The 113540-nt window shown below is 46.9% G+C and carries 122 protein-coding genes, 1 tRNA gene and 1 riboswitch (1 of these 124 cut by a window edge); of the genes, 30 read left to right on the top strand and 93 right to left on the bottom strand.

Translation table 11 applies throughout. The features are described 5' to 3' along the window. The 6 genes from D5S11_RS08550 to fabD form a co-directional block, all read right to left on the bottom strand. Positions 1-8170: SDR family NAD(P)-dependent oxidoreductase (locus D5S11_RS08550; RefSeq protein ID WP_128424608.1), on the bottom strand; the 8170-nt coding region annotated here is incomplete at its 3' end. Between the two features lie 39 nt (positions 8171-8209). Then, positions 8210-8947 (bottom strand): SDR family oxidoreductase, encoded by a 738-nt coding sequence (locus D5S11_RS08545; protein ID WP_042635334.1) that lies wholly within the window; start codon positions 8945-8947, stop codon positions 8210-8212. A 14-nt stretch (positions 8948-8961) separates the two neighbouring features. Beyond that, positions 8962-10326, bottom strand: coding sequence for a long-chain fatty acid--CoA ligase (locus tag D5S11_RS08540; RefSeq protein ID WP_007408404.1), 1365 nt, complete (start codon positions 10324-10326; stop codon positions 8962-8964). Continuing rightward, a complete protein-coding gene (locus tag D5S11_RS08535) occupies positions 10323-10595 on the bottom strand; it encodes an acyl carrier protein (RefSeq protein WP_003153264.1) in 273 nt (90 codons plus the stop codon). The genes D5S11_RS08540 and D5S11_RS08535 overlap by 4 nt, the downstream gene beginning before the upstream one ends. 24 nt (positions 10596-10619) lie before the next feature. Continuing rightward, positions 10620-11600: an LnmK family bifunctional acyltransferase/decarboxylase gene (locus tag D5S11_RS08530; protein ID WP_108724834.1), complete on the bottom strand. Its 981-nt coding sequence runs from the start codon at positions 11598-11600 to the stop codon at positions 10620-10622. Positions 11601-11640: 40 nt separating this feature from the next. Further along, positions 11641-13899: an ACP S-malonyltransferase gene (fabD, locus tag D5S11_RS08525; protein WP_108724833.1), complete on the bottom strand. Its 2259-nt coding sequence runs from the start codon at positions 13897-13899 to the stop codon at positions 11641-11643. Positions 13900-14632: 733 nt separating this feature from the next. Between fabD and loaP the strand changes: the two genes are divergently transcribed. After that, on the top strand, positions 14633-15163 hold the full coding sequence (gene loaP / locus D5S11_RS08515; RefSeq protein ID WP_007408401.1) for an antiterminator LoaP: 531 nt from the start codon (positions 14633-14635) through the stop codon (positions 15161-15163). A 334-nt stretch (positions 15164-15497) separates the two neighbouring features. Here the strand turns inward: loaP and D5S11_RS08505 are convergent, their stop codons facing one another. Continuing rightward, entirely contained in the window at positions 15498-16376 is an 879-nt protein-coding gene (locus D5S11_RS08505; protein ID WP_038464085.1) for a LysR family transcriptional regulator, read from the bottom strand. A 138-nt stretch (positions 16377-16514) separates the two neighbouring features. On the opposite strand from D5S11_RS08505, the gene D5S11_RS08500 reads away from it, so the two are divergent. The 3 genes from D5S11_RS08500 to D5S11_RS08490 all read left to right on the top strand — a co-directional run bounded on the left by D5S11_RS08500 (position 16515) and on the right by D5S11_RS08490 (position 18881). Then, the gene (locus D5S11_RS08500; protein WP_108724832.1) at positions 16515-16838 is read left to right on the top strand and encodes a GlpM family protein; all 324 of its coding nucleotides are present in this window, start codon (positions 16515-16517) and stop codon (positions 16836-16838) included. Between the two features lie 139 nt (positions 16839-16977). Continuing rightward, positions 16978-17994: an NADPH dehydrogenase NamA gene (gene namA / locus D5S11_RS08495; RefSeq protein ID WP_003153250.1), complete on the top strand. Its 1017-nt coding sequence runs from the start codon at positions 16978-16980 to the stop codon at positions 17992-17994. A 113-nt stretch (positions 17995-18107) separates the two neighbouring features. Further along, the gene (locus tag D5S11_RS08490) at positions 18108-18881 is read left to right on the top strand and encodes an alpha/beta fold hydrolase (RefSeq protein ID WP_012117933.1); all 774 of its coding nucleotides are present in this window, start codon (positions 18108-18110) and stop codon (positions 18879-18881) included. A gap of 49 nt (positions 18882-18930) precedes the next feature. Here D5S11_RS08490 and rpmG (D5S11_RS08485) read toward each other — a convergent pair whose 3' ends face one another. Continuing rightward, positions 18931-19080 (bottom strand): 50S ribosomal protein L33, encoded by a 150-nt coding sequence (gene rpmG, locus D5S11_RS08485; protein WP_003153246.1) that lies wholly within the window; start codon positions 19078-19080, stop codon positions 18931-18933. A 78-nt stretch (positions 19081-19158) separates the two neighbouring features. Next, positions 19159-20085 (bottom strand): ribonuclease Z, encoded by a 927-nt coding sequence (rnz, locus tag D5S11_RS08480; protein ID WP_108724831.1) that lies wholly within the window; start codon positions 20083-20085, stop codon positions 19159-19161. Positions 20086-20293: 208 nt separating this feature from the next. Here rnz and zwf point away from each other — a divergent pair, with 208 nt between their 5' ends. After that, positions 20294-21763 (top strand): glucose-6-phosphate dehydrogenase, encoded by a 1470-nt coding sequence (zwf, locus tag D5S11_RS08475; protein ID WP_043020811.1) that lies wholly within the window; start codon positions 20294-20296, stop codon positions 21761-21763. 89 nt (positions 21764-21852) lie between these two features. Here the strand turns inward: zwf and gndA are convergent, their stop codons facing one another. Further along, the gene (gene gndA / locus D5S11_RS08470; protein ID WP_007408395.1) at positions 21853-23262 is read right to left on the bottom strand and encodes an NADP-dependent phosphogluconate dehydrogenase; all 1410 of its coding nucleotides are present in this window, start codon (positions 23260-23262) and stop codon (positions 21853-21855) included. A 108-nt stretch (positions 23263-23370) separates the two neighbouring features. After that, positions 23371-24615 carry a DNA polymerase IV gene (locus D5S11_RS08465; protein ID WP_032866389.1) on the bottom strand — a complete coding sequence of 415 codons (1245 nt, stop codon included), beginning with the start codon at positions 24613-24615 and terminating at the stop codon, positions 23371-23373. A gap of 75 nt (positions 24616-24690) precedes the next feature. Here D5S11_RS08465 and D5S11_RS08460 point away from each other — a divergent pair, with 75 nt between their 5' ends. Both D5S11_RS08460 and D5S11_RS08455 read left to right on the top strand, forming a co-directional pair. Beyond that, positions 24691-24972, top strand: coding sequence for a hypothetical protein (locus D5S11_RS08460; RefSeq protein ID WP_003153239.1), 282 nt, complete (start codon positions 24691-24693; stop codon positions 24970-24972). Positions 24973-25004: 32 nt separating this feature from the next. Next, complete coding sequence (locus D5S11_RS08455; RefSeq protein WP_020956057.1) at positions 25005-25841, top strand: membrane protein insertase YidC; 837 nt, start codon at positions 25005-25007, stop codon at positions 25839-25841. Positions 25842-25955: 114 nt separating this feature from the next. On the opposite strand, the gene D5S11_RS08450 is transcribed toward D5S11_RS08455, so the two are convergent. From D5S11_RS08450 to mce, 3 genes are read right to left on the bottom strand one after another with little or no spacing between them, the layout of a single operon-like run. Next, positions 25956-27071, bottom strand: a complete 1116-nt coding sequence (locus tag D5S11_RS08450) for a tripeptidase T (protein WP_003153237.1) — start codon at positions 27069-27071, stop codon at positions 25956-25958. Between the two features lie 16 nt (positions 27072-27087). After that, positions 27088-28611 carry an acyl-CoA carboxylase subunit beta gene (locus tag D5S11_RS08445; RefSeq protein ID WP_020956058.1) on the bottom strand — a complete coding sequence of 508 codons (1524 nt, stop codon included), beginning with the start codon at positions 28609-28611 and terminating at the stop codon, positions 27088-27090. Continuing rightward, a complete protein-coding gene (gene mce / locus D5S11_RS08440; RefSeq protein ID WP_015240172.1) occupies positions 28598-29026 on the bottom strand; it encodes a methylmalonyl-CoA epimerase in 429 nt (142 codons plus the stop codon). The genes D5S11_RS08445 and mce overlap by 14 nt, the downstream gene beginning before the upstream one ends. A 93-nt stretch (positions 29027-29119) precedes the next feature. On the opposite strand from mce, the gene prli42 reads away from it, so the two are divergent. Continuing rightward, the gene (gene prli42 / locus D5S11_RS19850; RefSeq protein WP_007408390.1) at positions 29120-29215 is read left to right on the top strand and encodes a stressosome-associated protein Prli42; all 96 of its coding nucleotides are present in this window, start codon (positions 29120-29122) and stop codon (positions 29213-29215) included. Between the two features lie 13 nt (positions 29216-29228). Here prli42 and D5S11_RS08435 read toward each other — a convergent pair whose 3' ends face one another. The 6 genes from D5S11_RS08435 to brxB form a co-directional block, all read right to left on the bottom strand. Further along, positions 29229-29759: a L,D-transpeptidase gene (locus D5S11_RS08435; RefSeq protein ID WP_108724830.1), complete on the bottom strand. Its 531-nt coding sequence runs from the start codon at positions 29757-29759 to the stop codon at positions 29229-29231. Positions 29760-29828: 69 nt separating this feature from the next. Then, positions 29829-30782, bottom strand: a complete 954-nt coding sequence (locus tag D5S11_RS08430) for an aromatic acid exporter family protein (protein ID WP_007408388.1) — start codon at positions 30780-30782, stop codon at positions 29829-29831. Positions 30783-30858: 76 nt separating this feature from the next. Further along, positions 30859-31581, bottom strand: a complete 723-nt coding sequence (gene artM, locus D5S11_RS08425) for an arginine ABC transporter ATP-binding protein ArtM (RefSeq protein ID WP_032866391.1) — start codon at positions 31579-31581, stop codon at positions 30859-30861. After that, on the bottom strand, positions 31574-32233 hold the full coding sequence (gene artQ / locus D5S11_RS08420) for an arginine ABC transporter permease ArtQ (protein WP_020956062.1): 660 nt from the start codon (positions 32231-32233) through the stop codon (positions 31574-31576). The genes artM and artQ overlap by 8 nt, the downstream gene beginning before the upstream one ends. A gap of 61 nt (positions 32234-32294) precedes the next feature. Continuing rightward, on the bottom strand, positions 32295-33062 hold the full coding sequence (gene artP / locus D5S11_RS08415; protein WP_007408386.1) for an arginine ABC transporter substrate-binding protein ArtP: 768 nt from the start codon (positions 33060-33062) through the stop codon (positions 32295-32297). A gap of 245 nt (positions 33063-33307) precedes the next feature. Then, a complete protein-coding gene (brxB, locus tag D5S11_RS08410; RefSeq protein WP_003153223.1) occupies positions 33308-33745 on the bottom strand; it encodes a bacilliredoxin BrxB in 438 nt (145 codons plus the stop codon). A 178-nt stretch (positions 33746-33923) separates the two neighbouring features. Here brxB and D5S11_RS08405 point away from each other — a divergent pair, with 178 nt between their 5' ends. After that, positions 33924-34820, top strand: a complete 897-nt coding sequence (locus D5S11_RS08405) for a YegS/Rv2252/BmrU family lipid kinase (RefSeq protein ID WP_020956063.1) — start codon at positions 33924-33926, stop codon at positions 34818-34820. A gap of 44 nt (positions 34821-34864) precedes the next feature. Here the strand turns inward: D5S11_RS08405 and D5S11_RS08400 are convergent, their stop codons facing one another. The 8 genes from D5S11_RS08400 to D5S11_RS08365 form a co-directional block, all read right to left on the bottom strand. Beyond that, positions 34865-36127 (bottom strand): dihydrolipoamide acetyltransferase family protein, encoded by a 1263-nt coding sequence (locus tag D5S11_RS08400; protein ID WP_039063300.1) that lies wholly within the window; start codon positions 36125-36127, stop codon positions 34865-34867. 21 nt (positions 36128-36148) lie between these two features. Continuing rightward, on the bottom strand, positions 36149-37132 hold the full coding sequence (bfmBAB, locus tag D5S11_RS08395; protein ID WP_003153216.1) for a 3-methyl-2-oxobutanoate dehydrogenase subunit beta: 984 nt from the start codon (positions 37130-37132) through the stop codon (positions 36149-36151). Between the two features lie 12 nt (positions 37133-37144). Then, entirely contained in the window at positions 37145-38137 is a 993-nt protein-coding gene (locus tag D5S11_RS08390) for a thiamine pyrophosphate-dependent dehydrogenase E1 component subunit alpha (protein ID WP_007408383.1), read from the bottom strand. A gap of 22 nt (positions 38138-38159) precedes the next feature. Then, complete coding sequence (lpdA, locus tag D5S11_RS08385) at positions 38160-39581, bottom strand: dihydrolipoyl dehydrogenase (protein WP_032866397.1); 1422 nt, start codon at positions 39579-39581, stop codon at positions 38160-38162. Next, the gene (gene buk, locus D5S11_RS08380; RefSeq protein WP_014721483.1) at positions 39571-40686 is read right to left on the bottom strand and encodes a butyrate kinase; all 1116 of its coding nucleotides are present in this window, start codon (positions 40684-40686) and stop codon (positions 39571-39573) included. Before buk ends, lpdA begins: the two co-directional genes overlap by 11 nt. Positions 40687-40703: 17 nt before the next feature. Beyond that, positions 40704-41798, bottom strand: coding sequence for a branched-chain amino acid dehydrogenase (bcd, locus tag D5S11_RS08375; protein WP_003153209.1), 1095 nt, complete (start codon positions 41796-41798; stop codon positions 40704-40706). Positions 41799-41811: 13 nt separating this feature from the next. Beyond that, the gene (yqiS, locus tag D5S11_RS08370; RefSeq protein WP_032866400.1) at positions 41812-42705 is read right to left on the bottom strand and encodes a phosphate butyryltransferase; all 894 of its coding nucleotides are present in this window, start codon (positions 42703-42705) and stop codon (positions 41812-41814) included. A gap of 122 nt (positions 42706-42827) precedes the next feature. Further along, complete coding sequence (locus tag D5S11_RS08365; protein ID WP_015240180.1) at positions 42828-44897, bottom strand: sigma-54 interaction domain-containing protein; 2070 nt, start codon at positions 44895-44897, stop codon at positions 42828-42830. 153 nt (positions 44898-45050) lie between these two features. Here D5S11_RS08365 and D5S11_RS08360 point away from each other — a divergent pair, with 153 nt between their 5' ends. After that, positions 45051-45293, top strand: coding sequence for a DUF2627 domain-containing protein (locus tag D5S11_RS08360; RefSeq protein WP_007408378.1), 243 nt, complete (start codon positions 45051-45053; stop codon positions 45291-45293). Positions 45294-45321: 28 nt separating this feature from the next. Here D5S11_RS08360 and prpB read toward each other — a convergent pair whose 3' ends face one another. From prpB to ytaF, 10 genes are all read right to left on the bottom strand, one after another. Further along, positions 45322-46227 carry a methylisocitrate lyase gene (gene prpB, locus D5S11_RS08355; RefSeq protein ID WP_015417790.1) on the bottom strand — a complete coding sequence of 302 codons (906 nt, stop codon included), beginning with the start codon at positions 46225-46227 and terminating at the stop codon, positions 45322-45324. Between the two features lie 18 nt (positions 46228-46245). After that, positions 46246-47673 carry a bifunctional 2-methylcitrate dehydratase/aconitate hydratase gene (locus tag D5S11_RS08350; protein ID WP_023842869.1) on the bottom strand — a complete coding sequence of 476 codons (1428 nt, stop codon included), beginning with the start codon at positions 47671-47673 and terminating at the stop codon, positions 46246-46248. A gap of 25 nt (positions 47674-47698) precedes the next feature. After that, the gene (gene mmgD / locus D5S11_RS08345; protein WP_007408375.1) at positions 47699-48796 is read right to left on the bottom strand and encodes a citrate synthase; all 1098 of its coding nucleotides are present in this window, start codon (positions 48794-48796) and stop codon (positions 47699-47701) included. 23 nt (positions 48797-48819) lie between these two features. Continuing rightward, positions 48820-49953 (bottom strand): acyl-CoA dehydrogenase, encoded by a 1134-nt coding sequence (locus tag D5S11_RS08340; protein ID WP_032866405.1) that lies wholly within the window; start codon positions 49951-49953, stop codon positions 48820-48822. A gap of 29 nt (positions 49954-49982) precedes the next feature. After that, positions 49983-50834 (bottom strand): 3-hydroxybutyryl-CoA dehydrogenase, encoded by an 852-nt coding sequence (locus D5S11_RS08335; RefSeq protein ID WP_020956070.1) that lies wholly within the window; start codon positions 50832-50834, stop codon positions 49983-49985. Positions 50835-50853: 19 nt separating this feature from the next. Further along, entirely contained in the window at positions 50854-52035 is a 1182-nt protein-coding gene (locus D5S11_RS08330; protein WP_032866408.1) for an acetyl-CoA C-acetyltransferase, read from the bottom strand. 140 nt (positions 52036-52175) lie between these two features. Beyond that, a complete protein-coding gene (locus D5S11_RS08325) occupies positions 52176-52913 on the bottom strand; it encodes a glycerophosphodiester phosphodiesterase (protein WP_007408370.1) in 738 nt (245 codons plus the stop codon). Between the two features lie 87 nt (positions 52914-53000). Beyond that, on the bottom strand, positions 53001-53627 hold the full coding sequence (locus D5S11_RS08320) for an N-acetylmuramoyl-L-alanine amidase family protein (protein ID WP_007408369.1): 627 nt from the start codon (positions 53625-53627) through the stop codon (positions 53001-53003). 18 nt (positions 53628-53645) lie between these two features. Beyond that, positions 53646-53963 (bottom strand): hypothetical protein, encoded by a 318-nt coding sequence (locus tag D5S11_RS08315; RefSeq protein WP_108724829.1) that lies wholly within the window; start codon positions 53961-53963, stop codon positions 53646-53648. A gap of 308 nt (positions 53964-54271) precedes the next feature. Beyond that, a complete protein-coding gene (gene ytaF, locus D5S11_RS08310) occupies positions 54272-54895 on the bottom strand; it encodes a sporulation membrane protein YtaF (protein WP_108724828.1) in 624 nt (207 codons plus the stop codon). Positions 54896-55041: 146 nt separating this feature from the next. Here ytaF and D5S11_RS08305 point away from each other — a divergent pair, with 146 nt between their 5' ends. The 6 genes from D5S11_RS08305 (at position 55042) to alr (ending at position 59355) form a co-directional block, all read left to right on the top strand. Next, positions 55042-55674 (top strand): helix-turn-helix domain-containing protein, encoded by a 633-nt coding sequence (locus D5S11_RS08305; protein ID WP_007408365.1) that lies wholly within the window; start codon positions 55042-55044, stop codon positions 55672-55674. A 296-nt stretch (positions 55675-55970) separates the two neighbouring features. After that, positions 55971-56108, top strand: a complete 138-nt coding sequence (locus tag D5S11_RS19845; RefSeq protein ID WP_162839613.1) for a hypothetical protein — start codon at positions 55971-55973, stop codon at positions 56106-56108. Between the two features lie 93 nt (positions 56109-56201). Next, entirely contained in the window at positions 56202-57320 is a 1119-nt protein-coding gene (locus D5S11_RS08295; RefSeq protein ID WP_108725293.1) for an NADH-dependent flavin oxidoreductase, read from the top strand. Between the two features lie 126 nt (positions 57321-57446). Beyond that, on the top strand, positions 57447-57659 hold the full coding sequence (locus D5S11_RS08290; RefSeq protein ID WP_007408362.1) for a spore germination protein: 213 nt from the start codon (positions 57447-57449) through the stop codon (positions 57657-57659). A 125-nt stretch (positions 57660-57784) separates the two neighbouring features. After that, on the top strand, positions 57785-57997 hold the full coding sequence (locus tag D5S11_RS08285; protein WP_003153181.1) for a spore germination protein: 213 nt from the start codon (positions 57785-57787) through the stop codon (positions 57995-57997). Positions 57998-58173: 176 nt separating this feature from the next. Further along, positions 58174-59355, top strand: a complete 1182-nt coding sequence (gene alr, locus D5S11_RS08280; RefSeq protein ID WP_108724827.1) for an alanine racemase — start codon at positions 58174-58176, stop codon at positions 59353-59355. Between the two features lie 148 nt (positions 59356-59503). Here alr and spo0A read toward each other — a convergent pair whose 3' ends face one another. From spo0A to D5S11_RS08145, 26 genes are all read right to left on the bottom strand, one after another. Then, entirely contained in the window at positions 59504-60304 is an 801-nt protein-coding gene (gene spo0A, locus D5S11_RS08270; RefSeq protein WP_003153177.1) for a sporulation transcription factor Spo0A, read from the bottom strand. A 280-nt stretch (positions 60305-60584) separates the two neighbouring features. After that, a complete protein-coding gene (gene spoIVB, locus D5S11_RS08265) occupies positions 60585-61865 on the bottom strand; it encodes a SpoIVB peptidase (protein WP_007408360.1) in 1281 nt (426 codons plus the stop codon). Positions 61866-62028: 163 nt separating this feature from the next. After that, positions 62029-63759, bottom strand: coding sequence for a DNA repair protein RecN (gene recN, locus D5S11_RS08260; protein ID WP_053103983.1), 1731 nt, complete (start codon positions 63757-63759; stop codon positions 62029-62031). A gap of 31 nt (positions 63760-63790) precedes the next feature. Beyond that, on the bottom strand, positions 63791-64240 hold the full coding sequence (ahrC, locus tag D5S11_RS08255; RefSeq protein WP_003153173.1) for a transcriptional regulator AhrC/ArgR: 450 nt from the start codon (positions 64238-64240) through the stop codon (positions 63791-63793). A gap of 96 nt (positions 64241-64336) precedes the next feature. Next, positions 64337-65182 carry a TlyA family RNA methyltransferase gene (locus tag D5S11_RS08250; RefSeq protein ID WP_007612503.1) on the bottom strand — a complete coding sequence of 282 codons (846 nt, stop codon included), beginning with the start codon at positions 65180-65182 and terminating at the stop codon, positions 64337-64339. Then, positions 65179-67080 (bottom strand): 1-deoxy-D-xylulose-5-phosphate synthase, encoded by a 1902-nt coding sequence (gene dxs / locus D5S11_RS08245; RefSeq protein WP_108724826.1) that lies wholly within the window; start codon positions 67078-67080, stop codon positions 65179-65181. Before dxs ends, D5S11_RS08250 begins: the two co-directional genes overlap by 4 nt. A 143-nt stretch (positions 67081-67223) precedes the next feature. Further along, the gene (locus D5S11_RS08240) at positions 67224-68114 is read right to left on the bottom strand and encodes a polyprenyl synthetase family protein (protein WP_007408353.1); all 891 of its coding nucleotides are present in this window, start codon (positions 68112-68114) and stop codon (positions 67224-67226) included. Further along, a complete protein-coding gene (locus D5S11_RS08235) occupies positions 68104-68358 on the bottom strand; it encodes an exodeoxyribonuclease VII small subunit (RefSeq protein WP_007408352.1) in 255 nt (84 codons plus the stop codon). The genes D5S11_RS08240 and D5S11_RS08235 overlap by 11 nt, the downstream gene beginning before the upstream one ends. Further along, the gene (xseA, locus tag D5S11_RS08230) at positions 68358-69701 is read right to left on the bottom strand and encodes an exodeoxyribonuclease VII large subunit (RefSeq protein WP_007408351.1); all 1344 of its coding nucleotides are present in this window, start codon (positions 69699-69701) and stop codon (positions 68358-68360) included. The genes D5S11_RS08235 and xseA overlap by 1 nt, the downstream gene beginning before the upstream one ends. Positions 69702-69824: 123 nt before the next feature. After that, complete coding sequence (folD, locus tag D5S11_RS08225; RefSeq protein ID WP_007408350.1) at positions 69825-70676, bottom strand: bifunctional methylenetetrahydrofolate dehydrogenase/methenyltetrahydrofolate cyclohydrolase FolD; 852 nt, start codon at positions 70674-70676, stop codon at positions 69825-69827. An 11-nt stretch (positions 70677-70687) separates the two neighbouring features. Next, positions 70688-71080, bottom strand: a complete 393-nt coding sequence (gene nusB, locus D5S11_RS08220; protein ID WP_007408349.1) for a transcription antitermination factor NusB — start codon at positions 71078-71080, stop codon at positions 70688-70690. A gap of 263 nt (positions 71081-71343) precedes the next feature. After that, positions 71344-71751: an Asp23/Gls24 family envelope stress response protein gene (locus D5S11_RS08215; RefSeq protein WP_003153156.1), complete on the bottom strand. Its 408-nt coding sequence runs from the start codon at positions 71749-71751 to the stop codon at positions 71344-71346. A gap of 21 nt (positions 71752-71772) precedes the next feature. Beyond that, entirely contained in the window at positions 71773-73125 is a 1353-nt protein-coding gene (gene accC / locus D5S11_RS08210; RefSeq protein ID WP_007408348.1) for an acetyl-CoA carboxylase biotin carboxylase subunit, read from the bottom strand. Between the two features lie 14 nt (positions 73126-73139). Next, on the bottom strand, positions 73140-73619 hold the full coding sequence (accB, locus tag D5S11_RS08205) for an acetyl-CoA carboxylase biotin carboxyl carrier protein (RefSeq protein ID WP_007408347.1): 480 nt from the start codon (positions 73617-73619) through the stop codon (positions 73140-73142). 153 nt (positions 73620-73772) lie between these two features. Beyond that, positions 73773-74423, bottom strand: coding sequence for a SpoIIIAH-like family protein (locus tag D5S11_RS08200; protein WP_007408346.1), 651 nt, complete (start codon positions 74421-74423; stop codon positions 73773-73775). Positions 74424-74426: 3 nt separating this feature from the next. Further along, a complete protein-coding gene (spoIIIAG, locus tag D5S11_RS08195; RefSeq protein WP_007408345.1) occupies positions 74427-75119 on the bottom strand; it encodes a stage III sporulation protein AG in 693 nt (230 codons plus the stop codon). Further along, positions 75112-75732, bottom strand: coding sequence for a stage III sporulation protein AF (gene spoIIIAF / locus D5S11_RS08190; protein WP_003153146.1), 621 nt, complete (start codon positions 75730-75732; stop codon positions 75112-75114). Before spoIIIAF ends, spoIIIAG begins: the two co-directional genes overlap by 8 nt. Positions 75733-75748: 16 nt before the next feature. Beyond that, positions 75749-76957 (bottom strand): stage III sporulation protein AE, encoded by a 1209-nt coding sequence (spoIIIAE, locus tag D5S11_RS08185; protein WP_108724825.1) that lies wholly within the window; start codon positions 76955-76957, stop codon positions 75749-75751. Between the two features lie 34 nt (positions 76958-76991). Next, a complete protein-coding gene (gene spoIIIAD, locus D5S11_RS08180; protein ID WP_071392571.1) occupies positions 76992-77381 on the bottom strand; it encodes a stage III sporulation protein AD in 390 nt (129 codons plus the stop codon). 12 nt (positions 77382-77393) lie between these two features. Continuing rightward, complete coding sequence (gene spoIIIAC, locus D5S11_RS08175; RefSeq protein ID WP_003153142.1) at positions 77394-77600, bottom strand: stage III sporulation protein AC; 207 nt, start codon at positions 77598-77600, stop codon at positions 77394-77396. Between the two features lie 22 nt (positions 77601-77622). Next, on the bottom strand, positions 77623-78138 hold the full coding sequence (spoIIIAB, locus tag D5S11_RS08170; RefSeq protein WP_007408343.1) for a stage III sporulation protein SpoIIIAB: 516 nt from the start codon (positions 78136-78138) through the stop codon (positions 77623-77625). After that, a complete protein-coding gene (gene spoIIIAA, locus D5S11_RS08165) occupies positions 78132-79055 on the bottom strand; it encodes a stage III sporulation protein AA (RefSeq protein WP_007408342.1) in 924 nt (307 codons plus the stop codon). The genes spoIIIAB and spoIIIAA overlap by 7 nt, the downstream gene beginning before the upstream one ends. A gap of 77 nt (positions 79056-79132) precedes the next feature. Continuing rightward, positions 79133-79414, bottom strand: coding sequence for a YqhV family protein (locus tag D5S11_RS08160; RefSeq protein ID WP_003153124.1), 282 nt, complete (start codon positions 79412-79414; stop codon positions 79133-79135). Between the two features lie 145 nt (positions 79415-79559). After that, positions 79560-80117, bottom strand: a complete 558-nt coding sequence (gene efp, locus D5S11_RS08155; protein WP_003153123.1) for an elongation factor P — start codon at positions 80115-80117, stop codon at positions 79560-79562. A gap of 24 nt (positions 80118-80141) precedes the next feature. Further along, complete coding sequence (locus D5S11_RS08150; protein WP_108724824.1) at positions 80142-81203, bottom strand: M24 family metallopeptidase; 1062 nt, start codon at positions 81201-81203, stop codon at positions 80142-80144. A 131-nt stretch (positions 81204-81334) separates the two neighbouring features. After that, positions 81335-81865 (bottom strand): YqhR family membrane protein, encoded by a 531-nt coding sequence (locus D5S11_RS08145; RefSeq protein ID WP_003153121.1) that lies wholly within the window; start codon positions 81863-81865, stop codon positions 81335-81337. A 221-nt stretch (positions 81866-82086) separates the two neighbouring features. On the opposite strand from D5S11_RS08145, the gene D5S11_RS08140 reads away from it, so the two are divergent. Together D5S11_RS08140 and D5S11_RS08135 are read left to right on the top strand one after the other, a co-directional pair. After that, positions 82087-83043, top strand: coding sequence for a DUF1385 domain-containing protein (locus D5S11_RS08140; protein ID WP_007408341.1), 957 nt, complete (start codon positions 82087-82089; stop codon positions 83041-83043). Positions 83044-83077: 34 nt separating this feature from the next. Next, positions 83078-83473, top strand: a complete 396-nt coding sequence (locus tag D5S11_RS08135) for an SA1362 family protein (protein ID WP_007408340.1) — start codon at positions 83078-83080, stop codon at positions 83471-83473. Here the strand turns inward: D5S11_RS08135 and D5S11_RS08130 are convergent. The 3 genes from D5S11_RS08130 to D5S11_RS08120 all read right to left on the bottom strand — a co-directional run bounded on the left by D5S11_RS08130 (position 83470) and on the right by D5S11_RS08120 (position 85824). Beyond that, a complete protein-coding gene (locus D5S11_RS08130) occupies positions 83470-84345 on the bottom strand; it encodes a patatin-like phospholipase family protein (RefSeq protein WP_053573201.1) in 876 nt (291 codons plus the stop codon). The two genes, D5S11_RS08135 and D5S11_RS08130, sit on opposite strands and share 4 nt — an antisense overlap. Positions 84346-84459: 114 nt before the next feature. Beyond that, positions 84460-84888, bottom strand: a complete 429-nt coding sequence (gene mntR, locus D5S11_RS08125) for a transcriptional regulator MntR (RefSeq protein ID WP_007408338.1) — start codon at positions 84886-84888, stop codon at positions 84460-84462. Between the two features lie 99 nt (positions 84889-84987). Continuing rightward, positions 84988-85824, bottom strand: coding sequence for a lipoate--protein ligase family protein (locus tag D5S11_RS08120; protein ID WP_015240200.1), 837 nt, complete (start codon positions 85822-85824; stop codon positions 84988-84990). A gap of 193 nt (positions 85825-86017) precedes the next feature. On the opposite strand from D5S11_RS08120, the gene D5S11_RS08115 reads away from it, so the two are divergent. Beyond that, entirely contained in the window at positions 86018-86398 is a 381-nt protein-coding gene (locus tag D5S11_RS08115; RefSeq protein WP_007408335.1) for a rhodanese-like domain-containing protein, read from the top strand. Between the two features lie 53 nt (positions 86399-86451). On the opposite strand, the gene gcvPB is transcribed toward D5S11_RS08115, so the two are convergent. Genes gcvPB through gcvT form a run of 3 tightly spaced genes read right to left on the bottom strand, consistent with a single transcriptional unit; the run spans position 86452 to position 90381 of the window. Next, positions 86452-87927 (bottom strand): aminomethyl-transferring glycine dehydrogenase subunit GcvPB, encoded by a 1476-nt coding sequence (gene gcvPB / locus D5S11_RS08110; protein WP_085342187.1) that lies wholly within the window; start codon positions 87925-87927, stop codon positions 86452-86454. Further along, positions 87920-89266 (bottom strand): aminomethyl-transferring glycine dehydrogenase subunit GcvPA, encoded by a 1347-nt coding sequence (gcvPA, locus tag D5S11_RS08105; protein ID WP_072589379.1) that lies wholly within the window; start codon positions 89264-89266, stop codon positions 87920-87922. Before gcvPA ends, gcvPB begins: the two co-directional genes overlap by 8 nt. A gap of 14 nt (positions 89267-89280) precedes the next feature. Next, positions 89281-90381 carry a glycine cleavage system aminomethyltransferase GcvT gene (gcvT, locus tag D5S11_RS08100; protein ID WP_032866432.1) on the bottom strand — a complete coding sequence of 367 codons (1101 nt, stop codon included), beginning with the start codon at positions 90379-90381 and terminating at the stop codon, positions 89281-89283. A 178-nt stretch (positions 90382-90559) separates the two neighbouring features. After that, positions 90560-90660: riboswitch (glycine riboswitch) on the bottom strand. Positions 90661-90804: 144 nt separating this feature from the next. Between gcvT and D5S11_RS08095 the strand changes: the two genes are divergently transcribed. The 4 genes from D5S11_RS08095 (at position 90805) to sinR (ending at position 94010) form a co-directional block, all read left to right on the top strand. Next, positions 90805-92475, top strand: coding sequence for a DEAD/DEAH box helicase (locus D5S11_RS08095; RefSeq protein ID WP_031378948.1), 1671 nt, complete (start codon positions 90805-90807; stop codon positions 92473-92475). A gap of 21 nt (positions 92476-92496) precedes the next feature. Continuing rightward, entirely contained in the window at positions 92497-93291 is a 795-nt protein-coding gene (locus D5S11_RS08090; protein WP_007612541.1) for a YqhG family protein, read from the top strand. Positions 93292-93467: 176 nt separating this feature from the next. After that, positions 93468-93641 carry an anti-repressor SinI gene (sinI, locus tag D5S11_RS08085; RefSeq protein ID WP_003153105.1) on the top strand — a complete coding sequence of 58 codons (174 nt, stop codon included), beginning with the start codon at positions 93468-93470 and terminating at the stop codon, positions 93639-93641. 33 nt (positions 93642-93674) lie between these two features. After that, complete coding sequence (sinR, locus tag D5S11_RS08080; protein ID WP_003153104.1) at positions 93675-94010, top strand: transcriptional regulator SinR; 336 nt, start codon at positions 93675-93677, stop codon at positions 94008-94010. 47 nt (positions 94011-94057) lie between these two features. On the opposite strand, the gene tasA is transcribed toward sinR, so the two are convergent. The 3 genes from tasA to tapA all read right to left on the bottom strand — a co-directional run bounded on the left by tasA (position 94058) and on the right by tapA (position 96135). After that, positions 94058-94843: a biofilm matrix protein TasA gene (gene tasA, locus D5S11_RS08075; protein WP_007408329.1), complete on the bottom strand. Its 786-nt coding sequence runs from the start codon at positions 94841-94843 to the stop codon at positions 94058-94060. Positions 94844-94922: 79 nt separating this feature from the next. Continuing rightward, positions 94923-95492, bottom strand: a complete 570-nt coding sequence (gene sipW / locus D5S11_RS08070) for a signal peptidase I SipW (protein WP_085342188.1) — start codon at positions 95490-95492, stop codon at positions 94923-94925. Then, complete coding sequence (gene tapA / locus D5S11_RS08065) at positions 95464-96135, bottom strand: amyloid fiber anchoring/assembly protein TapA (protein WP_085342189.1); 672 nt, start codon at positions 96133-96135, stop codon at positions 95464-95466. Before tapA ends, sipW begins: the two co-directional genes overlap by 29 nt. A gap of 258 nt (positions 96136-96393) precedes the next feature. Here tapA and D5S11_RS08060 point away from each other — a divergent pair, with 258 nt between their 5' ends. Next, complete coding sequence (locus D5S11_RS08060; protein WP_012117979.1) at positions 96394-96723, top strand: DUF3889 domain-containing protein; 330 nt, start codon at positions 96394-96396, stop codon at positions 96721-96723. Between the two features lie 39 nt (positions 96724-96762). Here D5S11_RS08060 and D5S11_RS08055 read toward each other — a convergent pair whose 3' ends face one another. The 9 genes from D5S11_RS08055 to D5S11_RS08015 all read right to left on the bottom strand — a co-directional run bounded on the left by D5S11_RS08055 (position 96763) and on the right by D5S11_RS08015 (position 102060). Next, positions 96763-96942, bottom strand: coding sequence for a YqzE family protein (locus D5S11_RS08055; protein WP_003153093.1), 180 nt, complete (start codon positions 96940-96942; stop codon positions 96763-96765). Positions 96943-96998: 56 nt separating this feature from the next. Then, positions 96999-97376, bottom strand: a complete 378-nt coding sequence (comGG, locus tag D5S11_RS08050; protein ID WP_108724823.1) for a competence type IV pilus minor pilin ComGG — start codon at positions 97374-97376, stop codon at positions 96999-97001. Continuing rightward, positions 97377-97877, bottom strand: coding sequence for a competence type IV pilus minor pilin ComGF (gene comGF, locus D5S11_RS08045; protein WP_258566475.1), 501 nt, complete (start codon positions 97875-97877; stop codon positions 97377-97379). It lies immediately after the preceding gene. Further along, positions 97786-98100, bottom strand: a complete 315-nt coding sequence (gene comGE / locus D5S11_RS08040; RefSeq protein ID WP_007408323.1) for a competence type IV pilus minor pilin ComGE — start codon at positions 98098-98100, stop codon at positions 97786-97788. The genes comGF and comGE overlap by 92 nt, the downstream gene beginning before the upstream one ends. Beyond that, a complete protein-coding gene (gene comGD, locus D5S11_RS08035) occupies positions 98084-98521 on the bottom strand; it encodes a competence type IV pilus minor pilin ComGD (RefSeq protein WP_012117983.1) in 438 nt (145 codons plus the stop codon). Before comGD ends, comGE begins: the two co-directional genes overlap by 17 nt. Beyond that, a complete protein-coding gene (comGC, locus tag D5S11_RS08030; protein WP_003153087.1) occupies positions 98511-98819 on the bottom strand; it encodes a competence type IV pilus major pilin ComGC in 309 nt (102 codons plus the stop codon). Before comGC ends, comGD begins: the two co-directional genes overlap by 11 nt. A 4-nt stretch (positions 98820-98823) precedes the next feature. Further along, positions 98824-99861 (bottom strand): competence type IV pilus assembly protein ComGB, encoded by a 1038-nt coding sequence (gene comGB / locus D5S11_RS08025; protein WP_032866436.1) that lies wholly within the window; start codon positions 99859-99861, stop codon positions 98824-98826. Then, positions 99848-100918, bottom strand: coding sequence for a competence type IV pilus ATPase ComGA (comGA, locus tag D5S11_RS08020; protein ID WP_012117985.1), 1071 nt, complete (start codon positions 100916-100918; stop codon positions 99848-99850). The genes comGB and comGA overlap by 14 nt, the downstream gene beginning before the upstream one ends. Before the next feature lie 191 nt (positions 100919-101109). Next, positions 101110-102060: a magnesium transporter CorA family protein gene (locus tag D5S11_RS08015; protein ID WP_032870601.1), complete on the bottom strand. Its 951-nt coding sequence runs from the start codon at positions 102058-102060 to the stop codon at positions 101110-101112. 145 nt (positions 102061-102205) lie between these two features. Between D5S11_RS08015 and D5S11_RS08010 the strand changes: the two genes are divergently transcribed. Next, positions 102206-103507, top strand: coding sequence for a hemolysin family protein (locus D5S11_RS08010; RefSeq protein WP_108724822.1), 1302 nt, complete (start codon positions 102206-102208; stop codon positions 103505-103507). 37 nt (positions 103508-103544) lie between these two features. Here the strand turns inward: D5S11_RS08010 and D5S11_RS08005 are convergent, their stop codons facing one another. After that, complete coding sequence (locus D5S11_RS08005; RefSeq protein ID WP_015240214.1) at positions 103545-104375, bottom strand: STAS domain-containing protein; 831 nt, start codon at positions 104373-104375, stop codon at positions 103545-103547. Between the two features lie 134 nt (positions 104376-104509). Between D5S11_RS08005 and D5S11_RS08000 the strand changes: the two genes are divergently transcribed. Next, positions 104510-104580, top strand: a tRNA-Gln gene (locus tag D5S11_RS08000). A 64-nt stretch (positions 104581-104644) separates the two neighbouring features. On the opposite strand, the gene D5S11_RS07995 is transcribed toward D5S11_RS08000, so the two are convergent. After that, a complete protein-coding gene (locus D5S11_RS07995; protein ID WP_003153079.1) occupies positions 104645-105025 on the bottom strand; it encodes a Spx/MgsR family RNA polymerase-binding regulatory protein in 381 nt (126 codons plus the stop codon). A 236-nt stretch (positions 105026-105261) separates the two neighbouring features. Between D5S11_RS07995 and D5S11_RS07990 the strand changes: the two genes are divergently transcribed. Further along, positions 105262-105507, top strand: coding sequence for a DUF2626 domain-containing protein (locus tag D5S11_RS07990; RefSeq protein ID WP_003153078.1), 246 nt, complete (start codon positions 105262-105264; stop codon positions 105505-105507). 39 nt (positions 105508-105546) lie between these two features. Here the strand turns inward: D5S11_RS07990 and D5S11_RS07985 are convergent, their stop codons facing one another. Beyond that, a complete protein-coding gene (locus D5S11_RS07985; protein ID WP_012117988.1) occupies positions 105547-106185 on the bottom strand; it encodes an MBL fold metallo-hydrolase in 639 nt (212 codons plus the stop codon). A 154-nt stretch (positions 106186-106339) separates the two neighbouring features. Here D5S11_RS07985 and D5S11_RS07980 point away from each other — a divergent pair, with 154 nt between their 5' ends. After that, positions 106340-106513 carry a DUF2759 domain-containing protein gene (locus tag D5S11_RS07980; RefSeq protein ID WP_003153076.1) on the top strand — a complete coding sequence of 58 codons (174 nt, stop codon included), beginning with the start codon at positions 106340-106342 and terminating at the stop codon, positions 106511-106513. Between the two features lie 32 nt (positions 106514-106545). On the opposite strand, the gene D5S11_RS07975 is transcribed toward D5S11_RS07980, so the two are convergent. From D5S11_RS07975 to D5S11_RS07955, 5 genes are all read right to left on the bottom strand, one after another. After that, complete coding sequence (locus tag D5S11_RS07975) at positions 106546-106860, bottom strand: MTH1187 family thiamine-binding protein (RefSeq protein WP_003153073.1); 315 nt, start codon at positions 106858-106860, stop codon at positions 106546-106548. A 5-nt stretch (positions 106861-106865) separates the two neighbouring features. After that, positions 106866-107903 carry a YqgU-like beta propeller domain-containing protein gene (locus D5S11_RS07970; protein ID WP_020956082.1) on the bottom strand — a complete coding sequence of 346 codons (1038 nt, stop codon included), beginning with the start codon at positions 107901-107903 and terminating at the stop codon, positions 106866-106868. A gap of 72 nt (positions 107904-107975) precedes the next feature. Continuing rightward, a complete protein-coding gene (locus D5S11_RS07965; protein ID WP_108724821.1) occupies positions 107976-109103 on the bottom strand; it encodes a M14 family metallopeptidase in 1128 nt (375 codons plus the stop codon). An 83-nt stretch (positions 109104-109186) separates the two neighbouring features. Then, complete coding sequence (gene glcK, locus D5S11_RS07960) at positions 109187-110149, bottom strand: glucose kinase GlcK (RefSeq protein ID WP_003153068.1); 963 nt, start codon at positions 110147-110149, stop codon at positions 109187-109189. Positions 110150-110183: 34 nt separating this feature from the next. Further along, positions 110184-110393 carry a YqgQ family protein gene (locus tag D5S11_RS07955; RefSeq protein WP_108724820.1) on the bottom strand — a complete coding sequence of 70 codons (210 nt, stop codon included), beginning with the start codon at positions 110391-110393 and terminating at the stop codon, positions 110184-110186. A 197-nt stretch (positions 110394-110590) separates the two neighbouring features. On the opposite strand from D5S11_RS07955, the gene nhaC reads away from it, so the two are divergent. Further along, positions 110591-111955, top strand: coding sequence for a Na+/H+ antiporter NhaC (nhaC, locus tag D5S11_RS07950; protein ID WP_108724819.1), 1365 nt, complete (start codon positions 110591-110593; stop codon positions 111953-111955). A gap of 77 nt (positions 111956-112032) precedes the next feature. Here nhaC and D5S11_RS07945 read toward each other — a convergent pair whose 3' ends face one another. The 3 genes from D5S11_RS07945 to rpmG (D5S11_RS07935) all read right to left on the bottom strand — a co-directional run bounded on the left by D5S11_RS07945 (position 112033) and on the right by rpmG (D5S11_RS07935) (position 113059). After that, positions 112033-112206, bottom strand: coding sequence for a hypothetical protein (locus D5S11_RS07945; RefSeq protein WP_003153061.1), 174 nt, complete (start codon positions 112204-112206; stop codon positions 112033-112035). Between the two features lie 70 nt (positions 112207-112276). After that, entirely contained in the window at positions 112277-112831 is a 555-nt protein-coding gene (locus D5S11_RS07940; protein WP_108724818.1) for a 5-formyltetrahydrofolate cyclo-ligase, read from the bottom strand. A gap of 78 nt (positions 112832-112909) precedes the next feature. Beyond that, a complete protein-coding gene (rpmG, locus tag D5S11_RS07935; RefSeq protein ID WP_003153056.1) occupies positions 112910-113059 on the bottom strand; it encodes a 50S ribosomal protein L33 in 150 nt (49 codons plus the stop codon). A 346-nt stretch (positions 113060-113405) separates the two neighbouring features. Between rpmG (D5S11_RS07935) and D5S11_RS07930 the strand changes: the two genes are divergently transcribed. Continuing rightward, positions 113406-113540, top strand: the 5' portion of a protein-coding gene (locus tag D5S11_RS07930; RefSeq protein WP_003153047.1) for a hypothetical protein. The gene runs 219 nt beyond the window's last position; the window shows 135 of its 354 coding nt (coding positions 1-135); its start codon is at positions 113406-113408; its stop codon lies beyond the right edge, outside the window.

Below are 113540 nucleotides of genomic sequence, written 5' to 3'. Positions count from 1 at the left end.
GGGCGGTAAAGGTCGATGTATTCGCGTGGAGCAGCGGGTGAAGTCTGGCTGCTTTCTCACTTTTCGCTGAGCCTGTTTTGTCAAGTGACACATCAGCTTTTGTGACCCAATATCGGTCTTTGGCAAAAGGGTAGGCCGGGAGACTGATGCGGCCCGGGTTGCACTGATAAAGAGCTGACCAATCGACGTCAAGTCCTTTAACCCAAAGGTCAAGCAGCTTTCCGTATTTCCCTTTTCTCAGCCAGGCATTTATGGTAAGCGCCATATCTTCATCAGAAGTGAGCGAAGCCGCCAATGAATGATGTTTGGCTGTCCTGCCCCGCCAGATATGAGCATGTTCGATATTATGATCGTTTGAGAAACTCATAAGCTTCATTTTCAGTTCTTCTATCGACTCGGCCGTAAATGCAAGCCGCTCAGCCATCGGTTCTCTTCCCGCCTGAAGCGTGTAAGCGATCTTGGCCAAATCCCCGTCAGAACGTTTTTTTCTTATGACATCATCCAGAAGCTGGCGGGCGCGCTCTGATAATTGCTGCTCATTTCGCGCTGATAAAATGATAACAGCCGGTTTTTGCGGAGAAACAGACGCGTTTTCCATTGGTTTCAGGCTGTCAGACGGCACATATTCCTGAATGATGACATGTGCGTTTGAACCTCCTGCTCCAAACGAGGAAATGCCGGCAATTCTCGGATATTCCTTCATTTTACCCGTGATATTCAAGACAGGTCGTTTCCATTCCGTTTCTTTTTGCTGTACGAAAAACGGAGTGTGCTCAAACTCAATATTCGGATTCAATTCCGCCGCATGCAATGAAGGGGCAATCCTCTTATGTTTCAATTGCAGAAGCAGTTTGGTGATCCCCGCAATCCCGGCAGCGCTTTCTAAATGTCCGATATTTGATTTAATGGAACCGATGGAACAAAACTGCCGGTCTTCTGTTGTCAGGCGAAAAGCTTTCGTTAACCCGTCGATTTCAATCGGATCACCGAGCGCAGTGCCCGTTCCGTGGGCTTCCAAGTAACTGACCGTTCTCGGGTGAATGTCTGTCCGTTTCAACGTCTCTGCGATCAGATCAAACTGCGCTTTCGGATTTGGCACCATATAAGCGTTTGTCCTGCCTGCTGCGTTCAGCATGCTTCCTTTGATAACGCCGTAAATATGATCGCCGTCTTTCTCCGCTTGAGCAAGCGGCTTTAACACAATCGCCCCTACTCCTTCACCGTCAACAAAACCGTCCGCACTGTCTCCGAAAGATTTGCATTTATCACCGGGAGACAGCATTGAAAAAGCGGACAGCCGCTCATAGTGGGCCGGATCAACGATAAGATTGACTCCGCCGGCAATCGCTGTTTCACTCATTCCGCTCCGCAGGCTTTCTGCGGCGAGATGGACAGCTGTTAAAGAAGAAGAGCAGGCTGTATCCACAGCCATACTCGGCCCTTGGAAATTGAACAAAAACGATACTCTGTTTGCGATAGACCAGTCGCTGGGAACTGTCGGGTAATTGCTGTTCATCACACCGACAAAGACTCCGATTTTCCGGCTGTCACAAAGCGTGGCCGGGGTGTACCCCGCATCTTCAATGCTTGAATAAGCAGTCTGCAGAAACAACCTTTCCTGCGGATCCATCCTTTCAGCTTCCGCGGGAGATATACGGAAAAACAGCGGATCAAATTTATCAATGTCATCGAGAAAACCGCCCCATTTTGAATAAATGGACCCCCATTTTCCGCGTTCCTCGTTATAAAACGTTTTCCAGTCCCAGCGATCTTTCGGCACTTCAGTAATAGAATGCCTGCCGGCTTTTACATTTTCCCACAGCTCATCAACGTGATCGGCGCCCGGATACCGGCCTGACAGACCGATGACAGCGATATCCTGGATATAGGGATCTCCGTTCGTCCTGCTGCCTTCCTCGTTTTGAGGAATCTTGTTTTGTTTTACATTCAGATTATCTGTGTGATCAGCCAGCTGTGCCTCACGCACACCCATCGCTTTCATAAATGCTTCCGGCTGAGAAAGAAGCAGGTAATCCGCGATTTCTTCTATCGTCTGATATTCAAAAAAGAGGGTGCTGGTCATTTGGTCAAACACGTTACGAAAGGCATTTGTGAGCCTGACGACCAGAATAGAATCCAAACCGTATGCGGTTAAGGAAACCGACGGATCCATTCTCCCGCTCGGAATCTTCAGCGTTTTTCCTATTAATTCCGTCAGATATGCGATGCCCCGTTCTCTTACGTTTGGAATCGGCGCGGCGCTTTCTGCGGGAGCCTGCACCCGTCCGGCGTTTTCGGGATGAGCCCGTCCATTCCCGAATTGCCGCTCGAGCGCTTCTTTACGGGAAGACAGAAAGTAATCAGCAAGCTCATCAATGGTTTGATATTCAAAAAATAAAGTGCTGCTGACAGAACCGAAGACGTCTTTTAACGCGTTGGTCAGTCTGACGACCAGTATGGAATCCAATCCGTATGCGGTTAAAGGTTCATGGGATAAAAGACGATGCGCCGGCACTTTAAGCGCTTCACCGATTACCTTCTTCATCAGTTCAACGCTTTTTTCTCTCAGGCTGAAATGCAAAGTATCATCCGAAAGACCTTCTGCGTCATACGGACGGCGCTCCGGCTTCTCTTCTGAGGCCTGCGTGAGGGCAAGCCTGACCATTCCGTCACTTTCAGCCGCTATAATCTGCTGGCCTAAGTCGTGTGCGGTTTCAGCCGGAAACAGAGGATGGACGAATCCTTCAAGCGAAAGCGCTTCCGCCCAGCCGGCCGGATCAACCCCCGGACAGCCCGGAATCCGTAAATCATGATCCTCATACAGCCACCAGCCTTCAAGAAGGCCGAACGTCACATGGTTGAATATGGTGCGGCTGTTGATCTCATTTATAAACAGCTGGCCGTTTTTTTGCAGCATTGCTTTCGCATGGCGCAACGTAGAGCGGATATTTTTTGTCGCATGAAGCACATTGGTCGCGATCACTGCGTCATACGTGCCGATGTCCGGCGCTTCTGCTGATACCGGCTGCTCAGCGTTGAATATTTTATAAGTGACATAAGGATATTCCGGACCGAATATGTCTTCTGCATGTAAAAGAAATGCTTTAGAAATATCCGTGAAACAATATTCGGCAATATGCGCTTCATACGGTTTCAATTTTCTCATGACCGCGGCGCTCGTCCCGCCTGTTCCGGCTCCGACTTCTAAAATGCGGATTTTCGCCTGCGGGTCTTTTTCCAGACGTTCCTTCAAAACTGCAATCAATGTGTCAGCAAGCTTGTCATTGAAAAAATCAGAAATGATATTATTGCGGTAAATGCCTTCCACAAGACGGAAGGAGGAGTCAGGGAACATCACTTCCGTTGCCGGAAGCTTTCCGGTTAAAATGTCTGGAAGCACACGCAATGTCTCTTCTGCCAATCTGACATGCGCCCTCATGTCTTTCTGGCGCAGCCAAGTCTCTTTTTTCCGCTCCCATTCCTCCCAAACCTGCCCTAAATCCGTTTTTTCCGGAGCAAGCGCTAATTCAGTCAAGAGGACAAAGCTCTCTTTCAGCCATCTGCTGTATTGTTCCGTTATGCCGGCAGCCGATTGAAATAACGGCAAAGCCTGATCAAGCCCGGCTCCCATCTCATAAAGGGTTGATGCAAGCATTTTTTCAATAAGGGATTCCATCTTTCTCATGCAGCTCATGACACTTGATGCTTTTAACCGCTCAGCTTCGTCATTCTGCGTGATGTTAACCGCTAATTGTCCGAGTGCGGAAGGAATCTTTTCCGGATAAACCGTTACTTGTTCTTTCAGATCGTCTTTCATAAAAACCGGATCTGTCGTTTTGATCAGCGCCAGCTGGTCATGAGGTCCGGAAAGCAGGGTTTCCAGCGTTTTCATCGCTTCGGGCGCCTCAATAGAAGCGATTCCGTCCCGCTCCATCCGTTTCCGGTATTGTTCTGAAGCGACGACGCCGACACTTCCCCAAAAGCCCCAATTGACAACTTTTACGGCATACGGCGCTTTCTGTGAGATCCGCTTAGCAAAAGCGTCTTTAAACGTGCACCCGGCGGCATAATTGCTCTGTCCCGGCGCTTTTTGAAACGACATCATCGAAGAGAAAAACAGCAAGAAATCCAGGGGTTCCCCTTCAGCTACCCGGGCAATCTGCAAGCTCACATCAGTTTTTGCAGAAAGTGAAGCGCGGAACTGATCCTCTTCCATATTGGCAAAACTTCGGTCTGATAACACGATGGCGGAATGAATGATTCCGCGGACCTTTCCATTTTCCTTTACAATGGTGTCATACGCCCGTTTGAGAGAGTCATAATCCGCAGCATCTGCGCTGAAATATTGCGGTGCGGGACCTAAAGCCGCAAGTCTTTTCAGCTTTCTTTCAATCTGTGTATCTTTTTTCCGTCTCCCGATCCAGATAATTTTCGCCTGATAGGTCTGAATCATATATTCAGTCCATACTTCTCCTATTCCGCCTGCTCCGCCGATAATCACATAAACCCCGCCGTGCCGGTATAATGAAGGCTCATCTGCATGAGGCCGGCAGACGGCCAATTGCTGTCGGTGCCACTGACCTGCACGAAAGACCCACGGATTTCCCTCGGGGTCCGACGGTAAAGAGAAGACATCGGGAAGATGCCGGTCTCCCCTTTGAGATTCCAAATCAAGAAGCCGGATGTTCCAATTGCTGTATTCTTTTGCGAGCGACCCCGCTAATCCGTGTATGCTTGCATGACTCGGATTGACCTCATCATGTTCATGAATCGGCTGTGCTTGAAACGTGCAGATTGTCAATGATAGTTGTTCCGTGTCAAAATTCAGAAGCAGAAGCGCTTTTACCAGCCGGAAAAGCTGCATGACCCCGTGCTCCTGTCCCTCGGCCGTATCCGCATCATAAACGGATGGAATGGGATGATCCGGCGCCGCCCATATCATGTGTTGAAAAGAGCCTTGCGCTTTCAATGTTTCAGCCATTTGTTCCGCGCTGTCCAAAGAAGTGATGTCCGGAAAACGGACATCGGAATACATCTCTTTCAAAGCCTGCTGAAAATCCGGCCCGGCCCCGATGACGATTATTTTTTCTTCACGCATGAAAGACATGCCGGTTTCCGGAATGGTGACGGTGTTCCAAACCGGTGTCATAAGCAATTCCGTTTCACAGCTTTTCTTCGGCGTGACGCCGGCTTTTTGGTTAAACCCGGCGCTTTCCTGCACCTCTTTTATGATAAAATCTTTCACTGCCGCCAACAGCACGCCGCGCTCATCACAAATATGCAGATCAAATTGGTGAACAGAGGCCGCTTTTACCTCCGCATGCACAAATACGGTTTTCGCTAACGGTTCAAGCAGCTGTATTTCTCCGAAGGAAAACGGTACGATAAGCACAGGCTCTTTTTGAAATTGCAGCACATGCGCCATTGCAGTTTGAACAGCGCCATCCATTAAGGACGGATGTAGGATGTACTGTTTAAAATCGGCTTCCAAGTGTGACGGGAGCGTTAATTTGGCCAGTGCTTTCCTTTCTGTATAAGAGAATTCGCGGATGACCTGAAAACTGTCCTTTTGCACGATTCCCGCCTCAGAGAACGAGTGATAGATGTCTTCCGGCTCCGTTCTCTGCGCAAATGGCGCCGGGAGCTGAAAGGCCGGGGCCTCAAAAGACGCTCCTTTTTCTTTACAAATCACTTCTCCTTGCGAAAAGAGAGCGCCGTCCGCTCCTTTTTCTTTAATGACATAGCTTATACGCTCTTTTTCTGCTTCAAACTCTATCATGACGGATCTTGGGTCTGTCCCTGTCACAATCGGCTCCATGTACCACACACTTTGAAGAGAGACGACCGGGCGTTCTCCCCACAATCCCGCGCCGTATGCCGCCATTTCCAGATGACAGACTCCGGGAAGCACATATTTTTCGTTCACTAAATGATCTTTAAAGAAATATTCGTCCTTGGAAAATATCTTTTGAAACGTCCCTTTCCGGGCGGATGAAATATTCTCATCAAGCAGAGGATGCAGCGCTTCACGCCTTTTGATATTTTGGGGCTTTTTTGTATACCGCTTTTTTTGATCGGTCAGCCAGGACGTTTCCTTTAAAAACGGATACGTAGGAAGCGGGACTTTCTGATACGGCGTTTCCGGCTTTTTGCAACACTGAAGGCCTTTCACCCACAGCGCGGCAAATTTCTCAGGATCTGAAACGGATTGGCCTGAAACGTCCGGCCGCCCGGGTGACGCTTTTCCGAAGTACATATGCCTGCCGTCGCTGTGACCGCTTACAAATCCGTCCAATCGCTGTTTCAGCTCAGAAAGGGATGATGCAATGACAGCAAGCCGGAAGGAGAAAGGCTCTCTGCCTGACAATAAGGTGGCAGCGATATTTTCCAGACTGTATCCGCCGGCAGAAGGCAGGTTTTCCAATCGGGCAAGAAAAGAGCTTAATTTCCCGGCATATTCTTTCAGCTGCTGTTCGGAATGTGCGCTTAATACGACGGCATGCGGTTTTTGCTCAGTATTCCCGTCCGCTTGCCGTTTTGGCTGATAAGCACCTACGATCAGATGGGCATTAGAGCCTCCTGCGCCGAATGAACTGATTGCGGCGATTCTCGGTTTATTTCCTTCAGCCGGCCACGGCCGGTTGTTTCGGACGACATAAAATGGCGAATCAGAAAAAGAAATCTTGCGGTTCAGTTCCTCGGAGTGCAGACTGGCGGGAAGCGTTTCATGTTTCATGCTTAAAAGCACCTTGATTAAACCGGCGATCCCTGCAGCCGCTTCCAAATGTCCGATATTGGATTTCACCGAGCCGATTCCGCAGTAGTTTTTCTCATCGGTCTGTTTATCAAATGCCATAGACAGGCCGCGTATCTCAATCGGATCGCCGAGTGCCGTGCCGGTTCCGTGAGCTTCAATGTAGCTGATATCCGCCGGACTTACCGCGGCTCTGTTTAGAGCGGATAAAATCAGGTCCCGGTGCGCTTCCGGATTCGGCACCGTATACCCGGTCGTTTTGCCGCCGTGATTAGTGGCGGACCCCTTAATGACACCGTAGATGTGGTCGTTGTCCGCAATCGCTTTTTTCAATGGTTTTAACAAAACGGCTCCCGCACCTTCACCGGGCACGTAACCGTCTCCGCCTTCACCGAAACTGCGGCATTTTCCTTCAGAAGACAGAAAATGCGATTGGCTTAAAAACATGTATTTTTGCGGATGTAAGCTGAGGTTGACGCCTCCGGCCAGCGCCATTTCACAGTCGCCCGACATAATGGCCTGACAAGCCTGATGGACGGCGACAAGCGATGAAGAACACGCCGTATCAACAGCAATGCTCGGGCCATGGAGATCAAGGAAATAAGAAACCCGGTTCGGAATGCCCCAATATAAGGAGCCGGGGCCTTTGTACTGATCTTTGAGGAAACCTTCTTCGTGTGCAATTAATGAATATTCATTCCAGGTCACTCCGGCGAAAACACCGATTTGATCCGTCGGCCTCGCCGCCGGATTCCCGTAACCGGCATCCTCCATCGCTTCCCAGCAGCACGTGACATACAATTTTTGCTGGGGGTCCATTAAATCAGCTTCCCACGGGGAAACAGAAAAAAACAGCGGGTCAAATTGATCCGGATGATCAATAAAACCTCCCCATTTACTGTATGACGCGTATTCTGCCGTTTTCTCTTCCGAGTAATAAGAGCTGTCCCATCTGTCCTCTGGGATTTCGGAGACACAATCTTTATTTTCCATTAAATTGTCCCAAAAATCATGCTGGTTTTCCGCTTTCGGAAACATCCCGCTCATTCCGATAACCGCAATATCAGAGCTCCCGTCCGTTTCCTGTACAGGCACCTTTTCAGCCGCCTGTACGGGAAGCAATTCTTCTTCCTGCCGGCTTCCCGTATCAGGCTCCGTTTCTTTGAATTCAAGAACGCTTTCGGGATTTCGTTTCTGCGCACTTAAAAACTCACTCAATTTCTCAATGTTCGGATATTCAAACAGCAGCGTTTCAGAAAGGCCGGTAAATTCTTTATGCAATATGGTCATGATTTCTTCACTGATGAGAGACGTCACGCCAAGAGTAAAAAAAGCGGTTTTATCTTCCGCTTCGGTCACCTCGGCACCCAGCTTTTGCGCTATTACCGTTCTTAAAAATTCGTTAATACATTTCATGAGGATACCATCCCTTGTACAAAAGAATTTTTCTGTGCTTTAACAAGTTAATCCGCCGTCTATTGCCATTGTCTGTCCGGTCATAAAGGACGATTCAGGAGAAAGCAGGAAACGAACGAGTCCGGTCATATCGTCTGTTTCGCCTAAACGCCCCATCGGCGTCCTTCTGATAATCTGCGATTTTTGTTTTTCCGGCATATTTTTCGTCATATCGGTGTCCACAAAACCGGGCGCAAGTGAATTGACACGGATTCCTTTAGACCCGAGCTCCCTGGCCAGGCTTCGCGTCAAGCCGTCAAGAGCCGCTTTGGATGCGCTGTAAACTGAAGTGCCTTTAAATCCTCTTGAGCCGATAATGGAGCTTATGTTAACGATTGATCCGGAATTTTGTTTCAGCATGACACGGGATACGTTTCGGGTCAGCTTGATGACTGAGCCGATATTCAGATTGAGGATGCGGTCAATGTCTTCATCATTGGTCAGGGGCAGCAGCTGATCAAGGTTCAAACCGGCGTTATTGACCAAGCCGTCTATTCTGGAAAACTTGCGGTATACTTGAAGAACAAACTGTTTCATGGCGGCATCATCCGCCGCATCCGCCGCTTCCCAATAAAAGCGGCCGCGGTACTTTTCACTCTCTCTCAATGTGTTAATAAAATCAGATTCACTGCGGCTGAAAGCGGCTACTTTGTAATCCTCATCCAAAAGCGTATGTACAATCGCTTTTCCGAGCCCCCGGCTTCCTCCGCTGACGACCGCTACTTTTCCGTTATTCATATTTGCCTCCTGTTTTACACGTTTCTTATTTTTTTAAATCGGTCATTAGACAGTTTCCGATCTGTAACAGAGATGATCTGCGGTATCTGATATGGCTGCAGCTTCTGTTTGCAATGAGCTACGGCCCGCTTTCTGAAAGATTTGATATCTTCCTCTTTTTCAAGCACGGCCTCTGCTGCGACAATCTCGCCCGTAATCGGATTTTTTCTTCCCGTTATGAGAACATCCCGGACATTCGGTATCTCCAGAAAGACGCTTTCCACCTCTGCCGGAAACACTTTCTCTCCGCCCACATTAATGATTTCACTCTTTCTTCCAAGGATTCTTATATATTCGCCGTCTGTTTCCACCTGGTCACCGGTGTCATACCAGCCGTCTTCATCGAAAGGTGACGGTGCGTTTAAATAGCCGAGCATCGCCGACTCAGAACGGACCCAAAGCGTGCCTCCGGTAATTTTGGTCTCTGTTCCGGCACCGCCCACTTTCATCCAAGTGGATTGGCTGTCTTTTGATTTCGTTGAGAATATACCCAGTTCAGTTAATCCATATGTTTGTTTCAGCCGTACATCCGGAAACAGCCGGTGAATGCCGCGCAGCGTTGATTTGGGCATCGGTTCTGTGCCGTAAGTGATCAGCCGGAGTGAAGAGAGGTTATAGCCGGCATCCGCCTTGGACATCAGCAGCATGTTTAAAAAGGTCGGGGTGGCGGGGAGCACTTGGACAGCATGCTTGTCGACCGCCTGATAAACGGACTCCGGCGTTCTGCTGTCTGATGTGACGATGGTCCCCCCGTTAAACAGAATCGCAAACAGCGTATTAATGCCGCCGATATGATCCAATTTCAGAAAAATGAGCGTACGCAGCGGTTTTCTCTTCGCCGTTTTATATTTTTCAAGCAGCCGGCCGGCGCTTAACACGGATGCTTTGCTTTTGCCGGAAGTTCCCGATGTGAAAATAATAATGCCTGACTCCCCTCTCTCGCGCAGGTCATCAAGCAGAGGGTGAGAGGCGCTTTCAGAACCTGCACGAAGCGTCCAGCTGTCATTTTCATTTATTTCAATGATTTGATTCACTTTCGCGTCTTCAAACATATCGAGATGCTTTTCCCTTGATTCATTGCTGAGAGGGACAACGATATTTCGGTTTAACAAAAGCGCCATCAGCAAAAAAATGGCGTTCGGGGAATAATCCCCGATAAGCGCCACACATTCTCCTTCACGTATTCCGTTTTGTTCAAGTTCTTTCTGAAAAAAGCTGATTCGTGTCAGCAAATCATCATACGTAAAAGTCTGCCCTTTAAAAATGAGAAACTCACTGTCTTGCGTTTCCCTAAGCTTATCAGTCACCCAGCTGATATCTCCCCCGCTTTCTGTTTTCATGATTGAGCACTGTCCATATATTTTTGATAAATATCACAAATGCTGCCGACGGTTGTAATGCTGGAAATCGTTTCTCCTTGGGAAAAAGGATCTACTCCGGTTTCCATCTCCATCTGTGCGACTAATTGAGCGATATCCAGTGATGAGAAGCCCAGATCCTCTATGACTCTCACATCATCCCCCGCTTCGACGGCCCGATATGACTGCTGTTCTTGAATGTCCTGAATGATTTGTGCGATGATCTGCTTCATTTCCTTGGTTTGTTCCATTTGCTTTCAGCTCCATTCTTCATTTTATAAACTTCTGATGACCCGCTTATAATCCGGAATATGATCTTGTGAAGAGGTCGGCACCGCCAGCAGCTTGTCCACCTTGGAAATGGCCAGCAATGTATGATTTCTTTTCATATAGACTTCAATCTGATAGCTGATTTTCGCCACTGAGATCATACCGAGGGACTCACCGTGAAAGTCGGGATCGCATTCTTCAATGTGTCCCGTCATATAAATATCAAGCTCTTCATCTGCAAAACAATTTCCGTAATAATACGTCTCTCTTTCAAGCAAAAATAAATGCCGCGCGATTGAAACCGGAAAACCCGGCTTCGACCGGCGCGTCATCCATTCAAATTCCGCCGCATCCATTATCTTGCTGAATTTCGCAAACACCATGGCATGCCCGGGCGCAGCATCCTGATCAACAGGAACCCGATATGAAACGGGGTCTGCTGTTTTGAGATTGCCCGGCTTCATTCCGAAGGCGTCCGTTCTGATTTTCTTTGACCGCATCAGGGCGTAAGGCGGCTTGGCTAGCTTAGAAAGTTCCGCAATGCATTCAGCCTTAGGCGCTGAGACTTTGCGCGTCGAACCTTCTGTTTGTGTGACGTCGACGACAATTAAACTATTGGCTTTCATAGAAGGAAACCGTCCCCGGTCCCACTCGCTTTTATCAGAGCTGACCGCTCCTTTCGGCCCGAACAAATAATCAGATTCTAATATGGTTTCTCCAAACCGGGAGATATCGACTCCGACGGAAACCTCGTCCCATAATCGGTACTGATCAAGAGGCTGATCTGTAGGAACTTTGAGATGTGTCATAAAATAAGCCGGATACAAAATCAGCCCTTGGTGATCGGCCATCTGATCAGGCCGGAATCCTGTTCCGTCCGTTAAATGGTGACTGTGTGCGTTGCCGAATAACAGCAGCAGCGCGTACTCATTCAAATTCCCTAACCCGACATGGCTCATCGTTAATTCATGATTTTCAATCAGCATGGTCTGTCCTCCGCAGAAAAAATGTAATGTCTGGTCATACTCAGCCTGTAATCGATACCAGCCTTTGCGCAAGAAGGCCGGCTGTTTCTTCCATGAGCTGTTTGCCGATCAGATCGACATGCCTGTTTCTCCAATTTTCAAGCGGGGTTCCTTTCACCCATTGATTAAACGCGCCGAGCGCAGGGCCGCAATGAATTTGGTAATCTATTTTACTTTCGCTTTTTCCTTCCAGAGCGAGCCTTGTCGTATGAGAAAAATACCATTTAAATACCATCGCCATTTTGTGTTTCGGATTCTGTTCGGCTTTGGCGATCTGCTCAGGAGATTTATCACGTTTCAACTGCTCATACACTTCTTCAAAACTGCGCTGGAAATACTTTTCTTCAATTAATGTTTTCGTTTTTTCATCTATTTCATCTAAAGAATTGTATTGTCTGTACAAGTCAAAGAGTTTATTGGCTCTTGCCGGGAAAAACAGGCCTTTTTTCAGCACCTGCACCCTTGCTCCCGCTTCAAACATATCTCCCGCGGGAGCGTATGACGTATCCTGCACGTTCGCTTCCTGAAGCAGATCTTTCACTGAATCACTTGTCCCGGCTTCGACCGTGCATTGATTAATAGAACCGGTTCCGATAAATTCGGCGCCGAGCAGAAACGCGGCAGCAGCCGCTTCCGGAGTGCCGATGCCGCCCGCTGCGCCGATTCTTACTTTTTTCGTATAACCGTGCTTCTCCATCATGCGGTCTCTGAGTCTGATCATGGCAGGCATTAATGTATACGGAATCCCTTGGTCGGTATGCCCTCCTGAATCCGCTTCAACGCAAATGTCATCAGCCATCGGAATTTCTTTTGCAAGCGCCGCTTCCCCGGCTGTCAGCCGATTGTCAGACACAAGTCTTTCCAGCACATGAGCCGGAGCCGGATTCAGAAAGGCCTCAGCGACTTCAGGCCGGGATACTTTCGCGATGATTTTGTTTTGAACTGACACCGCCCCGTCATGATTCCTGCTTAATCCCTTTGCCCTGTATATAACAAGAGCGGGGGTTATGCCCATAAATGCCGATGCTTCAATAAGATGAATGCCGTTTTTCAAATATAAATCTATCATTCTGACTTCCTTGTCAGGTGACATCATATGATGAAGAAGATTCATTCCGAATGTTTCCCCTTGCCGCAGTGCAGACCGGATGGTTCCGATGGCCTGTCCGATCCGTTCGATACTCAATCCGCCCGTTCCGAAAAAGCCCAGCATTCCCGCTTTTGCCGCTTTAATGACCATCTGTTCCGAAGCAATTCCCCTGTACATGGAGCCCGTCATGTAAGCATATTGGATGTTATAATCTTTTTTAAAATCTTCGTTCCCTAATCTCATTCCCGCCGTTTTTTGCGGATCAGCTGCCGATGCTTTAACATCAGCAGTATCAGACTCTTCTTTCGGCATAGGTAATGGGACGGCATCTTTTTTAATCTGACTCGTCAGTTTTGTCAGCACTTCCCCGGGCCCGACTTCTGCAATTTCATTATTTTCAAGTCCCATCAGACGGCGTATCGTGTCCGTCCACTTTACCTGATTGGTCATTTGCAAAGTCAGATTTGTTTTGATTTCATCATTCTTATAAGGTGCGGCATGAAGATTTGAGATCACCGGAAAACGAAGAGGCAAAAACGCCGTTTCTTCTAAATAATCCGCGAACTCTTTTTCAGCATCTTTCATATAGCGGGAATGGAAGGCGCCGCTCACATTTAAAGGAAGGTACATTCTCACGCCGGCTTTTTCAAAGACGGGGCCCGATTTTTCAATGTCTTGTTTCGTTCCGGCGATCACAATTTGCGAAGGTGAATTGTGGTTAGCGATATCAATGCCGGTCAGATGATAATCGGATAGAACCTCTTTTACTTGTTCAGCGGTAAACCCCAAAACCGCCGCCATGCCTCCGGGAGCTGCCTTGCTCATGAGCTCCCCTCTTTTTTTCACAAGCTGCAAACCGGTCTCAAAATCAAAGCAGCCGGCCGCAAATAACGCATTATATTCTCCTAAACTGTGCCCTGCGGCGTAATCAGGCTCTCTGCCGGACTCTTTCATTTTCTTTAAATAACTGAGTGCACTCACCGTATATAACGCCGGCTGGGTAAATTGCGTTTTCCCCAGCTGGTGATTCGGATCCTCCAGACACAATTCTTCTATAGAGTAGCCTAATATGTCATCGGCCTGACGTGTCAGATCTTGAAATTCATCAAACAGTCCGGCTCCCATTCCTTTAAATTGAGAACCCTGCCCCGGGAACACAAACGTAAGCATCTTATCCTCATCCTTTCCGCATCGCCAATTTTGTACATCACATGTGGATCTCCATACAAAAACGTCTCTTATTTCATATATTGACTGGTGTAAACACCGGCATAAAAATAAAAACACAAACGCGTTTGCGATTCAGCACAGGTTTAAAAATCGCAAACGCATTGTGTTTTCCTTTTCTAACATAATTTATATAAAGACATCTTGCTTGTTTACTGAATGTTTCGCATGACAAGCTGCAGTGCCAATATGCCCGAAAACAGCCATGACGGCACACTTCTCCCTTATCATGTATATGTAGATATATACACTACAATCATTTTTATAATCCCTATTTCCTCTTCAACGTGCCGAAACAGCGATTGAAATTTAATAGGTGCTTTACATCAATTTAATAAATTTAACAAATAGTTGCTATTTAAAGAGAATAATATCAATTTATAGATAATAATGTCAAGGCTTTATTTCGTTATTTTCTGACATTTATTCCACAGTTTTATGTTCGGTGGACAGTCGGCATAATTGTTTCGGGATAAATGTCAGATAATTCCCTGAACCCTATTCATGTCAAAGAAAATTCATCGCTTCTCTGTCAATTGGGTCTATACTTATTTTTCATTTTCATATATTATGTAAAAAAAAGACGAATTAGAAAAATTTTTAATCACTTTAAATACTATCCATTAAATACTTTCTTTGTATAATAATTTCTTATTATTCTAAGGAGGACCCAGTCATGAAATGGTACGCACTTTTTGTAGAGTCCGGAAAAGAAGAAACAGTTCAAAAATTTCTGCGTCTGCAGTTTGATGAGCAGGCTCTCTACTCAATCATACCCAAGAAAAAAGTCACAGAACGAAAAGCCGGAATCAAATACGAGGCACTCAAAAAGATGTTTCCGGGATATGTGCTGTTTAAAACGAAGATGACAGAGCGGACATTTCATAAAATCAAAGAACTCCCCATTTCATGCAGAATCGTGAATAACGGCGCATATTATTCCAAAGAGCGTAAAACCTATTTCACGACAATTAAGGATGAAGAAATCCTCCCTATCATTAGGCTGATCGGAGAAGGAGACACTGTAGATTATTCAAAAGTCTATATTGAAAATTCAAAAGTAACCGTTGCCTCAGGGCCTCTTAAAGGAATGGAAGGCATTATTAAAAAGATCGATAAAAGAAAAAGACGCGCCAAAATCTGCCTGTCTTTTATGGGACTGGACAAAATGGTCAACGTCGGAATTGAAGTGCTCTCCAAACCCTAGCATTTCAAAAAAAGCATCAACAGCATGTGCCGTTGATGCCCTTTTTATATACAAACGAAAGCCCGACACCGAAATAACCCCGCTCACCACCGTCACGGTCAAACTTTTTGACATAGTTGACCTGAAGCCGGGCTGCGCCCATGAGGCAAAATCACATTTAGGGGAAGATACATTTTAATCAAGAGCGGTGAATTGACGGTTGAGCTTGATGACGAAAAGCATGTGCTGACTTCGGGCGATGCCGCACAGTTATTTTAATTCCTCGGATGAACCGGTGACATATTTTATGCTGGTCTACTATGCTGAACCGGCTTAAACGGTTCAGCAGGCTTCTTCAGACAGAAGCCTGACGGACCGCAACCCATTCTTGTATGCATTGAATCAGTTTCTGGACAGAAGGTGTCTGCGTCTCCTTTGCATGAGCTGTCAAAATGCCGAGCTGCCTGGAGACATACCGGTCAAACCGTTTGATGAGCACATCACAATCATTCACCAAAAGCTGCGGCAAGATGCTGACCCCCAGATTGTTCCGCACCATTGCAATAATCGCTTCATCCCCTCTGATTTGATAAGCGACCCGCGGCGTAATCTTTTCTTCCTTCAGCACTTTCAGCACATCAAAATGTGTCTCCGGATAAGGCACGATACATTTGACGGACTCCATGACATGTAACGGAACCGTTTCACATTGCGCCAATTCATGCTGCGGGCTCATCACCGCTACAATCTGATCCTCGGCCAACGGGTAAAAATGCCACCTCTCGCTGTGGGATGTGCCGATCGCCGCATCAATCCGGTCATCTTTCAGCCATTCTTCCAGTTCAGTAGAATTTCCTTCAAACAAATGCACCTTAATGGAAGGATACAGCTCATTAAATTCCCTCAAAATTTTCGGCAGCCATTTTACCGCCACGCTCGTAACAGTGCCGAGCCGGACTTCCCCTCTTTCTAACCCATTAATATTATCAACGGTTTCAGACAGTTTTTCATAGTTTTTTTGAATTTCCTTCATAATATGTAACACTTTCAAGCCATTTGCGGTGGGCCTCACTCCATGCCGCTGTCTGATCAAAAGCGGAAAACCGTACTCTTCCTCTAATTTACTGATCATTTGGCTGATGTTCGGCTGTGTGTAATTCAATATGGCAGCGGCTTGGGTCAGGCTGCCGCTTTCAACCGTTTTAATAAAGGCTAAATGCTTCTTTAAATCCAACCGGCTTCATCTCCCAGATATCATTCTTTATTATCCAATGCATTAGTTATATTTAGTTTACTTATACATCAATCAAAAATAAAATGGCAATGTCTCCATCATTATACTTGATCACAAACAGAAGGTGAGCGTTTCAGCATGAGTTTTCTCATTCAATTTTTTATCGGCGGCACCGTTATGGTGGCCGCCGCGTATTTAAGCAAATCGAAATACTTATTCTTATCAGGCGTTATCACATTGCTGCCGATCATGACGTTACTGAATATTCACTTGCAGCTGAAAAATATGAGCCCCGACGATTTCAGAGCCGCTCAAAAAAACGGAATATTCGGTGCCTTCGGCGCGGTGATCTTCATCAGCTGTATTTTCATCCTGACAAACTGGTTCAAAGGAGGCCACGCAGTCATCGGTGCGTTTCTCATCTATATTTGCTATATGATCGGCTGTAAATGCCTGTTATGAAGATACGGCCACGCTGTGTATAAAAAAATGCCCGTCCAGAACAATAAGAACGATGTGTTCAGTTGTGAGCAGTTTATATGACTGAATGATCATGAGTTGTTATAATCAATGTCTAAAAACATTCCGGGAGGCGAAATAAATGGCCAGAAAATTATTCACACCATGGACCGTTAAAGATGTAACGATCAAAAACCGTATTGTTATGGCACCGATGTGCATGTATTCCTCACATGAGAAGGACGGAAAACTGCAGCCTTTTCATATGGCGCACTACATATCGCGTGCAATCGGACAGGTCGGCCTGATTATCGTGGAAGCGACAGCCGTTAATCCTCAAGGGCGCATTTCCGATCAGGATTTGGGCATTTGGAGCGATGATCATATCGAAGGTTTTGCCAAACTGACGGAACAAGTGAAAGCGCAAGGATCTAAAATCGGCATTCAGCTTGCGCACGCCGGACGTAAAGCTGAGCTTGAGGGAGACATTTACGCTCCGTCAGCCATTCCGTTCGATGAGCAGTCCAAAACACCGGCTGAAATGACGACAGAACAAATTAAAGAAACCATTCAGGAATTCAAACAGGCAGCGGCGCGCGCGAAAGAAGCCGGCTTTGACATTATTGAACTTCATGCGGCACACGGCTACTTAATGCACGAATTTTTGTCCCCTCTGTCCAATCACCGTACAGACGAATACGGAGGCTCACATGAAAATCGCTACCGCTTCTTAGGCGAGACCATTGAAGCCGTCAAGGAAGTCTGGGACGGCCCGTTATTTGTCCGTATTTCTGCATCGGATTATACAGACAAAGGGCTGGACATTGCAGATCATATCGGTTTTGCGAAGTGGATGAAAGAACAGGGAGTCGACCTCATTGATTGCAGCTCAGGCGCACTCGTTCAAGCTGATATTAATGTCTTCCCAGGCTACCAAGTGAGCTTCGCAGAGAAAATCCGTGAACAGGCCGAAATCGCAACAGGCGCCGTCGGTTTGATAACGACGGGAACAATGGCGGAAGAAATTCTGCAAAACAACCGCGCTGACCTTATTTTTGTCGCAAGAGAACTTCTGCGCGATCCGCACTTTGCAAGGAGTGCAGCGAAGCAGCTGAATACTGAAATACCGTCACCGGTTCAATACGACAGAGCATGGTGATGAAGTGACAGCCGGAGTTTTTCGATCCGGCTGTCTCTTTTTTTATTTTTTGAGAAACGATTGCCGAAGCTTCTCCGTCTTCCCTATAGAACCAATTAGAGGGGATGACTCCAATGAAAGCAGCATGGATGGAAAGGACATATCTGATTGACGGGTGTCCGTTTTATACGAAACACCGTAAAGGCGCCGGCGAAGTGACGATCGTCTTTGAAGCCGGCTACGGCACTTCTTCTGAAACATGGACATCATTACTCGCTGACATAGATGAAGAATTTGGGGTTTTCACATATGACAGAGCCGGAATCGGCAAAAGCGGACAAAGCCGAAACAAGAGAACGGCGGACCACATGGTACAGGAATTAAACGCTCTTCTTCTGAAGGCCGGCGTCAAGCCTCCTTATCTTGTCGTCTCGCATTCATACGGCGCGATTATCAGCAGACTTTGGGCGAGCCGGAACCGCCGGGATATTCTCGGGATGGTGATGCTTGATCCGGTTTCTGAGGATCAGGAGACGAAAGTGCTTCCGCTTCTTCCCGAAGAAATGAAAGCCGCCTATTTGAAACAGTTCATATTAGAAGGATCACACGCGGAATTTTTGACGAGCCTTCGTCAGATCAAGCATCAGCAGATTCATTTCGGCGATATGCCGCTGTTGATTTTATCATCGGGAGAGCGGGATGAGCGTTTAAAGCACGCTCATGAACAATGGGTGAAACTGCACAGAAGCATGCTTGATGTCTCTTATCAAAGCGGATGGATTCAGGCCAAAAACAGTTCTCATGCCATTCACCACGATGAACCGCACATCGTCCACCTTGCCATTTATGATGTTTGGTGCGCGGTGCGCCAGCAAATGAATGCTCCTGCCTATCAGGCGGTAAACTGATAAAACAAAAGCCATTGTGCAACGGCACAATGGCTTTTGTTATCGTGATCTATTTGGTCTCACGATGCAACGTATACTTTTTCAACCGGGGTGAATACTTTTTCATTTCTAACCGGTCCGGATTCGTCCGTTTGTTCTTCGTCGTGATATAATTTCTGTCCCCTGTCTCTGTACAGGCCAATGTAACATTCACACGCATCATTTTCACCCCTTATACAAATCGTAATTATTACGTTTTATTATATCTCATCAGAAAAAAATGTCAAGCGTCCATTTTTTAAGACCGCTCCACAGTGACCTCCATGAAGTCAAATGCGATCTTACTGTTTTCAAATACCGCTTTCGCCTCATGTTCGAGACGCTCTATCGGCGATTCTCCCTGATACCTTGCGCTGATATGAGTTAAGATCAGCTGTTTGGCGCCTGCTTTTTTTGCCGTTTGCGAAGCCTGTTCTGTCGTCGCGTGATAATAATTATGTGCGAGCTTTGCATCTTCCTTGGCAAACGTCGCTTCATGAACAAGCACATCCGCATTGCGCGCAAGCTCCGTTACCCGCTCTGATGCCCTCGTATCCCCGGAAAAAGCGACGATTCTCCCTTTTTTCGGGGATTCCAGAAAATCCCGCCCATTAATGATTCTGCCATCGTCAAGTGTGACCGTTTCGCCTTTTTTGAGTTTCTGATAGACAGGTCCGGGCGGAATATTCATTTCTTTCAATCTGCCGGCCTGCAATGCGCCGGGAATATCCTTTTCCTGAACCCGGTAGCCGAACGCTTCCACACCGTGAATGACGGATGCTGCGGTAACAATGAATTGCTCATCTTCAAAAACCGTCCCCTCTTCGATTTCATGTACGGTAAGAGGATACGTCAGATGAGTCGCCGTCACGTTCAGGCTTGTTTCGATAAAGGCTTTAATGCCTTTTGGCCCGTAAATCGTCAGCTCTTCTTCACCGCCCTGAAATGAACGGCTCCCCAACAGACCCGGAAGACCGTAAACATGGTCGCCGTGAAGGTGGGTGATGAAAATCTTCTCAATTTTCCTCGGTTTGATTGTTGTATGTAATATCTGATGCTGAGTGGCTTCTCCACAATCAAACAGCCATACGGAACGCCTTTCTTCAAGAAGCTTCAGCGCGACGGACGTTACATTTCTCGTCTTCGCTGGCATGCCGGCCCCCGTCCCTAAAAATAATAATTCCACAATGCTTCCTCCTAGATCTTTGTACTACTAAGGATACAGGATCAGGCTGAAAATGTGAATTCACCCGGGCCTTCTCCGGCCTGATTAATTTTTTTCCGCAAACCGCAAAAAACAGGCTGAAATGTTTGCTTTCAACGAATTTTAGATTTAAAATGAAGGAAATATGCGGGGTTTTAAACCATGCTTCAGATAAAGTGAGGTACTCTAAGTGAAAACAAACGACAAACCAAAAGCAGTAATTGTAATATTTGGTGCCACAGGGGATTTGGCAAAACGAAAACTTTACCCATCCATTCACCGTTTATATAAAAATGGTCAAATTGGTGAAGAGTTTGCAGTTGTAGGTGTTGGAAGAAGACCTTGGTCAAACGAGGACCTCCGGGAAACCGTTAAAACGTCTGTTTCTTCTGCCGGGCAAAAAGACATAGACGATTTCACATCTCATTTTTATTACCATCCGTTTGATGTAACGAATCCGGGTTCCTATCAGGAGCTGAATGTCCTGCTTGATCAGCTTGAACATACATATGAAATCCCGAACAACAGAATGTTTTACTTGGCGATGGCTCCTGAGTTTTTCGGCACGATCGCAAAATCACTTAAAAACGAAGGTGTCACAGCGACAAATGGCTGGTCCCGTCTCGTCATTGAAAAACCGTTCGGCCATGACCTGCCGAGTGCGAAAGAGCTTAACAAAGAAATACGCGAAGCTTTCACGGAAGATCAAATTTACCGGATCGACCATTACTTAGGCAAACAAATGGTTCAAAATATCGAAGTCATCCGGTTTGCGAATGCGCTGTTTGAGCCGCTGTGGAATAACCGCTACATCTCAAACATCCAGATTACGTCAAGTGAGGATCTTGGCGTTGAGGATCGTGCGAGATATTATGAGAAATCAGGCGCACTCCGTGATATGGTTCAAAACCATATTTTACAAATGGTCGCTCTCTTGGCTATGGAACCGCCGATTAAACTGAACACGGAAGAAATCCGCAGCGAAAAAGTGAAGGTGCTGAGAGCTCTCCGCCCTGTCGCCCCAAACGAAGTGAGCGACTACTTCGTCCGCGGACAATACCAAGCGGGAACGATTGACGGAAACGCTGTACCAAGCTATACAGATGAGCATAATGTAGCACCGGATTCCAATACGGAAACATTCGTGTCCGGAAAGCTGTTGATCGATAACTTCCGCTGGGCCGGCGTTCCGTTTTATATCCGCACAGGAAAACGGATGAAAGAAAAATCAACGAAAATTGTCGTTCAATTTAAAGACATTCCGATGAACCTTTATTACGGCAATGAAACGAATGTAAATCCGAACCTGCTTGTCATCCATATTCAGCCGGATGAAGGCATCACACTATATCTGAACGCTAAAAAATTAGGCGGAGCCGCTCATGCTCAGCCGATTAAGCTGGACTACTGCAGCAACTGCAGTGATGAAATGAACACACCGGAAGCCTATGAAAAATTAATCCATGACTGTCTGCTCGGTGATGCGACAAACTTTGCGCATTGGGACGAAGTGGCGCTTTCCTGGAATTTCGTCGATGCGATTTCCGAAACGTGGGCAGCCGACAAAACCCTTTCTCCGAATTATGAAGCCGGGTCAATGGGACCGAAAGCTTCGGACGATCTTCTTGAAAAAGACGGTCTCCACTGGTGGAATATATAAGAAAACATCAAAAACCGCGGCGCCGTTCATGACGGCCCGCGGTTTTTAATATCAGAAAAGCCCCCGCAATAACTGCGGGGGCTTCTTCATTACTTCATCCATTCAGTATGGAAAATGCCTTCTTTATCTGTGCGTTCATACGTATGCGCGCCGAAGTAATCACGCTGCGCTTGAATCAAGTTTGCAGGAAGCACTGCCGTACGGTAGCTGTCGTAATACGCAAGTGCGCTTGAGAACGAAGGTACCGGCACGCCTTGGGCTACGGCAAGTGAAATCACTTGGCGAAGGGCGCCTTGGTAGCTTTCTGCAATGTTTTTGAAATAGCTGTCTAACAGCAGGTTGTCAAGCTCCGGTTCACGGTCATATGCGTCTTTGATCTTTTGCAGGAACGCCGCGCGGATGATACAGCCGCCGCGGAAGATCATCGCGATTTCACCGTATTTCAGATCCCAGTTATATTCTTCAGACGCGGCTTTCATTTGGGCGAAGCCTTGTGCGTAAGAACAGATTTTACTCATGAAGAGCGCTTTTCTGACCGCTTCAATCAGCTCTTCTTTATTTTCAGTGACCGGCTTAACGTCTGGTCCGGACAGAAGGCTGCTTGCTTTCACACGCTCTTCTTTCATTGCGGAAATGAAACGCGCAAAAACAGATTCAGTGATAATCGGAAGCGGCACGCCTAAGTCAAGAGCGCTTTGGCTTGTCCATTTACCCGTTCCTTTTTGGCCTGCTTTATCAAGGATCACGTCAACTAGCGGTTTGCCCGTTTCTTCATCTTTTTTAGTGAAAATGTCAGCCGTGATTTCGATCAGATAGCTGTCAAGCTCTCCTTTGTTCCACTCAGCGAATACTTCGTGAAGCTCTTCGGCAGACAATCCGAGCACCTGTTTCAAAATGAAATATGACTCAGAGATCAGCTGCATGTCACCGTATTCGATACCGTTGTGCACCATTTTTACATAGTGCCCCGCTCCGTCCGGGCCGATGTATGTCGTACAAGCTTCTCCGTCCACTTTAGCAGAAATGGCTTCTAGAATCGGTTTCACGAGTTCGTGCGCTTCCTTTTGGCCGCCCGGCATAATAGAAGGCCCTTTCAGCGCTCCCTCTTCACCGCCTGATACACCCGTTCCGATAAAGTGAATGCCGCTTTCGGCAAGCTCTTTGTTCCGGCGCTGTGTATCTTTATAGTATGTATTTCCGCCGTCAATCAAAATATCGTCTTTTTCCAGATGAGGAAGAAGAGATTGAATCGTCGCATCCGTTGCAGTTCCCGCTTTAACCATTAATAAAATTTTACGGGGTGTTTCAAGAGACTGGACAAACTCCTCAATGCTGTATGTACCGACAACATTTTTGCCTTTTGCCTCTTCTAAAAACTCTTCCGTTTTGCTGCTTGATCTGTTGTATACAGACACAGAAAATCCCCGGCTTTCGATGTTAAGAGCCAGATTTTTACCCATTACCGCAAGACCGATAACTCCGATTTGTTGTTTTGACATATTCTAACGTCCCTTCTTCAAACGTTTAACCATTTTAAAATTTAAATTAAAATAAAATGATATTTATACTAAAGAAATTATCATACATAACCCCTTTTTTCAAGTTATTCACCTTTTCTTTTCATCCTGGAAAAAGTCTCTGTTAAAGCTCGTTCCCCTTGTTTTGCTTTCTTCTTTTTTTATAACGGCGCCTTTTCTGATCAGGTTTTGGCCGTACTTTTCATTCAGCTCGTTCATCATCTGAAAAATCGGCTCATCCTTTGCGTCCTCCTTGAATGAAAACAGATCAAGCTGTTTATACGCCTGCTGTTTTTCAACCAGTTCCGTTCCGGTGATGCCGAGAAGCCTTACCGGGTTTTGGTTCCAGTGCTTGTCAAACAGTTCCATCGCCGCTTCCATGATGTCTTTTTTCTGATCAGCCGGATTGCTGAGGGTCATGCTTCTTGTGACTGTTTTCCAATCCGCATACCGAATCATGATGAACAGCCGGCAGGCCATGACCTCCTTACGCTGGAGCCGTTCGCTCACAGACAGCGCGAGCCGGTCAAACACGCCCGTTAATTCATCCCAGTCAGCCGAATCATGCGACAGGGTGGATGAGTTGCCGACGCTTTTAAATTCATAAATCCGCTCGGGATTGACTTCTGCAGGATGGATGCCGTTCGCTTTATCCTTCAGCCTCGGGCCGTTTATGCCGAGAAGCGTTTTCAGCGCATGTTCATCTCCTTTTGCCAAATCACCGATCGTTTTGATGCCGAGCGTTTTTATTTTTTCCGCAGTTTTCGTTCCTATACCGTGCATCTCTTCAATCGGAAGAGGCCATAAGACGTCCGGCAGCTCTCTTTTTCTTAAAATGGTGATGCCGAGCGGTTTTTTCATGTCAGAAGCCATTTTAGCGAGAAATTTATTCGGGGCGATGCCGATGCTTGACGGAAGCAAAAGCTCTTTTTGCAGTCTCGCCTGAATGTCTTCGGCTGTCTCATACGCCCTGTGGCTGTGCGGTGTGTCCGTAATATCCATGTATCCTTCATCAATAGAAACAGGCTCGACTAAATCCGTATACTCCCTCAGAATGCTGAACATTTCTTTTGACGAACTCCGATAGCGGTCAAAATTCGGAGGCACGACGATGAGTTCGGGACAGAAGCGTTTTGCCCGCCACACCGGCATGGTGGTCTTTACGCCCCGCGCTCTCGCTTCATAGCTGCAGGTGACGATGATTCCTTTCCGTTCCTTCACGTTTCCGGCAACGGCGATAGGTTTTCCTCTTAAAGACGGATCATACGCCATTTCTACGGAGGCATAAAAACTGTTCATATCGATATGAAATATAATTCTCCCTTTTCCGGCCACTCCCGGCGCCTCCTTTCCTTTCATAGACAACCTTATATATATGTAGTAAAATAAGAGCTGAATGGATGTGATAAAATGATTCTTGAGTCAATGAATGACTTTTTATTTTTAGTCGATTTTTTCACAATTATTCTTCCCGCTCTGACCGCGATCGGCATCGCTTTTCTTTTGCGTGAGCGCCGCGCAGGCGAGCATTGGAGAACGAAACGAATAGATGAACATCAAGCAGTCGTTCAGCTGAACCGAACAGACTTTCTTATTATTATATATCATCGCATTACAACTTGGATACGTAAAGTCATCCGCATGAATTCACCGGCGAATGATGATGAAGATGTCAGCTTCCTCCTTTTATAACGGCAAGTGAAGATAAAAAGGAGGAGACATAATTGTCTAAAACATATCAAAAATGGATCGCATTCGGATTGTTTTTTATCGTACTGTGCACAGGCCGCTCGGCTTTTGCAGCGACATCTCAGACTCAGACGGGAGGCCTCGGGAATATCGGGTTTTTTCACGATTACCTGATCGAGCCGTTTTCGGCACTTTTAAAAGGCGTGGCGGGCCTGTTCCACGGTGAGTACGGATTGTCGATTATTCTGGTGACGATTATCGTCCGGATCGTTGTATTGCCTTTGTTTGTGAACCAATTTAAGAAACAGCGGGTGTTCCAGGAAAAAATGGCTGTGATCAAACCGCAGGTCGACAGCATTCAGGCTAAAATGAAACAAACGAAAGATGCGGAGAAACAAAAAGAACTGCAAATGGAAATGATGAAGCTTTACCGTGAGCACAATCTGAATCCGATGGCAATGGGATGTCTTCCGATGCTGGTGCAATTCCCGATTTTGATCGGTTTTTATTACGCCATCCGCTCAACGCCGGAAATCGCTTCACACTCATTTCTGTGGTTCAGCTTAGGGCATTCTGATATTCTTGTATCACTGTGCGCGGGGGCCATGTATTTCTTACAGGCTTATATTTCCCAAAAATTAAACGAGAAATATTCACCGGCTGCTCAAAATCCGGCCGCGATGCAGTCAGCAAAAATCATGGTCTTTATTTTCCCTGTCATGATGACCATTTTTTCACTTAACGTGCCGGCTGCGCTGCCGCTTTACTGGTTTACAAGCGGACTATTTTTGACAGTGCAGAATGTACTTTTACAGCAGACGCATCATAAAAAGAAACAAGCTGCGGCTCAGGCGGAGCCCGCCAAATCATAATACTGAAACCCTGCCGGAACCTATCCGGCAGGGTTTTTTTCTTGTATCTGCAAGGCTTTAAGCCAATTATTATGAAGAATGAAAAAAGCACCCAATCAACTGGGTGCTTCGTTTTTAGTTGGCCGCTGTTTCGATAATGGCAACGACCATTTCCGCCGTTTTGACGAGCTCTTCAATCGGCATTTTTTCATTTTTCGTATGGATTTGTTCATAGCCTACTGACAGGTTGACTGTCGGAATGCCGTGGCCGGCAATGACGTTTGCGTCACTTCCGCCGCCGCTTGTCTGAAGTTCGCTCGGCCGGCCGATTTTTGCCGCCGCTTTTTTCGCGACTTCCACAACCTGATCGCCGTCCTGATATTTGAAACCCGGATACATGACCGCGATGTCCACTTCCGCGCGGCCTCCCATCTCAGCTGCAGCAGATTCGAAAGCTTCTTTCATTTTCTGCACTTGCGCTTCCATTTTTTCAGGCACTAATGAACGCGCTTCAGCCAGAATATCAACCTGGTCGCAGACGATATTGGTTTGCGTGCCGCCTTCGAAACGTCCGATATTAGCCGTTGTTTCTTTATCAATGCGGCCGAGCGGCATTTTTGAGATTGCTTTTGATGCGATGGTAATCGCGGAGATGCCTTTTTCCGGTTCTACCCCCGCATGAGCCGTTTTCCCGAAAATGGTTGCTCTCACTTTCGCTTGTGTCGGCGCGGCTACAATAATGTTACCGACTTTTCCGTCTGAATCAAGCGCAAAACCGTATTTCGCGGTAATGTCTGAACGATCCATTGCTTTTGCCCCGACTAATCCCGATTCTTCTCCGGCCGTGATAATGAATTCAATGGTGCCGTGCTCGATGTTTTGTTCTTTCAGCACTTTAATGGCTTCAAACATTGCGGCAAGACCCGTCTTATCATCAGCGCCGAGAATCGTCGTGCCGTCGGATTTTACATAGCCGTCTTCCACAATCGGCTTAACGCCTTTGCCCGGGACAACCGTGTCCATGTGCGATGTGAAATAAATCGTATCCGCATCTTTTGTGCCCTTTAACGTACAGATTAAGTTGCCGGCTCCATGCCCCGTCACTTCTTTTGTATCATCTTCTTTTACGCTCAACCCTAAATCAGTGAATTTTTGTTTGAGCACCTTGCTGATTTCCGCTTCATGTTTTGTCTCTGAATCAATTTGAACGAGTTCAAGAAATTCTTCAAGCAGACGTTTTTCGTTTACCATTTTCAGTTCCCTCCGTTTAAAGCGGTATATTACCGTGCTTTTTTTTCGGTCTTTCCTCTTCCTTATGCGCAAGCATGTCAAATGCCTGAATCAATTTTTTCCTCGAGTCTTCCGGCCGGATGATATCATCCACCATTCCGCAGGCCGCCGCTTTATACGGACCGGCGTTTTCCTTTTCGTATATGGCTTTTTTTTCGCGCTTCGTTTTCTCCGGGTCGTCAGAAGCCTGTATGTCTCTGCTGTATAAAATCGACGCCGCGCCTTCCGCTCCCATCACGGCGATTTCCGCATTGGGCCAGGCGAATACAAGATCTGCCCCGAGCCCTTTCGAATTCATGGCGACATAGGCGCCTCCGTAAGCTTTTCTGATGATGAGCGTCACTTTCGGCACCGTCGCTTCGGCAAAAGCATACAGCAATTTTGCTCCGTGACGGATGATTCCCGCATGTTCCTGCTGAAGGCCCGGAAGAAATCCAGGAACATCAGCGATCGTCAATAACGGAATATGAAACGCGTCGCAAAAACGGATGAATCTCGACGCTTTGTCAGCGGCATCAATCGTGAGGCTCCCCGCCAAGTGTTTCGGCTGGTTTGCGACAACACCGACTGTACGCCGTCCGAGTTTCAGAAAACCGACAGCAATGTTTTTGGCAAAATACGGCTGAATGTCAAAAAACGTTCCGTCATCCGCCAGCTCTTTTATTACCTGTAACACATCGTAAGGTTTCGAACTGTCCGCGGGAACGAGGGTGTTTAATAACGGTCTGGCGTCTTCCTTTTTAACGGGCAATGCCGTCTGTCCGCCGTGCGGGAGATAAGAAAGCAGGGTTTTCACAGCGGAAAGAGCCTCTTTTTCCGTTCGTGCGGAATAGTGGGCATTTCCGCTTATCACATTATGTATTCCCGCACCGCCTAAACTTTCCGCGTCAATCTGTTCACCCGTCACCTGTTCAATGACTTTCGGGCCTGTAATAAACATGTGCGACGTATGTTCCGCCATAATCACAAAATCCGTCAATGCGGGTGAATAAACAGCACCGCCGGCACACGGCCCAAGGATGACAGAAATTTGCGGAATCACTCCCGAGTAAAGGACGTTGCGCCTAAAGATATGACCGTATCCATTTAATGATACCACACCCTCTTGAATTCTCGCACCACCTGAGTCGTTCAGCCCGATGATCGGGGTTTTATTTTTCGCCGCCAGATCCATTACCGCCGCGATTTTTTCCGCATGTGTCTCGCCGAGCGTCCCGCCGAGTACGGTAAAGTCATGGGCAAACAAATACACGGGCCGTCCGTCAATTGTGCCGTATCCGGTAACAACGCCGTCTCCCGGAGCATTCTGGCACCCGGGCATGCGGCTTTTGGCAAACGGCTGCAGCTCTGAAAAACTGTCTTCGTCCAATAAATAGTCAATTCTTTCTCTTGCCGTCAGCTTGCCTTTTTTGTGCTGTTTTTCATTTTTTTCCGCTCCGCCGCCGTTTGTTAAAAAGGAACGTCTTTCATTTAAGTGTCTGATATGATCACTCATGCTCATCTTGAGTTTCTCCTTTTTCAATTGTTTCACAAAGCTCAATCAGGACCCCGTTCGCCTCCTTTGGAGAGAGAAATGCGATCTTCTTCCCGCCCGCTCCGTTTTGCGGTTCATGATGGATCAAAGTCATGCGGCATGCTTCAAGCTCCTTGATCGTTTCCTTCATATCGGCGCAGCGGAATGCTAAATGATGCAGCCCTTCGCCTCTTTTCTGTAAAAAAGAGCTGACGGGAGACGCGTCCGAAAGCGGCTCAATCAGCTCAAGCTTTGTGCCTCCCGCTTCTAAAAAAGCAACTCTCACATTTTGGCCGCTTACCAGCTCGTCTCCCATATACGTAAGCCCGAGCATCCGTTCGTAAAATCCTCTCGCAGCTTCAATAGAGCTGACGGCAATGCCGACATGATCAAGTTTTTTCATAGCGCGGCCACCTGCTTTCCGCCATAGGATATGGCTTGTTCATACAAGCAAAACACGTTAAAATGATAGACAGTAATCTTAAGGAGTGAAACAATGTCTCAAAAATTTATGAAAAGCGCCGTCATCGTCATTTTGGGCGTATTTATACTTTCAACCCTCCTCTCAGGCATTATGATGTATTTGCGGTAAAAAAGCAGGCGCCTCATTGCAAGGGGGTTTCCTGCTTTTTTATGAGGGCTTTCCGCTCTATTGCAATTTCCTCGAATGAGCGGTTTTCTTTTGTAATCAATACTTTCGTTCCGGGAGGGATAATCCGGAAAATACGGATGACATCCCGGTTTTTCATACGGATGCAGCCGTTTGATACAAACCCCCCGATCAGCTCTTCTCTGTTTGTTCCGTGAATGCCGTATATCCTGCCGTCGGTTCCTTTCGCGTCAAAACCGATCCAGCGGACGCCGAGCGGGTTTTCCGGCGCGCCTCCCTTCACATTTTTCTTCCGGTAATACGGATTGACGGCTTTGACCGTTACCGTAAATTCTCCTTCAGGCGTCAAATCATCCGTTTTTCCCGTCGCCACCTGATAAATGCCTTGTATTCGGTTATCCTTCACAACAGCAAGCGCATTTGTGGCTTTATTGACGATAATATAAGGGTCACCCGGCAAAGGGTTCGTGCCAAGCGGCCAAAGCGGAGACAGCAGCAGGGCGGCTGACAATAAAAAAAATCGCATGGGCTCCCCTCCTTTTTTCATTAGAATGACCAATGAAAGGAGGACTCATGCGATTGATCCATATGTTTTTTACAGCTTGATGCCTTTGAAATAACTTTTAATCACGAGATATTGTTCCATCTCACCGAGGAGGTGGAACAAAGCCGCCCGCGCTTCAAACTCCTCGCGCGTTGCCGGGAGCGGCATTTCTTCAAATTCCGTTCTCATTTCTGCAAGTCTTTTTAAAAATTTATGAGCGGTATTGCCGGGATGAATGGCTTCCCTTAATTCATGGATGAAATGGGCGATTATTTTGCCCTGCTCCACCGTTATTGAAATAGAGGTAATCTTCGGCAGCAGCCGTTCAATGATTTCAAATTGTTTCTGTCTCATCTTAAAATAATGATAGTAAAGATTTTCATGGCGCAAAATATGATTCTGCACGTCCCGATAGGCGAGGTTTTTCGCCTCTTGAATCATCTGATGCGTCTCCGGTATTTCCTTCCCCGACCAATCTTGCTCACCAGTTAACAAATACCGTTCGATTTCGGCGAAGATGACGGAAAAGTTGTCCTCGATTTTTTTCCGGTACGCCGCGAGTTTTCTGTCGAGGCTCGGCATATACAGATTCATTAACAGCGCGACGCCGATACCTACGGTGATCAGCTGGAACTCATTCCAGATAAACGCCATCGTAATGCCGCCGGACATATATAAATGAAGAATGATTACTGAGCTGGTGACGATCCCTTCGTTTATTTTTAAAACGACTGTAGTCGGAATGAACAGCACCAGCAATATTCCGATCGCAAACGGATAATAGCCGATCAGCCCGAAAAAGACATATGAGAAGACGATCGCCAATAAACAGGCGGCAAATCGGGCCCACGAGGCCTGAAGCGACCGCTTTTGCGTAATCTGGATGCACAATATGGTGATGATTCCTGCGGATGCGAAGTTTTGCAGATGCAACAGCTGGGCTAAATAAATGGCCAGCGCCGTTCCAAGTGCGGTCTTTAGTGTGCGGTAACCGATTTTAAACATTGCTTGCTCCATTCTGTTTGTTTCTTTCTCAAAAAAAAGAAGAAGAGCATTCTTCTTCTTTTCTTCCAGTTATATTTTATAATATTTTTTCTAAAAAGTCCTGTGCTCTTTTTGACTTCGGAGAAAGAAAAAATTCTTCCGGCTGCCCGTCTTCCACGATCGTCCCTTCATCCATGAATAATACGCGGTCTGCCACTTCTTTGGCAAATCCCATTTCGTGCGTTACGATCACCATCGTCATGCCCGTCTGCGCGAGCTCTTTCATCACCTCAAGAACTTCTTTGACCATTTCCGGGTCAAGAGCCGAGGTCGGTTCATCAAACAGCATGATGTCAGGATTCATGGCAAGCGCCCGCGCGATGGCGACCCGCTGCTTCTGTCCGCCTGACAAACGGTTCGGATAGTCGTTCCGTTTGTCAAGCAGTCCGACTTTTTCAAGGAGGGCGCACGCCTTTTCCTCCGCCTCGTTTTTAGACTCTTTCTTCACGCTGACCGGCGCGTATGTGATATTTTCAAACACCGTTTTATGAGGAAACAAATGAAAATGCTGAAATACCATGCCGATATTTTCCCGCACTTTCAGTTTATTCGTTTTAGCTGCGGTAATTTCATTTTCTTTAATGGCAATCGTTCCGCCGCTCGGGGTTTCCAGCAGATTTAAGCAGCGCAGAAACGTTGATTTGCCGGAACCGGAAGGGCCGATGACAGCGACGACTTCCCCTTCTTCGATCTGTGTTGAAATGTTTTTCAGTACTTCATGTTTCCCGAATGATTTTGACAGGTTGTCGACCTTAATCATTGGCTTTCAGCTTCCTTTCTACGCCTTTTCCGATGAATGCTAAGATCAAAACGAGCACGTAATAGATTAAGCCCGCCACAATAAGAGGTTCTAAATAGTTGTATGTTGCGGCGCCGGACTGGTAGGCCCGTCTCATAATGTCGCCAAGACCGATAACTGTGACGATCGCCGATTCTTTCGTTAAGGTGATTAATTCGTTAATAATAGCCGGAGAAATGTTTTTAAACGCCTGCGGCAGCAGCAGATCTTTCATCATTTTTCCGTACGGCACGCCGAGAGCGACGGCAGCCTCTTGTTGTCCTTTGTCAATTGCGTTGATTCCCGCTCTGATAATTTCAGAGACGTAAGCGGCTGAATTGAGCGATAATGCGGTGACCGCCGCCCAAAATTGATCGATCTGAAAGCCCAGAAGCTGCGGCATACCGAAATAGATGATCATCAGCTGCAGCACGAGCGGCGTGCCGCGGAATATCGAAGTATAAAAATCCGCAATCCATTTCAGCGGACTGATCGTGCTGATTTTAAATAAGCTGAGCACGATGCCTAATACAAGACCGATGACCGCTGAAACGAGCACAATTTTTAATGTGACCGCAAGGCCTTCCAATATAAAAGGAATTTGGGGGATTGTCGCTGAGAAATCCAAATTCATACGTGTGATCTCCTTTGTCTTTATTCAAGATAAAAAGCTCAACGAAAAGTTGAGCTTTCTTTTATTTCTCGTTGGTGAACCATTTTTTCTTCAGTTTTTCGATTTCTCCGTTTTTCTCCATTTCTTTCAGCGCTTTGTTGAACTTCGCTGTCAGATCACTGTCTTTGCGGAACGCAATCGCGGAACCCGATTCGTCTGATTTCGCATCTGCTGACGCAAAGCCCTGCAGATCTTGATTTGAGCTGAAATAGCCTTGTGCTACGATGTCTTCGATAATCGCGGCATCAAAACGCCCGGATTTGATCTCTTCGGTTAAGTCTGAGATCCGGTTGCGGTCTTCGAGCTGAAAACCGTATTTCGAAGCGAGCTTCTTGCCTTTTTCCTCTTGAATGGAGCCGAGCTGAACACCGACGGTTTTGCCTTTCAGATCATTCAGGGATTTCATGCTGCTTCCCTTTTTCGTAACGATCATATTGTTAGCAGTATAATAAATATCAGAAAAATCAACTTGCTTTTTCCGTTCCGGTGTAGGTGTCATTCCAGATAAAATCATATCTACCTGCTTGGACTTCAAGGCTGTAATCAGGCTGTTGAAGTCCATGTCCTGCACCTCAACGTCATAGCCGGTCTTTTTGCCTAGAGCTTTTGCCAGATCAACGTCAAACCCGGTGATCTGATCGCCGTCTTTATATTCAAATGGTTTATAGTCAGCCGATGTACCCATAATCAGCTTGTTCTTTCCGCCCTCTGAGCCTGAATTGCCTGATCCGCAAGCGGACAGCGCAAAGGTGATACATGCGGCAGCTAATACCAACAGCCATTTCTTCATGATTCATTTCCCCCATATCTACTGATCTCTTAAATTTGAATATTTATTCGTTAACTTGTATTTTAAACACTTTTTAATTGTGATGCAATACTATTTTTGAAAAATATATTTTCCTTTCTGTGTTTATTATAGTCATTGTTTTTCAGGTTAGTGACAGCTGAACGCCGATGTATAAACATTTATATTTATACAGATGCCATATAAAAAAACCCCGCAAGCGCTTGGCTCCGGGGTTTTTCTTTCACTTATACTTCTTCACAATATTCTTCAAATGCTTCCTGCAGTTTTGTGACGACGGCCATCGGCTCATGGCCTTCAATTTCATGGCGTTCCACCATTTTCATGATTTTCCCGTCTTTTAAAATGGCAAATGACGGAGAGGACGGCGGATAGCCTTCAAAGTATTCTCTCGCTTTGGCTGTCGCTTCTTTATCCTGTCCGGCAAATACCGTCACAAGCTGATCCGGGCGTTTATCGTAATGTACGGAATGGTACGCGGCAGGCCGTGCAATACCGCCTGCGCATCCGCATACAGAGTTGACCATGACGAGTGTCGTTCCTTTTTTCGAAAGCGCTTCGTCCACTTCCTCAGCGGTTTTCAGCTCTGTATACCCGGCGGCCGTGATTTCCTGGCGGGCTTGACGCACGACATCATTCATAAATAAATTAAAATCCATATTCAATTGGGACCTCTCCTTTTTGATCATCTCTTCTTATGATAGCAAGGAACCTCCCTATCGGCAAATGACACCGCTCATATCCAATTGTTTTTTGTCCCTTTTATGTTCCCGATGTAAGTTTATGACCCTTTAAAAACGGGAAACTTGTTAAGGAGATTGTCTGAAATAAAGGAGCAGTCATATGAGCCAACGGAAAGCAGTTTTAATTTATAACGGAAACGCCGGTCAAAAACAGATTGATAAAACGCTCGGCACGGTCGTCCCCATTTTGGCCCAGTCAGCTGATGAACTTTTGATTAAACCGACCAAACATCAGGATGATGCCCGTCAGTATTGTGAAAATCTCGACAGTTCAGTTGACCATTTATATATTTTAGGCGGAGACGGCACTGTGCATCAATGCATCAACAGCATCAGCAAGCTTGATCACAGACCCGCTGTCGGCATTTTGCCGGGAGGAACGTGCAACGATTTCTCCCGGGCGCTCGGCATCCCGCAAAACCTTCAAAAGGCCGCTGAAGTGCTCGCGGCCGGACATAAACGGATGATTGACGTCTGTAAAACGGATGACGGCTATTTTCTGAACTTCTGGGGCATCGGACTGATCACCGAAGCATCAAGCCATATTAATGAAACTGAAAAAGCATGGCTTGGTAAAATCAGCTACTTCACGAGCGCCTTGCGGACGATGACAAGCGCGAACCCGTTTCCTGTCAAATTGACGATTGACGGCGAGGTGAAAGAAGACGAAGCCGTAATGGTGCTTGTCATGAACGGGCATTATATCGGGACAAACAGAGTTCCCCTGCCTGATGCCAGCCTCCAGGACGGCTTAGCCGATGTGTTAATCTGCCGCAACACAAGCCTTGCCGCGTTGCGGGAGCTGATGACGATGGAGCAGGGTTCGTTTGATGATTTCAAAGGGGAGCTGTCCTATATTCAGGCCTCCAGGATTGAAATCGAAACCGGACGTGAGATGGACGCGGATACAGATGGCGAGGTATACGGAACAACACCTTGTACGATCGAAGTGAAAAAACATCATCTCACTATGATTGTTCCCGAGGATTCACAATGAAAATAAAAAAACTCCTTTTGCCGCCCGGGCAAAAGGAGTTTTTTTTAATAGACGGAAGTATGTTCATCAATGTTTTCTAAGATCTCTTTGACGCGTCCGAGGAATCGGCCGCACACGAGCCCGTCGAGCACTCTGTGATCTAAAGACAGGCAAAGATTAACCATATCACGAACGGCGATCATCCCGTTATTCATGACAACCGGACGTTTGACGATAGATTCTACCTGAAGAATCGCCGCCTGCGGATGGTTGATAATGCCCATAGATTGAACTGAGCCGAAAGATCCCGTGTTATTGACGGTAAATGTGCCGCCCTGCATATCTTCCGCAGTAAGTTTTCCGTTTCTCACTTTTTTCGCAAGGTCCGTTATTTCTCTGGCTATGCCTTTAATCGTTTTTTCATCAGCATGCTTAATAACCGGAACAAACAGCGAATCTTCCGTGGCAACGGCAATGGAGATGTTGATGTCTTTCTTTTGGACGATTTTGTCTCCCGCCCACATGCTGTTCATCTGCGGGAACTCCTTGAGAGCCTGCGCCGCCGCTTTTACAAAGAAAGCGAAAAACGTTAAATTGAAGCCTTCTTTCTGTTTAAATGAGTCTTTAATGCTGTTTCTGTACGCCGTCATGTTCGTGACGTCGACTTCCATCATCGTCCAGGCATGCGGAATTTCTGTTTTGCTTTTATGCATATTGGCGGCGATGGCTTTTCTGACGCCTGTAACCGGAATTTCAATATCACCGGCTGACAGAGCGGGTGCCGGCGCTTGTTTTTGCTGTTGTTTCGGCGCTTGTTGCGTTGTTTGAACGGCAGCCGGCGCCGGTGCTTCCGACTTCTGCTTCATTCCCGAATCAATGATCTTTTGAATGTCTTTTCGCGTAATTCTTCCGCCTGCACCCGTTCCTTCAACTTCTTCAAGCTGAATGCCGTGTTCTCCCGCTAATCTGAGCACAGCCGGCGAATAACGCGCTTTATTTGACTGATCTTTACCTTGACGGTTTGCACCGGTGTCTGAAGGGGTATTCTGCTCTTCTTCCCGCTTCGGCGCCTCTTCGGTTTCCGTTTCTTCTGTTTCAATTTTGCAGATGATCTCGCCGACTGCAAGAGTCTGGCCTTCTTCTCCTACAAGTTCTGTAATCGTACCGGTAAAAGAAGACGGCACCTCCGCATTCACTTTATCCGTCATGACCTCCGCGATGGGGTCATATTTATTCACTTGATCACCGGGGGATACCAGCCACTTGCTGATCGTCCCTTCCGTCACGCTCTCTCCGAGCTGAGGCATAGCCATTTGTTCAATCGCCATGTCAAAAACCTCCTTACGTCTTTAAAACTCCGCTAATTCTCTCATCGCGGCTTCTGCTTTGTCAGGATTCATCATGAAGTATTTTTCCATTGTCGGCGCATAAGGCATTGCCGGAACGTCAGGACCTGCAAGCCGCTTGATCGGCGCGTCTAAATCAAATAAGCAGTTTTCAGAAATAATGGCGGCGACCTCGCTCATAATACCGCCTTCTTTCGTATCTTCTGTGATCAGCAATACTTTTCCCGTTTTAGACGCGGCTTCAATGATGGCTTCTTTATCTAACGGATAAACCGTACGCAAATCTAATACGTGTGCGGAAATTCCGTCTTTTTCAAGGCGCTCGGCAGCCTGCAGAGCAAAATGGACGCATAATCCGTACGTAATAACAGTAATGTCGCTGCCTTCGCGTTTTACATCCGCCTTTCCGATCGGAAGGACGTAATCATCCGCAGGGACTTCGCCTTTAATCAGACGGTACGCCCTCTTATGTTCGAAAAACAGCACCGGATCTTCGTCACGGACTGCAGCTTTCAACAACCCTTTTGCGTCATAAGGAGTTGAAGGCATGACAATTTTAAGGCCCGGCTGGTTGGCAAAAATAGCCTCCACAGATTGGGAATGATACAACGCGCCGTGCACGCCGCCGCCGTAAGGCGCTCTGATGACCATCGGACAGCTCCAATCATTGTTTGAACGGTAGCGTATTTTTGCCGCTTCTGAAATGATTTGGTTGACCGCAGGCAGAATGAAATCGGCAAACTGCATCTCGGCAATCGGGCGCATGCCGTACATCGCGGCGCCGATGCCGACACCGGCAATCGCTGATTCAGCAAGCGGCGTATCCATCACCCGCTCTTCTCCGAACTGTTCATAGAGACCCGCCGTGGCTTTAAACACGCCGCCTTTTCTCCCGACGTCTTCCCCGAGAACAAACACGCGCGGATCTCTTTCCATTTCTTCTTTCATTGCTGCATTAATACTGTCAATATAAGACATTACAGACATAAGTATTCCTCCCTACTTCGCATAAACGTGATCAAGCGTTGATTCAGGAGATGCGTATGGCGCTTTCTCCGCTTCGTCTGTCGCTTCGTTTACGATAGCCATGATGTCATCCAGCATGGTCTTTTCTTCTTCTTCACCTAGAAGCCCGGCTTCTTGCAAGTATGCTTTGTATAAAAGAAGCGGATCTTGTTTCTTTGCTTCTTCTACTTCTTCGCGTTCTCTGTAGCTGCTGTCGTCGTCATCACTGGAATGCGGCGTCAAACGGTAGGAAACCGTTTCTATTAATGTAGGGCCTTCGCCTTTAGACGCCCGTTCGCGCGCTTCTTTTACGGCCCGGTAAACTTCCAGCAGGTCGTTTCCGTCAACAGTGACTCCCGGCATGCCGTAGCCTGCCGCCCGGTCGGATATTTTCTCGCACGCCACCTGTCTGTCATACGGGACAGAAATGGCATACTTATTGTTTTCACACATGAAAATGACCGGCAGTTTATACACGGCGGCAAAGTTTGCCCCTTCGTGAAAATCCCCCTGGTTGGAAGATCCTTCTCCAAAGGTAACGAAAGAGACGATATCCTTTTTATCCATGCGTCCCGCAAGCGCGATTCCGACTGCGTGAGGAACCTGCGTCGTAACAGGGGATGAGCCCGTTACGATTCTGTTTTCCTTTTGCCCGAAGTGGCCCGGCATCTGCCTTCCGCCTGAGTTCGGGTCAGCTGCTTTCGCAAAACCCGACATCATCAAATCCTTTGCAGTCATACCGAATGCAAGCACAACCCCTATATCTCTGTAGTACGGAAGCACATAGTCGGTATCACGGTTTAAGGCATAGGCCGCGCCTACTTGCGCCGCTTCCTGTCCTTGACATGAAACAACGAACGGAATTTTGCCCGAGCGGTTTAAGAGCCACATTCTTTCGTCGATTTTTCTGGCTAACAGCATGGTTCTATACATTTCAACGGCTTCTTCGTCAGAGAGCCCTAATGCTTGATGGCGGTTTGTAGTCATTCAAACCCCTCCTTCTTTCCTTTTAAAAATGAATCGCGTTTCCGTCTGCGGCTAACGCAGCTTCTCCAATCGCCTCTGAAAGCGACGGATGCGGATGTATGGACTGGCCGATTTCCCAAGGCGTCGCGTCGAGCACCTTGGCAAGCCCCGCTTCAGAGATCATATCGGTGACGTGCGGGCCGATCATATGAACACCGAGAATATCATCTGTATTCCGATCGGCGACGATTTTGACAAAGCCGTCGCTTTCTCCGTATACAAGAGCCTTTCCGATCGCCATGAACGGAAACTTCCCGATCTTCAGTTCATGCCCTTTTCGAAGAGCTTCCTCTTCTGTCAGACCGACGCTCGCCGCTTCCGGATTTGAATAAATACATTTCGGCACAAGAGCGGCATCAAGCGGAGCCGGATTAAGACCCGCCATATGCTCAACGGCAATGATGCCCTCACGGGAGGCCACATGCGCAAGCTGCAGCCCGCCGACAACATCACCGATCGCATAAATGTGCGATTCCTTCGTCTGCCCGGCTTCGTTCACGATGATAGAACCGTTTTCCGCTTCAATATCCGTGTTTTCAAGCCCGATCCCTTCAATGTTCGGCTGGCGGCCGATGGAAACAAGCATTTGTTCCGCGTGATACGTTTCTTTTTTTCCATTCTTTTCAGCGGCAATTGAAACGCCGTCCGCTTTTTCCAATGTATCCGGAAGCACTTTCGCACCCGTCACGACCTTAATTCCTCTTTTCGTTAACAGTTTTTCCATCTCGCTTGAAATATCACGGTCTTCCGTCGGCAAAATGCGGTCCGCATATTCAATCACAGTGATATTGACGCCGAAATCGTTCAGCATGGATGCCCATTCAATTCCGATGACACCGCCGCCGACGATCATCATGGATTGGGGCAGACGTTCAAGCTCTAACGCTTCATCTGATGTCAGAATATATGTACCGTCTGCTTCTAAACCCGGCAGCATTTTCGGCCTTGAACCGGTTGCGATAATCAATTGTTTCGGTATCAGCATGTCGTTTTCTTCACCATTTGCGTATTCGACGGAAACCGTACCGGGCAGAGGTGAGAAGATGGAAGGGCCGAGCATACGTCCGTACCCGTTGAATACATCAATCTTCCCCTTTTTCATCAAGTGGGCGACACCGCCGGCCAGCCGGTCAACGATTCCCTGCTTTCGTTTTTGCACGCTGTCAAAGCGGAGGGAGACACCTTCCGTTTCAATGCCGAATGCTGCCGCTTCCTTTGCGGTTCGGTACACTTCCGCGCTTCTTAACAGCGCTTTACTCGGGATACATCCTTTATGCAGACATGTTCCGCCGAGCTTTTCTTTTTCTACAACGGCCGTTTTTAAGCCGAGCTGGGCCGCTCTGATGGCGGCTACATAACCGCCCGTGCCGCCGCCCAGAATGACCACATCATACTCAGTCGCCATTTGTTTTCACTCCTTCGCCGATCTGATATTGCTTTGACTGCTCCTCACCGGCTAAAACCCGAAGCGCGCCTTGCGCGAGAGATTGCAGTTCATTTTCTCCCGGGTACACCAGTACATCCGAAATCCAATCTATGTACGATCTGATGGCGGATACGAAACTTTTCCCGTACGCCAATCCGCCCGTCAGGACGATAATGTCTACTTTTCCTTTTAAAACGGCGCTTGCCGCCCCGATTTCTTTTGCTACTTGATAAGCCATGGCGTCATAAATGAGACGCGCGTTTTCATCTCCGGCCTGAATGCGTTTTTCCACCTTCACCGCGTCCGTTGTCCCCAGGTAGCCGGAGAGTCCGCCCGTGCCGACAAGTTTTTTCATCATATCGGCTTTTGAATACTTGCCGGAAAAACACATTTCTACCAAATCACCCGCCGGAACAGTTCCCGCGCGCTCCGGGCTGAAGGGTCCTTCTCCGTGAAGCCCGTTGTTGACATCCGTCACCCGTCCGCAATCATGGACACCGACTGTGGTGCCGCCGCCCATATGAGTGACGATCATCTTCATCTGTTCATACCGTTTGCCGAGGGACGCCGCCGCCTGACGGGCAACAGCTTTTTGATTCAAAGCATGGAAAATGCTTTTCCGCTTGATTTCAGGCATTCCTGATACTTTAGCGAGCGGAGTCATCTCATCCACCACAACCGGATCGACGATATACGCGGGGATATTTAATCCGTCAGCTATTTCCCTGGCAATAATTCCGCCCAGATTAGAAGCATGCTGGCCGTTGTAGCCGTTTTTCAAATCAGTGATCATGGCGTCATTCACTTCATATGTGCCGCCCTCAATCGGTCTGAGCAGGCCGCCTCTGGCACAAACGGCATCGAACTTTGAAATGTTGATGCCCTGTTCGTGCAAAGACTCAAGAATGCTTATTTTTCGAAATTCGTATTGGTCGATGATGCTGTTAAATGTTTTCAGCTCTTCTTCGGGATGCCGCAGCGTCTTTTCAAAGATACAGCGTTCATTGTGAAAGACACCGATTTTCGTTGATGTTGAGCCTGGATTCAGAATGAGAATGCGTTTTTCCTTTTCGAACATTTTCATACCTCCAGATCAAATTCCTATCGTCTGCTTAATATACTTTGGCCGTTTTGCAGAAACTGGCTTCTTGAACGGCGCATGCGCTCAATTCGTTCCTCAGCCAGACGGTCGGCCGCTAAGTATGTCGGAATGCCGTCACGCGCGGAAATATCGAGCACCCGCTCAATGTTTGCATAGATGCCTTCAACTTTTTTCAAAGCCCGCTCAGCATTGTAGCCGTAAAGCTCATCGGCCACATTGATGACGCCGCCTGCATTGATGACATAATCCGGAGCGTACACGATTCCCATTTCATGAATGGTATCGCCGTGACGTGTTTCTTTCAGCTGGTTATTGGCCGCTCCCGCAATGACTTTCGCCTTCAGCTGTTTAATCGTGTCATCGTTAATGACGGCGCCGAGAGCACATGGGGCATAAATATCGCACGCCTGTGAGTAAATGTCGCCGGGATCAACTGCGCGGGCGCCGAAATCCTCAACGGCACGTTTAACAGATTCTTTATTGATATCCGTTACGATTAAAGAAGCGCCTTCTTCGTGAAGGTGGCGGCATAGATTGTAAGCCACATTTCCCACGCCTTGCACGGCAATTGTTTTACCTTCCAGTGAATCAGTGCCAAACGCCGCTTTCGCTGCGGCTTTCATCCCTTTGTAGACGCCGTACGCCGTAACCGGGGACGGATTTCCTGATGAACCGAATGCCGGAGAAATTCCGGTTACATAGTCTGTTTCATCATGAATGATGTCCATATCTTCAACGGTGGTGCCGACGTCTTCCGCCGTAATATACCTTCCGTTTAAGCCTTGGATGTAGCGCCCGAACGCGCGGAACATTTCTTCATTTTTATCTTTGCGCGGGTCTCCGATAATAACGGTTTTCCCGCCGCCTAAGTTTAAACCGGCAGCCGCATTTTTATAAGTCATGCCTTTTGCGAGTCTTAGTGCATCTTCAATCGCCGCTTCTTCACTGTCATATGTCCACATTCTTGTTCCGCCGAGTGCGGGGCCGAGCGTCGTATCATGAATCGCGATGATCGCTTTTAATCCGGATTGTTCATCTTGGCAGAATACCAATTGTTCGTAATCATAAGTCTCCATATATTTAAAAATTTCCATAGGTTCGTTCCTCCTACTGTTCTTGTGATGCGCAAATCGCAAGCGCAATTGAATACAGTTTATTTTCTGCGGTATCCGCTCTGCTCGTTAATGCGATCGGCGCTTTTGCACCGGCGATGACGGCAGCAACACTTGCTTTCGCAAAATAAATCATTGACTTATAAAGCATATTTCCGGCCTCGATTGAAGGAACCAAGAGAATATCCGCCTGGCCCGCTACGCTTCCGGAAATCCCTTTTTGCAGCGCAGCCGCTTTGGATACGGCATTATCCAAAGCAAGCGGTCCGTCCGCAATGCAGCCGGTAATCTGTCCTCTATTGCACATCTGGACGATCGCAGCCGCGTTCAGCGTCACCTCCATTTTCGGATTAACCGTTTCAATAGCGGCAAGGACTGCGGCTTTCGGCATAGGATTCCCTACTGAATGTGCGACATGAACCGCATTTTGCAGAATATGCCCGAGCTCTTCAAGAGACGGGGCAATGTTCAGCGCTGAATCAGTCACATACATCAGCCGGTCATAGTCCGGCACCTCAAAAACAGCTACATGTGATAACACCCTTTTTGAACGAAGCCCTTCATGGCGGTTTAAAACCGATTTCAGAAGAGTTGAGCTCGGGAGATTCCCTTTCATTAAAACGTCCGCCTCTTGTTCACGCACTGCGCGCACTGCTTTTGCCGCAGATTCTTCGGGTGAATCGGCGTGGATGATTTCAGCATTGAACTTCGGCTCATTTGCGAGAAGCTCTTTCAGCTTTCCGCTGTCACCCGTCAGTAAAAATCGTGCCGACAAGTGTTCTGCCGCCATTTTGACGGCCTGGATCACTTCTTTATCTGCTGCGTGGGCCACTGCAATGGTTTTTGCGTTTTTTGCCGCGGCTTTTTCAACTAGGTCTCTCAGCTTCATTTTGTACCACCTTCCTTGTGCGAATCCGCTTTTAACAATGCAAGTTCCGTGCCAAATATGCGGGAGGGTTTATTCCGGCTTTCTTCAAGAAAACATGCAGCTGTTTGCGCTTTCTCTGCAATTTATTGCATGCCGTCATTTGCAAGGCCGTACTTATCCATTTTGTAGTACAGATTCCGAATGCTGACACCAAGCGCTTTTGCCGTTTTGGTTCGGTTGAATTTATGCTTTTCAAGCGTTTTTTGAATGACGTGCGCTTCAAATTTTTCAACAGCCTGAGACAGCTTTTCCCCTTCCACATCCGGAAAATCACTTTGGGTGCCGTTTTTTTCATTCAGCTCTGATTCAAAAACAGGCAGATGCTGCTGTTCGATCCGTTCCATGTGCGGCTCTAAAAATATCATTGCCCGTCCGAGAACATTTTCAAGCTCCCGGACGTTTCCCGGCCAGCTGTAGGCTGATAAAGCTCGCAGCGCGTTCGGCGTGAGCCCCTTTACATTGCGGCCGTAATCCTGATTGATTTTTTCAATGAGCCGAATGCTCAGCGCTTCAATATCTTCTTTGCGCTGCCGAAGCGGCGGGATTGAGATCGGATAGCGGTTAATCCGGTAATACAGGTCTTCACGGAACGCGCCTTCCGCCATGGCCTTTTCGATGTTGACGTTTGTCGCTGCGATAATTCTGACATTGACAGAAATCGCTTTAGCGCCGCCGACTCTGATAATTTCTTTTTCCTGCAGAACTCTGAGCAGCTTTGCCTGGGTGCTTTGGGTCAGCTCTCCGATTTCATCTAAGAAAATGCTGCCGTTATTCGCTTCCTCAAAAAGTCCTTTTTTGCCCCCGCGCCTCGCGCCCGTAAACGCGCCTTCCTCATAGCCGAAAAGCTCGGATTCTAGCAGTGATTCAGACAGGGCCGCACAATTGACCCGAATGAACTTATTGTATTTTCGGTCGCTTTCATTATGGATGGCGTGGGCGAAAAGTTCTTTTCCTGTGCCGGATTCTCCCCGCAGCAGAATCGTCGCCGGCGTTTTCGCCCCGAGCTTCGCCTGTTCAAGGGCGACCAGCATTTGTTCACTCGTGCCGATAATGTCGTCAAACGTGTATTTCGCTTCAAGCGTGCGGATGATCTGGCGCGCCCGATTCAGCTCAGCAGTCAGCGTTTTAATTTCTGACACGTCGTGGATGACGCCGACGCTGCCTTTTAAAATACCGTCCACAATAACGGGGGCAACATTTACGATAACATCCTTTTTATTGGGGCCGACCTTCATTCTCACACCCCGCACGGGCCGCCTTGTCCCCAATACTTTCAGGTGCATGCTCTCCCCTTCTGAGATATCGGTGGAAGCGGGTTTTCCGATGACTTCGCTTTCTGACAGCCCGGTCATTTTTGTATACGCTTTGTTGATTAACATTCCGATGCCGTTTTCATCAACGACAGAAATGGCCTCGTCTGATGATTGTATAATCGCTTCAAGCATGGTGCGGATTTGTTTTAAGTTCGTGACCTCTTCCGCCAGTTCAACTGCGTCGGTGATATCTTTAAACACGCATAACGCGCCGAGAAGTTTTCCGCCTTCATCAATGATCGGCAGTCTTGTCGTGACAATCTGCAGGTGCTTTCCGAGAAGCTGCTTCTGGTTATATTCCGGCTCTCTCGTTTCCAGAATCCGCGGCAGCTTTGTGTTCGGCACTACATCTTTAATTTGGCGGCCGATGACATCCTCCCGTTTTTGGCCGACCATTTTTTCAGCCATCTGATTAAATAAAATGATCGTTTCGTTGACGTCTATAAAAATCATGCCGTCGTGCGTTGAATTAAAAATCCGGTCATGCTTATACGTCTGCGACTTCAGCATTTGGATAAGCTGCTGTTTTTCCTCCATCAGCTGAAACACCATGTACGCCAATTTTCCCGGCATGACGATGGTTTGTTCTTTTTTCTCATGGAGCAGCTCATCCATGACCGCTTTATCGCCTGTTGTATGGATGATAATATCTATATCTTCAGTTATGTAGGGTTTCCAATCTGATGAGGTTGCAATTCCATATTTCCGGGCTTCTTGCAGCCCTTGCGCCTCCGGATCTTGATCAACCACCGCAATAATCCGGATCAGCTTTGTTTTCATCAAAATCTGTAGGAGCGCCGTGCCTCCTTTACCAGCACCTATAATCAGCACCTTCTGCATCCCGATACCCCTTTATATGAAAAAATTTGCACACCTGTATTTCCCGTTGCAATAATTTGCACAACCCCTATGTTACCACGTTTTGATCTCTTGACAAAATATTTTTTCGATTGGACAATAAAGGAAAACATATCGTAAAGGGGTTTTCTGAATATGAGCCGGCTTGTTGCGCTTTTAATTCTGGTCCTCCCCGGCGCTGTCGCGGCGCTCGGCATTAAGCTGATGAGAGATGCATTATTCGGGCATGCGTTTTCCCCGTTTCCGTCCCTTTTTCTTCAGGGGGCGGCCGGATTGGCGTTTTTTTTGTTCGGCCTTTATGTTCTGGCCGGATTTATTCTGTACAGAGATCGGAAACGCAATCAAGTCAGCCCGCGGTTCAGGAAAAAAAAGCTGTAAAAAAAGCCCTTGCAAAAAAAGGGCTTTTTCAGTCGTCCGGCAGTATTGTTTTGGCAATGGATTGATCCAGTTCTTCATAGTCATCGTAAGCGATCGTTTCATATAGTTCTTTTCTCGTCTGCATATCAGAAAGCCCCTCTTTTTGCGAGCCTTCTTCTTTCAGAAGGCGGAAAATGCGCTCAAAAGCCTTGGCCGCCGTTCTGAGTGACGTGACCGGGTAAATGACCATCTGACAGCCCATATCGGAAAATTCATCAGCACTGTAATACGGCGTTTTTCCGAATTCAGTCATGTTTGCGAGAATCGGCACACTGATTTGTTTGGAAAACGCTCTGAATTCACTTTCGGATTGGAGCGCTTCCGGAAAAACAGCGTCAGCACCCGCTTTTATATAAGCGGACGCCCTTTTTAATGCCCCCTCCAATCCTTCCTGCTGCCTGGCGTCTGTTCTCGCAACAACAAGAAGAGTCGGCGCGGCCCGCTTGACCGCTTGGATTTTTTGCGCCATTTCTTCAATCGGCACGAGCTGCTTCCCATTCAGATGTCCGCATTTTTTCGGCAGGCGCTGATCCTCCATCTGGACGGCGGCCGCGCGCGCTTCATACATTTCTTTCGCCGTCCGGGCGGCATTCAGCACTCCTCCGAAACCCGTGTCAATATCGACAAGGACGGGCAGATCAGACGAGCGGACCAAATCTTTAACCCGTTCAGCCATTTCCGCCGACGTGATGATCCCTAAATCGGGCAGCCCTCTGCTCGCCGTGTAAGCCGCGCCTGATAAATAAAGAGCCGAAAACCCCGTTTTCTTGGCGATAAGAGCGGCCATCGCATCGTGAGCGCCGGGGATCTGCAATAGATCCGGCGCTGCCATCAGCGTACGGAACCGCTCTGCAAGCTCCTCTTGAGACGACTGCTTGCTGACGATCCACGTCATGTTTGTCACCCTCCTATTTTATACGAGAAATAAGTCCATAAATTCACTGACGCTGAGCTTCTGCATTCGGCCGCAGTGTTCGCAGGCCTCTTCGATTTTACGCTGCTGCTTCAATGAAAAATGAGTGCTGATGTTTGCTGAAAACTTGGCAAGAATCTTCGGAACGGCTTCTTTTCTGCGGAACCGGTGCCCGAGCGGGTATTCACATTCAATCCGTCCCGTAGCCGTGCCGTCTGTAAAATGCACCTGTACGGCATTTGATATGGATCGCTTATTCGGGTCTAAGTAATCTTTTGAGTACGCTTTGTGTTCCGTCACCTCCATTTTACTCCGCAATGTATCAATTCGCGGGTCAGACGCCGTTTCCTCTTCATAATGATCCGCCGTGATATCTCCGAAAAGCAGCCCGATTGCCGTAATGTACTGGAGGCAGTGATCCCGGTCAGCCGGATTGTGAAGCGGCCCTTTTTTATCGATAATCCGGATTGCCGACTCATGGGTCATAATCGTGATCCTATCAATGTCTTCGATGCGGTCTTTCACCTCCGGATGAAGCCGGACCGCGCATTCCGCCGCTGTCTGGGCGTGGAATTCAGCCGGGTAGGATACTTTAAACAAAACATTCTCCATCACATAGGACCCAAGCGGGCGGGCAAGCTTCATTTCCTGCCGGTTAAACAATACGTCTTGAAATCCCCACCCAGATGCGGTCAGAGCCGTCGGGTACCCCATTTCACCTTTTTGCGCCATAAGGGCCAAATATACGCCTCTGCTCGTCGCGTCGCCGGCCGCCCATGATTTGCGTGATCCGGTGTTCGGCGCATGACGATACGTTCTGAGGCTTGAATTATCAATCCAAGCGTGAGATACGGCGTTATTGATTTCCTCTCTTGAGCCGCCCAGCATTTGTGCGCAAACAGCCGCAGTCGCCACTTTCACAAACAGCACATGATCAAGCCCCACTCTGTTTAAGCTGTTTTCCAAAGCGAGAATTCCTTGAATTTCGTGCGCTTTGATCATTGCGCAAAGCACATCGCGCACGGTAAGCGGTTCTTTCCCTTCTGAAATCCGCACTCTGGATATATAATCCGCACAAGCCAATATGCCTCCGAGATTGTCAGACGGATGACCCCATTCCGCCGCAAGCCACGTATCATTATAATCGAGCCACCTGTTGATACAGCCGATATTAAAAGCAGCCGTGACCGGGTCTAAAACAAAAGGCGTGCCCGGGACTCTGCTGCCGTTGGGCACGGAGGTTCCCGGGACAATCGGGCCGAGCAGCTTTGTACATTCGGGATAGCTGAGCGCCAAAATTCCGCAGCCTATCGTATCAAGAAGCACATGTCCTGCCGTAGTAAAAGCTTCTGAACTGTCAATCTCCTGATGGAGCACGTAGTCAGAAATCTCTTCGATTACAGCGTCCATTCGGCGGGGTTCTGTCATGTTTTCATCTTCCTTTCTCATCTGTTTACAGGCGCGCTCCGGTATAGCGGACACGCGGGCGGAAAAGCCGGTTTCGGCTGTGCTGTTCAATGACGTGGGCGCACAGTCCGACCGTCCGTGCGCTGAAGAATATAGGCGTGTACAGCGGTATTGGGATGCCGAGCATGTAATAGACCGGCGCTGCGTAGTAATCTAAATTCGGATAAAGGCCTTTTTTCTCCCGCATGACGGTTTCGCCGGCTTCACACATATGATAAAGACGGAAATCACCTGAAAGATCAGACAGCTTTTTTAACGCTTCTTTCATCATGAGCGCCCTCGGGTCCATTTTTTTCATGTAGACACGGTGGCCGAAGCCCATGATTTTTTCTTTATTTGCGAGTTTTTGAGTTAATAATTGTGTAAACCCGTCTGTATCCTTCGCTTCTTCAAGCATGTACATAACCGCTTCGTTCGCGCCGCCGTGAAGGTTTCCTTTAAGCGAGGCGACGGCTCCGGTCAGCGCGCCGTAAATATCCGATTGCGTCGAAGCGATGACACGGGCCGTAAACGTTGAGTTCGGCAATTCATGCTCACTGTATAAAAGAAGCGACCTGTCGAAGATTTCTTCTTCCAAAGATGACGGTGTTTTTCCGGTAATCATATATAAAAAGTTTGCGCTGTATGATAAGGTTCCGACCGGCGCCAAAGGCTCCAGCCCGTTGATGACTCGATAGCTGTTGACCGTCAGATTCGGCATTTTGCCTATCAGTCCGCGTACGCGGTGCTGATTTACGGAAGATGAACGGTCATCGATGTCCTTGTCAAAGCCTCCAAGCGCGGACAAACCCGTCCTCAGTCCGTCCATCGGGTGAGTATGTTCAGGCAGCAGACGGCATATGTGCAAGATTTCCTCGGGAAGGTGCCCGCCGCGCCGAACGTCTTCTTCAAGCGCCGCCTTCTCTTTCGCATCAGGAAGTCTGTCTTCCAATAAGAGATGAACAATGTCCATATAGCCGGCCGTTTTAGAAAGCTCAATCAGATCGTGGCCTTTGATTAAAATACTGCCCTGCTGTGTATCCAGGAAAGAAATCCCCGTTTCCACCGCTATGACGCCATCTAAACCGGGAGAATAAGATTCCATGGTTTCGCTCCTTTGCGCACTTTTTATTGAAGAAGATACTTAGAAATAATCAGCCTTTGAATCTCATTGGTTCCTTCATAGATTTGCGTGACTTTCGCATCCCGAAATAAACGCTCCGCGGGATACTCTTTCATATAGCCGTAGCCGCCGTGAATCTGCACAGCCTCCACCGCCGCTTTCATCGCCGCATCGGACGCGAATTGCTTCGCCATAGATGCTTCTTTTCCGCACGGAAGCCCTCGCTGATACAGATCAGCAGCATGATAGACCAATAATTTGGCAGCTTCCGCATTCGTCGCCATGTCAGATAATTTAAATGAAACGGCCTGATTCGAAGCGATGGGTCTGCCGAACTGGCTGCGGGTTTTGGCGTACTCCACCGAGCAGCCGAGCGCCGCTTCGATAATCCCGAGCGCCTGAGCCGCTATGCCGATCCGTCCGACGTCAAGGTTTTTCATGGCGATTGAAAAGCCTTCACCCTCTTCGCCGAGCCGGTTTTCAACCGGAATTTCCGCTTGGTCAAACTGCAATTCGACAGTATTGGAACCTAACAGTCCGAGCTTTTTTTCTTTTTTTCCGACAGAAAAACCGGGTGTGTTTTTTTCAACGATAAACGCTGAAATTCCCTTTCTCCCTTTACCCGGATCGGTTATGGCGAATGTCAGATACAGATCTGCCGCTCCGCCGTTTGTAATAAAGATTTTTGAACCGTTCAGAATATATGAACCGCCTTTTCGCACGGCCGTTGTTTTCAGGCTGCCCGCATCAGATCCGGATTGAGGCTCAGTAAGCGCAAAAGCCCCAATATATTCGCCCGCTGCCAGCTTCGGAATATACGTTTGTTTTTGGGCTTCTGTCCCGAAATGCAAAATCGGGATTGTCCCTACCGATGTGTGGACGGATAAAATGACGCCGACGGCCGCGCTGACTTTTGATATTTCATGAATCGCTAAAATGTAAGATGTTGTATCAGCACCCGCCCCGCCGTAAGTTTCCGGGACGGGAATGCCCATCAATCCCGCTTCGCCCATTTTTTTAATCAGCCGCTCCGGAAATTCATCTGTTGATTCCATGAGCTCAACCACCGGCGCGATTTCCTTGCGGGCAAAATCACGCACCATTTTTCTCATCATGATGTGCTCTTCTGTAAAATGCATGGCTGCCGTCTCCCCTCATGATCTTTACGTCATCTGCCGTACTCATAAAAACCGCGCCCGCTTTTTTTGCCGAGCCAGCCGGCGCTGACATATTTTCTGAGCAGAGGGCATGGGCGGTATTTCGGATCTCCGAGCCCCGCATAGAGAACCTCCATAATGGAAAGGCACGTATCCAGCCCGATGAAGTCAGCTAATGTTAATGGACCCATCGGATGCCGCATGCCGAGCTTCATCACCGCATCAATGGCTTCCTTTGAAGCTGCTCCTTCGTAAAGGCAATAAACGGCTTCGTTAATCATCGGCATTAATATGCGATTAGATATAAAGCCCGGGAAGTCATTGACTTCGACAGGGGTTTTATTCATCCGGACGGCAAGCTTCTTTACTGTTTCCGCCGTTTCTTCCGATGTGGCGAGTCCTCTGATGACTTCGACAAGCTCCATGACAGGAACCGGATTCATAAAATGCATGCCGATTACTTTTTCAGGCCTTTTTGTGGCCGCGGCAAGCTCCGTAATGGGAAGAGAAGACGTATTGCTTGCCAATACGGCATGAGGGGGACAGATTTTATCTAGTGTGTCAAACAATTCCGCTTTTGCTTTTTTGTTTTCTGCAATGGCTTCAATTACAAAATCAGCATCTCCCGCTTCTGTGAGTTCTGCCGGGGAAATACGGCTGAAAACGGCATCTGTCTCCTGCCGTGACTTCCGTCCTTTTGCCTGCTCTTTCTCCAGGTTTGTCTTTATGCGGTGAAGACCTTTTGTTACCGTTTCCGGCTCCCAATCGTATAACATGACGGCAAACCCGGCTTCTGCAGCCGTCTGCGCGATGCCTGCTCCCATCTGACCGGCACCTGCGACCATGATTGTTTTCATTTTCATCCGGCGCTCCCTCCTTTGATCAGTACACCTCAAGCAGGACGGCATCTCCTTGAGCCGCTCCGCTGCATATAGCCGCTATGCCTAAACCTCCTCCGCGACGCTTTAATTCGTATATTAAACTCATGATGATTCTCGCTCCGCTTGCGCCGATCGGGTGGCCGAACGCGATTGCCCCTCCGTTTACATTCACTTTTTCCCGGCTGAACCCGGCTATTTTTTCACTCACGAGCACGACGGACGCAAATGCTTCATTTACTTCAAACAAATCAATATCGTCAACGGACAGTCCGGTTTTTGTCAAGAGCCGGCTGATGGCCTCTCCCGGCGCGCTTGCCAGCTCGCACGCTTCCAGTCCGACTGACGCAAAGCCAAGTATCGCTGCGAGCGGCCTGACATGCTGCTTCGCGGCTTTTTCCTCTGACATCAGCACAAATGCTCCGGCCCCGTCATTTACACCGGGAGCGTTTCCGGCTGTAACCGTTCCGTCGGCTGTAAAAATTGGCTTGAGCGCTGCAAGCTGCTCAAGGCTCGTATCAGGGCGCAGCCCCTCATCCGCTTCAACGGTATGCTGTTTGCCCTTTTTGCCGGTCCAGGTGACGGGGACAATTTCTTCACGCAATTTGCCCGCCTCGGCCGCCTCAGCCGCGCGTTTCTGGCTCAAAAGAGCGTAATGATCCTGTTCATCCCGGGAAATGCCGTACTTTTTGGCCGCAGTGCTTCCGTGGACAGCCATATGCACCTGGTCGAACGCACAGGTCAGCCCGTCATGAACCATTAAATCCTGAAACACCCCGTCCCCCATCCTCACACCCCAGCGGCCGGCCGGAATGGCGTACGGAATGTTGCTCATGCTTTCCATTCCGCCTGCAATCAGCACGTCCGCATCTTTCGCCCGGATCATTTGATCACAGATGGTAACGGCCCTGAGCCCTGATGCACAGACCTTATTAATGGTTTCAGCCGGAACGGACCACGGAAGCCCGGCATATCTTGCGGCCTGCCGTGCCGGAATCTGCCCGGCACCCGCCTGGACGACCATTCCCATCACCGCTCCTTCCGCTTCGCTTTCACTGATAGCGGCGCGCTTGATTGCTTCTTTTATGGCAATGCCGCCAAGCTCGGCTGCCTTTACCTCTTTTAATGCGCCGCCAAATTTTCCGAACGGCGTTCTTGCCGCACTGACGATAACCGTTTTTCCCACAATTTTGCCTCACTTTCAATAAGATAAAAGATAACGCTTACACAAAACGCCCTGTTACAATATATGAACCGGCTGACCGAGTTATGAGTGCACCGCCTTTTTCCCGCCCATAAAAAAAGAAGACTGTCTGAACAGTCTTCTCAGCTGCGGCATTCTTCTTTTATAGAAACAGCCAGCTTTGGATAATCGGTAAAAATTGCGTCTGCTCCCGCTTTCATCAGCTGCTTCATATCCTCAGGACGATTGACGGTGAACGGACGGAGCGCCGCTTGGTGTTTTGCAAGATGTTTGATCACTTCAGCGCTCACCGCCGGCGTACCGAGCTTCGGATGATAACCCGAAGCGGGAATGGCGGCAAGATACCGTTCAGGCCGGTACAGCACATCCATTGTCAGCACCGCCCGTTCAATTTCAGGCGCCAAGGCGTGGCAAACCGCAAGACTCTCATGATTAAATGAAGAAAAAATAACGCGCTTTTCGAGTCCGTAATATCTGACTTTTTTAATCACTTCTTCTTCCATTCCTTCGTAACGGAATACACTGTTTTTCAGCTCAATGTTTATCAGAAAATCACCACGTTCCGCAAAACGCAGCACATCTGACAAAAGCGGAATTCTGACACCTTTAAAAGCATCTTTCCATTTTCCGGCGGCATCGGCGGTTCTGATTTTGTCATACGCCGTATCTTTCACAAATCCTTTCAAAGACGTCGTGCGGTCGAGGGTTTCATCGTGAATGACCACGATCCGGCCGTCTTTTGTCATCTGTACATCAAGTTCGATTCCGTCAGCCCCGTCCTCAATCGCTTTTTTGAATGCGGGCATCGTATTTTCAGGGCAGTCGCCCGACGCCCCCCGGTGGGCAAAAATATTCGTCATATGTGTCACCTCAGGTGTTTGTCATCGGTTTTCTCTATTATAATCGTTATGCACATAAGGAGGGCGCTATTTACACATATTTTATAATTACTGTCCGCTGTAATAGGTTTCGATTCCCTTTACAACGGCGTCCGCGGCGTGCTCTTGTCCGTTATCGCTTTTCAGCTTGTCCGCATCTTGAGGATTTGTGATAAAACCTAATTCAGCCAGCACACTCGGCATCTTTGAATATGTAATGACATAAAAAGGAGCTTCTTTTACGCCTCTGTCCTTCATCCCTAAAGACGTGACAAGCTGCTGCTGGATGTCGGAAGCAAGCCTTTCGCTGTCTGCTCCTTCATATGTCGAATTAAAATACGTTTCCGTGCCCGATGCCGTTGAGACGGCTGAATTCGTATGGAGGCTGACGAATAAATCGGATTGGCTGGCGCTTGCTTTCGCCACCCGCTCGTCCAAACGTAAAAAAGTATCGTCAGTCCTTGAAGCAACAGGTTTTGCGCCTTCTGTCTCCAATTTGGCGATCACCTTGTTTGACACCGCTAAATTGATGTTTTTCTCAAGCAGTCCATTTCCGCCGGCCCCGCTGTCTTCTCCGCCATGTCCGGCATCGATATAAATGGTTTTTCCTTGCAAAGGTTCAGCTGCATAAGCAGACGGCGCAAGCAGAAGAAGAGCGGCACCGAAGGCAGCAGCGCTTTTTGTCAGTAAACCCACGTTTTTTCCTCCCCGTTTTCACATATCTGTTTCTTTTTTCAGTTCCTCAAGCCGTAATTGTCCGTTGCTCTCTTTTTTATAGGTGATTTGCACCGCCGTATGTTCAGGCAGAGACTGACATTCAAACCGCTTAGCGAAAGGCACCTTCACCTCTTGCCTTTCTCCGTCAATTTCGACCGCGATCGTATCGTTTCCGGCCGCTTTTATAAATGTTCCTTCCTGTGTAAATGACGGCGCCGCATCAGCCTCCACGGTATACTCGCAGCCTGATAACAGCCATGCGGTGAAGATCAGAAGTATGACAGACTTCACACAGATCACCTCACGTTTTCTCATTCGGCTTTATCTTTGAACAGAATGACCGATTTGTAAAGGGAGCCTCCATTCCTCCAGCGCTTTTCCATATTTGGAACGAAGGCTATCTGACCTGCTGTTTACCTGAACTTAGAAAGAAAACAAGCTAATCAGTCTATGAAAAAAGTTCTGTCTGAAGGCCGAATATGCAGAATTTAACGGAAACGGACGACTTTCTGTTCATTTTGAAAAAATATCAGATCGGCAAAAAAAGAGAGCCGCGTCATGCGCTCTCCCGAATAGAAACATTCATATTTATTTTGAGCTTTTCATAAAATGAACGGGACAACTTAAAAGAGCAGCGTATTGGCGGCAATGATGAGAATAATCACTCCGCTCAGCACCGTGCTGAACTGTCCGACATGAAAAGAACCGATGCGCAATGACGCGGCTTTTTTTCCAAGCGAGCAGCCGATCCATATGGTCAAAAAGCTTCCGACCGCCGCAGTGATGGAAATGGCAGCGGGAGAAAGCCCGATCAACCCCGCGCTTAATCCGTTGGTCAGCGCATTTGCGGATACGGCCACCCCGAGAACCATGGATTCCAATATACCGATTTCTCCCGAACCGTCGGCATCCGCTGCCTCCGGATTTTGCAGCAGACCGGCAAAACGGCCTTTTTTTCCTGACGCGCCAACACGCGCTGTTTTTCTCGGCACAGCCAGCAGAATGATGCGGATACCGATGACAGATAAAATAAACGCCGCCAGCAATACAGGAAGAAAGCCCGGTGAAACGGCTGAAATCCATTTGCCGAAATAAATTCCGATATAACTGAATACAAAACAGATAAAAGCGATCATCATATTTGACGCATGCGATATTTTGATTTTTCTGATGCCGTATGACATCCCCACTCCTAAATTATCAATGCTCGAGGACACTGCCAAACCTAAAATCAATAACCAAGCCATGTTCGTTTCTCTCCATTCTTTGATGTCTTTTCAACATGTTGTGCCGTTGAATCTACACTATCCTATTCAGCAGCACAGAAAAGGTACCTTTTCTGCAAAAATTATTGATTAATGATCATCATTCCGGCGGAAACGAGGTGACACCCTTGACAGAAAATAAAAATACGACACTGGGGCCCCTTTTAAAATCACTGCTTGATAAGCACTCGCTCTCCATGAGAAAACTCGGCGCCTTAACAAACATTGATACGGCCACCATCTCCCGGATTATAAACGGCAAGCAGAAGGCCAATTTAAAGCATCTTCAGGAATTTTCAAAACATCTCCGCACCCCGCTGGAGGAATTGCTTGAGGCGTCAGGCATAGACATCGGCCATGAAAAAGAAGCTGCGCCGCAAGACCCGATGCACGCGATTCAGGATATGCTGAATATGGCCGAGATGTTTGATCAGCCTTTTTCCCGGGAGCAAATTGAGCGCGAACTGACCAGATATGAACAATATGCCAAAACCCAGCAGGGCCATCGCCTGATTTGCGATGAGTTTCAAAAGAAAATGGACAATGAAGAAAGCGTCGGCCCTTTTATTGATCATTTGAAAAACATGCATCATCAGTATATGGATGAATCAACACCGGCTGAAGACCGCGCGATTCTCGGGAGCGCGCTGCTGTATTATATTTTAGCGACCGACGTCATTCCGGATTACATGTTTCCGATCGGCTACCTGGATGACGCCATCGCCGTTCAAATCGCTTTGAACCGGCTGAAAAAAAAGTAAAGGCGCTTAAAAAAGCGCCCTTTTTGTGTTGAAAAATATGAAACACCGCATTACGGTTTTGTCAAAACAGAGACAGCTGTCATATGATACATCAACCTAACAAAAAGGAGGGTGTCTTCTATGGACAGCAACACAGTTGTGGCAGTGTGCGCTCTGTTAAGTGTTGTGATTCAGATCGGAACGATATTCGCCGCAGGAAAGTGGAAAAAAGAATAAATAAAAACAAATTGACGGTTTTTTCGCACAAGCGTATGCTTATAAATAACCTTGTAAAAGATAAGAAAGAAGATATGTATATGAAAAAAATCATTCTCCTCTTCGCCGCCGCTGTCATATTCAGCTCGATCGGCCATCAAATTTCAGGAGGATATAAAGATCCTGAAAAGGAACGGAGAAAACCGTTTCATTCGTTTAGATGGTTCAGCCGGTCATAACTTCAGGAAGAAGAACAAGCAAAATAATTGCACACAATTAAAACATAAGCTAGAATACGGACGAGTTAAACTCCTAAGGAAGAAGGCGAAATGATGAAGCAAACTTATAAACCGCTGTTTGAACCTTTTACGTTCGAAAGCGGCGTCACCATACCAAACCGCATTTCAGTCGCACCGATGACACACTATTCATCAAATGATGACGGAACGATTTCCGACCGTGAATTAAGCTACATTACTCCCCGTTCAAAAGAAATGGGCATGGTTATTACGGCATGTGCAAACGTAACGCCGGACGGCAAAGCGTTTCCAGGCCAGCCCGGCATCTATGATGATTCTCACATTCCCGGCTTGAAAAAACTCGCTCAGGCGATCCAGTCTCAAGGAGCGAAAGCCGTTGTGCAGATTCACCACGGAGGATTGGAATGCCCTCCTGAACTCGTGCCAAACAACGACGTCGTCAGTCCGAGCGGCTCAGAAGAAGACGGGAGACAAACGTCCCGGGCTCTCACCGAACAAGAAATTGAGCACATCGTGAAAGCATTCGGCGAAGCGACACGCAGAGCGATTGAAGCCGGCTTTGACGGTGTTGAAATTCACGGGGCAAACGGGTACCTGATTCACCAATTTTATTCACCGAAAACAAACCGGCGCACAGACCGCTGGGGCGGAAGCCATGAAAAGCGCCTTGCGTTCCCGCTTGCAGTCGTTGACGCTGTCAAACAGGCAATTGATACACACGCTGAAAATCCATTCGTTCTCGGCTACCGCCTGTCACCGGAAGAGCCGGAAACACCGGGGCTTACAATGAAAGAAACATCCATGCTCGCTGACGCGCTTGCGGAAGAGAACTTGGATTATCTGCATATTTCACTGATGGATGTCAATTCCAAAGCCCGCCGCGGAGCGGATACTTCACGGACGCGGATGGATTTATTAAACGAACGCGTCGGCCATAAAGTGCCGCTGATGGCCGTCGGTTCCATCTATACCGCGGACGAAGCGCTTGCTGTATTAGAAAGCGGAATTCCGCTGGTGGCTCTGGGACGTGTCATTTTGATTAACCCCGAATGGGCGGTGCTGGTCAAAGAAGGCCGCGAACAGGAAATCGAAAAAGCCATTCAAGCATCTGAAATTGAGAAATACCGACTTCCTGAACCGTTATGGGAAATGATTCAGAATACAGGCGGCTGGGTGCCGTTTGAAAAGTAGACTAAAAAAACTGCCGGATGTCCGGCAGTTTTTTTGATTTACAAGTTTTTACCGCTTTGTTTACTCCTATTTCTAACACACAGCGTACATATAGTAAATAGATTAATAGAAAGGAGACCGTATATGATGGCTGGTTTTCCTATTACGATTAACAGTCTTTCCGGAAACGGGGTTGTCAATGTCGGCGGTGCGTTTTCGATAAGTCCTTTAACCGTATCAAAAACCGTCTACGGCTCAGGTGGGGGAAATACAGGGATGGTCCTGCAAATGAATCAATCCAGTACATCTCAATCTTCAAGCTCTCAATACTCTGATCAAAATGTAACGAAAACATTATGACATCCGTATTTCCCTCCCTTTCCGGCTGGCAGCAGCCGGATTCTTTTTGCCGTTTTGTTTAATCTTATTCCATATCACAGCGTACATATAGTTAGTAGACTGTGAGAGAAAGGAGAAAAAATAGAATGAGCGGTTGCCCGATTACGATAAACAACGTATCAGGAAACGGAGTTGTCAATGTTGGCGGCGCCATATCCATCAGTCCGCTGACTGCATCAAAAACCGTTTTCGGTGCAGGAGGGGGAAATATCGGCATTGTCATTCAAAACAATGCTGTAAGCCAGTCCAAAATGTTTGAACATCAATTTTCAGATCAGAATATTGTGAAGTCAATTTAAGGGCTGCCATGCAGCCCTTTCAGCATAAATAAAGCAGGCGTACTGATTTCCTGAAACCTTGATTTTTAAACATCAGCGATCACCTTCCCTTGTTTTGAATGATTTCAGTTCAAGGTGAATAGAATGCAGATTGAAAGCATGAGTACTGAAACTCATTAAGGAAAGAAGGAATCGTGATGAAAAAACTTTGCCGGGAAGTTTGGATTGAAGTTGACCTTGATGCGATAAAAAAGAACGTACGGGCGATCCGCCGCCATATTCCGAATACGTCTAAAATTATGGCCGTCGTAAAAGCGAACGCTTATGGCCACGGGTCTGTGGAAGTAGCGCGGCAGGCACTGGAAAGCGGGGCGAGCGAGCTCGCTGTCGCAAGTGTCGAAGAGGGAATTGTGTTACGGAGAGCGGGAATTACGGCACCTATTCTTGTGCTCGGCTTCACAGCTCTCAGCTGTGTGAAAAAATCTGCCGTTTGGAACATAACATTATCAGCGTTTCAAGTCAGCTGGATCAAAAAAGCGAATCGGATATTGGAAAAAGAAGCAGATTCGAAACGGCTGTCCATTCATATCAATGTGGATACGGGAATGGGCCGGCTGGGTGTGCGTACGGAAGAAGATCTTTTAGCAGTGGTGAAAGCGCTCAAGTCGAGTACATATCTGTCATGGGATGGCATCTTTACACATTTTTCAACAGCGGATGAACCGGACACTGAGCTGACGATGCTGCAGCACGAAAAGTTTATCAGCTTTCTCCGCTTTTTAAAAAATCAAGACATTACGCTGCCTACCGTGCATATGTGCAATACAGCCGCCGCTATCGCATTCCCGGAATTCAGCGCCGACATGATCCGTTTAGGCATTGGGTTATATGGTTTATATCCGTCCGCCTCGATAAAGGAACTGAACCTCGTGGATCTCACACCCGCACTAAGTTTAAAGGCGCGTATCGCTTATGTGAAAGCCATGGTGACAGAGCCCCGGACCGTCAGTTATGGTGCCACATATATCGCCGAACCGGGTGAAATCATCGCGACGATTCCAATCGGCTATGCTGACGGCTACTCCCGCGCCCTGTCCAACCGCGGGTTTATTCTTCACCGCGGCAGACGGGTGCCGGTGGCGGGGAGAGTGACAATGGATATGATTATGGTCAGTTTAGGTGAGAATGAGGGCAAACAAGGAGAAGAAGTCGTCATCTACGGCAAACAAAAAGGAGCCGAGATTTCCGTTGATGAAATTGCCGAAATGCTCGGTACGATCAGCTACGAAGTCTTATCTGTGTTAAGCCGCCGCGTCCCCCGCTTTTATTTCAGAGACGGCAAAATCATTAAAATATCAGCTCCGGTATTATACGTGTAGACGGCATAGATCCCGCATTTATGTATAGAACAAGTACCGGCGTGGGTGATTTCCATTGTTTTCGCCAGCAAAATTTCAAAACGCCTTCTCTTCCGCGTTCATGCACGGAAGAGAAGGCGCGAAAAAGACATCTAGCCAAAAGCTTGCGTTACGAAGCTTTATGCTCCAATCTCAGCTTGTCAGCAACCATCGCGATGAACTCTGAATTGGTTGGCTTTGCTTTTGTCATGCTTACCGTATATCCGAACAGTGAAGAAATGGAATCAATATTTCCCCTGCTCCATGCGACTTCAATGGCGTGGCGGATGGCCCGTTCTACACGGCTTGCGGTCGTGTTGAATTTTTTGGCGATGTCGGGATAAAGGACTTTTGTGATGCTGCCGAGGAGTTCAATATCGTTATACACCATGGAAATGGCTTCACGCAAATAAAGATAGCCTTTGATATGGGCAGGCACACCGATCTCATGGATAATGCTTGTAATGCTGGCATCGAGATTTTTCCGCTTCGGCTCAGGCTGGCTGCGGATAATGCTGCTTTGCGCAGACGGCGCACGGTGTGTGACACTGCTGACATTTCCGCTTACCTGGCGGATATGGCCGACAAGGTTTTCCATATCAAACGGCTTCAGGATGAAATAGGACGCGCCTAAATCGACGGCTTTTTTCGTAACGTCTTCCTGACCGAATGCCGTCAGCATGATGACGTTCGGCTGCTTCTCGAGCTCTGATTCCCGCAGACGCTCCAAAACCGCAAGTCCGTCCAGATGCGGCATGATAATGTCTAAAACGAGCACATCTGGATTCTTATCTTTAAACAAAGAAAGACATTCCTGTCCGTTATAAGCAACGCCGATCACTTCCATATCATCCTGTCCCTCTATATATTCACTCAACAGGCTTACAAGCTCTCGATTATCATCAGCAACACAAACTTTAATTTTCTCCACGTTTCTTCCTCCCCCAATGTATTAACAGGACGCAACCCATTTGACTGCTACATGTTACATTCGACAAAACCACTACTTCCCCTTTTAAAAAATCCATATTTACCAATAATAGTGGTATATCTTTGTTTTTCTAGCATTTTCTAGGTTTTTCGACTAAAAATTAAGTTTGACAAATCAGGAAACGTGAATTTGTCGAAAAATCTTCATGTCTTATTTTACATGAATCCAGGAAAGAAGTGAAGAACGCATCACATAAAAAAACTGCCGGATCATCCGGCAGTCAGCTTGCTTTGTCTTTCCCGTAAACATCAACACCCGCTTCAGACAGCATCCATTCGATATGAACGCCGTAGCCGCTTGTCGGATCATTGACAAATACGTGGGTTACGGCTCCGACGACCTTTCCGTTCTGGATGATCGGGCTTCCGCTCATCCCCTGAACGATTCCGCCGGTTCTTTTCAGCAGTTTCGGATCTGTCACTTTCAACACCATTCCCTTTGTCGCCGGGAATTTTTGCGGCGTGGTGCTGACGATTTCAATATCAAATTTCTCTACTTTATCGTTTTCGATAACCGTCAGCATTTGCGCAGGTCCTTTTTTTACTTCATTTGACAAAGCAATCGGAAGCGCTTTGTCGGAAATGTTGTTTTTAATCGGCTGATGCAGTGTCCCGAAGATGCCGAACGGGCTGTTGCGGTTAATATCGCCGATCGTTTTCCGTTCTGACGAAAACCTTGCCAGTTTTTCGCCGGGATTGCCGCCTTTTCCTTTTTCAATCGATGTTACAGTTGAACGGACGATTTCTCCGTCTTCTACAACAATCGGTTTTTTTGTATCCATATCAGAGATGACGTGGCCCAATGCGCCGTATTTTTTTGTTTTCGGTTCAAAAAATGTCATGGTGCCGATGCCGGCTGCCGAATCGCGGATATAAAGGCCGATTCGATATTTCCCCTCGGCTTCGTCCTTTGTCGGAATCAGCTTTGTTTTGATTTTTTGCTTATCGCGTTTCACCAATAAATCCAAAGATTCACCGGTTTTGCCCGCTTTTTGAATAAACGGGGCGATATCGCTCATTTTTTCAATTTTATGTCCGTTCATTTTAATAATGATGTCGCCAGATTCAATTCCCGCTTGTTCTCCCGGAGACTTTTTCCCATCCTTTGTCATCACTTGGTGAAAACCGACCACCAAAACACCGACTGAATGCAGTTTTACACCGATGGACTGTCCGCCCGGAATGACCTTCAATTCTGGAAGGACACGCACTTTCGTTTTTTTAATGGGAAATCCGGCAAGATCATATACTACTTCTGACCGGCCTTGTGTTTGCCCTGTTATGTTTGCATGGCCGTGCTCTTCTTTCAGCGTAAAGGCTTCTGATAATTCGCCCTTTTCAGCGCTTATTGATGCATTAACCGGAACGGCCTGTGTCTGGTTTTCAAAGACGCTCATTTCTGACGGTATCAGTAAATATTCTTTAAATGGCTTAAAAAAGCCTACACTTAGTAAAGAAACAAGGAGAATTACACCTATTGCTTTCCTCATGTTATCGTGCATTCATTCCTTCACTCTCCTCGCTCCTATCCCACACCACTTTCTTTTTCTGCTACATCTATACTTTTGCCTTCCTGCGCTTGATTTATAACCGGCATACGAAGAAAAACATTGGATACACTGTTAGAGAAATGGAACAAAAAAATAAGCTGCCTGTATCAGCAGCTTATCCTGTCGTTTTTACCTGTCCGGCCTGTTTTAAAAGCTCTTGTGCATGCCGTTTTGTCAGATCGGTCACTTCGACGCCCGCAATCATGCGGCCGATTTCCGCTACCTTGTCCTGTTTAGAAAGCGGCGTGACATGCGTTGTCGTCCGGCCGTCTTTGAATTCTTTTGCGATCAGAAGGTGCGTATCCGCCATAGCGGCAACCTGCGGCAGGTGTGTAATGCAGAGCACCTGTGAACCGGTCGATACTTTATGGATTTTTTCCGCGATGGCTTGGGCAACCCGCCCGCTTACACCGGTGTCCACTTCGTCAAAGATGATGGAGGTGACATCCTGCTGGGAAGAAAAAATACTCTTCATCGCCAGCATCACCCTTGAAAGCTCGCCTCCGGAAGCGACCTTTGACAGCGGTTTTAAAGGCTCACCGGTGTTTGTTGAAATTAAAAACTTCACAAGGTCAATCCCCTTTTGGGTAAGCTGCACGGGCTGCCCGTTAACAACCGGTGCTTCACTGGCTGACGGATCGGTTTTCACGAGAAATTCCGTATCAAACGTTGATTTGCCCATATACAGACTTTTTAATTCCTGATGAATCGCTTCCGCCAGTTTCTTAGCCCATGCTTTTCTGATTTTTGATAAATTGGCGGCTTCTACGGCCACATCTTTGCCGACCGACTCCAATTCCTTCTTCAGCGCTTCAAGGTGGCTGTCGCGGTTCTCGATTTGATCGATTTCCTCTTCTATTTTGGAGCCGTATTCCAAAATGTCTTCTACCGTCGCTCCGTATTTGCGCTTCAGCTGTTTGATCTCATTTAAACGGGTTTCAATAAAATTCAGCCGTTCCGGGTCATATTCCAGATCATCTAACAGATTGCGCATCTGAAAGGTTGCATCCTCCAGCAGATAATAGGAACTTGACACACTTTCAGACAGCTTTTGCAGCGGTTCATTGATATCCGAAATATCTTCAAGCTGGGCAGAGGCCATTCCGACCCAGTCAAGCCCCCCCTGCTCGCTGCGGAGCGCATTATAGGCGTTTTGCAATGATTCATAAATTTTTTCAAAGTTGGATATCTGCTTCCGCTCTTCCTGAAGAAGTTCGTCTTCATTCAATTCAAGCTTCGCCGACTCGATTTCTTCAAGCTGAAATTGAATCAGGTCTAATCGATGCGCCATTTCCTGCTCGCTTTCTGACAGCTTCTTCACTTTTTTGAGCAGCTTCATATAACGCTCATAGCCTTCATGGTAAGCCTGAAGCGCGGATTCGGCCTCAGCACCCGCAAATTTATCCAAAAGCTCCAAGTGTTTGTCGTCCTCCATTAACAGCTGGTTATCATGCTGTCCGTGAATATCTAATAAAAGTCTGCCGATTTCCCTTAAAGCCGCAATCGTCACTAATTTTCCGTTGACACGGCAGACGCTTTTTCCTCCGGCATTGATGTCCCTTCTCATGACAATCATGTCGTCAGATGCGTCTATTCCCTGCTCACGGCATACTTCAAAAACGGGATGACCGCTGTCCAAAAGAAACAGTCCTTCAAGCTCGGCCTTTGTTTCACCGTAACGGACAAATTCAGACGAGCCGCGGCCGCCGACTAATAGGGAAACGGCGTCTATAATAATTGACTTGCCGGCCCCTGTTTCTCCCGTCAGGACGGTGAGCCCCCGTTCAAACGAAATCGTCAGTTCCTCTATAATGGCAAAGTTTTTTATTGATAGTTCAGCTAACAAACAGCATTCCACCTTTTATCTGATAATTACGCTACAGCAGCTCCAAAAGACGGCTTTGAACGCCCTCCGTATCTTCAGGCGTCCTGCAGATGATTAAGATCGTGTCATCTCCGCAAATCGTGCCCATGATTTCTTCCCATTCGAGATTATCCATCAGAGCGCCGATTGCCTGAGCATTCCCCGGCATCGTTTTTAATACGATCATATGGCTTGCTGAGTCAATTTTTACGAACGCATCCATTAATGAACGCTTCAGTTTTGACAGCGGATTGAACCGCTGATCCGCCGGCAGGCTGTATTTGTAGGAGCCGTTGTTTGTCGGCACCTTTACGAGATGCAGCTCTTTAATGTCTCTGGAGACAGTCGCCTGAGTTACCTTATATCCTTCTTCTCTCAGCATGTCAACTAAGTCATCCTGCGTTTCAATCTCATGGCTTGTAATAAGCTCTCTGATTTTTATATGCCTTTGGCCTTTTGTCATGTAAGCACCTCTGTTTTCAAGCTGTTCTTGTCATTATGTTAACCGCTTCTTGATAAAAAGTACATGATGGCAGAAAAAAGGAATAATAGCCCCCTATTATTCCGGTACATCTGTCTTTTTGGCTTTTAATGTCTCATGTGCTTCGCGGACGGTACGGAGAATGTCTTCTTCCGGCAGTTCAGCGCCGTTTCCGTCTTCTCCGCCCCATTCCAAATGAAGCAGAAACTCAATATTGCCGTCTCCCCCTGTAATCGGTGAGAAGGACAGTCCTTTCACTGTATATCCTTCAGAAGCGGCAAATTGATTCATGCGGCGGAGAACGTCAGTATGAACACCGGGATCTCTGACAATGCCTTTTTTTCCGACGGATTCCCGTCCGGCTTCAAATTGCGGCTTCACCAGTGCGATACAATCGCTCCCCGGTACAAGCAGCGTTTTTAAAACCGGCAGAATGAGGCGGAGTGAGATGAAAGAAACATCGATTGTCGCAAATTCCGGCAAACCCTCTGTGAAATCGGAAGGCTCGGAATAGCGGAAATTCGTCCGTTCCATGACGACGACCCTCTCGTCCTGTCTGAGCTTCCAAGCAAGCTGATTATAGCCGACATCCACTGCGTAGGACCGCTCGGCTCCGTTTTGGAGGGCGCAATCCGTGAATCCCCCTGTAGACGAGCCGATGTCAATCATCGTTTTGCCTTTTACCGAGACGGGAAACACTTCCAGAGCTTTTTCAAGCTTTAATCCGCCTCTGCTGACGTATTTAAGAGGGTTTCCTTTTACCGTTAACGGAAGATCCCGGGCGATTTTTTCACCCGGTTTGTCCAATCGGTTTTCATTTGAGTATACGATGCCCGCCATAATGGCGCGTTTCGCTTTTTCCCGCGTTTCCGCAAGGCCTTTTTCTACAAGAAGTACATCTAATCGTTCTTTTTTTGCTGTCATGATCCAATTCCTTTATGTGTCTTCGGCGGCATCAGCAGTTTGATCCGGTTCATAACCTCAGCCTTCGTGAGACCGATTTCTTCAAGCAGGGCGGTTACGCTGCCGTGTTCAATAAACCGGTCTGGGATGCCCATTCTGTCAATCGGCGTATGATACATGCCGAGGTCATGAGCGTATTCAAGAATCGTGCTGCCGAATCCGCCTTCAAGCACGGCTTCTTCTATCGTTAAAATCGGCAGACCTTCATTAAGAATGGCCTTCATCAATTGTTTATCAATCGGTTTTATAAACCGCGCATTCACGACACGCACGGACAGGCCTTCTTTTTGCAGTTCTTCAGCCGCTTCCAGCGCCATTTCAATGGTCGTACCGAATGTTAAAATGACCGCGTCTTTTCCGGGACGGAGCACTTCCCATGTTCCGATCGGAATGGTTTTCAGCTCTTTATCCATCTTTACGCCGAGCCCGTTCCCGCGCGGGAAGCGCATCGCGATCGGACCCTCCTCATAATTAAGGGCTGTATTGACCATATGGCGGCCTTCATTTTCATCCTTCGGCATCATTAAAACGAGGTTTGGTATATGCCGCAAAAAGGCGATGTCAAAGACGCCTTGATGCGTCTCCCCGTCAGCGCCGACCAAACCGGCGCGGTCAATGCCGATAAACACATTCGCGTTTTGACGGCAGATGTCATGGACGACCTGATCGTACGCCCGCTGCAAAAAGGTCGAATAGATCGCAAGAAACGGCTTCATACCCTGAAGCGCCATTCCAGCCGCCATCGTCGCCGCATGCTGTTCTGCGATTCCGACATCAAACATGCGTTCAGGGAATTCTTTCGCAAACCCTTCCAGTTTGGAGCCGACCGGCATGGCCGGTGTAATCGCGACAATTCTGTCATCCTCGCGCGCCAGCTCCTGCACGGTGCCGCTGACAAGTCCGCTCCATGAAGGCGCCGCGGCTTTCGGCTTGACGAAATCACCCGTATTGATTTTATAAGGACCCGTTCCGTGCCATGTGCCGATTGTGTCGGTCTCAGCCGGTTTATAGCCTTTGCCCTTTTTCGTAATGACATGTAACAGGACAGGGCCTTTCGTTTTTTTGGCGTATTGCAGGTTTTCAAACAGTTCGTGGTAGGAATGACCGTCAACCGGGCCTAAATACGTAAAGCCCAGCTCTTCAAAAAACATGCCTGACACAAGCATATATTTCAAACTGTCTTTTATCCGTTCAGCTGTGGCGGCCAATTTTCCGCCGACGGCCGGGATGCGCTTAAATAAATATTCAAGCTCGTCTTTTACCCATTGATATTTGCCGGCCGTGCGAAGCCGTCCCAGCATAGAATGAATCGCCCCGACATTCGGCGCAATGCTCATCTCATTATCATTCAGGATGACGATCATGTCTTTCTTCTCATCACCGATATGGTTCAGCGCTTCAAGCGCCATTCCTCCGGTTAAAGCGCCGTCTCCGATAATCGGGATGATATATTCTTTCGATCCTTTAATATCACGGGCGGCAGCCATTCCCATCGCGCCTGAGAGCGAGGTTGAGCTGTGCCCTGTTTCCCATACGTCATGTTCGCTTTCGCTGCGTTTCGGGAAACCGCAAAGCCCTTTATATTGGCGCAAGGTTTCAAACTCCTTGCCGCGTCCGGTTAACAGTTTATGAACATAGGACTGATGTCCGACATCCCATAAAAATTTATCTTTCGGACTGTCAAATTCTTTGTGAAGCGCAATTGTCAGCTCGACAACCCCAAGGTTCGGCCCGATATGGCCGCCAGAGGCAGACAGCGATGTGATGAGGAAATTGCGGATCTCCTCACTCAGCTCTTCCAGCTGTTCAATTGACATCTTTTTAAGAAATGACGGGTCCTGTATTGATAAAAGATCCAAAGCGGATCAACTCACTTTCAGCATGAATTTCTGCAAATTAAACAGTGTCTTTTTGAAAAAAGAAAAAGACTCCCTTTGTATTTTCATCGAAACTGCTTACATTTTACCATAGGAGCGGCAGCCCCTTCAAATCAGGACCGTTTTTAATGATCTCTCGCCGCGATTAAATCACAGAGGTCATGCAGCAATTCTTTCTGAAGAGAAAGGCCGCTGATGATCTGTTTCGCCTCGCTTATATGATACGCAAGCTTTTCTTTCGCGCCTTCAAGCGTTAAAAGCGACGGATACGTTGACTTTTCATTCGACGTGTCTGAGCCGACCGGTTTGCCGATCCTCTCCTCATGCCCTTCAATATCAAGGATGTCGTCTCTGATTTGGAATCCGATGCCGATATGGCTGCTGAACAGACGGAGCTTTTCGACTTCATCCTCCGGCGCATCTGCCAAAATGGCGCCCGCCGTCACGGAAAAACCGAGGAGCTTGGCCGTTTTCCGCTCGTGGATGGATTCCAGCTCCTCAAGCGTTATCCGCTTTTGTTCCGCTTCCATGTCGGCAGCCTGTCCGCCGACCATTCCTTCCGTTCCCGCCGCGCTGATCAGCTCATCGACGAGACGGAGCCGTTTTTCTGCTGAAACCGCCTCAGACACATGAGATGTGATCAGTTTAAAGCTTTCTGTCAGAAGCCCGTCTCCGGCCAATACGGCTGCCGCTTCTCCGAAGACTTTATGGTTTGTGGGCTTTCCCCGGCGCAGATCATCATCGTCCATGCAAGGCAGATCATCATGGATTAAAGAATACGTATGAATCATTTCGACAGCGCATCCGACCGGAATCCCGTCTTTTTCATCTTTTCCGTAAGCATTCAGAACGGCTAAGACGACGAGGGGGCGCAGCCTCTTTCCGCCCGCTTCCAAAGAATACAGCATAGATTTTTTGAGGGTTTCCGGCATCGCAAGCCGTTCTGTATACAAAGAAAGCTGCTGTTCAATCAGTTGTTTGCGCGATGCTAAAAATGCGTCCAGTTTATTTGTCACCTTCGTCTTCCTCCTGAACGCTGAAAGGTGCAAGTTCGCCGTTATCTTTTAAAATAAAGTCCATTTGCTTTTCAACATGCTGAAGCTTTTCATGGCACATTTTTGAAAGGGCCATCCCTTCCTGAAAATAATTAATCGCCTGCTCCAGCGGCACGTCTCCTTCTTCAAGCTTTGCCACAATGCCTTCAAGGCCTTTCATCGCCTCTTCAAATGTCAGCTCTTCACTTTTTTTGGTTTCTGTCATTATCGTTCGCCTCTCTTTTGCAATACTTCACACGTCAGAACGCCGTCTGTCATCTTTACTTCTAGCGTATCATTTTGTTCCACTTGATCAACGCTTTTGATCAGCTCTTTGTCTTTATAGGCCAGGCTGTATCCTCTCTCCATCACCTGAAGCGGACTTAATGCATTCAGTTTACCAAGAACCGTCTGAAACTGCGAATGAAGCTGCTTCAGCTGGACATTCATGCTTCGGGCGAGCTGATTTGAGCGCTCCTCGTACCGTTTTTTCGCCTGTTTCAGCTGGGTTTCAGGGTGGAGCGCCGTTAATCTGTACGTATTCCGCTCCAGCTGCCTTTGTTTCCTGTCCGTAAGCCCCGTGAGCTGTGATTGGAACTGCTGATACAAAAGGTCAAACTGCTGTTCTTTTTGGGTATACAATCGTTTCGGAAAACGGAACGCGTAGGATGACTGGAGCGATTGAACCCGTTCTTTTTTCTTGCTGATATGCTGCTGCATCGCTCTTGTCAGGCGGACTTCCGCCGTTTTTGTCCGTTCCATTAAGTCCGTCGTGTGGGGGACGGCGATTTCTGCCGCTCCTGTCGGCGTTGCCGCCCGGATATCTGCGACGAAATCACTGATTGTAAAATCTGTTTCATGTCCGACGGCTGATATAATCGGAATGGCGGAAGCAAAAATCGCCCGGGCCACGATTTCTTCGTTAAATGCCCACAATTCTTCGATCGAGCCCCCTCCCCTTCCGACGATCAGGACGTCACACATTTTTTGTGCATTGGCTTCTTCAATGCGCTTCACAATCGATCTGCTGGCATTTTCACCTTGAACGAGCGCGGGAAGCACAATGACTTTCACAAGGGGGTATCTTCTTTTGAGTGTGGTAATGACGTCTCTGACGGCTGCTCCCGTCGGTGACGTGACGACCCCGATCGTGGCCGGAAAAGCGGGGATGGCCTGCTTATGCCGGTCATCAAACAACCCTTCGCCGGCAAGTTTTTTCTTTAATTCTTCATATGCTAAGTAGAGCGCCCCCACACCGTCCGGCTGCATTTCTTTCGCGTACAGCTGATAGCTTCCGCTCGGTTCATAGACGGAGATGCCGCCTCTTACGATGACCTTCATTCCGTCTTCTGGCTTAAACGCAAGCCTCGAACTTTGCCTCTGAAACATGACGGCCTGCATGCGGGCATGCTCATCTTTTAATGTAAAATAGATGTGGCCTCTCGTATGAATTTTAACATTGGAGAGCTCACCCTTAATCCAAATGTCTTCAAGATGAGGGTCCACATCGAATTTTCGTTTAATGTATTTGGTCAGCGCGGAAACCGTGACATATGCCGCTTCACTCACATCCTGCACTCCTTTCATAAAGGCTTTTTGCCCTAAACTAAGAAAACCCGCTCTGGCTGAAAGGAGCCTTAAGAAGCGGGTATCGTGCTCATTGTCACACTTTTTGTGACTGTCTCCGGTTATCTATGATAACGTACGTCTGGCAGATTTAACAGTATTATGCGCAAGCATTGTGATGGTCATCGGACCTACTCCGCCCGGCACCGGCGTAATGAAAGATGCTTTTTCTTTCGCTTCATCAAACTGAACGTCTCCGCAAAGTTTTCCGCTTTCGAGACGGTTGACGCCGACATCAATGACAATGGCGCCCTCTTTGATTTGATCGGCTTTGATGAAGTTCGCTTTACCGACCGCTACCACAAGAATATCTGCTTTTTTCGTATGCTCAGACATATTTTTCGTCCGGGAATGGCAATATGTGACGGTCGCGTTTTCGTTCAGCAGCAGCTGGCCGACCGGTTTACCGACAATATTGCTTCGTCCGACTACAACAACTTCTTTGCCGGAAAGATCTACGTTCGTCTTTTTCAATAACTCGACAATTCCGTGCGGCGTGCATGGAAGAAATGTATCTTCGCCAAGCAGCATTTTCCCGACGTTGAGAGGGTGGAAACCGTCAACATCCTTATCAGGGGAGATCCGCTCGATTACGGCTTTTTCAGAAATATGATCCGGGAGCGGCAGCTGGACGAGAATGCCGTGGAATTCCGGATTTTGATTATACTGATCAATCACTGTTAAAAGCTCCGCCTCGGTTAAGCTTGAGTCAAAGCGGTCAAGCTTAAATTTCATTCCCATTGTTTCAGCGGCTTTTTTCTTGCCTGTCACATATGAAACAGAAGCGGGATCGTCTCCGATTAAAATGACCGCCAAGCCAGGCACTACGCCTTGTGCTTTCAGCTCTTCTACTTCTTTTGCCAATTGTTCGCGTTTTTCTTTAGCCGTTTCTTTTCCGTCGATGATTGTTGCAGTCATTTTCTTTCCTCCTATGATTCGATATCAGTTTTAATGTTAGAAAGAACCCCGTTTACGAATTTTGCAGCTTTATCGTCGCCGAACCGTTTTGCCAGCTCGATTGCTTCGTTTAATGACACGTTAGCAGGAATGTCGTCAGAATAAACCATTTCATACACCGCCAGACGCAGGATCGCGCGGTCTACGTTTGCAATCCGGTCAAGCTTCCAATTGACGAGATGGCCGGAAATCATTTCATCAAGCTGAACCTGATGTTCGATCACTCCGTACACCAGCTGTTCAAAGAAGGCATCTGTTTTTTCACCATCAAGCGCGTGCTCAATGGCATCGTTCGGTGCAATATCGCTGACATCAATCTGAAAAAGTGCCTGCAAAGCTTTTTCTCTAGCTGTTCTTCTTTTCATTTTCTTTCTCCTTCAGATCCGCTTTATCCGCTTGTCGTTAAGCTTAAAGAGATCATAACATATTTTTTTCTCAATCGCATGTCGAAATTTAGGTTTTTTACCCTAATGCCGAATATTTTCACAAAACGCATTAATTTCATTCGGATTTCACAGCATGAAGAAACTCGGCTGCCGTTTGTAAGCCGGCTTTCTTCATGCCTGAAATGACGGGAAACGTATAAAAAACCAAAGGGCTGCCCATCCCCTTGGTTTTTATACGCTCATTACATTTCTTCGTCGATTTCGACTTCTTGGGCTTTCGTGTCAAATTGAATGCCGACGATATGAATATTGATTTCATTAATGGTCAGAGACGTCATGTTTAATAAGGTTTGGCGGATATTCTCCTGAACGCTTGCCGCCACTTTCGGGATCGAGATCCCGAATTGAACGACGCAATAGACGTCGATGGTAATCCCGTCATCGGCTAAATCGACCTTTACGCCTTTGCCGTGATTGATTTTGCCGAAGCGTTCTACGACGCCCGTGGCGAAATTGCCGCGCATTTCAGCAACTCCTTCAACTTCGGAAGCGGCGATGCCGGCAATGACTTCAATGACCTCAGGAGCAATTTCAACCTTGCCTAAATGAGCCTCATCATGATCCATTTTAAGCACACTGTTGTCTTCCATTCAATTCACCTCCCGCAAAAATTATGAGCCCATTACATCATATGTTTCTAAAAACTTTGTATTAAACTCTCCGCTGACAAATGTTTCGTGTTCAAGCAGTTTCAAATGGAACGGAATCGTCGTTTCAATACCTTCAATCACGAATTCGCTCAGCGCGCGTTTCATCCGTGCGACTGCCTCATCACGCGTTGTTCCGTATGTGATGACTTTAGCAATCATACTGTCATAGTACGGCGGGATCGAGTAGCCGGGATATGCGGCTGAATCCACGCGTACACCGAGTCCGCCCGGCGGCAGGTACATGTTAATTTTACCGGGTGAAGGCATGAAGTTTTTCGCAGGGTTTTCAGCGTTGATGCGGCATTCAATCGCCCAGCCGTTAAATTCAACATCTTCCTGTCTGAGCGAAAGCTCCTGTCCGGATGCCACTTTGATCTGTTCTTTGATCAGATCCGTTCCCGTCACCATTTCTGTGACAGGGTGCTCTACTTGAATACGCGTGTTCATCTCCATGAAGTAGTAGCGCTGTTCTCTGTAGTCATAGATGAATTCTACTGTGCCGGCTCCCGTGTAACCGACGGCCTTCGCTGCTTTTACCGCTGCTTCACCCATCTGCTCCCTGATTTCAGAATCAAGCGCAGGTGACGGTGACTCTTCAAGAAGTTTTTGCAGACGTCTTTGGATAGAACAGTCACGCTCTCCGAGATGGATCGTGTTTCCGTAATTATCCGCAAGCACCTGAATTTCAACATGGCGGAAATCTTCTATGTACTTCTCGATGTACACACCCGGATTTCCGAATGCCGTAGCGGCTTCCTGCTGGGTAATCTCAATGCCTTTGATCAATTCTTCTTCTGTGCGTGCGACCCGGATGCCTTTTCCGCCTCCGCCCGCAGTGGCTTTTATAATGACAGGATACCCAATTTCACCTGCAAGCGAAACCGCTTCTTCCGTATTTTTTATGATTCCTTTTGAACCGGGCACAATCGGCACGCCCGCCAGCTGCATCGTGTCGCGGGCGATATCTTTTGTTCCCATTTTTGAAATGGCGTCAGCCGTAGGGCCGACAAACGTTACGTTTAATTCTTCGCACAGCTCGGCAAAGTCGGCGTTTTCAGCTAAAAACCCGTATCCCGGATGAATCGCATCCGTGCCGGTCAGCTTTGCGACGCTGACGATGTTCGTTACATTTAAATAGCTTTCTTTTGATGTTTTCGGCCCGATACAAAAAGCCTCATCGGCCATTTGGACATGCAGGGCGTCTTTATCTGCCTCAGAATAAACGGCTACAGTTTCAATGCCCAGCTCTTTGCAGGCCCGGATGATTCTGACGGCGATTTCTCCTCGGTTGGCGATCAATAGCTTTTTAATCATAATAGCAGGTCTCCTTACTCAGCTTTTACAAGAAATAGAGGTTGTCCGTATTCGACCAGCTGGCCGTTTTCAACTAACACTTCAACGATTTCTCCTTTTACTTCGGCTTCAATCTCGTTAAAGAGTTTCATTGCTTCTACGATACAAACAACTGTATTTTCGCTCACTTTTGAACCTTGGTTTACGTAAGGGCCGGCTTCCGGCGATGAAGAAGCATAAAACGTTCCGACCATCGGAGACGTAATTTTGTGCAGGTTTTCGTCTTGTTTCGGCGCTTCCTGAGCAGGAGCGGCTTCACTCGCTTCCGGTTTTGCAGCCTGCGGAGCAGGTGCGTAAGCGGCGGGAACGGCTTGGGCTTGTCCCGTTACATTCACTGCCGGCGCTTCATTTTTTTTCAGTTTGAGGCTTACGCCTTCAATTTCGTAAACAAATTCGTCGATGGAAGATTCATCGATTCTTTTTATCAGTTCATGAATTTCGTTGATTTTTAACATCAGTTTCCACTCCTATGTATAAAAAATAGAAATTTATGGGTTGCTACTAAAAGTACATACTATGTTTATCTTACAGGAGCGCTTGTGTAAATTCAACACTGATCTAAAATGACATCAGAAAAGCCCGCAGCGGGTGCGGGCGGTTCAGGTCTCTTATTTTGTCGGTTCAAACGTGACGGCGACGTCTTTCATCGTCTTGATTTCTTTTTCCACCAGGTCAATGATAGCGGAAGCTTTTGCGTTTGAATGTTTGTCAGACATGACGGTAATGTTGATTTTGTCTCCTTCAGCATCCACGAGCGCATCTTTGTAGCCTTGTGTTTTAATCAGCGTTTCCAGCTGTTTTTCCGTCCCTTCAGCATTGCTCAGCGCCGTCATTTTATCGTAGGCTTCGCTTTTTTCCTTTGCGGTCGCATCATCGCTTGAAACAATGCTGTTTAACTGTTCCCTTTCTTTGCTTCTCGCGTCTTCAAGCTCCATGCGGTATGCGGTAAATAAGTTTTCATCAGCTGTTTCTGTGGCGACCGATCCGTCTTTGTCCGAAGCTTCGGCTGATGTTTCTTTATCCTCTTTTGTGCCTTTAGAATCTTTCGTTCCTTTTGTGCCGTCTTCTTTTTCCGTGCCGCTTCCGCTCTTATCTTTCGTTTCAGGAGCCGGCGTTTTTTCAGTGGCGACTTCTCCGCTGCTTTTTTCGCTTTTCATCTGCACGGCATTTTTGCTTTCCGGCGACATAATATAATAAACACTTAATACCACGACGAGACTGAGCATTGTTAAAAGCCAAACCGTTTGTTTTTTCAGCATGATTTATGAATCCTCCTTGATTTTTTTAGGGGCAACCGCTACACGATAGCTCGGAACATCGAGCACCCTTGTGACGGCATCAATGATGGTTTTTTTTATTTGAACGTTGTCCACTCCCTGAGCGACAACGAGTACACCGCGGATATCGGGCTTTTTCGTCTGGACGACGACCGGGGTTTCCTGGTCCCCGTTTCGAATCATGACAATTTGTTCTTCAGAGGTTTGATCGGTTACGCTTCTTTTGCCGCCTTCTTTATCGGTTTCTTCAGTGGTGGTGTCTTTTTTCGTTTTATTTTTCTCAAACACTTTCAAAGATGTTGCGTCTACGTTTACGACAATTGAGACATCCTCCACGCCGATAATCGTTTCAAGGATTTCTTTCAGCTGGTTTTCATAGTCTCTTTCGTAATCATCGATCGTGGTTTTTGCGCTGCCGTCTTTCGATGCCTTAAAAACGGGTGCGCTTTTTTGCCCGCTTTTGTCTTCCGTTCGGCCGGACATGACGGTCTGCACCGCTTGGTCCTTCCCGGTATTCTCCGGTGAAGAGAACAGCTGGCTCACCAGCATAAAAGATACCCCGAGCACAAACACGAACAGAAAGTAATGATATTTTGTCAGTTTTGGTTTTTCTCCGTCTTTCGCCTGTCCGATCATCAGCTGTTTTTTGAGTATGGTCCATAGTCCGTTTTTATTCATGGCCGTTTTTCTCCCCGCCTTCCATATAAACCGTAATTTTCTCACTGCCGATTTCCCATATATCCGCAAGTTTTTCTTTGATGTCTGCGGCCTCTTTTTTGTCGGCTGCGCCTTCCGGTTCGTATTTGCGGTCTGTGCGGATGTCGATCGGTGCGACGGTTTGCACGGTTTTTTCAGAAGATGGGGCCATATACACGCTGATCGTTTTTACATCTTCTTCTGAACGAACCTGTTCTTCCGCTGTAAGGCGGATGTCGTCTATTTTGTATTCGTCATGACTGAACATCTCCTCCGCTTTCTTTTTTAGTTGGACAGCCATTTCTTCTAAAACATATGCGCGGTTTGATGCTTGTATTTCTTTTTTTTCTGATTTAATTTGATTTTTTATATCAGCGGATTGAGATTGCTCTTGTTTTGTCAAATAATCGAAGATGATTTCCGGGTCTGTTTTGAAAAGTTTGAATATCGGGTTGAGCATGACAATGATTAACAGCAGACTGACAACCATCTTTGCGTATTTTTGCATACTGGAGCTGGGCAGCAGCATGTCGATGACGATGGCGAATAAGATAAATAAAATAATGCTTGTCAGCCATTCTGTTAAAAAGCTCATATCCAATGGGCCTCCTTTATTTCATCATCATGGTGAGGTTGCCTGCTGTAATAATGACTGTGATGCTGAGGAAAAACATGAGAGAGACGATGGCGAGCGCCGCGAAAATATACAGTACGCTTCTGCTGATGACGCCGAGGCACGTAATGACGGGCCCGCCTCCGAGCGGCTGCAGAATAGCGGCCGCGAGCTTATAAATAAAAGCGAGCGAGAGCACTTTGATCGCCGGAAACGCGGAGATGCAGATCAAAATTCCGACTCCGAGGATTCCCACGGTGTTTTTTAATAGGAGCGAGGCGCTGATGACCGTATCCGTCGCATCCGTAAACATCCGGCCGAGCACGGGAATAAAATTGCCTGTTATAAATTTTGCAGTCCTGAGAGTAATCCCGTCCGTCACGGCAGCCGAAGCCCCCTGTACGGAGATGACGCCGAGAAACACGGTGAGAAATACGGCAAGCGCGCCGATCGCGATATTTCTGAGCAGATTGGCAAGCTGCGTGACTTTATATTGATCCGTCATCGTGCTGACGATGCTTAAAATCGCTGACAGGAAGATAAGCGGCATGACGATGTTTTGAATGAGAAGGCCGCTCGTATTCATCAGAAATAAAATAACGGGGTGAAAAAAAGCTGCGGAAACGGCTCCCCCGGAAGACGCCAAAAGCGCAAGTAAAAGCGGGATGAGCGCGAGAATGAAGCTTGTCATCGTCTGGATCGCTTCACTGGCATAATTAACGGCAACATGAAAGCTGTTTAAAGCGAGAATAATCAGCACCATGTAGACGATTGCATAAGCCACTTTGCTGACGGTGCTCTGCTGGAACGCATTTTGCAGGAGCTGCAGAATGACACAAAAAATGGTGAGAAGAATCAAAGTTCCCAGAAGCTTTCCGTTTGCGAGCACTTCATGAAACACGTATGAAAATAAAGCCTTCAGCCATGCCTCCGGCGAGAACGTTTTTTCTCCGTTAATAAAGTCGACGATGCTTCCCTTTTGGCTTTCAGGCAGAAGACCGCCGTATTCTGTCATGATGTCGTCCCAAAACTTTCCGATGCCTTCTGTTTTCAGCGCTTCGGCCTGCTTTTTCGCCACTTCATCAGCGGATTCTTGGTGAACTGCGGTTTCCTGCGACGCACCGTCTGTTCCGGCAGCTTGTACACATTCAGTCTGAAAAAATAAGAGGATGAACAAAAAAGCTCCCGCCCACCGAAAGCGCTTCATTTTTTGTGCCCCCCCCTTTCCATTTTATTTATAATCAAGAAGGAATAAGTCCGAGAATCGTTTCAATAATGACGGTGAGTATCGGCACGGCCATTACCAGTATCAAAATTTTTCCGGCCAGCTCTATTTTCGAAGCAATCGCTCCCTGGCCCGCATCCTTTGTAAGCTGCGCTCCGAATTCAGCGATGTAGGCGATGCCGATAATTTTTAAAATGGTTTCCACATAGACCATATTGACATTTGCATTGACGGCTATTTTTTCTATCATTCTGATAATGTCGTAAATCTGGTCGATGAGATAAAGAAAGATCACGCAGCCGCTGAAGACGACAATCATAAACGCGAAAGTCGGTTTCTGTTCTTTTACGATCAGGGAGAGAAATGTGGCGATCAGGCCTAAACCTACAATTTGAACAATCTCAATCTGTAAGCCCCCCTATCCTTGGAATAGAAACACAGCTTTGATCTTTTTGAACAGGTCATCGACAATCGTCGCCACCATAAATAAAATATAGATAAAGCCAAGCAGCGTCACCCACTGGGCGTATTCTTTTTTTCCCATTTGATCAAGTATGGTGTGCAGAAACGCAACCACGATACCGACTCCGGCGATTTGAAAAATGACATTTACGTCGACTCCCATTTTATGTTTGCTCCCCTCATGTTTACATCAATAGAAGAATGAGTAACAGTCCGGCTAAAAATCCTAAGCTTTTCACCATTTTTTCATTTTTCGCCTGCGCCCGTCCGGCATCCGCTTCCGCCGCTTCCAAATGTGTAAGCGCAAGCTTGATATGTTTCTGCTGAGAAACACGGTCATGGAGCCCGAGCGTCTCTCCGAATTGCTTCAGCACATCATATTCGCTTTTTTTCATCGCCATGGACGACCAATTATGTTTCAAGCTCTGTTCCCAAGCCGTTTTGGCGGAATCGCTTCCCTGCTCAAGCCTTCTGCTGAAAGCTTGAAACAATAACGATACAGGTTTGGAAAGCTGTGCGGCAATTTGTCCCGAGGCGGTATGCAGCGGTGTATGCCCGAACATGATTTCCGCTTCAAGCGATTGGAGCGCCGCGCGCAGCTGACGGATCTGCCTCGGCCTTTCTATATACATTTTGGCGATCTCAAATCCGGTCCAAGTCGTCGCTGTCAGAATAAACACGGCACCCAAAAGCTTCAGCATGTCATCACGCTTTCAGCATGCGGAACAGGTTCCCCGTCCTTTCCGTACATCCTGCTGATCGTTCCCGGACCGCGGCGCCTTGACAGTTCAACATACCGGTCAAACACGTTTTCCTCCCAAAGCATTTTCAGCGACGGCCTCTTTACCAAGTCTTTCATATTCCACCCGTGCGCAGATACGATAACGGATACGCCCGCATGGAGCGCCTCCAGCAGCGCTTGTGAGTCTTCCATTCTCCCGATTTCATCCACAATTATGACATCAGGACTCATAGAGCGAATCATCATCATCAGCCCTTCCGCCTTCGGACAGGCATCAAGGACATCGATTCTGCGGCCGAAACTGTGCTGGGGAATGCCCCGCAGGCAGCCGGCAATTTCCGAACGTTCATCTACGATACCTGTCTTTTTTGCGGGAATGCGTTTTGATCCGGTGCTGGAAAGCCGGGCCAAATCACGAAGCAAGGTCGTTTTCCCCGTTTGCGGAGGACCGATGATCAGCGTATTCAGCCAGTTTTCTTTCCATAAGAAAGGAATGAGCGGTTCTGCGATTCCCAGCTTCTCCCGGGCGATTCGGATATTAAAAGAAGTAATATCCCGGAGTCCTTTGACGGCTCCGTTTTCGACGATGACTCTTCCGGCCAGCCCCACACGGTGGCCTCCTCTGATTGTGATATATCCTTTTTTCAGCTCTTCTTCCAGCGTGTACATACTGTAATTGCTGAGCCGGCTGAGGATCAGCTGTGCGTCGCCGGCCGTACAGACATATGACAAATACAAAGGTTGTCCTTTTTGGATCAGTTCAACCGGCCTGTCGACGCGGATTCTGATTTCTTCTGTATCCCGTCTCGCTTCTTCGGGCACAGCGGAGATGGCATCTCTCAATAATTCAGGGAGAACCTCTGTAATCTCATTCAATAGAGTCTCCTCCTTTTTTACCGATTGGCTTCTTTAAAATGTATGATCCGGGACAGACTTTATGACACCCCGGCCCTCTATTTATGCACACCGGCCAAAATCAGCACCACTCCCGCAAAAATCAATATTAATTTTGCATATGAGAGCTGTCCGGCAATCTGATAAATGCCGATCGTCATTGTGATGATAAAGATCAGCGGGCCGACGATTGCCAAAATACTATTCACCACAACCGCCTTTCTGATGTCGTTTGTCAAAAGCATGATAATAGCGGCCGATAATTCAATGAGCGAGGACAAAACTCGTAAACCGGCCATCGTTAAAACAGTAGAATTGATTGAACCAAACAAAAATTTCATTGCAATCCCCCAACTTCAAGCATTTTGTTACACTATATGCTCTAGCTGACGGAAGTAGTCTCACTATTTTCATATAGAAGAAAGATTCAGGCAGAACGCAAAAAAAGCCTGCCCCGTAAAAGGAGCAGACTCCGAATTTCTTTGACTACGCTCTTGACACGTAAGAGCCGTCTGATGTATTTACAACCAGCGTATCGCCTTCGTTCACGAAAAACGGTACGTTTACGACAAGGCCTGTTTCCGTTTTGGCAGGTTTTGTGCCGCCTGACGCCGTGTCGCCTTTAATTCCCGGCTCTGTTTCAACAACTTTCAGTTCAACTGTGTTCGGCAGTTCAATACCGAGCGTTTCAGACTGATACATCATGATGTGCACAGACATATTTTCCAGAAGATATTTCAATTCTTCTTCGATTTGGTTTTCGTTCAATTCAAGCTGTTCATATGAGCTTGTATCCATGAACACGTGCTGATCGCCGTTGGCATAAAGATACTGCATCGTTTTTGTTTCGATTTGAGCTTTCGCGACTTTTTCACCTGCACGGAATGTTTTCTCCTGAATAGCGCCCGTGCGGAGGTTACGCAATTTAGAACGGACAAATGCCGCTCCTTTTCCCGGCTTTACGTGCTGGAAGTCAACGACGCGCCAAATGCCGCCGTCTACTTCAATCGTTAGTCCTGTACGAAAATCGTTAACTGAAATCATGTTTGATGTCCTCCTATATTCCGATCACAAAATAATTAATTCTTTAGGGGAATGCGTAATTGTCCGGTTGCCGTCGTCAGTGATGATGATATCATCTTCGATTCTTGCGCCCCCAACTTCCGGTATGTATATGCCCGGCTCAACCGTTACCGCCATGCCCGGCTCAAGAACGGCCGATGACCTGAAAGACAGCCCCGGTGATTCATGGACTTCCATTCCGAACCCGTGTCCTGTCGAATGGCCGAAATACTGTCCGTAGCCTTTTGCAGTGATGTGATCCCTCGTCAGGGCGTCCGCTTCTTTTCCCGTCATGCCGGGTTTAATATGCAGGACACCAAGCGCTTGGGCATCGTATACGACCTGATAAATCTCTTTCAGTTTATCACTTGGCTCTCCGACCGCGACGGTGCGTGTGATATCAGAACAATAGCTTTTATAATAAGCGCCGAAATCGAGCGTGACCAAGTCTCCCTTTTCAATCAATTTGCCGCTTGCCACTCCGTGGGGAAGGCTGGATCTGACTCCCGAGGCGACGATCATATCAAAGGAAGAGCCGTCTGCTCCTTGACGTCTCATATAAAATTCAAGCTCGTTTGCAACTGAAATCTCTGAGATGCCCGGTTTGATAAACGTCAGAATATGTTCAAACGCATCATCCGCAATCTTCGCAGCTTCCTCTAATATCTTAATCTCTTCACTTGACTTAATCAAGCGCAACTTTTCAACGGAATCCGCGACGGGAACCATCTCCGCTTCCTGCAGCACCGCTTGGTAGGATGCATATGTTCCGTACGTCATGCTGTTTTGCTCGAAGCCGAGTTTTTTAATGCCGTACTCAAGAATCGTATCCGCAGCCGTTTGGATTAAGCTTCCGCCGTGCTCGATAATGTCAAAACCCTTCACTTGCGTCTTCGCCTGCTCGGTGTAACGGAAATCCGTGATAAATGCCGCACGTTCTTTCGATATGACCGCAAGGCCTGACGAACCCGTAAATCCCGTCATATACTGCAGATTGGCGGAGCTTGTCACCAACATTCCGTCTATATCCAGCTGACCGAAAAGATTTCGCAATTTCTCAAGTTTCATTCCCTTTCTCCTCCTCGCCGATTCTTGACTGCCGCCTGACAACGCGGGAGCATCCCCGCCCGGTTTTCAGCATAAAAAATGTTCACTTCTCGTGAACATTTTACCATACCGGACAGGGATTATACACTTATTCACTTGTTGCCAAGCGCCCTTGCAAGCTTGTCTGACGTAAGTTCATTGTAGTTGAAGGAAATTGAGTAGCCGACAAACAAACCGTACAGAATGTAAAGGCAAAGCGTCGTCACGATTGTATCTGATTTCAATTCAGTGACGGATTTCACATCTTCGAAAATCGGATTGAATAAGAAAAAAACCGCACACCATAAAATGACGCCGTACACCATCCCCGGCCACATGGTTTTAAAACGTTTCAGGCAGACGAAATAAATAAACGCCCCGGCAATTGAAATGAATCCGATGACAACGATGCTGACCATCGTGCCGAGCCATTGTTTTTTCCATTCTCCGATCATAAACGGCTGAAGAATCATGTTGGGGCTGATCTCTGAAAAATGAAAGACATACCCGAGATAGCCGATCAAACTCCAAAATACACCGCCGGCAAATCCGATACCGCAAATTCTGCCGGTAAATGAAACAGGCTGCTGATCATCATCCTGCTTCTTTTTTTCTTCCTGTTCTGAATGTTTTTCGCTTGTCATCATGGCACCTCCAGTCATAGACTGCCCCAAAATTGAAAAGTCATAAAAAGCTGCGCCATATTTTCATTCAATGAGTAAAATCTAAAGAAACGGGGTATACTGCATGTAGAAAAAGCATTGATTTTCCGGCTGTCTAACTAGAGGTTTACCGCGGTTTCCTGTACAATAGAGTGAAAGGAAATGGTTAGTAAATCCTAAAAAAACAGGCAGGTTGATAAACAATGTCCAAACAAAAAACGCCCCCTGCTTACGGCGGGCAGGCTGTCGTTGAAGGGGTCATGTTCGGCGGCAGAAAAAATTATGTTACCGCCATCCGCAGGAATGACGGAAGCATTGATTTTTTCAAGCTTCCGAGAGTGCCGAACGCCAAGCTTTCGGCTTTAAAAAAGATTCCTTTTTTGCGGGGAATCGTCGCCATCATTGAGGCGAGCGCCAACGGCACAAAGCATTTAAACTTTTCCAGCGAACGTTACGGGCTTGATCCTCAAGATGACGCAAAGCTGGAGCAGGAAGATAAGAAAGGTTCGGGCTTATCGATGTTTTTCAGCCTGGCGGTGATCGGCGTTCTGTCGTTTTTGTTCAGCAAATTCGTTTTTACGCTCGTCCCGGTCTTCTTAGCGGAGCTTGTAAGGCCCGTATTTTCCTCAGACGCCGCGCAGATCGGAATCGAAAGTCTGTTTAAGCTTATTCTGCTTCTCGGCTACATTTATTTTTTATCAATGACGCCGTTAATTAAAAGAGTGTTTCAATATCATGGAGCCGAACATAAGGTCATAAACTGTTATGAACAGAATTTGCCAATTACAATAGAAAATGTTCAGAAACAGTCACGGCTTCATTACCGTTGCGGTTCAAGCTTTATTTTATTTACGATCATTGTCGGCATGTTCATCTATTTACTCGTTCCGACAGATCCGCTTTGGGTGCGGATTTTAGACAGGATTGCGCTTATACCGGTCGTTCTCGGCATCTCCTTTGAAGTACTCCAGCTGACGAACAGAGTGCGGAATATCCCCGTTTTGAAAGTGCTCGGTTATCCCGGCCTGTGGCTGCAGCTTTTAACGACAAAGGAACCGGCGGATGACCAGGTCGAGGTTGCCATAGAAAGCTTTAACGAGCTTCTCAGACTGGAAGACATTTCAGAACAGAGCGAAAAACCGTCTCACAACGTAATCTGAACCGTTACCGTTATTATTTTGGAGGTGGGCAGTTATGAATCATCGTGTACAACCTTTTTTTGCTGTATTGATAGCGCTTGGCGCATTCGGTTTCATTTATGCGGCGGTAACCAACCCCGGGCAAATGATTTCAAGAGCGATCACCGTTATTATCGCAGGCATCATTATTTATTTTATCGTGAGGACGGTCCTGAACCGCCGCACCGGCCGTGACGGAACCGCTTTCAGAAAAGCGGCCAGACAATCGCGGCTCCGAATGAAGGAGCAAAAAGCGAAGCACCGCGCCGGACACAGAGGCCGGGTCAGCCATTTGCGTAGCGTGCCGAGCAGCAGCAGACCGAAGCCGATGATTCTTAAGAAAAAAAGCCAGACCCAGCTTACCGTCATAGAAGGCAAAAAGAATAAAAAGAAAAACAGAGCGCTTTTTTAATAGCTCCATTGCTTCAAAAATTGCTCTGTTCTGCTTTTTCCTAGCTCAATGAGAGCTAGTTTTTTTTGCGGTGTGAGATGAAACTCCGTCGCCATCACATGTTCCACCGGAATAAAAATAATATTTTGTTCGTACTTTGTCGCGATATGCCTGGCATCATGAGCGTCTTTCATCGTTTCAAACAAAGCCCCGAACAGCTCAAAAGCGTTGCGGATTGATTTTTTCGGGCGCTCTTTTTCGTTGGGCGAAAGCGAAATTCCGACGACCGGCCGTTTGCGTTCTTTTGAATACAGCCAAATCGGGAAATTGCTTAACACGCCGCCGTCAACAACCGTTGAGGTGCCTTTTTCTGTCTTCAGTTTTATCGGTTCAAAAAAATAAGGAATGCTGCAGCTCATTCTGACGGCTCTGGCAACCGGGAACATCTCCGGATTTAATCCGTAGCGGGGAAGATCGTCAGGAAGCACGATCATCGTTCCGTTCGTCAGATCTGAAGCGATGAGACGGAGCGAGCCTTTTTTCAAATCGCCGAACGCGATGATGCCCTTCGCTTTTAATTTATCCGCAATCCATTTTTCCAGCATATCGCCTCTGTATAGTCCGAGGCGCCAATATATCGACACCCACCGCAGGATTTTCAGCGGGAGGAATGAGTATCTCTGATCAAGCAATTGCCTTCCGTCCACCTCATCTATGATGGAATGAACCTCTCTGCTCGTATAGCCCGCAGCGATAAATGCGGCAATAATTGCGCCGGCGCTTGTTCCGGCGAGCCTTTCAAAGCGAAAGCCCTTTTCTTCCAGCGCTTCATAAGCGCCGGCAAGCGCCACCCCTTTTATCCCCCCGCCCGAAAATACGCCGTCAATCTGCATAGCGCGCCCTCTCCCTTCCATCTCAAGGTGTATTATTATTTTAAGAAACGGCTGGGCGAAATAGACCAAAGAATGAAGACATTAAAAAAAGGGCGCCCCATTTCGGGCTGCCCTTTATTCACCGGGATTTTCGGTTTTTTTCTGTACGGATTTCAATTCTTTTTTCCGGCTTTCGTCATCTTCGAAATACTGAACGAGGTCGCCGATGCGGTCAATGCTGTTCCAGCTAAGATGATGTTCGATTCCTTCAACATCATTGTAAATCTTCTCTTCATCAACACCAATGATTCTTAAAAACTGCTCAAGCAATTCGTGTCTGTATACGAGCCGTTTGCCGATCTTTTTGCCTTTTGACGTCAATACGAGCCCGCGATATTTTTCATAAATCAAATACTCGTCTTTATCTAGTTTTTGAACCATTTTCGTTACAGAGGAGGGGTGGACTGCCAAAGCTTCCGCGATATCAGAAACCCGTGCATATCCTTTTTCTTCTATCAGCATATAAATCTGTTCAATATAATCTTCCATACTTGGTGTTGTCATAAGTAACCCTCCCAAAAAGCACCTTAACTTTATAAACCATTACAAGTTTACACTAACGGTCATGAAAAAACAAGGATGCTTCCGGTCTGTCAAGCCTTATCAGCGCTTATAATTCCATTCATCAGACGCGTATTTCGTCTCAGCCAGCTCATTGACAAATGCAAGCTCTTCAGACGTGAGTGTGTAAGGCTCAAGATGAATGTTCAGCCCTTCCTCAAAACCGGCTTTAAAAGCGATTCTGGCCTCATCCATCGTTACCCGTTTCGGCGCTAAGGCGTTGATGGCTACCGCTTTGTTTTTGAAATTCCGCTGCATGCGCTCACGGACTCTGTCGCTCGGATATAAAAACAGATCAAACAGCTTATCCTCATCAATGTCAAGCAGGATGGAACCGTGCTGAAGAATGACGCCTTTTTGGCGTGTCTGTGCGCTTCCGGCAACTTTCCGTCCTTCGACGACCAGTTCATACCACGAAGGTGCATCAAAGCAGACGGACGAGCGCGGATTTTTCAAGCTTTCTTTTTCTTTCTCTGTTCGCGGAATCGCAAAGTAGGCATCAAGTCCAAGGTTTCTGAATCCCTGCAGAATACCTTCTGAAATCACCCGGTACGCCTCTGTCACCGTGGCCGGCATTTCCGGGTGATCCTCTGAAACGATTACGCTGTATGTCAATTCTTTATCATGCAGAACACCCCGTCCGCCTGTCGGTCTTCTGACAAACCCGAGGCCGTGTTTATGTACTGCGTCAAAGTTAATTTCCTTCTTAATATTTTGAAAATACCCGACAGACAAAGTTGCCGGATTCCAGCCGTAAAAACGGATCACCGGAGGAATTTTTTTTTGGCTGTGCCAATATAAAAGCGCTTCATCCAGCGCCATGTTAAATGCCGGGCTTTCATTCCCTGAGTCAATAAACCGCCATGTTTCTTTTTCCATACACTGAACCCTTCTTTATCGTTTTAATAAAATCAGTTTAACAAACTGCCTTGAAAATGAAAAATATTTCGTTTCATTAAGGATGACAATCGCTTCATGCTTTACTATAATAGTATTTGTCCCAAAACGTCCGGTAAGCCTTGTTTTCAGGAAGCGGGGCTTTGATTTTATAAGCTAAAGGAGTAGAATCGCATTGTCTAATATGATTGCTTTAATTATTGTTGCGGCGTTTATCGTTTATATGATCGTGTCGTATTTTTACCAGCAGCGTTTAATGAAAACACTTACGGAAGAGGAATTCCGCGCGGGCTACAGAAAAGCGCAGCTGATTGACGTCCGTGAACCGAATGAATTTGAAGGCGGCCATATTCTCGGCGCGCGCAACATTCCGCTGTCACAGCTGAAACAGCGCAAAAGTGAAATCCGTCCTGATAAACCCGTTTATCTGTACTGCCAAAACAATGTCCGCAGCGGACGCGCGGCACAGACGCTCCGCAAACACGGCTGTAAAGATATTTACAACCTGAAAGGCGGATTTAAAAAATGGGGCGGAAAAATTAAAGCAAAAAACTAATCATAAAAAAGAGCTTCCGTATAAAACGGACAGCTCTTTTTTTTTACACCGTGTCAGCGGCTGCCGTCAAGTGTACGTTCGTATTTTAAAACGGGCTTTCTTGCCGCCTTGGTTTCATCCATTCTTTTGACAACTGTTGTATGCGGCGCCTCCTGAACGATTTCAGGCGATTCCTCCGCTTCCCGCGCAATTTGAATCATGGCATCTATAAACGCATCTAGCGTTTCCTTTGATTCCGTTTCCGTCGGTTCGATCATGATGCTTTCTTCAACATTGAGGGGAAAATACACAGTCGGCGGATGATAGCCGAAGTCTAAAAGCCGTTTGGCAATATCAAGCGTTCGTACGCCGAGCTTTTTCTGCCTTCTTCCCGATAACACAAATTCATGCTTGCAATGACGGTCATACGGGAGATCATAATAAGGCGCGAGTCTTCTCATCATATAATTTGCATTTAAAACCGCGTTTTCGGTCACAGCTTTTAAGCCGTCAGGCCCCATGGAACGGATATACGTGTAGGCTCTGACATTAATGCCGAAGTTGCCGTAATAAGGTTTTACACGCCCGATCGACTGCGGCCGGTCATAGTCAAAAGTCAAACGCCCCTCTTTTTTCGTGAGAACGGGTTTCGGCAGATACGGAATGAATTCTTTTTTCACTCCGACCGGACCTGAACCCGGTCCTCCCCCGCCGTGCGGCCCGGTAAATGTTTTATGCAGATTAAGGTGAACGACGTCAAATCCCATATCTCCCGGTCTTGCTTTACTTAAAACGGCATTTAAATTCGCTCCGTCATAATAAAGCTTTCCGCCGGCCTGATGGACGATTTCAGCCATTTCCGTAATGTTTTCCTCAAATAACCCGAGGGTGTTCGGATTCGTCAGCATCAGCGCCGCTGTTTCTTCGTTTACCGCTCTTTTCAAATCTTCAATGTCAACCAGTCCGTGCTCATTTGACTTAACGGTAATCGTTTCAAAACCGGCGACCGTGGCGGATGCCGGATTCGTACCGTGGGCTGAATCAGGGACAATCACCTTCGTCCGTCCGAAGTCTCCCCGTGCTTCGTGGTAGGCGCGGATCATCATCAGGCCGGTCCATTCGCCGTGAGCGCCCGCCGCAGGCTGCAGCGTCACCTCGTCCATGCCCGTAATCTCCTCCAAGTGCCCGCTTAAATCGTATAAAAGCTCAAGCGCCCCCTGAACCGTGCCCTCGTCCTGAAGCGGATGAATGGCGGAAAAACCTGCGATCCGGGCAATTTTTTCATTTAATTTCGGATTGTATTTCATCGTACAGGAGCCGAGCGGATAAAAGCCTGAATCAACTCCGTGGTTCCTCTTAGAAAGAGCGGTATAATGCCGCATAATATCGAGCTCGGATACTTCCGGCAGCTTTGCGTCTTCATCGCGGATATAGTCACCGGGAAGAAGGCTTTCAAGCTCTTTTTCCGGCACATCAAGCTCCGGAAGGCTGTAACCGATACGCCCTTCGCGGGACATTTCAAAAATAAGCGCCTGATCTTGATTATTCATGTTGATCCCCCAATCCCGCAATAAGCGAATCGATCTCTTCTTTTGTTCTCAGCTCTGTGACGGCAATGAGCATATGCTGATTCAGTTCCGGATACGCAAGGCCTAAGTCATATCCGCCGATTATGCCGTCTTGCAGGAGCCGCCGGTTTGCTTCCTTGACGGGAAGATTCAGCCTGACGGCAAATTCATTAAATATCGGGCCGTCAAATGCTACGTGCAAGCCGGCTTTTTCCGCTTGGCGTCTCGCGTAATCAGCTTTCAATATATTTTGGCGGGCCATGTCTTTGACGCCGTTTTTTCCGAGCGCCGTCATCGCGGCTGAAGCCGCTAAAGCATTCAGCGCCTGATTTGAACAAATGTTAGACGTGGCTTTGTCTCTTCTGATATGCTGCTCGCGCGCCTGAAGAGTGAGAACAAAACCTCTTCGCCCGTTTTCATCCTCCGTTTGGCCGACAAGCCGGCCCGGCACCTTTCTCATCAGTTTTTTCGTTACTGCAAAATAGCCGCAGTGCGGGCCGCCGAACGCCGCAGGTATGCCGAAAGGCTGCGCGTCCCCGACGACGATATCAGCTCCGTATGCCCCGGGCGGTCTCAAAATACCGAGCGCGAGCGGGTTTGAAGAAACAATCAGCTGGCTGTTTCCTTTATGTGCGAGCGGCTCAATGTCCTTTAACGGCTCGATTTGTCCAAAGAAGTTCGGATACTGGACGATCACGGCGGCCGTTTCATCACAAACGGCATGTTCCAATGCTTCAAGATCTGTGACGCCGTTTTTCGCGGGCACCTCTACAACCTCAATATATTGGCCCTTTGCGTATGTTTTCAAAACATCCCGCGATTCCGGATGAACGGCTGCGGAAATGACGATTTTTTTCTTTTTCGTATGTCCCGACGCAAGCATCGCCGCTTCCGCCAGCGCCGTTCCCCCGTCGTACATAGAGGAGTTTGCGATATCCATTCCCGTTAATTCACAGATCATCGTTTGAAATTCAAAAATCGCCTGCAGCTCTCCTTGTGAGATTTCAGGCTGGTAAGGCGTATATGCCGTGTAAAACTCTGATCGGGATATCACATGATCGACGATAACCGGCTGGTAGTGATCGTACACTCCTGCACCCAGAAAAGATGCATATGTAACAGCGTCTTTATTTTTCGCCGCAAGCTTCGTCAGCTCTCTCGTCAGCTCTGTTTCTGATTTTGCTTTTTTAATTTGGTAGTCTTTTTGAAACCGTACATTTTCCGGAATATCGGCAAACAGTTCATCAATTGTTTCTGCGCCGATGGCTTTCAGCATTTCTTTTTTATCCTGTTCTGTCGCGGGCAAATATCGATGCTTCATATGACTCTCCTTTTTCAGCTCTGTTTTGGACGTTTATAAAACGGTGTGCGGACAATCTTCGCTTTTACCGTTTTTTTACGGATTTCCACTTCTACTTCCGTTCCGACTTCACTGAATTCCGTTTTGATTAAGGCAAGGCCGATATTTTTCTTTAAAGTCGGAGATTGCGTGCCTGTCGTGATTTCACCGATCGGAACACCGTCTTTTTTCACGGCGTACCCGTGTCTCGGAATCCCTTTTTCAATCATCTCAAGTCCGACCAGCTTTCGCGGGGCTCCTTTTTCTTTTTGTTCGCGCAATACAGACTTCCCGAAAAAATCGGAATCTTTCTTGTGTTTCACGGCAAATCCGATTCCGGCTTCAATCGGTGTAATATCTTTCGTCAATTCCTGACCGTATAAAGCAAGCTTCGCTTCAAATCTCAGCGTATCACGGGCGCCGAGGCCGCACGGAACGAGGCCTTCATGCTCTCCCGCTGCAAGTATCTCCTTAAATAGATGAACCGCATCTTCATTGCGGCAATATAACTCAAATCCGTCTTCACCGGTATAGCCTGTTCTTGAAAGCAGGACTTGTCGTCCGGCAACGTCCGCCCCATCAATAAATGTAAACGGCTTTAAGGAGGACAAATCACATTCAGTCAGCTTCGTAAGAACCGACTGAGCATTCGGCCCCTGAACAGCAAGCAGTGAAATCCCGTCAGACTGATTCGTCAGCGTGACATCGCCTTCCGCATGTTCCGTCAGCCAGGCGATGTCTTTTTCAATATTAGACGCGTTAATCACGAGCAGATAGCAGCTCTCGCTTTTCTGATAGATCAGCAAGTCATCGACCGTACCGCCGTCAGGATAACACATGGCGGTATAAAGCGCGTTTCCCGGCTTTAAATCGGCAACGTCATTTGTCATCATTTTTTGCAGAAAAGACAGGGCGTCTTTACCGGATACTTCGACTTCCCCCATATGAGACACATCAAACAGGCCCGCTTTTGTGCGGACGGCTTCATGCTCCTCTTTAATAGAAGAAAATTGAACCGGCAGCTCCCATCCTCCAAAATCAATCGTTTTTCCGCCGTATTCTTTATACACGTCATAAAGCGGTGTTCGTTTCAGCATCATCTTCCCCCTTCAGTCATTGGCGCATTGTAAAAACATATAAAAAAGGACAGAGAAACACCTCATGAAAATGAAGGTTTCTCTGTCCCGGCACCTGAAAGTTTACTTTATGAACATATCATAAAGACGTCCCCTTTGGTGGTCTGCTGCTTCTAAGTGCAGACACTCTCCAGAGTTGCGTCGAGCAAGAGTTCTTTTGCCTGAGAGATTCACTCCGCAGTTTGCTCCTTCGGCGCCCGGACGCCCATCTTTCGTCCGAGTCTCTCCCCTTGCTGTCATTCGCTCATATTTACCAATTTTATGGACATACTAAAGCAATATCTTTTAGTGAAATCATTACTTATATCCTACCACCCTCATTTACGTCCGGCAACAAAAATTATGATAAATCAGTTTTTTAAAAGAAAGGCGGTTTTGTTACATATGACAGCAGAGATCATATTTGATGCAAACTGGCCGGGAGAGTTTTCTGAGCGGCTGAAAACGGACGGTCCCTGGTCAAATTGGGAGATGTACAAACTGTCGGCTGAAGTCCAGCAGACCCTTGCCATTCCTGAATTTGAAGGGTTGAGGGCTCCTTTATACCTGCCCGATTTCACTCCGCTTCCCCATCAGCTTGAGGTCGCGCAGAAAGTCGTTGAAAAAATGAACGGCAAGGCGATTTTGGCTGATGAAGTGGGGCTCGGAAAAACGGTGGAAGCGGGCCTGATTTTAAAAGAATATATGATTCGCGGGCTGGCCAAAAAAATCCTGATTCTTGTGCCGGCATCACTCGTTTCCCAGTGGGTGAAAGAGCTTCAGGAGAAGTTTTTAATACCCGCTGTTGAACAGAAGAAAAGCTATGTGTGGGAACAGTGCGATATCGTCGTTTCTTCTATTGATACGGCCAAACGCTCGCCTCACAAAGACATTGTCCTTTCTATTCCGTATGATCTCGTCATTATTGACGAGGCGCACAAGCTCAAAAACAGCAAAACGAAAAATTATGAATTTGCGAGAAGTCTTGTGAAGAAATACTGCCTGCTTCTGACGGCGACGCCGATTCAAAACCGGATCGAAGAAATCTTCAATTTAGTGTCACTGTTAAAGCCCGGCCATTTAGGAAACGAAAGCGGATTTCAAGAAACCTTCAATCAGAAGGACGGGATTGACGCTCATGAGCATTTGAAAGAACTCGTCAATAAGGTGATGATCCGCAACACGCGGAGCGACACCGGCCTTACATGGACGAAGCGCCACGTGGAAACAGTGCCGATCACCTTTTCACCGACGGAACAGGCGCTTTACGATGACATCGCCGCACTGAAAAACGGCACGGAAAAGCCCGCAAGCGCATTTTCCATTATGACGCTGCAAAGAGAATGCTGTTCAAGCAGGGAAGCCGTGTATATGACGCTCAAAAAAATGCTTGACCAAAAAGACAAACAAGCGCCCGCATTCGATGATCAGACGATCGCTAATTTAATGGACCGCATCAATCAAGTCACGCAAAACTCAAAAGCAATTCAAGTTGTTGACTTGATCCAAAAGATTAATGATAAAGTCATTATTTTTACTGAATACAGGGCGACACAGATTTATCTGCAATGGTTCCTTCAGCAGAACGGCATAAGCTCCGTTCCGTTCAGAGGCGGATTTAAACGCGGGAAAAAAGACTGGATGAAGGATCTCTTCCGCGGCAAAGTGCAGGTGCTGATCGCTACAGAAGCCGGAGGCGAAGGGATCAACCTGCAATTCTGCAACCATATTATCAATTATGACCTCCCGTGGAACCCGATGCGGCTTGAACAAAGAATCGGAAGGATTCACAGACTCGGTCAGGAAAGAGATGTCCATATCTACAATATGGCGACAAAACATACGGTGGAAGAGCATATTTTAAAACTTCTGTATGACAAAATTCATTTATTTGAAAATGTCGTCGGAGAATTAGATGACATTTTAACAAAAATCAAAGTGAGCAATTTTGAAGACCATTTGCATGATATTTTATGCCATTCGCTGACAGAGGAAGAAATGAGAATCAAAATGGACAATCTCACCTCTTTTCTGTCGTACGGTACGGAAAAGCCCGCCAGAAAAAAAGGATCTTAATCTAAAAGGAGGAAGCGCGACATGAGACAGCAGGAGGTTCACGAATTTTTACTGCGCTTTTTTGAAGCGAACCACTGTCCGATTACAGAACACGGGCCGGGTTTTATGACGGTTCAGTTGACGGTCGAGATGGACAAACAAATTATGAACCGCCCGTTTTATTGGCATTGGCGTGAAAAAACGGGCGGCGAACCGAACCCGATGAAGATCACGTTCATCACTGATAAAGAAACGGCTCCGGAGGATATGGACGGCGAATTTATTTACTTTGGAGCCCCGCGCCTCTTTCAAATCTTTCAAGCAGTTAAACAAAATGGGAGATTTACAAGAATATATGAGAAAATTGTATCAGCCGGAGCCAGAGTGCCGCTTCAGCCCTGGCTTGGATTAAATGTAGTGATTTCATACCAATCCGACATGAAAAAAGACAGACTTTTGTCTTTAGGCCTGCATCTTGTTTCTGGAACAATTATAGAGGGGTTTCAGCAGAAGCTTGCACCGCTTCCGCTGACCTCGCAAATATCAGACTATTGCTTTACCATATCGCCGATGATTAAGCCGGAAAGCGGAATTAAAAGAATGGAGCATTACTTAAAAGACGCTGCCGCCAAAGAGCCGTCAGCCTGGGCTGACAGCGCGATCGCCAGATGGAAAAAGGACCTCAGGCTGCTCGATCAGTTTTATGAGCAGACAGAGGAAAAACCTGAGGAATACCATTTGGAAAAACAAGCGCTGAAAGCCTTATATCAGCCGAAAATTCACATTCAGATTGAAAACGGCGGTTTATTTTTCCTGCAAAGTAATTTTTCTGGATAAGCGTTATCCATTCGACACCTTTCCCGTTTTTTCTGGAAATTCTATATTATAATAAAAGTATATAGAAAAAATTTCTGGCGTTTCGCATGCGATGAATCACTTCCAGACATGTAAAGATAAGGTCATGGGCGGATTGGCTGAAATACATAAACAAGTATTTTAGGAGGAGAAAATGCATGAAAAATGCAAAAATGGAATTTTCGCAATTAGATAAGGAATGGGTTGAGCTGATATTAGAAGCCCAAAAAGCAAATATCAGCCTAGAAGAAATACGCAAATACCTGCTTTCGCATAAAAAGTCTTCTCAACATATCCAGGCAGCCAGAAGTCATACCGTAAATCCTTTCTGAATGTGCTATAATATCACAAGGAAGGTGATGACATTGATTGGCCAGCGTATTAAACAATACCGAAAAGAAAAAGGCTACTCACTATCAGAACTAGCTGAAAAAGCTGGGGTAGCGAAGTCTTATTTAAGCTCAATAGAACGAAATTTACAGACGAACCCCTCCATTCAATTTCTCGAAAAAGTCTCCGCTGTTCTGGACGTCTCGGTTCATACTTTACTTGATGAAAAACATGAAACCGAATACGATGGTCAATTAGATAGTGAATGGGAGAAATTAGTTCGCGATGCGATGACATCCGGGGTATCAAAAAAACAATTTCGTGAATTTTTAGATTATCAAAAATGGAGAAAAGCGCAAAAAGAGGAGTAGTGCCGCCATATGTGCACAACTCCTCTTTTAACTGTCCGACTTTCGGATTAGTTTTTATCCTCACTGTGAGCCTTTTCATTTTCCTTGACGTAACCGTCTTTATCCGTATGATCTTTCGTAATGGTCAAGCCGTTCCATTGCGTTGCTTCAAAAGAGAATTGAAGAGAAATCGCATTGCCTTGGAACTTGTTTTGCACACTTAATCCGTCCGCAGTTTTTGCGGTGTCATTTTTAAATTGGATTTCCATTCTCACCTGGTCATAATCAGCAGGCGTTTTCGGAACTCCGTCGTACTCAGGAGCTGTTTTGCCGTTAATGGTTGCTACATTGACTTTTCCGCTCTCACTCAGGAATTTCGGATCAATGTGCTTGCTGATCGCTTCGGCAGCTGCTTTATCCTGTTTTGTTGACATTAAGTATAAGTCTTTCAGGCTGGCCGCCTTCAAAATGATATTTTTAGGATAGCCGTTGCCCCCTTCTTTACCGACTGTCAGAACCGTAATTTCAAACTGACTGAGGAAATCCTCCGCAGATTCATTTCCTTTCTTTGCTCCTTTAAAGTCAGTAAAATTCAAAGCCATCAGCACTTCTTTAATGGCAAGTGAACCGTTGTTTCTGAATTCAAAATCTTTCGTCAATTTATCACCTGGTTTTAAGTTTGACAAATTGACATTGGCTGATTGTTCTTTAGCCGATAAATCAAGTGTTCCTGACGCAAATGTAGCGTCTGTCGACTTCACATCATTAAATGCGGCCCATGTGCCTCCTCCTACTAATGCTAAACCGAGTGCGGCTGAGGCAACGCCCAAGCTTAATTTCTTTTTCATACCCATGTCTGTACTCTCCCCTTACTTTTTATTTTTGTTATCAAATCCTGTCGCCAGGTTGCAACCGTATTCATGTAGAGATGGTTCACTTTTTCGCATGTTCTTCCAGCGCTTTCGTTTTCCGCTCAATATCGCGGAGGGCGCTGACGATGACTGTTATTGAGTAAATCAAAAGCATGACGCCGGGAACGATTAACAGAATCGCCGTTCCGATCGGCTGGCTGGCCAAATGGATGACATATCCGGCATACGGAAGCTGATATCCCGTATACTGGGCCGCCACTTTTTCAGCTTGAACGGGTGCGGCATCCGGGGCGGCATTATGGTCCCCTTTTGTCTCAAACAGCAGGTTCCCGTCCTTTTTTGTGATACCGATTATTCTGTGTGTGACGGCTGTTCCGTCATCTTGCGTAAAGGTGATCACATCCCCTTTTTCTAAGTCATTCACGTCAGAAATTTTCTTTACCGCTATGAGCGAACCCGTCTTAAATTCCGGGTCCATTGAACCCGACAGCACGGATTTCAGCGTATAGCCGAAGATGGCCGGCTCACCCCCGGAAGCCCGGGTCGAAATCACCGTTAACGTCAGCACAATAATCAAGCTGAAGATGACGGCATACAAAATATTACTGATCAGTTTCAGCGTTTTTTTCATGTTCTTCCCCGCTTTCTTTTACCGGCTCAGCCGGCTCTTTCTCCGTTTTCTTTAGATCGGAAACGGTCGCCTGTTCCCGGCATTTGACGAGTTTCATCGGTTTTGACCACTCAAATTTTTCTTCGTCCGCCGGATACCCTTCAGGCTTGTAAACCTTGAATGCGTATATGCCCGGCTGCAAAGACCGCTTTGACTTAATTTTATAAATCGTTTTGCTTTTTTTATCAGTAATAAGCCCTTTTTCCACAACATTGCCGTTTCGTAAAGGCTGCTGCTGAGAAGCGATTTTATGGAGCTCCCATTTCCAGTCAGAAACAGTCCGCTCTTTTCCCTTATTCTCCAGCTCGGCATAGAGCTGAAGCGGCGCACACACGGTGCCTGACGTATCAGTTTGATTTGTTATATGTAAATCACTTTGATCCCAGCGTTCGTCATAACGGCAATCGTCATCCGTATATTGAAAATCTCCGCACGTTTGAACCTGGAGACTGAAGCTTTTTACATCATTGAAGGAGGAACTTGTATCACCTGTGAACTGAGCACATATCGTCACGGACAGGCAAAAAATGAACGAAAGCCGTAAAAATAGCATCATCCGCCATCTCACCTTGCCCTTTTTTTCCATTCGCAACAATCGGAACATGCCTTACCCCCTGTAAAACTGTTAATAAATATGACAACCGTTCTCTTTAAAGAACTGTATGAACAAAGTATAATCAAGGATTATCGTCTTGAAAAATGTCAAAATCGGTCAAATTGTTCGTTTTTGAGAATGGTATCTTTTAAAAACAGCGTTTTGCTTCAAATTACACACCTTTTTGGAATTTTTTCTAATAAAACGTGAGAAAATAACGAGGTGCCTAGAACAAAATGGAAAGTATATACAGCGAAAGGACGAAGAATGATGATCAAACAAAGTCTGATTTGCCTTTCTCTTCTTGTTTTCGGGGTTTCAGGAACAGCTCAGGCGGAAACGGTGCCTTATTATGCTGTTCACCATAAATCAAAATGGGAAAAGTTAGCAGAAAAGGAAGCTAAAAAAAGATATCCGCTCGCCCAAACGTTATTTATTCAAAAGGTGTGGGATCGGAAAAGAACGGACGAAGCAGTCAAGCAATACCACTTGACATTGCGGGATGGCGCAAAAGAATTTGGCGTGTTTGTTACGATTTCTTTTAATCCCTACAGCCAAAAGGTAAATAAAATTGCCGTCATTGAGGAATACCAATAAGGCCCTCCTGTATCAGGAGGGCCTTTCGTGTGATTCACTTTATTTTTTCCGCTGCATCCACAGCTTAAAACTATACGGCAATATTCCGAACCAGTGCTGAGAAGCCGGCACTTTCTTTTCTTTCCGCACTTCTTTTCGCTCTCTCCGTTCCTGTTTCGGCGTATCGAAATATTTAACGAATTGCTCAGTCATATATTTTACATAATCATTTGTTTTCACGGCTCTCACCTCATAGTGCTGTCTTTACTATGAAGTGTTGTCCCGCCGCCTCTTTTTTATACTTCCGTCCATTGAATCAGCTGTTTCTTCTTCTGATCGAACAAAAGGTGAGCCTCCCGTCTCGTTCCTGTCGTTGTTTCCGCCTGAATTGTAACCTGAACCGTTTCCCGGCGATCACTCCCCGTGATGTGAAAAGAAACGGTGCCATACGGAAAACGCTGTGTACCAGTTTGGACCTTTTGTCCCTGTGTCATATGGCGGCTTGACAGCAGCGCGCCGTTTTGGAGCAGGTTCTCTCCGGTCCAGTACTCCCCGGCCTCTTTTGCAAATGTTTTTCGGGTGATGAAATCAGATGAAGTATAGCTGATGACAAGTAAAACTGCGGCAGAAACAAACAGAACCGCGGGATATATAAAACCGTCAGATTTGTACATTTAATCACCTTTAAAAAAGCTGTAAACCGGAATGACCGCCTGATTCTTTTTACCTGCAACGCTTGAGATCTCTAATAAGAGCAGGCCGTTTTTCACATCAGCCGTTAATGATGCCGCGTTTTGCAGGATCGGCACGTGGCCTTTTCCGTTTACTCTTTTCCTTATCATCTTATGATAAATTTCAAAACGCACTTCTTCGCCTCCTGTTTTCCGGCATGCTAACGCCCGTCCGCCGTCCGCCGGCTTCACAGTCTCAGCCTGTTTACATTCGTTCATGATCTGCTGAACGGCAATTTGATGCTCCCGGCTGTCTAATCCGCCGTTATCGGTCCGGTTTGATAAAAACAGATGTAAAATCGGGCCCAAGGTGCCTGATAGGAAAAGACAGACTGCCAAGGAGAACAAAACATTAAGAAGCGTAAAGCCAGTCTGTTTTGAGAATGCTGAGGCACATTTCTTTTTCGCTGCGGTCAGCCGTACACACTTTGTAATACTCACCATCCTCCTTCCACTTCACACCGGGAGACGGCGGCTTTTTTCCGGTCATCATATAAGTGCTGATATGTTTCTGAAGAAGCTGGTACGCTTCATGGCGATCTTCTATTTTCAGACCATCAGTCAGCATGCCCGTCCAGACCGGAATGATAGACGTCATAAGGAACAGCCAAATGGCCATTGCTGATAGTGTTTCAATAGTAGAGAACCCCTTATTTCCGTTTAGCATGGACATTTCCGCTCCCTAAGTAAACTGTGATCTCATAGGTGAACCCGGCGCTCTTCAATTGAATCTTTCCTCCCGAATTCGGATGGCCTTTTTCGTTAAATTCAAGGCTCTCCGGTAAAGTCACAAGTGTAATGTGAAGCGAATCAAAGGAACGCTCGACAATCCTTCCGCCTGACTGCAGTTTATATTTATGCTCTTTTGGAAGAAAAGTGATTTTTGTTCTTTTATGTTCTGCGATAGCCGTTTCCTGAGCAAGCTGAATATCTTTTTGGAGCTGTTCTGTTTTTTGCCGCACGGCAAGGTGGGTGTAGGCCGGCGGAACCGTCGTGAACAAAACCGTCAGCAGGACGGACGCCAGGCTTAACACAATCAGGCTTTCAAGAAGGGTAAACCCATTTTCTGTCCGCCTGTTATTGTTCAACTGTAACTTCTCCGCCACTAATTAAGATCTGTTTACCATTCGGGCAGGCTGTATTCTTTTTGATATACCCCTCTGATTGTAAATCGTTCATATCCGGCATTTTACCTTCATGATCGATTTCGTACGCCGTCACTTGGGCTTTCACCATATTCTGCAGTCCTTCACAGCCTTTATGCTGAATGCTTTGATTATGTTTTGTAACGTTAGGAATGGTGATTAAAAGCAGAATGGAAACGATAAATAAAACGATCAGCATTTCAATTAAAGTAAATCCATCTTGATTTTTCAGACGAAGCACTCCCTTACATTTGGTTCATCATCTGGTACATCGGCATCAGCATTGACATGTAGACAATTAAAATCATACCGGCCACAACACCGTAAATGACAGGCTGGAGAATGCCGGTATACTTCGCCGCGTTTTGTTCAAGACGCTCCATCATAAACTGGCTGTACGTATAAAGTTCGCGGTGAAGCAGGCCGTTTGCCTGTCCGTGGCTGACTGCAGCCGCAAGGTCTTTTTCATAACACGGATGCCCGGAAAGAGCGGATTCTATGGTTTCTCCGGCTTTCAGACGTGTAATGAGCATCTCTGCTTCTTCACGATAAAAAGGCAGAAAAGATTGTTCTTTAAAAGCTGTTAAGCTGTCATAGATAGAAAGGCCGGATTTCAGAAGACTGCTGAGCTGTAAAGAGAAAAAGTAGCTGTTAAAAAGAACGGCCGCTTTTCCTAAGAGGGGTATTTTCACAACAATCAGCATTTTATCTTGCGGGGATTTTTTTTTACATAAGAACCAAACGTACAAAAACAAGCAGAAAGCGGCGGACAGCGCCAGTGCGCAGGCTTCATGAAAATGCCGAAAAAACGCAAAGATGAAAGCAGTCGTACCGGATGTATTCATATTCATTGATTGATAAATCCCAGCAAACTGCGGAATAATTAAACTTTGCAGAATATAAAACATGACACAGACGGAAGATATTAAAAACATCGGATACCGGAGCATTTTTTTGATTTGATTCGTCTGCATGAGCTTTCTCTGTAATAATTCGCCGCTTTGTTTCATCGCCCCCGGCAATTCCCCGTGTTTCTCCGCGAAATAGCAGATAGAGACGGCTTCTTTATGAAAAGACAGTGCCTCAAGCACTTGGTAAAACGCATCACCTTCCCTCAGCCGGCGGATTCCGTCCGTCAGCTCTGCAAGCTGACGTTTATGCAGCTGGAGTTGCAGCAGTCTGAGCCCTTCAATCAGACTGTATCCTTTTTCCGTCATTTCACCGAGCCTTTTCAAAAAAGCCGCTTGATCCTTCAACGGCCAGGTTCGTTTAATCCGCTTCATGATACACCCACCGATCGTAATTGTCGGTCGTGACATAGCCGAGCGCGATTCCTTTTCTGATCAGCCTGCGGAGCGTCTGATATTGAAAATTGGCGTGCTCTCCCTTTGCTTCCTGAAAGCATTGGGTGAGGTTTTTCCCGTAGAGCAGTTCATAAATGCCCGCACGGCGTGTCTGCCTGTACATCCGGCAGTACACGGAACAGTTTTCCTCTTTGCAGAACGGACATGTTAAATCAACCAGACGCTGAGCGGCAATGGCAATGACGGTTTGTTCAATTTCTGTCATGTTCACGCCGAACTCCAGCAGCCTGTATATGGCGCCCTTAGCATCTCTTGTATGCAGGCTTGAAAGAACGAGGTGTCCCGTCATGGCCGCGCGGACTGCGATTTCAGCCGTCTCGGCATCCCTGATTTCCCCTAAGATGATCATATCGGGATCATGTCTTAAAATCGCTTTTAAACCGGCGGAATATGTGACTCCGGCTTTTTCATTCACCTGAACTTGCAACACATCCTCATCTCTTGTTTCTACGGGGTCTTCAAGCGTGACAATACGCCGGTTGAAATGCCTTTTTGCATAGTTGACAAGCGAGTAAAGAGTGGTCGTTTTTCCAGATCCGGTGGGGCCGGTAAACAGAAGCAGGCCGTGCGAATGCTTCAGAAAGGACAATAATGCGGCGCCCGCCCCCCGAAATAAGGACAATTTATCCAGAGGGGGAATCTGCCGCTTAGGCAAAAGCCTGATGACAAGACTTTCATCATTCATTGTCGGCAAGGTTGACATTCTCAAATGAACGGTTTCCGTCGGAAGCGGCAGAGACAATGACCCGTTTTGCGGCTTACGTCTTTCTCCTATATCCATGGCCGATAAAAACTTAAAATGAGAAATAAGCCTTACGCATTCCTCTTTTTTTAAGACTCTTTTTTTCACAAGAGCATGGCCGATGCGAAAATGAATGAAAGCATCCCTTTCTCTCGGCACAATGTGTATATCTGAAGCCCTTGCCGTATAGGCCTCGTTTATGATGTTCCTGCTGTATGTTTCTATATTTTTCACAAGACTTCCCTCCTTCCGCACGTATTGTAAATCAGATACACAAAAGCCGGCAAAGGAGAGATTATGCGTTTTACAGTGTGTAAAACGTAAAAAAATAAAAATAAGCCCCCTGACATTGATTTACCGAATGAAATCCGGAACCATTCGGCCATTTTCAGCCATCAAAAAAAGCAGGCGTATGCCTGCTCTTCTTAGCGTTTCTTTTCTTTCCGCAAATATTTTTTTTGATGCTCCTTCAAAATGTCCCCTGTCCAGCCTTTCTGCCGCAGATAAATATAAATCAGCAGGGTTGATACAATAATGAGCACGATGGAACAAATATACGCATATTTCCAATGAAGCTCCGGCATGTTATCAAAGTTCATCCCCCAGAGAGCTCCAAGCGCCGTCATCGGTGTAAAGAGAGTTGTAAAGATCGTCAAGGCTTTCACAATTTCATTTCCTCTTTGGGAGGTAATGACTTCCTCGGCGTGCAGCAGATTGCTCAGTTCCTGATCAAACTCATTGATATATGTAATTCCTCTTTCCATCTTTTGATGAGCTCTGAGGTAATCTTTCTGCCTGTCATTTTTCGGGAGAAAAGCTTCTTTTAAAGCCATTTCCACTTTTTGAGCCCCCAGTGTAAGGCCTTTCCAAATGAACAGCTCATGGCGCAGTTTATGCACATTTTCCAAGATTCCTTTGCTGTTGTCATCATGAATCTGCCATTTCAGCGTCCGCTGCTTGACTTCAAATTCATCCAGTCCGATCAGATAGGAATTCATCAGCTCTCCCAGCAGAACAAAAAAGCCTTCAATCGGATTTTCACAGGTTTGAATCTGCTGTGTGGCATGCTTTTCTTTTACACCGCGCAGCAGCGAAAAATCAAAATTAATTGTAAAAAAGAAGTCTCTCGTAATATAAAAGTGAAATACGGTATGGTTTTTTTCATCATCTAATCCTTGATGATAGATTAAAGAACCGAAAACCGCTTCATTATTCTGATCATTTGTATCTGAGCGCAGAAAGTTTATATGATTTTCATGTTCAAACCACTTTTCGCATTGCGGCCAGTGATTGTGATGGATCATTTTTTTCGCTTCCGTTTTTTCATGCGGACCGAGCTGGTACCACAGCCAGTCCGCTCCCGAATGTACCTTCATCTCTTGTCATCCTCCAGTATCGCTTTCTTGTTTTATTACCGTAAATGAGGCGGGCTAAACCAGGCTCGATGTTTGAGCAGCTTTCTACAGTGGTATTATTCCGAAAAAAGGGAGGTGCAAGCCTTCCTTCGCGGAAGGCGTTACATTGTATATCATCAAACTATCTGCCATCGTACTATTTATTTTATTAACGGCGTGTTTTGTCGCCATAGAGTTTTCAATCGTTAAAGCAAGGCGCTCCCGCATTAATCAGCTCATTGAGGAAAATGTAAAAGGAGCAAAAGCAGCCAAGCATGTCATTACACACCTCGATGAATATTTATCGGCGTGCCAATTGGGCATCACCGTCACCGCTTTGGGGATCGGCTGGCTGGGTGAACCGACAGTCAAAGCAATGCTTCAGCCGTTATTTTTAAAGACCGGAGTTCACGAAGCGGTTGCCCAAGTCCTGTCATTGATCATCGCCTTTCTGCTGGTTACATATGTGAATGTCGTTATCGGCGAACTCGCCCCGAAAAGTTTTGCTATCCAAAAAGCCGAGCGGATTACACTTTTGTCTGCCAGACCGATGATTTTGTTTTATAAGTTAATGTTTCCGTTCATCTGGCTGCTCAATCATTCCGCCCGCCTGATTACAGCCATGTTCGGCTTGAAGCCTGCTTCCGAACATGAAATGGCTTATACGGAAGAGGAATTGCGGGTGCTCCTGGCCGAAAGCTATCGAAGCGGCATGATTAAAAAAAGCGAGCTGCATTACGTAAATAATATTTTTACATTTGATAAGCGCACTGCCAAAGAAATTATGGTGCCCCGGAATGAAATGGTGAGTCTGCCGTTAGACAGCGGATCGGGACATATGCTCCGGGACATTATCAAAACAAATAAATATACCCGGTATCCCGTAGTAAAAGGAGATAAAGATCATGTAGTCGGCATCATCAATATAAAAGAAGTTTTATTCAGATTCCTGTCAGAAGGAGCGGCGTTTACAAAACACGAACTCAGCCCTTACATCCAGCCGGCGATCCATGTGATTGAGACGATTCCGATTTATCAATTATTCGTTAAAATGCAGCGGGAACACGCCCATATGGCCATTCTCATTGATGAGTACGGCGGAACCGCGGGATTAGTAACGGCGGAAGACATCATTGAAGAGATCGTCGGCGAAATCCGCGACGAATTTGATACGGACGAAACACCTTCCGTTCAAAAGCTTGGGAAGAACCGCTATCTCCTGAACGCCAAATTGCTGATCAGTGACGTCAATGATGTACTCGGAACAGAGATTACGGCTGATCAAGTCGATACACTCGGGGGCTGGTTTCTTACTCAGGATATTGACGCGAAGCCCGGGAGCACCATTGATTTTGAATGCTACACATTTACGGTAAAAGAAATCGACAGCCATCATATCATTACGATTGAAGCTGACAAAGCTGAATAGCTGAGGGAGACATCCCTCCCGGCCATTCAGCTTTTTATCATCTTAATGATTCTTTTACGATAAATCCGTTTTTTGCCAGCGCTTTCGCCAGACTCTGCTCCGTTTTCACCTGAGAAAAATCGATGCCGAGCTTCACGACGGTCTGCGCGATTTCCGGCCTGATGCCTGAGATTGTCGTTTCTATGCCAAGAAGTTTTGTGCTGTCAATCACTTTAAAAATCTGATAAGCGACCATCGTATCCACAATCGGCACACCTGATATATCTAAAAATAAATAAGAAAGACGGAGTGAAGAACATTGGTCAAGCACCGATTCCAAAATCATTTTTGCCCGGTAGGTGTCAATTTCGCCGACGAGCGGCAAAATTCCAATACCGTCGGCAATCGGCATAATCGGCGCACTTAGTTCGTTAATCATTTCTTTTTGGGCGTTTAATTGTGTAACCGTCACTTTATAATATTCCTCTGTAAATACTTCAATCATATGGTCAATTGCTTTGTTCAGCTTCTCTCCCCAATGGAATACCGCATTCGCCCCAGGCTTCTCAGACATTGTTTCACAGCACGTCTGTATGCGGTTCCAGACCAATCTCCGGAATTCTTTAAAGCTCGTGACGCTTTCATAGACCGGTACTTCATGGACGGCCCGGTCCCTTGCGAACTGAAGCGCCCATTTTGTCAGCTCCTCTTCCCCGCCGTCTTTTTCCGATAAAATGCCGGCAACGATTTCAATTAACAGACGGTGCTGCATTTCCGCTTTCTGATCATCTGTAGGCCGCCCCGATTTTGGTATGAGCAGCCACTGGCGTGTGATTTCACCTGATTCTTCAATTAAGGTTCGAGATAATGTTTCACTCAAATGTTTCACGGGTCTCCTCCATTCAAATTCCTTTGTATGTATAAATCGGCGCCGGACGCACATACTGTAATTACATCCGANCCATTCAAATTCCTTTGTATGTATAAATCGGCGCCGGACGCACATACTGTAATTACATCCGATGGGCTATAGCCAAGCGGTAAGGCAATGGACTTTGACTCCGTGATCGTTGGTTCGAATCCAGCTAGCCCAGTCCCGCAACCGCAAAAAACGAAGATTAGCTGATAAATTTTGATCAGCGGATCTTCGTTTTTCTCTTATGATACAGATTGATGTACCGTTTTTTTCTTCGTCAGCTTCATCAGTTCTCCTGGATTGTATCCGATAACGAGCTTATTTCGATCGATCAGAATCGGACGCCGCAGCAGTTTCGGCTTCTCAGTCAAAAGCTTCAGCACTTCATTTACAGTCATTTCTTCAATGTTCAGGTTGAGATTTTTAAATGTTTGACTTCTCGTCGCCAATATTTCATCAATTCCTTCAGTCGTTAATGATAAGATCTGCTTCAATTCATCAATTGTCGGTGTCTCCCTGAATAGATGGCGCTCTTGAAAGTCAACATTGTGGGCTTTTAACCAATGTTTCGTTTTTCGGCATGATGTGCAGCTCGGGTATGAATAAAAAATAAGTTCTTTCATTTTTAAAAATTCCTCCCTCGGATAATCCGTCTCTTTGTTAACATAAGTACCCTGAACTTTTTTTCATTAAACATATTTCAAAAAGATTTTTCGGATCTTTTTCAGAGGGCGGCATAAGATATAAAACACAGGGAAAGACATAAATTCCACAATAAATATAATCATGAAAATGTTTACATTTCGAGTGCCGATCTATTATAATAAACTTCAGATAGACTCTCGGGAGGGGATAAGGAATGAATCGCATGTTCCGGGTGTTAGGATTTTGGACGGGGATATTTGCAGTCATGTTTTTTTTAGGGGGCATGAAAGACGCTTCACTTTTGTTTTTTGGACAGACGATCTTTTTCGTATTTCTTTCTTATTTGAATCTGACTGAGCGGATGTATATTTATATTTTCGGAGCTTACTTAACCGTATTTTTCGCCGGATTTACATATTACTCTATTTTTATTATGACACCGGGCGGCGGAACCCACTGACAGAAAAAGACAGACCGATTATGGTCTGTCTTTTTTCATTTACAGTGAAAAACCATTGATAAACGGGTTTCGCTCCTGCTCTGTCTGAATATCCGTTTCCGGCCCGTGCCCGCTTAACACAAGTGTATATCCGGGAAGCGTGAGCAGTTTTTGATGAATGGAATCAAGCAATACGTCCTGACTTCCGCCGTGTAAATCAGTGCGGCCGATGCCTCCCTGAAAGAGCACATCACCTGAAATCACCAGATCCGCGTCCTTCACATAATAAGAAACGCTTCCCGGTGAATGTCCCGGCGTAAACAATGTCTCCAAATGGAAAGGCCCGATGTCCAATATGCCGTCGCCTTCGATGAGCCGTTCGGCGGGCCGTGCCGTTACGGCGATGCCACGCAATATGCCCGATCCGTTTAAGGAAGAGTCCTCCAGCCACTTTTCTTCATTTTTGTGAAGATATACGGGAACATCCCATCTGTCTCTTACTTCGTCAAGCGCGCCGATATGGTCAAAATGGGCGTGCGTCAGTAAGATGGCCAGCGGCTTCAGATTGTTTTCTTTTATGTAATTGTTGATTTTGTCCGCTTCTCCGCCCGGATCAAAAATAAGACAGGACTGATCCTCACTGACAAGAAAATACGCGTTTGCCTGAATCGGACCGGCCGGCATTCGTCTCCATTTCACTTTCATCACCTCTTTATGTATATGCCCTTATTATGAAGGTTTTCTGCGGAAGATTCAATGAATGCGGCCGGGAAAACGCTATCGACAAACAAAATGAAAACGGTTAAAATGAAATGGAAAGATTTTCAGGTTCCAATGACAAAGGAGGAGCATGATGTTACTTGTTGTAATCTTCGGCCTTGTCGCATTATTAGCTGTATTAGGAGTCCTGCGGGCTGTCAGACAGAGAAATATCCTGGGATTTTTGTTAGCCGCCGCCACGCTGGGCGTGTTTGGCTGGTTTACCGTAATGACCGTTGTAACCAGCGGCTATCCGACTGCACATTAAAAGCCTGTATCCAATGGATACAGGCTTATTTTTTATTGCTGCAAATGTTTGCTGACACTTTTGATTTTGCTCTCCAGTGTCGTTTCTTTATCACGTCTGTCATCAATGCGGATATTTGTCGCCACTCTGTGCAGCCCTTTTTGGAACGGGGCTTCGTGAATGTCCTGAATGACTGCGAATAAGTCGCTCAGCTCACCTTCAATCAAAGTGTTCATCGGCGTGAGCTGAAATTTGATCTTGCCGGCAGCTTTGTAACCCTCCAAAATGTTTTGCACATCCGCTACATACTCACTGACGCTCGGTGTTTTTGTTCCGATCGGAATGATTGTCACATCTGCAATTGCCATTTGGTTCAAACTCCTTTTTCATTTGTTATGATTGGTTCTGTCATGCCTGTTTTCAGTGAAATCAGACGGTCATACGTAAAGCCGTATAAAGCGTATTCCCCGTTCGGAGAGATCTGAATCGGCTCCATTTCCGTGTTTTTGAGCACCGTCCGCTCCCGTTCGTCTCCTAAGTCAAAGCTGATCAGATTGTAAGAGCGGCCTTCAGGCTTGAATATGTAAAACCGCTTGTGTGTCTGATCGTAATCATATTCCATCGGCGCAAAGCTCTGATACTTTTTTTGGAGAGGAAAGCGGTGCGTCACGGATGCCGGCTTTTGGAAAAGGAACTCGCCGTCTCCGTCCGATTGATCCGTTTGTCTGACGGCAATCGTCATGCCCGGGCGGGAATCGGCCCAGATGACGTGATGAAGCACTCTTTTTTCTTTTTTTGTCTGCAAGTCATAAGAATATAAAGGACCCTCTTCCTCCGTTTTTCCTTGCTTGATATATTGGAATTCATCAGTGGAGGTCCAATGGACAAAAGGAGCCTGAACGGGACTCTTTTTTAAAATGCCGTTGTTCATATCGGCCGTATAGGCAGTGAAGTCCCATGTTTCAGTAAAAACGGTAATCATCATTTGATACGGGTCATACGGATTCCAAGCCGTCTCCAGTTCATAAGAGTTAAAGGCTTTGTGATAAAGTCTTTTCCCCTGCTTGTTCATAAGCACAAGCTCAGTCTGACCGCTGCTTGTCACCTGTACGAGAATCAGCTGTTTTTTCCGGCTGATCTTTACATTGACAATATTGCCCTTTGTTTCATAGAGCCGTTCGGATTTTCCGCTGAAAAGATCATATTTCATCAGCTGATGATGTGCTGTATACAGGATCGTTCTGTTATCCAGCCATCCTTCCGTTTTCTCCGCTTCCTTTTTACTGAGCGGAACGATTTTCTGTTCTGCCGATTTTGCCGAAACGCCTGTGTCTTGCTGCTGATGAGATGGTTCACAGGCCGCTAAACACAGAACGAATGCGGACAGCAGAACACAAACCAAGTATCTCACCAGCCTTCCCTCCATTCTTTTCTATTGTCCCATATTTGTTTATGTAAACAAATGAGAAATTTCACAGATGTCTCAAAAAACAAGCGACCTCCACAAAATACCTTCCGTCGCTTGATAAATATCAGCAAACTGATGAAAAGGCAAAGGGTTTTTTCCCTTCCCGAGCTCAATGGTATAGCCCTCTTTTCCATACTGCTGTATAAACCAATCCCTAAAACCCGCATGGCTGTCAATGGTTTTAACGCCTTGATAGCGGTTTCCGCTTATCGCTTCAAACTCCCGAATCATCCGGGATGATTGCTCCGGTTCACATTCTTCGTATCCCCAATAAATCTCTTCTCCTTGCGTATGAAGAGCGATCAGCCGGTCAGGCGGCTGCTCCGTTATCAGCCGGTGCATCGCCTGCGCCTCCGGTTCAGTGAGCGGCGCCGTCCCCGGAAAATCACGGTATGAAGGGGCTTTCGGTTTGCGCCTCTGTTCAATATCCCAATTGGATGGGAAATGTTTATTTAAATCCACACCGTTTATATTTGCCTTCCATTCGCGGAAATCCCGGCGGTGTTCATTTAATCGATTAAGAAATTCATTTTTTTCTGATAAATCTTCACATCCGTAAAGTACGAGATCAACACCGTCGGGATTTACGAGCGGAACGAATGACAATGATGTCAGGCTGAATATATCAAGCGCAGAGTGCCCGAAAACGGTTTTATTTTCGCATAATGCCGCGCAATATTCTTTACACCATATAAGCGCGACCGAGGTGGTGATCCATTCATTGGCATGAAATGAGGCGTTTACATGGACTTTTCTTTCAGCCGTATCCGCACCTATTTTCAGCTCATAAAGCGGCTTTCCCAATACGGAACTGCCGATTTTACGGCACGTGACAAACGGAAAGACATCCGTTATTTTCTCAATTTCTTCATAAACCGATTCGGAGCCGTACACCTTTTCTTCCTTCACCCATTGATCAGCGGAAAGAATCCTTTCACAGTGCCGGATGTATCGCGAAAGCCCGCTCAGCGTCTCAAGCGGCGGACCCTCTGACTGCCCGCTCACGGCAAAGCCGGGACAAAATAATTCATCGCTTTCCGCCGTTTTATCAGCGGCTTTCAACAGTTTTTCATCAATTGAAAGCACCTTTGCAATATCTTTCATATGCTGTTTCAATTCAGGTTTGACACGAATTGCCGCCATGTTCATCCCCCTTTTTTAAAAACTATATGACAGGGGAGATAAAAAAAGAAAGCCGCCCCGCGATATGGGCAGGCTGACTTTCTTCAGCAGTTTTGATGTTTGAGCCATTCATTTTTGGCAATCCACGCCCCGCCGATAACTCCGGCGTCATTTCCAAGTGCCGCAATCGAAATATCGGCCGCTTCCGCAGAACGCGGGAATGCGGTGATTTTGAAAGTCTCTTCCACTTTTGACCGCAGGATTTCACCCGCTTTGGAGACGCCTCCGCCGAGCACGATTTTCGTCGGGTTCATGGCGCTTGCCAGATTTCCGAGCACGAGGCCTAAATGTTTTGCGACATAATCGACGACTTCAAGTGCTGTCTTATCCTGCTGTTTAGCCGCTTCGAACACGTCACGTGCTGTCAGATCGCGCACTTGTAAGAGCGAAGAGTCGGAAACCGCCGCAAGCTTTTCTTTCGCGATGCGGACGATGCCGGTTGCGGACGCAATCGTTTCGATGCAGCCGGATTTTCCGCAGTTGCACGGAGCTCCTCCTTCCGGAATACTGCAAATATGACCGATTTCTCCGCCGGCCCCGTTTTTGCCGTGAACGATTTCTCCGTTGACGATGATGCCTCCGCCGACTCCGGTTCCGAGCGTCACTAAAATGACATCTTTAGCCCCGTCACCTGCACCCTTCCACATTTCTCCGAGCGCTGCGATATTGGCATCGTTTTCAATGACGGCCGGAATACCCGTTTCCGCCTCGAGATGGTCTTTCAGCGGATAGTTTTTCCACCCCATATTTGTCGTCTCATAGACCATCCCCGTCGTCATTTCCACGGGTCCGGGCGCTCCCATTCCGATCCATTTTACGATCCGTTTCGGCTTGTTCAGTTCTTCCAGCTTCTGATCAAGCGCTTTGGCGATCGTGACCGTAATAGTGTTTCCTGATTTATCAGTCGGAACTTCCCATTTATGCTGAATTTCACCGTACATGTTGATAAAGGCCAGCTTGATGGTTGTTCCGCCAAGATCAATCCCCGCAAACCATGTATCTTCCATAATAATCTCCTTTTCTTATTAAAATCCTGCTGTGTTATCTGCCTTTGATCCGCTCCGATTCTCTCTGAAGAACTCCGGCGGCTTTTTGCCATAATTCTCTTTCAATCACGTTTGACAAGTACATTTCCTTTAATTCATCTTTCATAAAGTCAATTTCGGCTTGTCTGTCACCGAAATAAACGATATGTCCGAATGACTTAAACAGCTGCTGCACCTCATAAAATGAATTCATCTTCTTCACCATTTCTATTCTTCTTAGTATAAGCGTATTTCATCACTGATCCGGGCGTCAAGCAAAAAACGATTGGAGAAAATATCCTTGTATTATTTTCATAAATTGTATATTCATAATTGTAAAAAAACACTCATTTATGCGTTTTTCTGTTACAATACTTTCGTGCCCAAAAGCACAAAAGGATTAAAGTTTGATGGGGTGTTGTTTTGAAACAAGAAAAAAGGCTGACGTTCATCTCAGCCATCAGTTTATTTGTCTTGATGTTAGCAGTCATTATTTCCTGCCTGTTTTTCTTTCATACAGAGCCGCATATGCCGCTGTTCTTTTGCGTCATTATTCTGTCTCTGGCAGGTTTGTGGCTCGGTTTCTCGTGGGACAGTCTTGAAAAAGGAATTGTCAGCGGATTGAAAAACGGTGTGCAGCCGATTATCGTGCTGGCTTTGATCGGTGTGCTGATCGGCGCCTGGATGTACAGCGGCGCCATTCCCACCGTCACCGTTTATGCTTTGTCAATTATACAGCCGAGTCAGCTGCTTTTGACCGCATTATTTTCCTGCATGATTATCAGCACGCTTGTCGGCTCAAGTCTGACAACTGTCAGTACAATCGGCGTCGCGCTGTTAGGGGTAGCAAGCGCGGCGGGAGTTCCGCTCGAATGGACGGCGGGAGCAGTCATTTGCGGGGCTTGTTTCGGTGATAAAATGTCACCGATGTCCGACACAACGAATTTTGCCGCCGGAATCGGCGAAATTCCAATTTTTAAACATATTCGCCATATGATGGGCACTACCGTTCCGGCACTGCTGATCACGATTGTTCTTTTTTATATTCTCGGTTCATCGGTTTCAATAAATGCCGCTTCAACGCAAAATATTGAGGCGGTCATTTCCGGAATAAAAGAGGCCGTGCACGTTACGCCTTGGTCGCTTCTTTCACCTCTGTTGGTGATCATTTTAGCTGTGAGACGGGTTTCCGTGATTCCGGTGCTTACCGCCGGTATTATTTCCGCAGGGCTTCTGACTGCTGTTTTTATTCCTGACAGCAGCATTCAAGGATTTATATCCGCCCTGCAAAGCGGGACGGCGTTTAAAACCGGCGACCAGGCTGTTGCCAGCATTATCAACAGAGGCGGGCTCCAATCGATGATGGGATCAGTCTCTCTGATCATGATCGCCTTTGCGCTCGGCGGCCTGATGGAAAAAACGGGCCTGATCGCGGCGCTGCTTCAAGGATTGATAAAAGGCGTGCATACGAAAGGACGTCTTGTCATGGCGACCGTCTTCTCAAGTATAGGCGTAAACCTTGCGACAGGTGAGCAGTACTTGTCGATTTTAATTCCGGGTCAATCTTATAAACCTTTATATGACAGGCTCAGCATTAAGCGGATTCACCTCGCGCGGTCGCTTGAGGACGGCGGAACATTGATCAACCCGCTGATTCCCTGGGGAGTAAGCGGCGCTTTTATGGCAAGCGCATTAGGGGTTTCCGTCATCGACTACCTGCCGTTTACTTTTTTCCTGTACATTTCTCCTATGATCTCAATTCTGCTCGGTTTCCTGAAAAAAAGCTGACAATACGAGAAAACCTGCCGTTTTTTACCGGCAGGTTTTCTTATGCAAAAAATCCCGCTGAAAAAAACGGGATTTGTTTAAAATGCCTGCTGAATGAATTTGTTTCTGATAAACGGTATTTTTAAAAAGAAATGAATGAATGTCCGTCTGATCCCCGGCTGGCTGAGCACGCTGTTCATCAGACGGTAGCGGTTTTGGTAAACGGCTAAAACAGATACGGCGCATAATGAGTAGATCAACAATTTTTTCATCTTATCCCTCCTGCCCCTATCGTTTGTCAAACAGCGAGAATTATTCCGGTGCAAGAAGTTTTTTATGCGATTAAGCGATGGTTTCAGATTCAGTCACGATCATATCGACCGGAATATCGTGGGGCATGCGGGGAATGCGGTCTGTCAGCTGGCAGTCAAAGAGAAGCGACACGGTACGGCCTTTATAACCGGAGAGGTACCGATCATAATATCCTCCGCCGTATCCGATTCTGAAGCCTTCCCGGTCAAAAGCCACGCCGGGCACAATTACAAGGTCAATGTCATTTTGGGCGGCTTTTTCCGTCAGGCTCTCGATCGGTTCACTGAGGCCCGCATATACGGTTTCCAGCTGATCATACGCAGAAAATGTACGGAACTCCATTGCTCCCGTCTGCGGAAAGCATTTTGGGATACAGACTTGTTTTTTCTCTTTCCAGGCCTGTTCAATAATCGGCCGTGTCGGAATTTCCAGGCGTGTCGAGATGGTAACGGCGATCACGCGGGCCTGTTTCCATTCTTTTAAAGAAAACAGCGTTTCACGCATGCTGCGGCATTTTGCCTCCCATTCACTTTCTGTCATGTCAGAAAGCTTTGCTTTGATAGCGGTTCTGATTTGTGCTTTCACGTTTCTCAAACCTCCCTGAAAGACAAAAAAGCCAGAACTTTATTGAAAGCTCCAGCTTTTTCCGCTGTTTTAAACAGCTTATTTTGTTTCACGGTGTAACGTAGATTTTTTATCACGTGGGCAATATTTTTTAAATTCAACGCGGTCCGGATTGTTGCGTTTGTTCTTTTTAGAAATATAGTTACGCTCACCACATTCAGTGCAAGCCAAAGTAATATTAACGCGCATTATTTTCCCTCCAAACTAAATATCATTTACTTATTCAGACTTATATATAATACCACTATAATGGACGGAATGCTAGAGTGATTTACATGAAATGTTGTTTAAGTACAGAAAACATCAGTTTATGCTTCTGATCCTCTGAATGAGCTTGCGTCAGATGAAGGGAAAATATGACGAAACAGGACAAAAAAGGACTTTCTGATACGAAATCTATAGAGAAATAACCGTTTGCTCCCCGAATAAAAAAGATTTCCCGACAAAATTCCGTTTTTTTCTCTATTTCCTTTAGAATGGCGGCGTTTTATGGTATAAAAAAGAAGGGCAAATTAATAATAGAAGGTGATGAAACGTGGAAATTGCTATTATTGCGTTGTTTATCGTCAGTATAGCGCTTATTGCATTCTCATATTCTCAAAGAGATCCGATGAAAGACGTGGAACAGGAGCTTGAAACGCTTCAGCTTTCCGCCATGCAGGAAATTTAC

Origin of the sequence: Bacillus sp. L75 (assembly GCF_003676355.1) — a bacterium.
In the GTDB taxonomy this organism is placed as follows: domain Bacteria; phylum Bacillota; class Bacilli; order Bacillales; family Bacillaceae; genus Bacillus; species Bacillus velezensis.
Note: the sequence above shows the minus strand (reverse complement) of the source record. Positions and strands in the feature narration are given on the sequence as shown.

What these genes read in the sequence shown, in the direction of transcription:
- rpmG (WP_003153056.1), bottom strand. Translation starts at nt 113,059, where the DNA reads ATGCGCGTTAATATTACTTTGGCTTGCACTGAATGTGGTGAGCGTAAC.
- D5S11_RS08360 (WP_007408378.1), top strand. Translation starts at nt 45,051, where the DNA reads ATGAGCCGGCTTGTTGCGCTTTTAATTCTGGTCCTCCCCGGCGCTGTC.
- D5S11_RS07965 (WP_108724821.1), bottom strand. Translation starts at nt 109,103, where the DNA reads ATGGCGGCAATTCGTGTCAAACCTGAATTGAAACAGCATATGAAAGAT.
- D5S11_RS08340 (WP_032866405.1), bottom strand. Translation starts at nt 49,953, where the DNA reads ATGCATTTTACAGAAGAGCACATCATGATGAGAAAAATGGTGCGTGAT.
- artM (WP_032866391.1), bottom strand. Translation starts at nt 31,581, where the DNA reads ATGATTAAGGTCGACAACCTGTCAAAATCATTCGGGAAACATGAAGTA.
- D5S11_RS08135 (WP_007408340.1), top strand. Translation starts at nt 83,078, where the DNA reads ATGAATCATCGTGTACAACCTTTTTTTGCTGTATTGATAGCGCTTGGC.
- D5S11_RS08060 (WP_012117979.1), top strand. Translation starts at nt 96,394, where the DNA reads ATGATGATCAAACAAAGTCTGATTTGCCTTTCTCTTCTTGTTTTCGGG.
- D5S11_RS08315 (WP_108724829.1), bottom strand. Translation starts at nt 53,963, where the DNA reads ATGAGAAAACGTGAGGTGATCTGTGTGAAGTCTGTCATACTTCTGATC.
- D5S11_RS08450 (WP_003153237.1), bottom strand. Translation starts at nt 27,071, where the DNA reads ATGGTAAACGAAAAACGTCTGCTTGAAGAATTTCTTGAACTCGTTCAA.
- artQ (WP_020956062.1), bottom strand. Translation starts at nt 32,233, where the DNA reads ATGAATTTGGATTTCTCAGCGACAATCCCCCAAATTCCTTTTATATTG.
- D5S11_RS08015 (WP_032870601.1), bottom strand. Translation starts at nt 102,060, where the DNA reads ATGAAGGTACATTCGGGAGCGGACTGGCTGTGGTACCAGCTCGGTCCG.
- D5S11_RS08405 (WP_020956063.1), top strand. Translation starts at nt 33,924, where the DNA reads ATGAGCCAACGGAAAGCAGTTTTAATTTATAACGGAAACGCCGGTCAA.
- D5S11_RS07980 (WP_003153076.1), top strand. Translation starts at nt 106,340, where the DNA reads ATGTTACTTGTTGTAATCTTCGGCCTTGTCGCATTATTAGCTGTATTA.
- D5S11_RS08235 (WP_007408352.1), bottom strand. Translation starts at nt 68,358, where the DNA reads ATGACAGAAACCAAAAAAAGTGAAGAGCTGACATTTGAAGAGGCGATG.
- efp (WP_003153123.1), bottom strand. Translation starts at nt 80,117, where the DNA reads ATGATTTCAGTTAACGATTTTCGTACAGGACTAACGATTGAAGTAGAC.
- sipW (WP_085342188.1), bottom strand. Translation starts at nt 95,492, where the DNA reads ATGAAAAAAACGCTGAAACTGATCAGTAATATTTTGTATGCCGTCATC.
- D5S11_RS08435 (WP_108724830.1), bottom strand. Translation starts at nt 29,759, where the DNA reads ATGCGATTTTTTTTATTGTCAGCCGCCCTGCTGCTGTCTCCGCTTTGG.
- mmgD (WP_007408375.1), bottom strand. Translation starts at nt 48,796, where the DNA reads ATGGAATCTTATTCTCCCGGTTTAGATGGCGTCATAGCGGTGGAAACG.
- fabD (WP_108724833.1), bottom strand. Translation starts at nt 13,899, where the DNA reads ATGCTTACGTTTGTGTTCCCGGGGCAGGGTTCTCAATTTAAAGGAATG.
- D5S11_RS08200 (WP_007408346.1), bottom strand. Translation starts at nt 74,423, where the DNA reads ATGCTGAAAAAACAAACGGTTTGGCTTTTAACAATGCTCAGTCTCGTC.
- D5S11_RS08090 (WP_007612541.1), top strand. Translation starts at nt 92,497, where the DNA reads ATGAGACAGCAGGAGGTTCACGAATTTTTACTGCGCTTTTTTGAAGCG.
- loaP (WP_007408401.1), top strand. Translation starts at nt 14,633, where the DNA reads ATGAAATGGTACGCACTTTTTGTAGAGTCCGGAAAAGAAGAAACAGTT.
- D5S11_RS08390 (WP_007408383.1), bottom strand. Translation starts at nt 38,137, where the DNA reads ATGACTACAAACCGCCATCAAGCATTAGGGCTCTCTGACGAAGAAGCC.
- artP (WP_007408386.1), bottom strand. Translation starts at nt 33,062, where the DNA reads ATGAAGAAATGGCTGTTGGTATTAGCTGCCGCATGTATCACCTTTGCG.
- spoIIIAG (WP_007408345.1), bottom strand. Translation starts at nt 75,119, where the DNA reads ATGAATAAAAACGGACTATGGACCATACTCAAAAAACAGCTGATGATC.
- comGF (WP_258566475.1), bottom strand. Translation starts at nt 97,877, where the DNA reads ATGGTGAGTATTACAAAGTGTGTACGGCTGACCGCAGCGAAAAAGAAA.
- folD (WP_007408350.1), bottom strand. Translation starts at nt 70,676, where the DNA reads ATGACTGCAACAATCATCGACGGAAAAGAAACGGCTAAAGAAAAACGC.
- comGB (WP_032866436.1), bottom strand. Translation starts at nt 99,861, where the DNA reads ATGAAGCGGATTAAACGAACCTGGCCGTTGAAGGATCAAGCGGCTTTT.
- D5S11_RS08490 (WP_012117933.1), top strand. Translation starts at nt 18,108, where the DNA reads ATGAAAGCAGCATGGATGGAAAGGACATATCTGATTGACGGGTGTCCG.
- mce (WP_015240172.1), bottom strand. Translation starts at nt 29,026, where the DNA reads ATGAAAAAACTTGATCATGTCGGCATTGCCGTCAGCTCTATTGAAGCT.
- tapA (WP_085342189.1), bottom strand. Translation starts at nt 96,135, where the DNA reads ATGTTCCGATTGTTGCGAATGGAAAAAAAGGGCAAGGTGAGATGGCGG.
- bfmBAB (WP_003153216.1), bottom strand. Translation starts at nt 37,132, where the DNA reads ATGTCTGTAATGTCTTATATTGACAGTATTAATGCAGCAATGAAAGAA.
- bcd (WP_003153209.1), bottom strand. Translation starts at nt 41,798, where the DNA reads ATGGAAATTTTTAAATATATGGAGACTTATGATTACGAACAATTGGTA.
- D5S11_RS07955 (WP_108724820.1), bottom strand. Translation starts at nt 110,393, where the DNA reads ATGGTGAAGAAGATGAATTCATTTTATGAGGTGCAGCAGCTGTTTAAG.
- prli42 (WP_007408390.1), top strand. Translation starts at nt 29,120, where the DNA reads ATGTCTCAAAAATTTATGAAAAGCGCCGTCATCGTCATTTTGGGCGTA.
- buk (WP_014721483.1), bottom strand. Translation starts at nt 40,686, where the DNA reads ATGAAAATGTTCGAAAAGGAAAAACGCATTCTCATTCTGAATCCAGGC.
- D5S11_RS08500 (WP_108724832.1), top strand. Translation starts at nt 16,515, where the DNA reads ATGAGTTTTCTCATTCAATTTTTTATCGGCGGCACCGTTATGGTGGCC.
- spoIIIAC (WP_003153142.1), bottom strand. Translation starts at nt 77,600, where the DNA reads ATGGGAGTCGACGTAAATGTCATTTTTCAAATCGCCGGAGTCGGTATC.
- gcvT (WP_032866432.1), bottom strand. Translation starts at nt 90,381, where the DNA reads ATGCTGAAACGAACACCGCTTTATGACGTGTATAAAGAATACGGCGGA.
- D5S11_RS08215 (WP_003153156.1), bottom strand. Translation starts at nt 71,751, where the DNA reads ATGGAAGACAACAGTGTGCTTAAAATGGATCATGATGAGGCTCATTTA.
- spoIIIAB (WP_007408343.1), bottom strand. Translation starts at nt 78,138, where the DNA reads ATGCTGAAGCTTTTGGGTGCCGTGTTTATTCTGACAGCGACGACTTGG.
- comGE (WP_007408323.1), bottom strand. Translation starts at nt 98,100, where the DNA reads ATGCTAAACGGAAATAAGGGGTTCTCTACTATTGAAACACTATCAGCA.
- D5S11_RS07945 (WP_003153061.1), bottom strand. Translation starts at nt 112,206, where the DNA reads ATGAAAAAATTGTTGATCTACTCATTATGCGCCGTATCTGTTTTAGCC.
- D5S11_RS07990 (WP_003153078.1), top strand. Translation starts at nt 105,262, where the DNA reads ATGAATCGCATGTTCCGGGTGTTAGGATTTTGGACGGGGATATTTGCA.
- D5S11_RS08350 (WP_023842869.1), bottom strand. Translation starts at nt 47,673, where the DNA reads ATGACAGAACCCCGCCGAATGGACGCTGTAATCGAAGAGATTTCTGAC.
- D5S11_RS08535 (WP_003153264.1), bottom strand. Translation starts at nt 10,595, where the DNA reads ATGGAACAAACCAAGGAAATGAAGCAGATCATCGCACAAATCATTCAG.
- D5S11_RS08540 (WP_007408404.1), bottom strand. Translation starts at nt 10,326, where the DNA reads ATGAAAACAGAAAGCGGGGGAGATATCAGCTGGGTGACTGATAAGCTT.
- spoIIIAF (WP_003153146.1), bottom strand. Translation starts at nt 75,732, where the DNA reads ATGAGCTTTTTAACAGAATGGCTGACAAGCATTATTTTATTTATCTTA.
- D5S11_RS08545 (WP_042635334.1), bottom strand. Translation starts at nt 8,947, where the DNA reads ATGAATAACGGAAAAGTAGCGGTCGTCAGCGGAGGAAGCCGGGGGCTC.
- D5S11_RS07995 (WP_003153079.1), bottom strand. Translation starts at nt 105,025, where the DNA reads ATGAAAGAACTTATTTTTTATTCATACCCGAGCTGCACATCATGCCGA.
- D5S11_RS19845 (WP_162839613.1), top strand. Translation starts at nt 55,971, where the DNA reads ATGAAAAAAATCATTCTCCTCTTCGCCGCCGCTGTCATATTCAGCTCG.
- D5S11_RS08335 (WP_020956070.1), bottom strand. Translation starts at nt 50,834, where the DNA reads ATGAAAATGAAAACAATCATGGTCGCAGGTGCCGGTCAGATGGGAGCA.
- D5S11_RS08430 (WP_007408388.1), bottom strand. Translation starts at nt 30,782, where the DNA reads ATGTTTAAAATCGGTTACCGCACACTAAAGACCGCACTTGGAACGGCG.
- D5S11_RS08145 (WP_003153121.1), bottom strand. Translation starts at nt 81,865, where the DNA reads ATGACAAGCGAAAAACATTCAGAACAGGAAGAAAAAAAGAAGCAGGAT.
- glcK (WP_003153068.1), bottom strand. Translation starts at nt 110,149, where the DNA reads ATGGAAGATACATGGTTTGCGGGGATTGATCTTGGCGGAACAACCATC.
- ahrC (WP_003153173.1), bottom strand. Translation starts at nt 64,240, where the DNA reads ATGACAAAAGGCCAAAGGCATATAAAAATCAGAGAGCTTATTACAAGC.
- yqiS (WP_032866400.1), bottom strand. Translation starts at nt 42,705, where the DNA reads ATGAAGCTGAGAGACCTAGTTGAAAAAGCCGCGGCAAAAAACGCAAAA.
- D5S11_RS08095 (WP_031378948.1), top strand. Translation starts at nt 90,805, where the DNA reads ATGACAGCAGAGATCATATTTGATGCAAACTGGCCGGGAGAGTTTTCT.
- D5S11_RS08295 (WP_108725293.1), top strand. Translation starts at nt 56,202, where the DNA reads ATGAAGCAAACTTATAAACCGCTGTTTGAACCTTTTACGTTCGAAAGC.
- D5S11_RS07975 (WP_003153073.1), bottom strand. Translation starts at nt 106,860, where the DNA reads ATGGCAATTGCAGATGTGACAATCATTCCGATCGGAACAAAAACACCG.
- accB (WP_007408347.1), bottom strand. Translation starts at nt 73,619, where the DNA reads ATGTTAAAAATCAACGAAATTCATGAACTGATAAAAAGAATCGATGAA.
- D5S11_RS08325 (WP_007408370.1), bottom strand. Translation starts at nt 52,913, where the DNA reads ATGACGAATATTTTTGCCCACCGGGGGGCGTCGGGCGACTGCCCTGAA.
- D5S11_RS08150 (WP_108724824.1), bottom strand. Translation starts at nt 81,203, where the DNA reads ATGAAACTTGAGAAATTGCGAAATCTTTTCGGTCAGCTGGATATAGAC.
- spoIIIAE (WP_108724825.1), bottom strand. Translation starts at nt 76,957, where the DNA reads ATGAAGCGCTTTCGGTGGGCGGGAGCTTTTTTGTTCATCCTCTTATTT.
- spoIVB (WP_007408360.1), bottom strand. Translation starts at nt 61,865, where the DNA reads ATGCACGATAACATGAGGAAAGCAATAGGTGTAATTCTCCTTGTTTCT.
- D5S11_RS08160 (WP_003153124.1), bottom strand. Translation starts at nt 79,414, where the DNA reads ATGAAATTTTTGTTTGGTTCAATCAATTCTACTGTTTTAACGATGGCC.
- D5S11_RS08140 (WP_007408341.1), top strand. Translation starts at nt 82,087, where the DNA reads ATGTCCAAACAAAAAACGCCCCCTGCTTACGGCGGGCAGGCTGTCGTT.
- gndA (WP_007408395.1), bottom strand. Translation starts at nt 23,262, where the DNA reads ATGTCAAAACAACAAATCGGAGTTATCGGTCTTGCGGTAATGGGTAAA.
- comGG (WP_108724823.1), bottom strand. Translation starts at nt 97,376, where the DNA reads ATGTACAAATCTGACGGTTTTATATATCCCGCGGTTCTGTTTGTTTCT.
- prpB (WP_015417790.1), bottom strand. Translation starts at nt 46,227, where the DNA reads ATGACGTGGATCGTCAGCAAGCAGTCGTCTCAAGAGGAGCTTGCAGAG.
- D5S11_RS08120 (WP_015240200.1), bottom strand. Translation starts at nt 85,824, where the DNA reads ATGGAAAAAGAAACATGGCGGTTTATTGACTCAGGGAATGAAAGCCCG.
- nusB (WP_007408349.1), bottom strand. Translation starts at nt 71,080, where the DNA reads ATGAAAAGAAGAACAGCTAGAGAAAAAGCTTTGCAGGCACTTTTTCAG.
- rpmG (WP_003153246.1), bottom strand. Translation starts at nt 19,080, where the DNA reads ATGCGTGTGAATGTTACATTGGCCTGTACAGAGACAGGGGACAGAAAT.
- D5S11_RS08290 (WP_007408362.1), top strand. Translation starts at nt 57,447, where the DNA reads ATGGCTGGTTTTCCTATTACGATTAACAGTCTTTCCGGAAACGGGGTT.
- tasA (WP_007408329.1), bottom strand. Translation starts at nt 94,843, where the DNA reads ATGGGTATGAAAAAGAAATTAAGCTTGGGCGTTGCCTCAGCCGCACTC.
- alr (WP_108724827.1), top strand. Translation starts at nt 58,174, where the DNA reads ATGAAAAAACTTTGCCGGGAAGTTTGGATTGAAGTTGACCTTGATGCG.
- D5S11_RS08445 (WP_020956058.1), bottom strand. Translation starts at nt 28,611, where the DNA reads ATGAGCATGAGTGATCATATCAGACACTTAAATGAAAGACGTTCCTTT.
- namA (WP_003153250.1), top strand. Translation starts at nt 16,978, where the DNA reads ATGGCCAGAAAATTATTCACACCATGGACCGTTAAAGATGTAACGATC.
- gcvPA (WP_072589379.1), bottom strand. Translation starts at nt 89,266, where the DNA reads ATGAAGCATCGATATTTGCCCGCGACAGAACAGGATAAAAAAGAAATG.
- sinI (WP_003153105.1), top strand. Translation starts at nt 93,468, where the DNA reads ATGAAAAATGCAAAAATGGAATTTTCGCAATTAGATAAGGAATGGGTT.
- ytaF (WP_108724828.1), bottom strand. Translation starts at nt 54,895, where the DNA reads ATGGCTTGGTTATTGATTTTAGGTTTGGCAGTGTCCTCGAGCATTGAT.
- mntR (WP_007408338.1), bottom strand. Translation starts at nt 84,888, where the DNA reads ATGACAACACCAAGTATGGAAGATTATATTGAACAGATTTATATGCTG.
- D5S11_RS08285 (WP_003153181.1), top strand. Translation starts at nt 57,785, where the DNA reads ATGAGCGGTTGCCCGATTACGATAAACAACGTATCAGGAAACGGAGTT.
- D5S11_RS08460 (WP_003153239.1), top strand. Translation starts at nt 24,691, where the DNA reads ATGATTCTTGAGTCAATGAATGACTTTTTATTTTTAGTCGATTTTTTC.
- lpdA (WP_032866397.1), bottom strand. Translation starts at nt 39,581, where the DNA reads ATGGCGACTGAGTATGATGTGGTCATTCTGGGCGGCGGCACGGGCGGT.
- accC (WP_007408348.1), bottom strand. Translation starts at nt 73,125, where the DNA reads ATGATTAAAAAGCTATTGATCGCCAACCGAGGAGAAATCGCCGTCAGA.
- D5S11_RS08400 (WP_039063300.1), bottom strand. Translation starts at nt 36,127, where the DNA reads ATGGCGATTGAACAAATGGCTATGCCTCAGCTCGGAGAGAGCGTGACG.
- D5S11_RS08365 (WP_015240180.1), bottom strand. Translation starts at nt 44,897, where the DNA reads ATGCAGAAGGTGCTGATTATAGGTGCTGGTAAAGGAGGCACGGCGCTC.
- gcvPB (WP_085342187.1), bottom strand. Translation starts at nt 87,927, where the DNA reads ATGAATAATCAAGATCAGGCGCTTATTTTTGAAATGTCCCGCGAAGGG.
- D5S11_RS08250 (WP_007612503.1), bottom strand. Translation starts at nt 65,182, where the DNA reads ATGACAGCAAAAAAAGAACGATTAGATGTACTTCTTGTAGAAAAAGGC.
- D5S11_RS08530 (WP_108724834.1), bottom strand. Translation starts at nt 11,600, where the DNA reads ATGCTGATTGAAAATCATGAATTAACGATGAGCCATGTCGGGTTAGGG.
- D5S11_RS08130 (WP_053573201.1), bottom strand. Translation starts at nt 84,345, where the DNA reads ATGCAGATTGACGGCGTATTTTCGGGCGGGGGGATAAAAGGGGTGGCG.